The sequence below is a fragment of the Flavobacterium artemisiae genome (genome assembly GCF_042678225.1).
Lineage (GTDB): Bacteria > Bacteroidota > Bacteroidia > Flavobacteriales > Flavobacteriaceae > Flavobacterium > Flavobacterium artemisiae.
Genome location: NZ_JBHUDZ010000012.1, coordinates 1,158,043 through 1,273,385 on the forward strand (window position 1 = coordinate 1,158,043; position 115,343 = coordinate 1,273,385).

Annotated in this window: 92 protein-coding genes and 4 tRNA genes (1 of these 96 running past the window's edge); 50 read left to right on the plus strand and 46 right to left on the minus strand. The window is 33.7% G+C overall.

The window, feature by feature from the left end:
- Positions 1-1,730, minus strand: a 1,730-nt coding sequence (locus tag ACFSC2_RS15790) for an aromatic amino acid hydroxylase (RefSeq protein ID WP_379818663.1), incomplete at its 3' end; no start/stop codon positions are given.
- A gap of 230 nt (positions 1,731-1,960) precedes the next feature.
- Here ACFSC2_RS15790 and ACFSC2_RS15795 point away from each other — a divergent pair.
- The gene (locus ACFSC2_RS15795) at positions 1,961-3,043 is read left to right on the plus strand and encodes a DKNYY domain-containing protein (RefSeq protein WP_379814414.1); all 1,083 of its coding nucleotides are present in this window, start codon (positions 1,961-1,963) and stop codon (positions 3,041-3,043) included.
- A gap of 3 nt (positions 3,044-3,046) precedes the next feature.
- Here ACFSC2_RS15795 and ACFSC2_RS15800 read toward each other — a convergent pair whose 3' ends face one another.
- Positions 3,047-3,430 carry a group III truncated hemoglobin gene (locus ACFSC2_RS15800; RefSeq protein WP_379814413.1) on the minus strand — a complete coding sequence of 128 codons (384 nt, stop codon included), beginning with the start codon at positions 3,428-3,430 and terminating at the stop codon, positions 3,047-3,049.
- Between the two features lie 375 nt (positions 3,431-3,805).
- Here ACFSC2_RS15800 and ACFSC2_RS15805 point away from each other — a divergent pair, with 375 nt between their 5' ends.
- Positions 3,806-6,214: an RICIN domain-containing protein gene (locus ACFSC2_RS15805; RefSeq protein ID WP_379814412.1), complete on the plus strand. Its 2,409-nt coding sequence runs from the start codon at positions 3,806-3,808 to the stop codon at positions 6,212-6,214.
- A 76-nt stretch (positions 6,215-6,290) separates the two neighbouring features.
- On the opposite strand, the gene ilvA is transcribed toward ACFSC2_RS15805, so the two are convergent.
- From ilvA to ACFSC2_RS15830, 5 genes are all read right to left on the minus strand, one after another.
- Complete coding sequence (ilvA, locus tag ACFSC2_RS15810) at positions 6,291-7,535, minus strand: threonine ammonia-lyase IlvA (RefSeq protein WP_379814411.1); 1,245 nt, start codon at positions 7,533-7,535, stop codon at positions 6,291-6,293.
- A 258-nt stretch (positions 7,536-7,793) separates the two neighbouring features.
- A complete protein-coding gene (locus tag ACFSC2_RS15815; protein WP_345143648.1) occupies positions 7,794-8,333 on the minus strand; it encodes a DUF4136 domain-containing protein in 540 nt (179 codons plus the stop codon).
- A 27-nt stretch (positions 8,334-8,360) separates the two neighbouring features.
- Positions 8,361-10,337 carry a urocanate hydratase gene (locus ACFSC2_RS15820; protein ID WP_379814410.1) on the minus strand — a complete coding sequence of 659 codons (1,977 nt, stop codon included), beginning with the start codon at positions 10,335-10,337 and terminating at the stop codon, positions 8,361-8,363.
- A 517-nt stretch (positions 10,338-10,854) separates the two neighbouring features.
- Entirely contained in the window at positions 10,855-11,829 is a 975-nt protein-coding gene (locus ACFSC2_RS15825; protein ID WP_379814409.1) for a 2-hydroxyacid dehydrogenase, read from the minus strand.
- A gap of 11 nt (positions 11,830-11,840) precedes the next feature.
- Positions 11,841-12,020, minus strand: a complete 180-nt coding sequence (locus ACFSC2_RS15830) for a DUF5522 domain-containing protein (RefSeq protein WP_095928730.1) — start codon at positions 12,018-12,020, stop codon at positions 11,841-11,843.
- 114 nt (positions 12,021-12,134) lie between these two features.
- Between ACFSC2_RS15830 and ACFSC2_RS15835 the strand changes: the two genes are divergently transcribed.
- The 5 genes from ACFSC2_RS15835 to ACFSC2_RS15855 all read left to right on the plus strand — a co-directional run bounded on the left by ACFSC2_RS15835 (position 12,135) and on the right by ACFSC2_RS15855 (position 18,286).
- Positions 12,135-12,470 (plus strand): hypothetical protein, encoded by a 336-nt coding sequence (locus ACFSC2_RS15835; protein WP_379814408.1) that lies wholly within the window; start codon positions 12,135-12,137, stop codon positions 12,468-12,470.
- On the plus strand, positions 12,467-13,375 hold the full coding sequence (locus tag ACFSC2_RS15840) for a 1-aminocyclopropane-1-carboxylate deaminase/D-cysteine desulfhydrase (RefSeq protein WP_379814407.1): 909 nt from the start codon (positions 12,467-12,469) through the stop codon (positions 13,373-13,375). Before ACFSC2_RS15835 ends, ACFSC2_RS15840 begins: the two co-directional genes overlap by 4 nt.
- Positions 13,368-14,270 (plus strand): glucosaminidase domain-containing protein, encoded by a 903-nt coding sequence (locus ACFSC2_RS15845; RefSeq protein WP_379814405.1) that lies wholly within the window; start codon positions 13,368-13,370, stop codon positions 14,268-14,270. The genes ACFSC2_RS15840 and ACFSC2_RS15845 overlap by 8 nt, the downstream gene beginning before the upstream one ends.
- Positions 14,271-14,357: 87 nt before the next feature.
- On the plus strand, positions 14,358-15,644 hold the full coding sequence (hemL, locus tag ACFSC2_RS15850) for a glutamate-1-semialdehyde 2,1-aminomutase (protein ID WP_379814404.1): 1,287 nt from the start codon (positions 14,358-14,360) through the stop codon (positions 15,642-15,644).
- 167 nt (positions 15,645-15,811) lie between these two features.
- Complete coding sequence (locus ACFSC2_RS15855) at positions 15,812-18,286, plus strand: zinc-dependent metalloprotease (RefSeq protein ID WP_379814403.1); 2,475 nt, start codon at positions 15,812-15,814, stop codon at positions 18,284-18,286.
- Positions 18,287-18,324: 38 nt separating this feature from the next.
- Here the strand turns inward: ACFSC2_RS15855 and ACFSC2_RS15860 are convergent, their stop codons facing one another.
- Complete coding sequence (locus ACFSC2_RS15860; protein ID WP_379814402.1) at positions 18,325-18,726, minus strand: hypothetical protein; 402 nt, start codon at positions 18,724-18,726, stop codon at positions 18,325-18,327.
- Between the two features lie 189 nt (positions 18,727-18,915).
- Between ACFSC2_RS15860 and ACFSC2_RS15865 the strand changes: the two genes are divergently transcribed.
- Positions 18,916-19,941: a 2-hydroxyacid dehydrogenase gene (locus tag ACFSC2_RS15865; protein ID WP_379814401.1), complete on the plus strand. Its 1,026-nt coding sequence runs from the start codon at positions 18,916-18,918 to the stop codon at positions 19,939-19,941.
- Positions 19,942-20,013: 72 nt separating this feature from the next.
- The gene (locus ACFSC2_RS15870) at positions 20,014-20,613 is read left to right on the plus strand and encodes a hypothetical protein (RefSeq protein WP_379814400.1); all 600 of its coding nucleotides are present in this window, start codon (positions 20,014-20,016) and stop codon (positions 20,611-20,613) included.
- A 98-nt stretch (positions 20,614-20,711) separates the two neighbouring features.
- Here ACFSC2_RS15870 and lysS read toward each other — a convergent pair whose 3' ends face one another.
- Positions 20,712-22,415, minus strand: a complete 1,704-nt coding sequence (lysS, locus tag ACFSC2_RS15875) for a lysine--tRNA ligase (protein WP_379814399.1) — start codon at positions 22,413-22,415, stop codon at positions 20,712-20,714.
- Between the two features lie 321 nt (positions 22,416-22,736).
- Here lysS and ACFSC2_RS15880 point away from each other — a divergent pair, with 321 nt between their 5' ends.
- From ACFSC2_RS15880 to ACFSC2_RS15900, 5 genes are all read left to right on the plus strand, one after another.
- Entirely contained in the window at positions 22,737-23,468 is a 732-nt protein-coding gene (locus ACFSC2_RS15880) for a hypothetical protein (protein ID WP_379814398.1), read from the plus strand.
- A 101-nt stretch (positions 23,469-23,569) separates the two neighbouring features.
- Complete coding sequence (locus tag ACFSC2_RS15885) at positions 23,570-24,322, plus strand: hypothetical protein (protein ID WP_379814397.1); 753 nt, start codon at positions 23,570-23,572, stop codon at positions 24,320-24,322.
- A 5-nt stretch (positions 24,323-24,327) separates the two neighbouring features.
- The gene (gene lipB / locus ACFSC2_RS15890) at positions 24,328-25,026 is read left to right on the plus strand and encodes a lipoyl(octanoyl) transferase LipB (protein ID WP_379814395.1); all 699 of its coding nucleotides are present in this window, start codon (positions 24,328-24,330) and stop codon (positions 25,024-25,026) included.
- Positions 25,027-25,724: 698 nt separating this feature from the next.
- Complete coding sequence (locus ACFSC2_RS15895; protein WP_379814394.1) at positions 25,725-28,829, plus strand: SusC/RagA family TonB-linked outer membrane protein; 3,105 nt, start codon at positions 25,725-25,727, stop codon at positions 28,827-28,829.
- 9 nt (positions 28,830-28,838) lie between these two features.
- Positions 28,839-30,419 (plus strand): RagB/SusD family nutrient uptake outer membrane protein, encoded by a 1,581-nt coding sequence (locus tag ACFSC2_RS15900; RefSeq protein WP_379814393.1) that lies wholly within the window; start codon positions 28,839-28,841, stop codon positions 30,417-30,419.
- Positions 30,420-30,509: 90 nt separating this feature from the next.
- Here ACFSC2_RS15900 and ACFSC2_RS15905 read toward each other — a convergent pair whose 3' ends face one another.
- Complete coding sequence (locus ACFSC2_RS15905) at positions 30,510-31,178, minus strand: ribonuclease HII (RefSeq protein ID WP_379814392.1); 669 nt, start codon at positions 31,176-31,178, stop codon at positions 30,510-30,512.
- 344 nt (positions 31,179-31,522) lie between these two features.
- Between ACFSC2_RS15905 and ACFSC2_RS15910 the strand changes: the two genes are divergently transcribed.
- From ACFSC2_RS15910 to ACFSC2_RS15925, 4 genes are all read left to right on the plus strand, one after another.
- Positions 31,523-33,487: a putative porin gene (locus ACFSC2_RS15910; protein ID WP_379814391.1), complete on the plus strand. Its 1,965-nt coding sequence runs from the start codon at positions 31,523-31,525 to the stop codon at positions 33,485-33,487.
- 42 nt (positions 33,488-33,529) lie between these two features.
- Positions 33,530-34,891: a pyridoxal-phosphate dependent enzyme gene (locus ACFSC2_RS15915; protein ID WP_379814390.1), complete on the plus strand. Its 1,362-nt coding sequence runs from the start codon at positions 33,530-33,532 to the stop codon at positions 34,889-34,891.
- A gap of 194 nt (positions 34,892-35,085) precedes the next feature.
- On the plus strand, positions 35,086-36,354 hold the full coding sequence (locus ACFSC2_RS15920) for a DUF2851 family protein (RefSeq protein WP_379814389.1): 1,269 nt from the start codon (positions 35,086-35,088) through the stop codon (positions 36,352-36,354).
- A 50-nt stretch (positions 36,355-36,404) separates the two neighbouring features.
- On the plus strand, positions 36,405-36,632 hold the full coding sequence (locus ACFSC2_RS15925; RefSeq protein WP_379814388.1) for a PspC domain-containing protein: 228 nt from the start codon (positions 36,405-36,407) through the stop codon (positions 36,630-36,632).
- 51 nt (positions 36,633-36,683) lie between these two features.
- Here ACFSC2_RS15925 and ACFSC2_RS15930 read toward each other — a convergent pair whose 3' ends face one another.
- Positions 36,684-38,150 (minus strand): APC family permease, encoded by a 1,467-nt coding sequence (locus ACFSC2_RS15930; RefSeq protein WP_379814387.1) that lies wholly within the window; start codon positions 38,148-38,150, stop codon positions 36,684-36,686.
- A gap of 427 nt (positions 38,151-38,577) precedes the next feature.
- Here ACFSC2_RS15930 and ACFSC2_RS15935 point away from each other — a divergent pair, with 427 nt between their 5' ends.
- The 20 genes from ACFSC2_RS15935 (at position 38,578) to ACFSC2_RS16030 (ending at position 56,996) form a co-directional block, all read left to right on the plus strand.
- On the plus strand, positions 38,578-39,303 hold the full coding sequence (locus tag ACFSC2_RS15935) for a ComEA family DNA-binding protein (protein WP_379814386.1): 726 nt from the start codon (positions 38,578-38,580) through the stop codon (positions 39,301-39,303).
- Positions 39,304-39,312: 9 nt separating this feature from the next.
- Positions 39,313-40,455, plus strand: coding sequence for an acyl-CoA dehydrogenase family protein (locus ACFSC2_RS15940; RefSeq protein ID WP_379814385.1), 1,143 nt, complete (start codon positions 39,313-39,315; stop codon positions 40,453-40,455).
- A 145-nt stretch (positions 40,456-40,600) separates the two neighbouring features.
- Positions 40,601-40,795, plus strand: coding sequence for a 30S ribosomal protein S21 (gene rpsU, locus ACFSC2_RS15945; protein WP_026730435.1), 195 nt, complete (start codon positions 40,601-40,603; stop codon positions 40,793-40,795).
- Between the two features lie 93 nt (positions 40,796-40,888).
- On the plus strand, positions 40,889-41,782 hold the full coding sequence (locus ACFSC2_RS15950) for a tyrosine-type recombinase/integrase (protein ID WP_379814384.1): 894 nt from the start codon (positions 40,889-40,891) through the stop codon (positions 41,780-41,782).
- A gap of 34 nt (positions 41,783-41,816) precedes the next feature.
- Positions 41,817-42,119, plus strand: a complete 303-nt coding sequence (hpf, locus tag ACFSC2_RS15955; protein WP_379814382.1) for a ribosome hibernation-promoting factor, HPF/YfiA family — start codon at positions 41,817-41,819, stop codon at positions 42,117-42,119.
- 90 nt (positions 42,120-42,209) lie between these two features.
- Positions 42,210-42,283 (plus strand) — tRNA-Thr (locus ACFSC2_RS15960).
- 61 nt (positions 42,284-42,344) lie between these two features.
- A tRNA-Tyr gene (locus ACFSC2_RS15965) sits at positions 42,345-42,425 on the plus strand.
- A 90-nt stretch (positions 42,426-42,515) separates the two neighbouring features.
- A tRNA-Thr gene (locus tag ACFSC2_RS15970) sits at positions 42,516-42,587 on the plus strand.
- 55 nt (positions 42,588-42,642) lie between these two features.
- Positions 42,643-43,830, plus strand: coding sequence for an elongation factor Tu (tuf, locus tag ACFSC2_RS15975; RefSeq protein WP_379814381.1), 1,188 nt, complete (start codon positions 42,643-42,645; stop codon positions 43,828-43,830).
- A gap of 60 nt (positions 43,831-43,890) precedes the next feature.
- Positions 43,891-43,961: transfer RNA gene (locus ACFSC2_RS15980), tRNA-Trp, on the plus strand.
- Positions 43,962-43,980: 19 nt separating this feature from the next.
- A complete protein-coding gene (gene secE / locus ACFSC2_RS15985; protein WP_379814380.1) occupies positions 43,981-44,178 on the plus strand; it encodes a preprotein translocase subunit SecE in 198 nt (65 codons plus the stop codon).
- 10 nt (positions 44,179-44,188) lie between these two features.
- On the plus strand, positions 44,189-44,740 hold the full coding sequence (gene nusG / locus ACFSC2_RS15990) for a transcription termination/antitermination protein NusG (protein WP_379814379.1): 552 nt from the start codon (positions 44,189-44,191) through the stop codon (positions 44,738-44,740).
- 67 nt (positions 44,741-44,807) lie between these two features.
- A complete protein-coding gene (gene rplK / locus ACFSC2_RS15995) occupies positions 44,808-45,245 on the plus strand; it encodes a 50S ribosomal protein L11 (protein WP_008466923.1) in 438 nt (145 codons plus the stop codon).
- 13 nt (positions 45,246-45,258) lie between these two features.
- Positions 45,259-45,948: a 50S ribosomal protein L1 gene (gene rplA / locus ACFSC2_RS16000; RefSeq protein WP_012024013.1), complete on the plus strand. Its 690-nt coding sequence runs from the start codon at positions 45,259-45,261 to the stop codon at positions 45,946-45,948.
- Between the two features lie 22 nt (positions 45,949-45,970).
- Positions 45,971-46,471 (plus strand): 50S ribosomal protein L10, encoded by a 501-nt coding sequence (gene rplJ / locus ACFSC2_RS16005; protein WP_379814377.1) that lies wholly within the window; start codon positions 45,971-45,973, stop codon positions 46,469-46,471.
- 86 nt (positions 46,472-46,557) lie between these two features.
- Positions 46,558-46,929 carry a 50S ribosomal protein L7/L12 gene (gene rplL / locus ACFSC2_RS16010; RefSeq protein WP_007807437.1) on the plus strand — a complete coding sequence of 124 codons (372 nt, stop codon included), beginning with the start codon at positions 46,558-46,560 and terminating at the stop codon, positions 46,927-46,929.
- A gap of 267 nt (positions 46,930-47,196) precedes the next feature.
- Positions 47,197-51,009, plus strand: coding sequence for a DNA-directed RNA polymerase subunit beta (gene rpoB, locus ACFSC2_RS16015; RefSeq protein WP_379814375.1), 3,813 nt, complete (start codon positions 47,197-47,199; stop codon positions 51,007-51,009).
- A 257-nt stretch (positions 51,010-51,266) separates the two neighbouring features.
- Positions 51,267-55,574 (plus strand): DNA-directed RNA polymerase subunit beta', encoded by a 4,308-nt coding sequence (gene rpoC, locus ACFSC2_RS16020; protein ID WP_379814373.1) that lies wholly within the window; start codon positions 51,267-51,269, stop codon positions 55,572-55,574.
- Positions 55,575-55,585: 11 nt separating this feature from the next.
- Entirely contained in the window at positions 55,586-55,897 is a 312-nt protein-coding gene (locus tag ACFSC2_RS16025; protein WP_347050728.1) for a DUF3467 domain-containing protein, read from the plus strand.
- Positions 55,898-56,240: 343 nt separating this feature from the next.
- A complete protein-coding gene (locus ACFSC2_RS16030; RefSeq protein WP_379814371.1) occupies positions 56,241-56,996 on the plus strand; it encodes a hypothetical protein in 756 nt (251 codons plus the stop codon).
- A 67-nt stretch (positions 56,997-57,063) separates the two neighbouring features.
- Here the strand turns inward: ACFSC2_RS16030 and ACFSC2_RS16035 are convergent, their stop codons facing one another.
- Both ACFSC2_RS16035 and ACFSC2_RS16040 read right to left on the minus strand, forming a co-directional pair.
- The gene (locus ACFSC2_RS16035) at positions 57,064-58,656 is read right to left on the minus strand and encodes a peptide chain release factor 3 (protein ID WP_379814369.1); all 1,593 of its coding nucleotides are present in this window, start codon (positions 58,654-58,656) and stop codon (positions 57,064-57,066) included.
- 187 nt (positions 58,657-58,843) lie between these two features.
- The gene (locus tag ACFSC2_RS16040) at positions 58,844-60,286 is read right to left on the minus strand and encodes an alpha-amylase (protein ID WP_379814367.1); all 1,443 of its coding nucleotides are present in this window, start codon (positions 60,284-60,286) and stop codon (positions 58,844-58,846) included.
- 475 nt (positions 60,287-60,761) lie between these two features.
- On the opposite strand from ACFSC2_RS16040, the gene ACFSC2_RS16045 reads away from it, so the two are divergent.
- Positions 60,762-62,192 (plus strand): peptidylprolyl isomerase, encoded by a 1,431-nt coding sequence (locus ACFSC2_RS16045; protein ID WP_379814365.1) that lies wholly within the window; start codon positions 60,762-60,764, stop codon positions 62,190-62,192.
- A 78-nt stretch (positions 62,193-62,270) separates the two neighbouring features.
- Positions 62,271-63,224 carry an AAA family ATPase gene (locus ACFSC2_RS16050; RefSeq protein ID WP_379814363.1) on the plus strand — a complete coding sequence of 318 codons (954 nt, stop codon included), beginning with the start codon at positions 62,271-62,273 and terminating at the stop codon, positions 63,222-63,224.
- Between the two features lie 40 nt (positions 63,225-63,264).
- Here the strand turns inward: ACFSC2_RS16050 and xrtN are convergent, their stop codons facing one another.
- Both xrtN and ACFSC2_RS16060 read right to left on the minus strand, forming a co-directional pair.
- Positions 63,265-64,503 (minus strand): exosortase N, encoded by a 1,239-nt coding sequence (xrtN, locus tag ACFSC2_RS16055; protein WP_379814361.1) that lies wholly within the window; start codon positions 64,501-64,503, stop codon positions 63,265-63,267.
- Positions 64,503-66,998: an XrtN system VIT domain-containing protein gene (locus ACFSC2_RS16060; protein ID WP_379814359.1), complete on the minus strand. Its 2,496-nt coding sequence runs from the start codon at positions 66,996-66,998 to the stop codon at positions 64,503-64,505. The genes xrtN and ACFSC2_RS16060 overlap by 1 nt, the downstream gene beginning before the upstream one ends.
- 435 nt (positions 66,999-67,433) lie before the next feature.
- Between ACFSC2_RS16060 and ACFSC2_RS16065 the strand changes: the two genes are divergently transcribed.
- Positions 67,434-70,205 carry a bifunctional aconitate hydratase 2/2-methylisocitrate dehydratase gene (locus ACFSC2_RS16065; protein ID WP_379814357.1) on the plus strand — a complete coding sequence of 924 codons (2,772 nt, stop codon included), beginning with the start codon at positions 67,434-67,436 and terminating at the stop codon, positions 70,203-70,205.
- Positions 70,206-70,330: 125 nt separating this feature from the next.
- Positions 70,331-72,595 carry an aconitate hydratase gene (locus ACFSC2_RS16070; RefSeq protein WP_379814355.1) on the plus strand — a complete coding sequence of 755 codons (2,265 nt, stop codon included), beginning with the start codon at positions 70,331-70,333 and terminating at the stop codon, positions 72,593-72,595.
- Between the two features lie 80 nt (positions 72,596-72,675).
- Here the strand turns inward: ACFSC2_RS16070 and ACFSC2_RS16075 are convergent, their stop codons facing one another.
- Positions 72,676-74,055 (minus strand): Kelch repeat-containing protein, encoded by a 1,380-nt coding sequence (locus ACFSC2_RS16075; protein WP_379814353.1) that lies wholly within the window; start codon positions 74,053-74,055, stop codon positions 72,676-72,678.
- Between the two features lie 244 nt (positions 74,056-74,299).
- Here ACFSC2_RS16075 and ACFSC2_RS16080 point away from each other — a divergent pair, with 244 nt between their 5' ends.
- Entirely contained in the window at positions 74,300-75,439 is a 1,140-nt protein-coding gene (locus ACFSC2_RS16080; protein ID WP_379814352.1) for a C40 family peptidase, read from the plus strand.
- Here the strand turns inward: ACFSC2_RS16080 and ACFSC2_RS16085 are convergent, their stop codons facing one another.
- The 10 genes from ACFSC2_RS16085 to ACFSC2_RS16130 form a co-directional block, all read right to left on the minus strand.
- A complete protein-coding gene (locus tag ACFSC2_RS16085; RefSeq protein WP_379814351.1) occupies positions 75,440-75,823 on the minus strand; it encodes a response regulator in 384 nt (127 codons plus the stop codon).
- On the minus strand, positions 75,813-77,237 hold the full coding sequence (locus ACFSC2_RS16090) for a sensor histidine kinase (protein WP_379814350.1): 1,425 nt from the start codon (positions 77,235-77,237) through the stop codon (positions 75,813-75,815). The genes ACFSC2_RS16085 and ACFSC2_RS16090 overlap by 11 nt, the downstream gene beginning before the upstream one ends.
- A 394-nt stretch (positions 77,238-77,631) precedes the next feature.
- On the minus strand, positions 77,632-78,393 hold the full coding sequence (locus ACFSC2_RS16095) for a methyltransferase domain-containing protein (RefSeq protein ID WP_379814349.1): 762 nt from the start codon (positions 78,391-78,393) through the stop codon (positions 77,632-77,634).
- A gap of 54 nt (positions 78,394-78,447) precedes the next feature.
- Positions 78,448-78,795, minus strand: a complete 348-nt coding sequence (locus ACFSC2_RS16100; RefSeq protein WP_379814348.1) for a hypothetical protein — start codon at positions 78,793-78,795, stop codon at positions 78,448-78,450.
- Positions 78,796-78,921: 126 nt separating this feature from the next.
- Positions 78,922-79,320 carry a DUF5958 family protein gene (locus ACFSC2_RS16105; protein WP_379814347.1) on the minus strand — a complete coding sequence of 133 codons (399 nt, stop codon included), beginning with the start codon at positions 79,318-79,320 and terminating at the stop codon, positions 78,922-78,924.
- Positions 79,321-79,863: 543 nt separating this feature from the next.
- Positions 79,864-81,417: an AAA family ATPase gene (locus ACFSC2_RS16110; RefSeq protein WP_379814346.1), complete on the minus strand. Its 1,554-nt coding sequence runs from the start codon at positions 81,415-81,417 to the stop codon at positions 79,864-79,866.
- A complete protein-coding gene (locus ACFSC2_RS16115; RefSeq protein ID WP_379814344.1) occupies positions 81,418-81,939 on the minus strand; it encodes a hypothetical protein in 522 nt (173 codons plus the stop codon). It lies immediately after the preceding gene.
- A complete protein-coding gene (locus tag ACFSC2_RS16120) occupies positions 81,939-82,130 on the minus strand; it encodes a hypothetical protein (RefSeq protein ID WP_379814342.1) in 192 nt (63 codons plus the stop codon). The genes ACFSC2_RS16115 and ACFSC2_RS16120 overlap by 1 nt, the downstream gene beginning before the upstream one ends.
- A 20-nt stretch (positions 82,131-82,150) precedes the next feature.
- Positions 82,151-83,851 carry a hypothetical protein gene (locus tag ACFSC2_RS16125; protein ID WP_379814341.1) on the minus strand — a complete coding sequence of 567 codons (1,701 nt, stop codon included), beginning with the start codon at positions 83,849-83,851 and terminating at the stop codon, positions 82,151-82,153.
- Positions 83,852-83,871: 20 nt separating this feature from the next.
- Positions 83,872-84,321 (minus strand): hypothetical protein, encoded by a 450-nt coding sequence (locus ACFSC2_RS16130; protein ID WP_379814340.1) that lies wholly within the window; start codon positions 84,319-84,321, stop codon positions 83,872-83,874.
- 358 nt (positions 84,322-84,679) lie between these two features.
- Between ACFSC2_RS16130 and ACFSC2_RS16135 the strand changes: the two genes are divergently transcribed.
- Complete coding sequence (locus ACFSC2_RS16135) at positions 84,680-86,092, plus strand: APC family permease (RefSeq protein ID WP_379814339.1); 1,413 nt, start codon at positions 84,680-84,682, stop codon at positions 86,090-86,092.
- A gap of 135 nt (positions 86,093-86,227) precedes the next feature.
- Here the strand turns inward: ACFSC2_RS16135 and ACFSC2_RS16140 are convergent, their stop codons facing one another.
- The 9 genes from ACFSC2_RS16140 to ACFSC2_RS16180 all read right to left on the minus strand — a co-directional run bounded on the left by ACFSC2_RS16140 (position 86,228) and on the right by ACFSC2_RS16180 (position 94,456).
- The gene (locus ACFSC2_RS16140) at positions 86,228-87,265 is read right to left on the minus strand and encodes an alpha/beta hydrolase (protein WP_379814338.1); all 1,038 of its coding nucleotides are present in this window, start codon (positions 87,263-87,265) and stop codon (positions 86,228-86,230) included.
- Between the two features lie 16 nt (positions 87,266-87,281).
- Entirely contained in the window at positions 87,282-88,025 is a 744-nt protein-coding gene (locus ACFSC2_RS16145) for a hypothetical protein (protein WP_379814337.1), read from the minus strand.
- 447 nt (positions 88,026-88,472) lie between these two features.
- Entirely contained in the window at positions 88,473-88,877 is a 405-nt protein-coding gene (locus tag ACFSC2_RS16150; RefSeq protein WP_379814336.1) for an MFS transporter, read from the minus strand.
- A 317-nt stretch (positions 88,878-89,194) separates the two neighbouring features.
- Positions 89,195-89,653: a DUF1810 domain-containing protein gene (locus ACFSC2_RS16155; RefSeq protein WP_379814335.1), complete on the minus strand. Its 459-nt coding sequence runs from the start codon at positions 89,651-89,653 to the stop codon at positions 89,195-89,197.
- Between the two features lie 160 nt (positions 89,654-89,813).
- The gene (locus ACFSC2_RS16160; RefSeq protein WP_379814334.1) at positions 89,814-90,440 is read right to left on the minus strand and encodes an alpha-ketoglutarate-dependent dioxygenase AlkB family protein; all 627 of its coding nucleotides are present in this window, start codon (positions 90,438-90,440) and stop codon (positions 89,814-89,816) included.
- Between the two features lie 6 nt (positions 90,441-90,446).
- A complete protein-coding gene (gene xth, locus ACFSC2_RS16165) occupies positions 90,447-91,223 on the minus strand; it encodes an exodeoxyribonuclease III (protein WP_379814333.1) in 777 nt (258 codons plus the stop codon).
- Positions 91,224-91,271: 48 nt separating this feature from the next.
- Positions 91,272-92,651 carry an exonuclease domain-containing protein gene (locus tag ACFSC2_RS16170; RefSeq protein WP_379814332.1) on the minus strand — a complete coding sequence of 460 codons (1,380 nt, stop codon included), beginning with the start codon at positions 92,649-92,651 and terminating at the stop codon, positions 91,272-91,274.
- Between the two features lie 92 nt (positions 92,652-92,743).
- Positions 92,744-94,003 carry a Y-family DNA polymerase gene (locus ACFSC2_RS16175; protein ID WP_379814331.1) on the minus strand — a complete coding sequence of 420 codons (1,260 nt, stop codon included), beginning with the start codon at positions 94,001-94,003 and terminating at the stop codon, positions 92,744-92,746.
- 9 nt (positions 94,004-94,012) lie between these two features.
- Positions 94,013-94,456, minus strand: coding sequence for a LexA family protein (locus ACFSC2_RS16180; protein WP_379814329.1), 444 nt, complete (start codon positions 94,454-94,456; stop codon positions 94,013-94,015).
- Positions 94,457-94,550: 94 nt separating this feature from the next.
- Between ACFSC2_RS16180 and ACFSC2_RS16185 the strand changes: the two genes are divergently transcribed.
- From ACFSC2_RS16185 to ACFSC2_RS16195, 3 genes are read left to right on the plus strand one after another with little or no spacing between them, the layout of a single operon-like run.
- Entirely contained in the window at positions 94,551-95,324 is a 774-nt protein-coding gene (locus ACFSC2_RS16185; RefSeq protein WP_379814328.1) for an XRE family transcriptional regulator, read from the plus strand.
- Between the two features lie 31 nt (positions 95,325-95,355).
- The gene (locus tag ACFSC2_RS16190) at positions 95,356-95,847 is read left to right on the plus strand and encodes a hypothetical protein (RefSeq protein WP_379814327.1); all 492 of its coding nucleotides are present in this window, start codon (positions 95,356-95,358) and stop codon (positions 95,845-95,847) included.
- Positions 95,848-95,855: 8 nt separating this feature from the next.
- Positions 95,856-96,305, plus strand: coding sequence for a GNAT family N-acetyltransferase (locus tag ACFSC2_RS16195; protein WP_379814326.1), 450 nt, complete (start codon positions 95,856-95,858; stop codon positions 96,303-96,305).
- Between the two features lie 110 nt (positions 96,306-96,415).
- On the opposite strand, the gene ACFSC2_RS16200 is transcribed toward ACFSC2_RS16195, so the two are convergent.
- The 10 genes from ACFSC2_RS16200 to ACFSC2_RS16245 form a co-directional block, all read right to left on the minus strand.
- Positions 96,416-98,134 (minus strand): sensor histidine kinase, encoded by a 1,719-nt coding sequence (locus tag ACFSC2_RS16200; RefSeq protein WP_379814325.1) that lies wholly within the window; start codon positions 98,132-98,134, stop codon positions 96,416-96,418.
- A gap of 231 nt (positions 98,135-98,365) precedes the next feature.
- The gene (locus ACFSC2_RS16205) at positions 98,366-99,487 is read right to left on the minus strand and encodes a sensor protein KdpD (RefSeq protein WP_379814324.1); all 1,122 of its coding nucleotides are present in this window, start codon (positions 99,485-99,487) and stop codon (positions 98,366-98,368) included.
- Between the two features lie 228 nt (positions 99,488-99,715).
- Positions 99,716-100,792, minus strand: a complete 1,077-nt coding sequence (locus tag ACFSC2_RS16210) for a porin (RefSeq protein WP_379814323.1) — start codon at positions 100,790-100,792, stop codon at positions 99,716-99,718.
- A gap of 434 nt (positions 100,793-101,226) precedes the next feature.
- On the minus strand, positions 101,227-101,778 hold the full coding sequence (locus tag ACFSC2_RS16215) for a K(+)-transporting ATPase subunit C (RefSeq protein ID WP_379814322.1): 552 nt from the start codon (positions 101,776-101,778) through the stop codon (positions 101,227-101,229).
- Positions 101,779-101,873: 95 nt separating this feature from the next.
- Positions 101,874-103,919: a potassium-transporting ATPase subunit KdpB gene (gene kdpB / locus ACFSC2_RS16220; RefSeq protein WP_379814321.1), complete on the minus strand. Its 2,046-nt coding sequence runs from the start codon at positions 103,917-103,919 to the stop codon at positions 101,874-101,876.
- Between the two features lie 206 nt (positions 103,920-104,125).
- Positions 104,126-105,847 carry a potassium-transporting ATPase subunit KdpA gene (kdpA, locus tag ACFSC2_RS16225; RefSeq protein ID WP_379814320.1) on the minus strand — a complete coding sequence of 574 codons (1,722 nt, stop codon included), beginning with the start codon at positions 105,845-105,847 and terminating at the stop codon, positions 104,126-104,128.
- A gap of 56 nt (positions 105,848-105,903) precedes the next feature.
- Complete coding sequence (gene kdpF, locus ACFSC2_RS16230) at positions 105,904-105,981, minus strand: K(+)-transporting ATPase subunit F (RefSeq protein WP_125722563.1); 78 nt, start codon at positions 105,979-105,981, stop codon at positions 105,904-105,906.
- A gap of 141 nt (positions 105,982-106,122) precedes the next feature.
- Positions 106,123-106,404 (minus strand): DUF7674 family protein, encoded by a 282-nt coding sequence (locus ACFSC2_RS16235; protein ID WP_379814319.1) that lies wholly within the window; start codon positions 106,402-106,404, stop codon positions 106,123-106,125.
- Between the two features lie 395 nt (positions 106,405-106,799).
- Positions 106,800-108,155, minus strand: a complete 1,356-nt coding sequence (locus ACFSC2_RS16240; RefSeq protein ID WP_379814318.1) for a sigma-54-dependent transcriptional regulator — start codon at positions 108,153-108,155, stop codon at positions 106,800-106,802.
- Positions 108,156-108,381: 226 nt separating this feature from the next.
- Positions 108,382-110,811, minus strand: a complete 2,430-nt coding sequence (locus ACFSC2_RS16245; RefSeq protein WP_379814317.1) for a histidine kinase dimerization/phosphoacceptor domain -containing protein — start codon at positions 110,809-110,811, stop codon at positions 108,382-108,384.
- A 197-nt stretch (positions 110,812-111,008) separates the two neighbouring features.
- Here ACFSC2_RS16245 and ACFSC2_RS16250 point away from each other — a divergent pair, with 197 nt between their 5' ends.
- Positions 111,009-112,991: a sigma 54-interacting transcriptional regulator gene (locus tag ACFSC2_RS16250; protein ID WP_379814316.1), complete on the plus strand. Its 1,983-nt coding sequence runs from the start codon at positions 111,009-111,011 to the stop codon at positions 112,989-112,991.
- Here ACFSC2_RS16250 and ACFSC2_RS16255 read toward each other — a convergent pair.
- The gene (locus ACFSC2_RS16255; protein WP_379814315.1) at positions 112,988-113,770 is read right to left on the minus strand and encodes an alpha/beta hydrolase; all 783 of its coding nucleotides are present in this window, start codon (positions 113,768-113,770) and stop codon (positions 112,988-112,990) included. The genes ACFSC2_RS16250 and ACFSC2_RS16255 overlap by 4 nt on opposite strands.
- 226 nt (positions 113,771-113,996) lie before the next feature.
- Between ACFSC2_RS16255 and ACFSC2_RS16260 the strand changes: the two genes are divergently transcribed.
- Complete coding sequence (locus ACFSC2_RS16260; protein WP_379814314.1) at positions 113,997-115,202, plus strand: polysaccharide deacetylase family protein; 1,206 nt, start codon at positions 113,997-113,999, stop codon at positions 115,200-115,202.
- A 98-nt stretch (positions 115,203-115,300) separates the two neighbouring features.
- Positions 115,301-115,343: the start of an LLM class flavin-dependent oxidoreductase gene (locus ACFSC2_RS16265; protein WP_379814313.1), read on the plus strand. The gene runs 962 nt beyond the window's last position; 43 of the gene's 1,005 nt are visible here — the first part of the coding sequence; it begins with the start codon at positions 115,301-115,303; its stop codon lies off the right edge, out of view.

Below are 115,343 nucleotides of genomic sequence, written 5' to 3' on the forward strand. Positions count from 1 at the left end.
AAATCCAGTCCACCAGCAACTAAATGTGCAATTTCTGGACGTCTTTCTTTTAATTGCTCTAAATACGCAAGAACTTCTTGTAAAAGAGAATCTGAAGAATCTTTTAAAAGCTCAGCAATTTCAACAGAAAGCAGCCAATCATTTTTGTGATTTTCTTTTAATTTATTGAAGATATTTTGAAGCTCTGCAGTTGATTTTTTATTCACACGAATATCACGAACTGATGCATATAAATTCTCCAATTCGTCACGTACTGCAGTATGTTTTGCTTTAATAGTTTGAGTTGAAGGAACAATATTAATCAAGTCAAAACTATTTACATCGGCAGGTCCAGAGAAAGCAGAAACGACTTTTTTGCCAATTGCCATATCATAATTTCCCCATTCCGGCTGGAATAAAATAGTTTCTCCGTGGGTTACCGTACAGTTTTTAAAACTAATTAAGATAATTTCTCCATGAAGATTTCGGGAACCTGTTATGATTTCACCTTCAACAATAATATTGCCTTCAAATTCCAGTTTTATTTTTTCGCCCTCAACAATACTGTAAGCCTGTAAATCTTTTGGACTCATATCTTCAATTGCCAAATTAAAACCTTTCAGCTTTCCAATCGGACTTCCAAAACCGTGTGGGTGTGTCAAAGTTCCATGACCTACTAATTCTTTTTCGCGATAAGCTAAAGCCGTTTTTCCAGTTGTTTGAATATAAACAGGTTTGTGATCTTCTTCGATAACATTCGTGAAAACACCCGAAATCTGTAATCCAGTACTCAATTCGATTGTTCCTAAAGCATTCGACTGAATCAATTTCTGAATTCCAGATAAGCCTCCAGTACGTAAAGCCATTTTATTAGCAAATTCTTCCAAAATCAAACTCAAATAAGAGAATGTCGGCGTTACATACAATTGCGGTTGTAATTGTGTAATATCAAAACTTTGGTTGGCTGCCGAAATATCATAAGGGATTTTCTTCACATTATCGGTCATACAGTGGGCACTTTCTCCAATTGAAGAAAGCAATCCCGCGCCATAAATTTTCGGATTTTCAATAGTGCCAATCAAACCGTATTCCACTGTCCACCAATGCAGGTTTCTTATCTGAGCCATCTCAGACAATTCGCCCATATTATTTTGCAGGTCAGCAACCGCTTTTTCGGCTTCATCGATTTTTTCTTGTGGTGTATCTTCTGCTTCTTTCAAAATAGAAAGCAAACGAATCGCTTCGTACATCTGATAATCTTTATGCGACGAAATCGCTTTACAGCCAATTTCACCAAAACGTCTCAAATATTCAGCATATTCAGGATTAGCAATAATAGGAGCGTGGCCGGCACCTTCGTGAATGATATCTGGAGCAGGAGTATATTCAATATGTTCCAGCTGACGAATATCAGAAGCAATAACCAAAACATTATACGCCTGAAATTCCATAAAAGCATTTGGCGGAATAAATCCATCAACTGCAACTGCCGCCCAGCCAATTTCGCTTAAAATACGATTCATCCCGTACATGCTTGGAATCGAATCAATTTCGATTCCAGTCTTCTTTAATCCATCCAAATAAGAACTGTGCGCGACTTTAGAAAGATAATCCACATTTTTACGCATTACATAACGCCAAACCGCCTGATTAATTGGAGTATAATCACTATAATCTTGAGGTTTAATAAATTGCTGTAAATGTTTAGGCAATCGATCTAAAAGCGGATTAGTTTCAATATTTGGATTCATTTCGAAAACGTTGTAGATTAAAATGTAAAATTACGAATTTCAAGTGCTAAAATAATTTTTTTCTAAATAGATTTTTTAAAATAAGGTCGTTTTATTGCGCAATCTTTAATTTGAAGGCTTTCAGATAAAAATCAATTTGAGATTTTTTCTTTATCTATTAATACTAAATGTTTCTTGCAAGAAAATGGTTAGTTTTACACCTGTTGTCATTTCAGACCCAATCTATAATTATGAAAGTTATTTTAATCGTTTTAGCCATAATCGTTCTGATTGTTTTAGGCATTAGATATGTATTTTTTAAAATCGGGAAACCTGTAAACCTTGAAGTATCAAATTCTTATTTTCATCATTACAGAAAAAATATAATCGTTTATTCGCCAATGGGAAATTGGTTCGAATTAGGCTATTTTGAACTAGACGCAGATGTTGCCACTTTTCAGCCTTTAAATGTTGATTTCGGAAAAGATAAAAATAATGTTTTCTGGAAAGGACGAAAGCAATTGGTTGATTATGATACTTTTGAAGTTGAAGGTTTTTATATCATTAAAGATAAAAATCATGTTTACAGCCGAGATGGCAAAAACTTTAACGAATTAGAAATAATCACTAATGCTGATCCCAAAACATATCAACTATTAGATCCGTCGCTTACAGATTATCGACGTTATTATTGGTTTAAAGACGCTCATTCTGTTTATTATAAAAATAAAAAAATCAATGTAGATACCGAAACTTTTAGACCTTTAAACGATTCAATTGCTGTTGATGCTGATTTTATTTATTCAATTCTTAACTTTAGAGGAGAAGGTATAGAAATGGTTGAGGTTGATGAGGTTGTCCCAAAACATAAAATGATTGAAGGTGAGATTCATACTATAAACGAAACATACGCCAGAATTGGTAATTCAGTTGTTTCTGCTTTTACAAAATCGGAGTTTGAAATCAACACTTTTGATACAATTACATTAATCCGAGAAATTGATTATTGGCGAATTATAGTTAATAATCTTTTGATTGACAAAGGTGTAATCTACCCCGAAATTGACGCGGAAAGTTTTGAATCATTAAGATATGATTTTTCAAAAGACAAAAATGGCGTTTATTATAACTTCAAAAAAATTGCTGGGACAGACTCCTCAAACTTCGAAATTCTTTCAGATCAATATTCTAAAGACAACCAAAATGTATATTTTGAAGATTTGATTTTAGAAGGAGCAGATACTGAAAAGTTCAAATTTTCCTCAGAATATGGAACATGGGAAGACGGCAAAAATCAATATAAAAACGGACAAATTATAGCATCCATAAAATAAAATTTATAGTCCCTGATTTCTAAAATATTCAATTTTATGGCTGAACATAAACGCCATATTGGTTGCGCGCATTTTGGCTTCTTCAGTAATAGGTCCTGCAAATTGTGAGTCAATAGTTGAATTAAAAATAGCGATCCAGCGATCAAAATGTGTTTTATCTACAGGCAGTTGTTTGTGTGTTGGAAAAGGAGTTCCTGAATAAGCACGTACATCAAACAAAATGGTCTGCCAGAAATTATACATTTTTTGTAAATGCGGTTCCCAACGGTCTTGTAATTTGTCATTAAAAATAGGTCCGATAAGTTCGTCTTTTCTCACGTTTCCGTAAAAACTATCGACCATTTGTTTAATATCTTCAATTGTGGTTATATCTTTAAGAGTTTCCATGATTTTTGTATAATGAAATAAAATGCAAAAATACAACATAACTACTTGCATGATCCATGATATTTGTCATTTAACAAGAATCAATCTCAATTGAGAGTGAATTAATCGGTATTAAAATTATTGATTTTTACTGCTGCTGATTTTTTCTAATTTATCGGTAAGTCTTTTTAAGATTTATTTGTTAGTTAATTACTTGATATACAAGTGTTTTTGTTTTTGATAGATAAGTTTTTGTTAAGTTAATTTTTACAAATGATGTGTATTTGTAAAGTTTTAAATATATCGATTTCGTAAAAATGATATTAAATTTGATGTGTTTTTATAAAGAATATCATAATAAAACGAGAAAAGTTTAACTATCTAAAACCACAAAAAATGCACAAAACTACTCACAAACCTACAAATTGGGTAAAATGTGTAATGATGAATTTCATCATTATACTGCTTTTATTAACTACAAAAGCAAATGCACAGACCGTAACGCCATTTATAACATCTGGCGATCAGTCAAGATTATTACAGCAGCAGTCTACTGTAAGCTTCGGAACAAACTCAGGAACAAACCCCTCTACAGTTACCGTTAATGCAGGAACCACTTACCAGACTATGGATGGTTTTGGTTATACACTTACAGAAGGAAGCTGCGAAGTAATCAGCGCAATGGCGGCAACGCAGCAGAATCAATTATTAAATGATTTATACAATCCAACTACCGGATTAAACGCTAGTGTAGTTCGTATAAGTATTGCAGCTTCAGATTTAAGCAGTTCTTCTTACAGTTATAACGAAACTTCTGGAGATACAAATATGAACAACTTTAGTTTAAACGGTCCAGATTTAACGTATCTAATTCCTATTATCAAAAAAATCCAGCTGATCAATCCAAATATTAAAATTTTGGCAACACCTTGGTCAGCACCGCGCTGGATGAAAACCAATGGTTCGTGGATAGGAGGAAGTCTGCAGACACAATATTATGCCGCTTATGCCAGATATTTTGTAAAATACCTTCAGGCAATGCAGGCGCAGGGAATTCCGATTTGGGCTGTCACGCCGCAAAACGAACCTGAAAATCCGCATAATGAACCAAGTATGCTGATGAATGCAACAGAGCAAACGAATTTCATTAATCAGCAATTGGGACCTCAAATGGCTTCGGCTGGTTTTGGAAATGTGAAGATTATAGCTTTTGATCATAACTGCGACAATGAAGATTATCCAAAAAGTGTTTTAAATAATAGCTCTTATGTTGACGGTGCGGCGTTTCATTTGTATTTAGGAAACATTTCAATGATGTCAACTATAAAAAATGCGACTAATAAAAACGTTTATTTTACTGAACAGTATACTGGTGCCGGCGGTAACTTTGGCGGAGATTTTGGCTGGCACATGCAAAACGTTGTTATCGGAAGCACAACAAACTGGTCTAAAACAGTTTTAGAATGGAATGCAGCCAATAATCCAAGTTTTGGTCCAAGAACTCCTGGAGGATGTACAACTTGTTTAGGTGCTATCACTGTAAACAATAGCACAAGTTATACTAGAAATGTTGCTTATTACATTATTGGTCAGATTTCAAAGTTTGTAAAACCAGGAGCGATAAGAATTGGAGCCTCAAGTACTAGTGGCAGTATTCTTTCAGTTGCTTTCAAAAACCCTGACGGAACAACGGCTCTTGTAGTTTACAACACAAGCGGCTCATCAAATACAATAAAAGTAGTTTCGGGATCGTCAGCATTTAATTATGCTGTTCCGTGTTCTTCCGCAGTTACATTCAATTGGGGGACATCAACTCCTGTTGCCGTTACTGGTGTAAGCGTAAGCCCAACTTCTTCAACTATTACAGTTGGTCAGACCCAGCAGTTAACAGCGACTGTTTCTCCAAACACTGCGACTAATAAAGCTGTAAACTGGAGTTCAAGCAATACAGCTGTTGCCACAGTAAATTCAAACGGATTGGTTACTGCAGTTGCTGCAGGAAACGCAACAATTACAGTTACAACTGTAGACGGTGCAAAGACAGCGACAAGTGCGATTACGGTAAATACAAGTACGACAGGATTTCCAGGCTATTATAATATTATTTCAAGAAATAGCAATAAAGGTTTAGACGTTGCTGATAATGCAACTACAAGCGGCAGTAGAATTCAGCAATATGATATTACAAATGGAGGAGGAAATAACCAACGTTGGAAATTTGTTTCTGATGGAAGCGGAAATTATTATATCATTGTAAAATCTACTGGAATGTATCTTGCAGTAGAAAGTAACGGAACTGCTGATGGATTAAAAGTACAGCAGCGGACATTTGCATCCTCTAATGAATTTAAATGGACGGTTGCAAATCTTGGCACTGGTTACTATAAAATTACGAATGTAAACACAGGTAAATCGCTTGATGTTGAAAATGTTTCGACAGCAAACGGAGCAAATATTCAAGTTTGGGCATATACAGGTGGATTAAATCAGCAATGGCAGTTTGTTCAAGTTGAATCTACGGCAAAAAAAGCGGTAGTAGAAACTCTTGTAGAAGAGGAAAACACAACCGATATGGCAGTTTTTATTGATGAAGCAAGTAATCATTTAAAAATTAAAACCAATCATGAAAGAAGTGCAGATGTACAGCTATTTAATACAGCTGGACAGCTTGTTTTAAGTAAAAATATAAGTTTTGTGAAAGGAAATATTTCTGAAATTGAAGTTTCGAGACTTTCAAAAGGAGTTTATATTGTAAAAGTAAACGACAACGAGGGAACATATTCTAAAAAAGTCTTAAAGCAATAATTACAAATCTAGGTTTCAATTAGTAATTTTATATTTGGTTGTAAAAGGCTGTCTAAATTTTAGACAGCCTTTTATTTTATCCAATTAATTGTGTGAACAAATCTTGATTATCATTTAAATATTGAAATTCGAATCCGTTTTGCGTCATATTTATTTTGATAGACATAATGTCGTTTTTGTTTTTTAATTCCAAGCCAACAACTACAGAACCTACCTCGCGATTGTTTTTTTTATGAAATTGAAAATAAGTAATATCATCATCTGGACCTAAAATATTATTTACAAATTCTTTTAAAGCGCCCGGACGCTGTGGAAACTGAATCATGAAATAATGCATCAAACCTTCGTAAAGTAAAGAGCGTTCTTTAATTTCGGCTGTTCTTTCAATATCATTATTACTGCCGCTTACTACACAAACTACAGTTTTGCCTTTTATTTTTTCTTTATAAAAATCCAAAGCAGCAATTGTCAAAGCTCCAGCTGGTTCTACAACCATCGCTTCTTCATTGTACAATCTTAAAATTGTGGTGCAGACTTTTCCTTCGGGAACTAGAATAATATCGTGAAGATTTTGTTTACAGATTTCAAAAGTCATATCGCCGACTTGCTTTACAGCAGCGCCGTCTACAAATTTATCAATAGTTTTTAAAGCTGTATTTTTGTTTTCCTCAATAGAAGTTTTCATCGAAGGAGCACCTTTGGGTTCAACACCGATTATTTTTGTGTGCGGGCTTAAATGTTTAAAAACTTCAGACAATCCAGAAGCCAGTCCGCCGCCGCCAATAGGCACAAAAACATAATCGATAGGTTCTTTAAAACTTTCTAAGATTTCTAATCCAACAGTTCCTTGTCCAGCGATTACTTTTTCGTCATCAAAAGGATGAATAAAAGTCTTGTGATTTTTAATGGCGTCTGCCGTTGCCGAAGCAAAAGCGTCATCAAAAGTGTCTCCTGTAAGAACAATTTCGACAAACGATTTTCCAAACAATTGTACTTGTTTTACTTTTTGTTTTGGAGTGGTTTTGGGCATATAAATTTTGCCATTTATCTTTAGAAGATTACAAGAATAAGCAACTCCTTGCGCGTGATTTCCTGCACTAGCGCAAACAATTCCATTGGCTTTTTCTTTTTCTCTTAAAGACGAAATTTTATTGTATGCGCCTCTAATTTTATAGGAACGAACAATTTGTAAATCTTCTCTTTTCAGTAGAATATTAGCTTCAAATTCGTCTGAAAGATTTAAATTTTGGGTTAAAGGTGTGGCAGCAACTACATTTTCAAGCTGCTTTTTGGCATTAAGTACTTCGTTAAATAAACTCATGATATTTTTGTTTTTTGCCACGAATAACACGAATGATCACGATCTTTTTTAAAAATTGAAAAAATTAGTGCTAATTCGTGTAATTCGTGGCGACTTAAAATAAAAAACCTCCCGATGTGGGAGGTTCTATAAATTATATTTTACAAACTTATATAACACCTCGCCATTACTGCTGAATTGCAATAATGCTAATAATAGCGATAATAATGTTGTTAAAGTTTTTCATTTTTTAGCTGATTGAACAGCAAAAGTAAATAATTATTTTTTTACAGGCGGATATTGCGCTAAAATTTTGTTTACAAATTCAGCAATTTTTTGATCTTTTTTATCAATGTTTCTAGTTAATGTTCCTTGACCTTCACCTTGCCAGATCATTTCTTTCTTTTTAGCGTCAATTAAATCAATGTACAAAGTACCTTCTGTAGAAGTAGAAACAGTAGTTTGGTTTCCTCCGTACATCATCCACGGATTCCAGCCCCAGCCCCAGCCGTAACCCCAGCCAGCACTAAATTGATTTACATTAACTTGTTCTCTAGATTTAGTAAAAATATTTACCAATAAATCAGGGTTTTCACTTTTAGTTAAACCTTTAGCCTGCATTTCATTGTCAATTGCATGAAGAATTCTTCTTTTATCCAAATCAGAAATTTCAACCTTATCAATTCCGGGCTTAAAGAAAGCGTACGTTTTATAAGGCGCAAAATCTACATTTTTATCGTAGTCAGAATATACCGTAACACTGCTGCAAGAAGCAAGTACCAAAAGCAAAAAGACAGGAATTAGTTTGAAAGTTCTCATATTATTAAAATTAAATGTTCATGTTTGTTAAAGCAAACTTTCGTCAACTAAGTTGGGTAAAGTTACTTTTAATAAAGGCTCTACTTCCATGGCGCGTTTTATAGCAAAAACAGCACCTTCATTTCGAGCCCAGCTTCTACGCGAAATTCCGTTGTTAACATCCCAGAAAAGCATTGAGGCTAAACGCTTTGAAGCTTCATTAGAACCATCAAGAACCATACCAAAACCACCGTTTATAACCTCTCCCCAGCCAACGCCGCCACCGTTATGAATTGATACCCAGGTTGCTCCTCTAAAACTGTCTCCAATCACATTATGAATCGCCATATCGGCAGTAAAACGAGAACCGTCATAAATGTTTGAAGTTTCTCTGTATGGAGAATCTGTACCCGAAACATCATGATGGTCGCGTCCTAAAACCACAGCTCCAATTTCGCCTTTTGCAATCGCTTGGTTAAAAGCTTCTGCAATTTTGATTCGGCCTTCTGCATCGGCATATAAAATACGAGCTTGCGAACCTACAACCAGTTTATTTTCCTGCGCACCTTTGATCCATTTGATGTTATCCTGCATTTGCTGCTGAATTTCATTTGGAGCCGTTTTTGCCATTTCTTCTAAAACCTGAGAAGCAATCGCATCGGTTTTTAATAAATCTTCTGGTTTACCCGAAGTACAAACCCAGCGGAAAGGCCCAAATCCGTAATCAAAACACATTGGTCCCATAATATCCTGAACGTAGCTCGGATATTTAAAATCGATATTATTTTCGGCCATTACATCGGCTCCGGCGCGCGAAGCTTCTAATAAAAAGGCATTTCCGTAATCAAAAAAGTACGTTCCCTTTGCAGTATGTTTATTGATTGCATCAGCATGTCGGCGTAAAGATTCCTGAACTTTTTCTTTGAATAATTCGGGATTTTCAGCCATCATTTTGTTGGCCTCTTCAAACGAAATTCCAACCGGATAATAACCTCCCGCCCAAGGATTATGAAGCGAAGTTTGATCTGAACCCAAATCAATTTTGATATTTTCTTTATCGAAACATTCCCAAACGTCAACTACATTTCCTAAATAAGCGATTGAAACCGTTTCTTTTTTGGCTTTCGCCGAATGTACTCTGGCAACCAATTCATCAGTAGAAGTTACGACTTCGTTAATCCAGCCTTGTTCGTGACGTATTTTAGTAATCTTCGGATTTACTTCGGCGCAGACCGTAATACAACCTGCAATATTTCCTGCTTTTGGCTGTGCGCCCGACATGCCGCCCAGACCAGAAGTTACGAATAAACTACCTTCTGGATTTTGTTTTATTTTTCTGAAACCATTCAAAACTGTAATGGTAGTTCCGTGTACAATTCCCTGCGGACCAATGTACATATAACTTCCGGCTGTCATTTGTCCGTATTGTGAAACGCCCAAAGCATTCATTTTTTCCCAATCATCTGGTTTTGAATAATTCGGGATTACCATTCCGTTGGTAACCACAACTCTTGGCGCTTCTTTGTGCGAAGGAAATAATCCCATCGGGTGTCCAGAATACATCGTTAAAGTCTGCTCATCTGTCATTTCAGACAAATATTGCATCGTCAATAAATATTGTGCCCAGTTCTGGAAAACAGCTCCGTTTCCGCCATACGTTATCAATTCGTGCGGATGTTGCGCCACGGCATAATCCAGATTGTTCTGAATCATGTGCATAATCGCTTTTGCCTGTAATGATTTCCCTGGATATTCTTCAATCGGTCTTGCGTACATTTTATAATCTGGACGAAGACGATACATATAAATACGTCCGTATGTTTCTAATTCTTCTGAAAATTCAGGAAGTAATTCGGCGTGGTGTTTTGGATCGAAATAACGCAAAGCATTTTTCAGTGCCAGTTTTTTTTCTTCTGCCGAAAGAATTTCTTTTCGTTTCGGAGCATGATTTATTGCCGGATCGTAAGCCTGCTTTGGTGGTAATATAGAAGGAATTCCTTGTTGTATTTGTTCTTTGAAAGTCATTTTTTTTAGAGATGCTAAGGTGCTGAGTATCTAAGACGCTAAGGTATTGCGGTTAGATTAACAGCAGATTAATTTTTTGTTTTTTTAGTATGTCGCCCCGCTGGGGATCGAACGTGACAACGGTTAAAAATGATTTCTATAAATATGTCGCTCCTAACGGAGCTGATAAAATTCATTAAATCCAAATGTAAAGCCTTAGAAAGGCGAAATATTTATAGAAAACAATTTACCACTCATAGAAAAGCTCCAGCGGAGCGAAATATTGATTAGCAAAATTAGATTCTCAATTGGAATTTGGAATTTAAAAATTGAATTTTATTTATAATTATCTAATTCCCAAATTGTCACATTTTCTAATTTAAAAAAAACTAGGGATAACGGATATCCGACCTGTGATACGATTTATAAATCGTAATCTTAAACTTTCTTGAACGAATATCCATATATGATATTTTAGATTTATGATTTTAGTTTTAGATTGGAATTATCTAATTTTCAAAATTGGCATATTATCTCATTAAAGATAAATCTCTTCATTAACACAAAATGGCATTTTTTTACCTTCAACAAGGGCAATTATATTTTGTGCGGCGCAAACCGCCATTCCGTTTCGGGCTTCGTACGTTGCTGAACCAATATGCGGTAATACACAACAATTTGGAAGTGACAATAACGGATTATCAAATTTCATCGGTTCCGGATTTGTAACATCAAGTCCAGCGCCCCAGATTATATTATTCGTTAAAGCATCAAACAAATCATTTTCATTTTGAAATTTTCCTCTTGCTGTATTGATGAAAATCGCATTGGGTTTCATTTGAGCAAAAGTGTTTTTATTGAAAATTTCGTTGTTCTCTTCACTATAATTGGAATGAACGCTTAAAACATCACTCTGTGAAAGTAAAGTTTCAAAATCTACATATTTCGCATCCAATTCTTTTTCAGCTTCTTGATTATGAGAACGATTGTGATAAATAATGTTCATTCCGAATGAGGCTTTGCATTTTTTTGCCATTTCAAAACCAATTCTTCCCAGACCAAAAATTCCTAAAGTTTTGCCGTAAAGTTCTTGTCCTAAATTCGCTAAAGGATCAAAACTTCCCCAATCATCATTTAGAATTCTTTTATGATTGAAAAATGATTTTCTCGCAACACTCTGCATTAATAAAAAAGCAACATCTGAAGTTGCTCTGCTCAAGACATCGGGCGTATTTCCAACAGGAATTTTTCTGCTGTTCGCTGACGGAATATTCACAGAATCAAATCCGACAGAGAACAAAGCAATTCCTTTTAAATTGGGGCATTGCTCAAAAAAATCTTCGTCTAATTTGTTTGTTCCAACATTCAAAAGCGCATCGTGTTCTTGGCAGATTTTTATAAACTCTTCTCTTGATAAAACATTTTCTGTTGGATTTATTGTAAAGTTAATGCCTTTGTCTTGAAGCAGTTTAATGCCGGCTTCGGGTATATTTTTATTGATAAAAACCTTCATTTTGTGGTATTCTAATTTTTATTTATTCTTCCTGTTTTTTTATCATATCCGTATGGACAGTGACGGCAACCGCTTTTACAGCAATAACCGCGTTTTAAATGATGTTTTTCAGTAAAGCATTTGTAACCTTCGGGTGTATAATAAAAATCTTCACCTTCGATTAATTTATTTTCATTACTTTGCTCTTTCATAAATCTGCTTCACGTTCTTTTTCGAATAACTAAAATCAAAAATAAAAAGATTTGATTATGATTTTATTGAAATCGAACAATTCTATAGCTACAAATTTATAAATTTTACAGCCAATGTTTCTTATTGTTGCTAAATATTTAATTCCGAAAGGATATCGAGGAATGGCTGTATTTCCGTTTGTTTTAATGAAATATGATTTAGATAAAACAAATGCCGTTTTTGTTAATCACGAAAAAATACATTTACGACAACAGCTTGAAATGTTAGTTATTCCGTTTTTTATTTGGTATTTTTTAGAATATCAAATCCGTCTAATTCAATATAAAAATGGAGCTTTGGCTTACCGAAATATTAGTTTTGAAAGAGAAGCTTACACTAAAGAAATGGATTTAAATTATCTCAAAAACCGATCTTTTTTCCAGTTTTTACATTACATCAAATTAAAATGAATCCTGTTTTTAATCAACCTATAAATATTCAGTTTCCGAATGATATTTCACTGACAATAAAGCGCGAAGATCTTATTCATCCGTTTGTTTCAGGAAATAAATTTAGGAAACTAAAATACAATTTACTTCAGGCGAAAGCCGAAAATAAAAATACGCTGCTGACTTTTGGCGGTGCTTTTTCTAATCATATTGCCGCTGTTGCTTTTGCTGGTAAAGAACAAGGTTTTAAGACCATCGGAATCATTCGCGGAGACGAACTTTTTGATAAAATCGAAGAAAATCCAACCTTGAAATTCGCTCAGGAAAATGGAATGCAGTTTGAATTTGTTTCGAGAGAAGAGTATCGTTTAAAGGGTGAAACTTCATTTATAGAAAAACTAAAAAAGAAATTCGGAGACTTTTATTTAGTTCCCGAAGGCGGTACAAACGAACTGGCTGTAAAAGGCTGTGAAGAGATTTTGACTGACGAAGATTCTTTTTTTAATTATGTTTGCTGTGCAGTTGGAACAGGGGGCACGATTTCGGGATTAATTAATAGTTCGTTGGAAAATCAGAAAATTTTGGGCTTTCCAGCGTTAAAAGGTGACTTTTTACAAGATGAAATTCGTATTTTTGCAAAAAAAGATAACTGGAATTTAATTTCTGACTATCATTTTGGAGGTTATGGCAAGATAAATTTAGAATTAATTGAATTTATTAATGCTTTTTTTGAAGAAAATAAAGTGCCCTTAGATCCAATTTATACAGGAAAGATGGTTTTTGGCGTTATAGATTTAATAGGCAAAAATTATTTTCCTGCACATTCAAAAATTTTACTCATTCACACAGGCGGATTGCAGGGAATTGACGGAATGAATATAAAGTTGAAGCAGAAGAAATTACCAATACTCAAAACAAATGATTAAAAAAATTGTATTACTACTCGTAATATTGGCTTTGGCAAGCTGTTCTTCGAGCAAGCCTGCAATCGCGACGACTAAAAAAGCGGCGGCTGTACAGAAACCCAGAGTTGCAGCAACTAAAAAACCGGCTTACAGTAAACCAACTGCTAAAAATCATCCATCAACGAATAATACAACTGAGGTTATCCAATCTACTTCAAAAACAGTTGTAACAAGCGATTTAATCAATAATTATATTTTGCAATACCAAGAAATTGCGGTTGGTAATATGAAAACGTACGGAATTCCGGCGAGTATTATTTTGGCTCAAGGAATTTTAGAATCGGGTGCAGGACGTGGCGATTTAGCTGTTGAAGCTAATAATCATTTCGGAATAAAATGCCATAAAGACTGGCTGGGAGAAAGTGTTCGCCATGACGATGATTCGGCTCAGGAATGTTTTAGAAAATATCCTCAGGCATCAGAATCGTATAGAGATCACGCTTTGTTTTTGGTTGGGAAAAATAGATATGCAGTTTTGTTTACGTATGAAAAAGACGATTACAAAGCTTGGGCAAAAGGGTTAAGAGCTTGTGGTTACGCAACCGATCCTAATTATCCAGATAAATTAATCAGTTATATCGAGCGTTATAATCTGCATCAATACGATTGCCAGGTTACAGGTAAAACGTATGTTGCGATCAACAAAACGGCTCCAACGAGAAGTTCAACTTCAGTAGCGAATTCTGATCCTAAAATCAATATGAATTCTTACGATCCAAATTTGTATGAAGTTCAAAAAGGAGATACGCTTTATTCCATTTCAAAGAAATTCAATTTGCTCGTTGATGATTTGAAACAAAAAAATAATTTGACTGATAACGCTATTTCAATAGGCCAGAGGTTAAGGGTGAAATAGTTTTCATTTCTGTTGAAATTAATCAAAAATCTAAAATAAGTTTTCAGTTTATAATCTAAAATCTGAACTCAAAATCTAAAATAAAAAATGTTATATAAAAGAAGCAGCCAGCTTTTTGCTGAAGCAGAAAAAGTTATTCCGGGAGGAGTAAATTCACCAGTTCGTGCTTTCAAAGCAGTAGGAGGAACTCCAATTTTTGTTAAAAGTGCCAAAGGTGCTTATTTGTACGATGAAGACGGAAATAAATTAATTGATTATATCAATTCTTGGGGACCGATGGTTTTGGGTCACGCCTATCAGCCAGTTGTTGATGCGGTAATCGAAAAAGCGAAATTAGGAACTTCATTTGGAATGCCGACAGAACTGGAAACCGAAATAGCTGCTTTGGCTGTTTCTATGGTTCCAAATATTGATAAAATTCGATTTGTAAATTCAGGTACAGAAGCATGTATGAGTGCGATTCGCTTGGCTCGTGGCTTTACAAAAAGAGATAAAATTGTAAAATTTGCTGGCTGTTATCACGGACATTCTGATTCATTTTTAATTCAAGCAGGAAGTGGTGCAGTTACTTTTGGTTCGCCAAACAGTCCAGGGGTTACTGAAGGAACTGCAAAAGATACTTTGTTAGCAAAATACAATGATTTAGAAAATGTAAAGACATTAGTTGAAGCGAATAAAGGCGAAATTGCGGCCATTATTATTGAAGCTGTTGCTGGAAATATGGGTTGTATTCCTCCTCAAAAAGGTTTCCTTCAAGGTTTAAGAGATTTGTGTACCACAAATGGAATTTTATTGATTTTTGATGAGGTAATGACTGGCTTTCGTTTAGCTCGCGGTGGTGTTCAGGAATTATATGGTATTGATGCAGATATTGTGACTTTCGGAAAAGTTATCGGCGGCGGATTACCAGTTGGAGCTTTTGCGGCACGCGAAGAAATCATGAATCAATTAGCACCTCTTGGTCCAGTTTATCAGGCAGGAACATTATCTGGAAATCCGTTGGCAATGGCAGCAGGTTTGGCAATGTTGAAAGCACTTGATTCTGACAGCCAAATTTTTACTCGTTTAGAAGAAAAAACAGCTTATTTAGAAGCTGGAATCGATAGAGTTTTAAAAGCAAATAATGTCGTATTTACAATCAATAGAGTAGGTTCTATGATTTCGGTTCACTTTGATGCAAATCCAGTTACCGACTTTCAAACGGCTGCAAAAGGAGATAATGAAACTTTCAAAAAATTCTTCCACGGATTGTTGCAAGAAGGTGTTTACATTGCGCCGTCTGCATACGAAACATGGTTTATTACAGATGCTTTGACATATGAAGATTTGGACTTTACAATTAATGCAATTGATAAAGTTTCGAAAACTTTTTAAATTTTTTAGAAAATAAGTTTTTCAATTTAAGGTTCCGCTTTTGTTAAGCGGAACCTTTTTTTTGAATTCTTCAGAGTAGTTAACAAAAAGTTAATACAGTGGTTTTTCTGCATATATTTAGAATAAAATTTATTTTTGTTATTATATTACTATTCAAACTATAATTAATGAAGAAATTTTACATTTTTGCTGCAACAATGGCTTTTACATTATTTCCTGTAAACGAATTTGCACAATCCAAAAAAGATAAAAATAAAAAAGGAGAAACTGCTGTTGCTCCTGCAGAGAAAAAAACAGAATCTTCTATTAAAGATTATAATAAAGTAATTACCAAAGATGCTGTATCTGACGATGGACTTTTTACGGTTCATAAAGTAGATAAAAAATACTATTTCGAAATTCCAAATAAATACTTAAACAAGGACATGCTTTTGGTGAGCCGAATTGCAAAACTTCCTTCTAATTTAGGCGGAGGATATGTAAATGCAGGTTCTGAAACCAATGAGCAATTAATTGTATGGCAGCGTTTTCAAGATAAAATTTTAATTAAATCAAAATCATTTAATGCTGTTGCTAATGATTCACTTCCGATTAGTATTTCTGTAAAGTCGAATAACTACGAACCCACTTTATTCGCTTTTGATATTGTGGCATTTAGTAAAGATTCTGCGAATACGGTAATTGATGTAACTAAATTTTACAGCACAGATGTTAAGGCTATCAGTGGAATTTCCGCAGAAATGCGCGAAACTTATAAAGTAAAAGGGCTCGACGATTCTAGGAGTTTTATCAATACGATTAAAAGTTTTCCAATGAACATTGAAGTCATTCAGGATATGACTTATAATGCCTCAAAACCTTCAATGCTTGAAGATACAGAAACAATTAGCATTCAGATGAATCAATCTATGATTTTGCTTCCAGAAGTTCCGATGAAGCCTAGAATTGCAGATCCGAGAGTGGGTTGGTTTACGGTTAGTCAATATGATTACGGAAGCAATGAATTAAAATCTGATCTTAAAACTTATATCAGACGCTGGAGATTAGAACCAAAAGATCCAGAAGCGTATAAGAGAGGAGAATTGGTAGAGCCCGTAAAACCAATCGTTTATTATCTAGATCCAGCGACACCAGAAAAACTTAGAAAATACATCAAACAAGGGGTAGAAGAATGGCAGAAACCTTTTGAAACGGCAGGTTTTAAAAACGCAATTATTGCAAAAGACGCACCAACAAAAGAAGAAGATCCAGATTTTAGTCCAGAAGATATTCGTTACTCAGTAATTCGTTATGTAGCAAGCACAACAAGAAATGCAGTTGGACCAAGCGTTTCGGACCCGAGAACAGGAGAAATTATAGAGAGTGATGTTATTTGGTATCACAATCATTTACGTTCGTATAGAAACCGTTATTTGCTTGAAACTGGAGCGGCCAATCCTTCGGCGAGAACTTTACAAACCAGCGATGAGGAAATGGGAGAAATGATGCGTATGGTAATTGCCCACGAAGTTGGACATGCTTTAGGATTTCCTCATAATATGGGAGCAAGCTGTGCCTTTGATGTTGAAAGTTACAGAAACGGTGCCTTTACTCAAGAAAACGGAATTGCTGCCAGTATAATGGATTATGCCCGTTACAATTATATTGCACAGCCTGGAGATCAAAATATTCGTTTTATTCGAAAAATGGGTGCTTATGATCATTACGCTTTGAATTGGGGATATAGAGTAATTCCGAATTCAAAAACTCCTGAAGACGAGAGAAAGACACTCGACAAATGGATTCTTGAAAAAGCCGGAAATCCGATTTATAGATTCGGAAAACAAAGCAGTAGTTTTGATCCTTCTTCACAAACAGAAGATATTGGAAATAACTCGATGAAAGCAGGTACTTACGGCTTAAAAAACTTAGAGTTTGTTGCCGATCATTTAAGTGAATGGACAAGTAATGTTACTAACAATTATCAGGATTTAGATGAATTGTATAAAGAGATGCTCGATGTTTGGGGACGTTATGTTGGACATGTCGTAAACAACGTAGGCGGGGTTTATGAAAATACAAGAAATCCAGACCAAAAAGGGAATGTTTACGAAGTAGTGCCAAAAGCCAAACAATTGGAAGCAATGAATTGGCTTCAAACAAATGCATTTGCTTCGCCAACTTGGATTGTAAATATCAATACATTGAAAAATACTGATTACTCGGGTTATACAGAGCGTTTTAGAAATGTTCAGGTGCGTCAATTAAATAATTTGATGAGTTTAGGCCGTATTGGCAGATTAATGGATAACGAAATTTTAGGAGCAGACACTTACAAGGCTTTAGATTTCTTTAAAGACCTTAGAAAAGGAATCTGGAAAGAAGCAAATTCTCCTGCAAATGTTACTATTTACAGACGAAATTTACAACGAGCTTATATTGATAGAATGGCATTTTTAACGACAGAGGAGATAAAGCCAAATGATCGTTCAACAACTTATTACAATGTTTCTCAATCTGATTTAAGAGCTTTAGTCAGGGGAGAGTTGAGCACGTTAAAAAAATCGCTCACAGCAGCAAAAGCATTTGGAAGCAGTGCAGAAACCAAATATCACTACGAAGATTGTATTAAAAGAATTGATTTAATCTTAAATCCAAAATAAAACAAAAAAAAGAGGCTTTTAAAGCCTCTTTTTTGTTATTAGATTTTTTCTTTTCGTTCTTTCATCTTTTCCTTTTTCTCTTCCTGAAGTGTTTTCCACTTGGTATATTGATCTGGTTTTAAGATTGATTTCATTTTTGCGTCATTAGCAGTAACTTCATCTTCCATTTGTTTTTTAAAAGCCGCTTTTTCTTCTGCAGTAGGTTTTACATTGCTGTCTTTTCGGTCTTTTCGAGCTTCTTTAAATTTTTCTGCTTTAGCGCTTCTTTCTGCCAACAGCTGTTTTACCTGCGTTTGTTGATTGGCGTCTAAACTTAATTCAGAAGTTAATTTTTGCAATTTTTTTTCATTGCGTTGTTCAGGAGTTAATCGTTCTCTTTTTTCTTGTGCAAAACTTGCTATTCCAACAAATAACAAAGCAGCAATTAATAATTTTTTCATCTTAGTTTTTTTTAAAGTTTATATCAATTAGACTTTTGTAGATTTAATTGGTTTAATCGAAGCTAAATAATTATAAATTATTTAACAGTTTGAAAACGAATATCTTAAAACTAGATTCGTTGTTTTAAAAGTACGAAATATTTGCTTATTTTTAGATTATCAATCAGTTAGAACCAAGAAACAGAACTTATGAGTGCAATTAATTCTTTCGAAAGTCATAAGATAGCTTTTTTTTCTACACAGCCTTATGATCGAACTTTTTTTAATAAATACAACAAAGAGTTTAAGTTTAATCTTGATTTTTACGAAACGCAGTTAAATCCACAAACGGTGGTTTTAATCGAAAACGCTTCTATCGTTTGTGTTTTTGTAAATGACATTGTAAACGAACAGGTTATTAAGCAATTAGGAGAAAAAAATATCAAAATAATCGCTTTACGTTGTGCTGGTTTTAATAATGTCGATTTAGAAGCGGCAAAGAAATACGGAATCAAAGTCTGTCGTGTTCCGGCTTATTCACCACAAGCAGTTGCAGAACATGCGATGGCAATGATTTTAACTTTAAACCGAAAAACGCATAAAGCCTACAACAGAGTTCGGGAACAGAATTTTGCCTTGAACGGATTATTGGGGTTTGATTTATTTGGAAAGACAATCGGAATCATCGGAACTGGAAATATTGGTAAAGCTTTCGCTAAAATAGCTTTAGGGTTCGGTTGTAAAGTTCTGGCTTATGATATCGTTACGAACAATGAAATGATCAAAGATGGCGTTTCTTTTGTAGGTTTAGAAGAAATATTCAATTCAAGTGATATTATTTCGCTTCATTGTCCGCTGAATGATCAAACTAAACATGTCATCAATACAACCTCAATTTCGTTTATGAAAGAGAACGTCATGATTATCAATACGAGTCGTGGCGGACTAATAGAAACTTCATCAGTTATTGATGGTTTAAAAGAAGGAAAAATAGGTTATTTAGGAATTGATGTTTACGAACAGGAAGAAAAACTCTTTTTTAGAGATCTTTCAGAAGATATTATTCAGGATGATAATATTCAGCGTTTAATGAGTTTTCCGAATGTTTTGGTAACGGCGCATCAGGCATTTTTTACGAATGAAGCTTTAACTCAGATTGCATTAGTGACTTTTAATAATATAAAATCATTATTGGAAGAAAATGATATTGAAAATAAAGCAGCTCTTTTGGTTTAGAAAAAGCTTTCTCGAATATTTTTTGTAACTTAAATGGATGAAAAGGAATTAATGAAACTTAAATAACGAGTTATGAAATATTTACACCTAATTATAATAACAATTTTGGTTTTGTTTTCATGTCAAAATAAACAAAAAACAAAAGAAAATATTGTAAAAACAATTGCCCTTGATACTTTATCTAAAACGGTTGCAGGAACAGCAAATTTAAATTCTAAACCAGTAAAAGATATAGAAACGGTAAAAATGATTAGAGAGCAGCTTTTAGTCCTTTTAAAGAACGATTTGCCGTCATTGAAGAAAGAGGACCGTTTTTTCTTTTATGAAGCTTTTGATTTAAATAATGACAAAAAAGACGAATATTTCGTTGGTTTCTCAAACTCTTATTTCTGCGGAAGCGGAGGCTGTTCAGGCTTTATTTTGAATAACGACGGAAGTTTAATCAATAAATTTTCAGTAACTGATTTTCCAATTTTGATTGCTGCAACTTCAACGGAAAAATTTTATGATCTTTTAATGAAAAGCGATGGATTGTATCATTTAGTTAAAATGAAAAACGGAAAATATCCATCAAATCCTTCGGTAGAAGAAAAATGGAAAGGAGAAGTTCCAAAAGAAAGCAAAAAGGTTTTGGATATTTATGAGAAGAAAATGGAGAAATATTCATTTTAAATTAAATAATAAACCCGACAGGTTTTTAAAACCTGTCGGGTTTGAATATTAGTGAACTTTGGAATTTGAAATTTCCAAAATTGGAATTTTAAAGGAATTTAACCTACTAGTTCAACAAACTTAAACTCACCTTCAACAGCAACTTTAGTCAAACCGTGTTTAGATAAGTTTTTCATAGAAGCATCCCATTTTTTACCGCTTAAGTTTGCAGCAACTTTAAGTTGAGATAAATCCATTTTGTTTTCGTTTCCTTTTAAAAGAGTAACAATAACTTTCTCTTCTTCAGTCAATTCGATCTGAGCTTGTTTTTTCTCAGGACGCATTTGTGGGAACAATAAAACTTCTTGAATAGAAGCGTTATTTGTCAAATACATAATCAATCGATCCATTCCAATTCCCATTCCAGAAGTTGGAGGCATACCGTATTCTAAAGCTCTTAAGAAATCTTCGTCGATAATTCCGTTAGCTTCATCATCACCTTTTGCAGCCAAACGCATTTGGTCTTCAAAACGCTCTCTTTGGTCAATTGGGTCATTCAATTCAGAATACGCATTTGCGATTTCTTTTCCGCAAACCATTAATTCAAAACGCTCCGTCAAATCTGGATTATCGCGGTGCTCTTTACAAAGCGGCGACATTTCTTTAGGATAATCAGTAATGAAAGTTGGCTGAATATAATTTCCTTCACATTTTGCTCCAAAAATCTCATCAATCAGTTTTCCTTTACCCATTGTTTCGTCAACCTCGATTCCCATTCCACGTGCTGCTTCAAACAATTCTTGTTCTGTTTTTCCAGAAATATCAAAACCGGTAAAATGTTTGATAGAATCGGTCATTGTAACACGAGCGTAAGGCGCTTTAAAGTTGATTTTGTGCTCGCCAAAAGTAACTTCACTGGTTCCATTTACGGCAATCGCACAATGCTCTAATAAACCTTCAGCAAACTCCATCATCCAGTTGTAGTCTTTGTAAGCTACATATATTTCCATTGCAGTAAATTCAGGATTATGGGTTCTGTCCATTCCTTCGTTACGGAAGTTTCTAGAGAACTCATAAACACCTTCAAATCCACCAACAATTAATCTTTTTAAATACAATTCATTCGCAATACGCATGTAAAGCGGAATATCAAGCGAATTATGGTGCGTAATAAACGGACGTGCAGAAGCTCCACCAGGAATTGACTGTAAGACAGGAGTATCAACTTCCAAATATCCAGCATCGTTAAAATAACCACGCATCGCGCTGAATAACTTTGTACGTTTAATAAAAGTTTCTTTAACCTGCGGATTTACAGTTAAATCTACATAACGCATTCTGTAACGCAATTCAGCATCTTTAAAAGCATCGTGTACATTTCCATCGGTATCAACTCTAGGCAGTGGAAGCGGACGCAATGTTTTACTTAAGAAAGTAAAACCTTTTACACGAATACATTGTGCACCAACTTGAGTAGTAAACAATTCTCCTTCAATACCAATAAAATCTCCCAAATCGGTTAATTTTTTGAAAACAGTATTGTATAAGGTTTTATCGTCACCTTCACACAAAACATCACGAGTCACATACAATTGAATACGTCCTTCGCTGTCTTGTAACTCAGCAAAACAAGCTTTACCTTGATCTCGAACACTCATTAAACGTCCCGCAACGATAACCTTCTTGCCCTCTTCAAAAGTTTCCTTTATCTGCTTTGATGTATGATCTACAGGAAAAAGATTTGCTGGATAAGGGTTGATCCCTAAGTTGCGTAAGTTTTGAAGTTTTTCTCTTCTAATGATTTCTTGTTCTGATAATGCCATTTTGTGCTCTATTTTTTAAGTGTGCAAAGATAAAAAAAAGAATGTAGAATTTAGAATGCAGTTTTTAGATTTTTTGAAGCACCAATTTATTGTTTTTCAATCACCTTCAGTCCCGCTGTCCGCTTGTATCTTTTTCTGTCTAAAGAGGCCAGAAAAAGGATACCGCTCCCATCGGGGCTAGATTAGACGTTTTTGTTTTTAAAAGACTTTTAGGTTGGGGGTGTTAATTCCATTTTTATGCTTGTAAAGAAAAAATAAATTGTAAGAAATGAACTAAAAAAAATAATATATTAGCCTCTAAAAAACGTAGTGTCTTAAAAAATGAAATTTATATTCGCCTTTCTATCCCTAATCTTTTTCGTAAGTTGTCAAGTGACAGAAACCATCATTATAAATCGAGACGGAAGCGGTACTATAGAAGTAGAGCAGTTTAGATACGAAAATAGTTATATGCAATTGGCGGGAGAAGAATATTCTAAAGAAAATGTTTTTCAGGATACCACATATGTCTTCAAAGATTATATACATAAATACAATGAAAATTTTCTAAAATACAAACCAGACGAAAAGGAGTTGTTTCAAAAATATGCTGATGTCAAAGCTCATATAAAACGAAGTTCTTATGAAAAAGAATTTAGAACTGTTTTTTCTCTCCATTTTAATAAAGTTTCAGATATTCCTGATTTGTATAAAACAGAAGATTATGCGTCGGATATTCAGCACAATTATGCTTTAACGGCAGAAAATCATTATTTCAAAATAGCATATGATTTTGATGGTACAATTTTCAAACGTTCTGTTTCAATTATAAGTACAGCCGAACTTGAAAAAGCAAAAGACGATTCAGAGAAATTCCTAGCAAAATATGGTTCTTCAAATTTGATGCAGTCGTATATCTTAAAATATCATTTTCCAAGAAAAATAAAATCAGTTTCTAATGCACAAGCTTCTATCAGTGCAGATAAAAAATCACTTACCTTTCAATTCAAATTAGCAGATTGTTTGAAAAATCCTGAAGACACAAATTTAGAAGTGATTTTAGATAAGGATTAAGTTTAAAAGTTTTAAGATAAACTTACGTTCTCAGAACCTTAGTATCTCGGCACCTTAAAAATAAAAATAGTCTTCGTATCTTTGATGAAAATTATACAAAGATGAAATTATTCAAACTATTAAGTTTTTCTTTTTTATTAGCCTCGTTAACAAGCTGTACTTTTACTGAAAACATTACAATCAACGAAAACGGAACTGGAAAATTTTCTGTAGATATGGACGGTTCTGCTTTGATGGAAATGGCAGGCGATCAAATCGGAAACCAAATGGGAGCATCTGCCAAAAAAGACATCGATTCTACTTTTACTTTCAAACAAATTTTTGCAGATAAAAAAGATAGTATTGCGAAGTTGTCACCAGAAGCACAAAAAGAAATTAAAAAACTCGAAAACTTCGTTGTAACCACAAAAATGAGTTCAGAGAAAAAACAATTCCTTTTGACAATGGGAACCGATTTTAAAAATGTCAACGAGTTGCAAGATATTTTGCAAACAGCAAGTACTTTGCAAAAATTAGAAGGCGGTGCAAGTGCAAATCCGCTTGGAAGTGGCTTTGGAGATAATAGCAGTAAACTGAGTTATAAATACGATGGAAAGAAATTTATTCGTAAAGCAGTTATCGACCAGCAGAAATTGGCAGAGAAGAAAAAAGACTCAGGAGCTGATATGTCCAAAATGATGTGGGCTTCGTCTAATTATATAGTCAAATATCATTTTCCGAAAAAAATAAAGAAAGTTTCGAATCCGAATGCCTTATTCAGCGACGATCGAAAAACAATGACCCTACAATATACTTTTACGGATTATATGGAGAATCCAGACAAACTTAACTTTGAAGTTGAGTTTGAAAAATAATTGCAATGAACAAAAAAATTAAGCTCCAAGATTTAGGAAGCAAAGATTATAAAGAGACTTGGGATTATCAAGAAGAGCTTTTTAAAGACATAGTCGATTTAAAAATAAAAAACAGAAGAGAGGAACTTGAATTAGAAACGCCCAACTATCTTTTATTTGTAGAACATCCGCATGTATATACTTTAGGTAAAAGCGGTGATTTTGAAAATCTCCTGCTTAACGAAAAACAACTAGAGGCAAAAGGTGCGACATTTTATAAAATAAATAGAGGAGGAGATATTACTTATCATGGACCGGGACAAATTGTAGGTTATCCAATTCTTGATTTAGAAAATTTCTTTACCGATATCCATAAGTATTTACGATTTCTCGAAGAATCGATTATTCTCACATTAGATGAGTATGGTTTAAAATCTGGTCGAAGCGAAGGTGAAACAGGAGTTTGGCTGGACGTTGGAACTCCATTTGCTCGTAAAATATGCGCAATGGGGGTTCGTGCTTCAAGATGGGTTACTATGCATGGCTTTGCGTTGAATGTAAATGTCGATCTTGGATATTTTGACAATATCATTCCGTGTGGAATTCGCGGTAAAGGAGTTACTTCATTAAACGTAGAGCTTGGAGTAGAGAAAGTCGATGAAAATGAAGTAAAAACTAAAATATTAAAACATTTATCTAGATTATTAGAAGCAGAAATTTTGTAATTTAGAAAACATATATATAAATGAAAAGCTGAAAAGACTATTAATAGTTTTTTCAGCTTTTTGTTTTTTATTTCAATTAATAATTTATCCAAAAAAAGTAAAGTTGGGCTGAAATGTACTAATCACCGTCGTTTTTTGACGTTGCCAAACGCTAAAGTTTCGAAATTATTGTCTTTTTTTTGGTGTTTTTTTTCTGTAAAATATAGTTATCAGCTTTTTTTATAAAATTTATTCGTAAAATACTTAGTAAATTTTACAGCCAAATCATTGATTTAGTACCATAAATACTGTAAAAAAGAGCATTTTTGTTTAATTTTAGAGTGCTTTGAAAAAAAAAAGGCATTTTGATTTTTGAAATAGATTATATGTTGAATTCGTTGTGTTTTAATCTTTTATTTTGCGAATAATTTAATTTAAGTGCTTTATTTTGAAATTATGATAAATTGGATGCGGTGTTTTTGGATAGTAGATAATTTAAGGTATTTTTAAGTTAAAGCCCTGTTAATGCTTAGGATTGCGGTAAAACAAAAAAAGAGCTTGATTTTTACGAAATGTGTTTTTTTAATGATAAAAAATTACAATTTATTAATCAAGTGTTAAAGAGCTATTAAAGAATTACAACTTTTATATTGAAAAATGTTTGTTATTTTAAGAAATAATTAAGATGTTTGCGATCTACTAATTCAAAATAAATTAAAATGAAATTAAAATTTAAATGGATTTTTACGCTATTTATAGCGTTATCTATGCAGTTTTCTTTCGCTCAAGAGAGAACTGTAACTGGTACAGTGTCTGATAAGACAGGTGCTATTCCAGGAGTTAACGTTCTTGTTAAAGGAACAAAAACTTCGACTCATACTGATTTTGACGGTAGTTATTCAGTAAAAGCAAAAACAGGAGATGTTTTAGTTTTCTCATACGTTGGTATGACAAACAAACAAGTAACTGTTGGAACTTCAAATTCTATTAGTGTAGTATTAGAATCTGAAGCTCAATTAATGAACGAAGTAGTTGTAGTAGGTTACGGTGTTCAGAAAAGAAAAGAGGTTACAGGATCTATTTCTAAAATTGCTGGAAAAGAGATTGCTAACTTAGTTACTCCATCTTTCGAAGGTGTTTTAGCTGGTAGAGCAACTGGGGTTCAGGTTTTAACAAACACTGGTCTTATTGGAGCAGCTCCAAAAATTAGAATTAGAGGTGTAGGGTCAATCTCTGGAAGTACAGAGCCATTAATCGTAGTAGATGGTATTCCAATCTATTCTGGTGACATCGGAGGTGTTTCTTCAACAAACGGATTAGCTGATATTAATCCTGATGATATCGAATCTTTTGATGTATTAAAAGATGGTGCAGCGACGGCTATTTATGGTTCTAGAGCTGCAAATGGTGTAATCTTGATTACTACAAAAAGTGGTAAAAAAGGTACTCTAAAAGTAAGTTATTCAAGTGTTTTTGGTGTTGCTAGTGCAGCTAAAAAATATGATTTATTACAAACTCCTGATTTTATTACAATTTCTAACGAGAAAAGAGCGAATATCGGCGCTGCTCCTTGGGCAGTTGGAAATACTTTCAATACAGACTGGCAGTCTGCAGTTTTGAGAAATGCAGCTCAAATGACGCATAATCTTAACTTCAGCGGAGGTTCAGAAAAAACTAAATACTATTTGTCTTTAGGTCTTTCTGATATGGACGGTATCAACTTGGCTAATAGCATGAAAAAATATTCTATTAGAGCAAACATTGATCAAGATGTTAATAAATGGTTGAGTGTTGGAACAAACTTAGCGGTAAGTAGAACTGAATACAACGGTTTAAACAGTAATGCAAGTGGTCTATCTGGAAATATTTTCAATACAATCAGACAGTTGCCAAATACCCCTATCTATGATCCGGCAGATCCAACTGGATACAATCTTTCTGCTAATAATGCAAATGTTGGACAATGGGATAACAATGCTGTTGTTGGAGATAACATTACAAATATTATGTATATCTTGGATCATAACAAATACCAATCAACTACAACTAGAATTATTGCAAGTGCATTTGCTAATGCGAAAATTACTTCTGATTTAAGTTATAAATTACAAGTAAGTGCAGATAACGCTAGTACAGATGGTTTACAATATTGGAATCCAGTTCATGGTGATGGTCGTGGTTCTAATGGTATTTTATACCAAGATAATACAAATCTTATGAGATGGAACTGGCAAAATATTTTAAACTATAAACATACTTTTGCTGAAGACCATAATATTGGATTAACAGGTGTTGCGGAATACCAAAAGTCAAAAACTAAAATATTCTGGGGACAAGGAAGTGATCTTTTGAGTGATTTCTATGATGAAAATTTAGTGAATGGTACTTATGCTACTAAAGATTCTGGAGGTAGTGCAAGTGAAAAAGGAATTATTTCTTATTTAGGACGTTTTACATACAACTACAAAGAGAAATATTTTATTCAAGGGTCTATCAGACGTGATGGAATTTCTCAATTCGAAAATGATGTAAGATACCATAACTTCCCTGGGGTTTCTGCTGGTTGGACAGTTTCTAAAGAAAGCTTCATGGAAGGAATTAGTGATGTAGTTTCTGATTTCAAATTAAGAGGTTCTTATTCTGAAGTTGGTAACGTTGAGATATTGAACGGATCAGCTTATCCTTCAAAAGGACTTATGATTGGTTCTCCTTACGGTAACTTGAACGGTATTGGTTACTATCAATTTGGTAATGAAACCTTACAATGGGAAACTAGTAACAAAGTTGACTTTGGTGTAGATTTCGGTTTCTTCAATAACCGTTTGACTTTAGCATTTGATTACTATAAAAACGATATTGATGGGTTAGTTTTACAGGCTCCTGTTGCACCATCTTTAGGTATTCCAAATAACTTTATCAACTCAAACATTGGTAAAATGTATAACCAAGGTTATGAATTTGCTGTAAGCTTCAAAGCTATAAATACTGCAAACTTCTCTTGGGATGTTGCATCTAATTTAACGCTTACTAAAAACGTAGTAACAGGTATTGTTAACGGGCAAGATATTATTGGTGGTTCTTCTACGGATACAAATATTGCTCCAAATATTATCATCAGAGAAGGAGAATCTATTAACTCTTTATATGGATATAGATATTGGGGAGTTAACAAAGCAAATGGAAACCCAGTTTATTACAAAGCTGACGGAAGTTTAGTTCAAAGTGTTTTACCTGGGACAGGTTTAGCAGTTTTTGATCCTAATAATCCAACTGTAATTGGTGCTGCTGCAACATTAGGTAATGCTGATAAAGTAGTTTTAGGAAATACTCTTCCTACGTATTATGGTTCGTTTACATCTAATATGAAATACAAAAATTTTGATTTAGGTTTCATGTTTAGATTTAGTGGAGGAAATAAAATTTTCAACTCTACGAGAAGAGAATTATTGAATACAAACTTTAACAATAACGGAACAGAGGTTTTAGGAAGATGGCAAAGTGTTGATAATCCTGGAGACGGATGGACACCAAGATTATATGCTGGAACTAACTCTTCTACAAACCTGACAGGAGCTGCTACTTCTCGTTTCGTTGAAAAAGGTGATTTTATTTCACTTGATAATATCAGCTTAGGTTATACATTGCCAAAATCTCTTATGGAAAAAATTGGAGTTGATAACTTTAGAGTTTTTGTTCAAGGACAAAACATCTGGTTAATATCAGATTATAAAGGTCTTAACCCTGAAATGGAAACTTCTGGAGTAGATATTAATGGTACTCCGCGTTCTAAAGTAGTATCAATGGGAATAAATGTAAGTTTATAATAAAAACATATGAAAAATTTAATTAAAACAATCATACTTTCTGTAGCTGTACTCGGGATGAGCTCATGTACAGAGGAAAAGGTATTGGATTTAAAACCAATAAACAATATTTTGGATACTGATGCTTTTACTACTCCAGCATACATCGCAGCTTATATGAACGGTGTTTATAATGCTGCTGCAGTTGGACAATATAATGCAGTTCCAACAAGCCCAAACGGAGGTAGAGGTTATATTTGGGGTGCTGCCTTTGTTGAACAAGGTGAAGCCAGAGGAGAAGATGTTGTAAACATGGCGACTTTTTATGAGTTTACTTATAGAGCAACTTATGATGCGACAACTGCTAACAACGTTTACTACTGGATAGATGGTTACAGATTAATCAACAGATGTAATCTTATGATTGAAGGTACAAACGAAGCAGTTGCTAAAGGTATTATTACTAAAGCAGTTGGAGATGATTATATTGGACAAGCTAAATTTTTAAGAGCAATCACGCATTTTGAATTACTTAACTATTTTGCTAGACCATATAACTTTACTGCTGGTGCAACGCATCCTGGTTTACCTTACAGAGAAGTTGGTATTAATACATCAGCAGAATTAGCAACTGAAGCTGGGAAACCTAGAAATACTGTTGCTGAAGTTTATAATAAAGTTATCGCAGACTTAAATGATGCTGAAGCTTTGATTACTACTGGAAGTGGTACTGCTCTTTCTGGAAAAGTTGTTGGAAAAGCTTCTAAATGGGCTGCAATTGCTTTTAAAACTAGAGTTTATTTACAAAAAAGAGATTGGGCAAATGTGCTTGTTGAAGGTGCTAAATTAAACGGTGCTTTTGCATTAACTACAGATCCTTATGCTCCATTTGTTAGTACGGCTACTACTGCTCCAAGTAATACTGAGTCTATTTTTTCTATTCAACATTCTGCAGTATCTAACCCTACTGTAAATGGTGCTTTGGCTCCAATATTAAAAGATAGAGCTTTGGTTTGTATCAGTCCAATTCTTTGGAGAGATCCACAATGGTTAGCTGATGATAAACGCAGAGAAGATGGAAAATTTATCTATACAGCAGCTGGAATTAAATATACTAACAAGTATTATGATGTGACTAACAGAACAGATGCTGCTCCAGTTATCAGATATGCTGAGGTTGTATTAAACATGGCAGAAGCTCAAGCTCGTTTATCTGTTGCGAATTTACCTGCAGCATTAACTTTGTTAAACTCTGTAAGAAATAGATCTCTTGCTTCTCCAGGTACTCAGGCTTATACTGCTGCTTCATTTACTACACAAGCTAGTATGGTTGCTGCTATTTTGAAAGAAAGAAGAATTGAGTTCTTGCAAGAAGGACGCAGATGGTCTGATATCCATAGATTACAAGGGGACGATTTAGCTCCAATTGATGGAATTCCTGCAAAAGTTGCTAACGCTACACCTGCTGTTGATGCATTCGTATTAGGTAATAGTTATGTTATTGCTACTCCTATTGCTGCAATCCCTGGAAGTGACCGTAGATTTTTATGGCCATTACCACAGTTAGAAATGAATACTAACCCAGGTTTAGGACAAAATACTGGTTGGTAATAAAATAAAAATTTTGATTTATTTAAACCCTCAATCATTTGATTGAGGGTTTTTTGTTTTTTTATGGAATTAAAAAAAAAGAAGGAAAAGTTATAAATCCAAAAAATCAAGTTTTAACTGCTCAGGCAGTAATCTAAAGCTCATGCGATGGTATTTTGTAGTGCCGTATTTTTTTATCGCTTCTCTATGTTCTACTGTTGGGTAACCTTTATTTTTCTTCCAATTATACATCGGAAACTCTTCGTGAATCATATCCATGTATTCATCACGATAAGTTTTAGCTAGAATAGACGCAGCGGCAATGCTCAAAAACTTAGAATCTCCTTTTATAATACTTTGATGTGGAATCGATTTTAAGATATCTATTTCTTCTAAAGAAAATTGTTTTCCAAAATGGCTTTTTAAACCTAGTTTAGAATTCAGCGATCTATTTCCATCTACAATAATGAATTCGGGAGTATGGCTTAATTTTAAAATGCATTCCTGCATTCCTTTCATAGAAGCGTTAAGAATATTTATTTCGTCAATTTCATCTGGATAAAGATGTGTAACGGCATGTGTTAGTGCTTGTTCTTCTATAATTGGTTTTAATAAAAATCTTGTTTTCTCAGATAATTGTTTACTATCATTGAGGAATTCATGTGTAAAATCATGAGGAAGAATTACTGCGGCGGCAGTCACAGGACCTGCGAGACATCCACGTCCAGCCTCGTCTGTTCCTGATTCTAAAACAAAACCTGAAAAATTTGATAATAGCATTTTAGTGTTTTTTTGAATGACAAATATCCCATTTATTTTACAAATTATTCAAATGAATATTATTAAGGATTATGTTATGTATTTTTAACTTGTTTTATGACGGTTTTTTTTCCTAATTTTTGATAATAAATTTTTCTAATAACTGTTTAAATAAAGAAACTAACGCGTTGATCAAAAGTTAAATTTTACGACTTTAGTTGTTTTTAATTAGCTTGTTTGATTTGCCTAATAATTAGGTATTGAAAAAAAAGTTAATACTTACAGATACTTTTTTATTTATATGCGATTATCTTTTACCTTTGCTCTACAAATTTTATCGAAATAATTATATATAAAGCCATCAAATGAGAATATTCATTTTTCTATATCTTTTAGTTGTACCAACTTTATTGTTTTCGCAAGAAAAAAACACATCTAAGAATAATTTAGATATGAATACAAAATATTCCAGTATAACGGATACTGTTAAAAAGAAAAAAGCCAAGATTGCAACAATCGATCAATATCAAATAATTACATTGGAGCATGATACTACATACGTAGATACATCATTAACTTTAAAAAGTGCTTACAAGCAAAACCATCTCAGAAAAGATACCTTTGGACTTTTGCCGTTTTCAAATATTGGACAGACTTACAACACCCTCCAATATAGTTTGACGAGTTTTTCGCCTTATCCAGAAATTGGCTTTAGAGGTAAACATTTTAATTATATGGAAGCCGATGAAATTCGGTACTATTCGGCAGCAACTCCGTTAACAGAATTATTTTTTAATACTACTATTAATAAAGGACAAAATGTAGATTCTTTTATCACTTTGAACGTGTCAAAAAATCTTAATTTTTCGATTGCTTACAAAGGATTGAGATCTGAGGGAGATTATATTAATCAGTTGGTAAGTGCTGGAAATTTTAGATTTACAACCAGTTATGCAACGACAAATAAAAGATATGCAATTAATGCACATTATACCTATCAAGACATTTTGAATGAGGAAAATGGTGGTATAACAACGCCCGAAGATTTTGAGAGTGATAATAAAGATTATAAAAATAGACAAAGATTGCAGGTATTTTTGACAGATGCAGAGTCTTTTTTAAAAGGCAGAAGGTTGTTTTTCGATCATGCCTTCAGGGTAAATCCTAGAAATGCTTCTAATAATCTTTATGTAACTCATCAATTGAATTACGAGAATAAATTTTTTGAGTACAAACAGCCAACTGTTACGTCTACAGTAGATAATGTTCAAGTGCAGCGTTTTGGAGATTCTTATGTAACAAGCGGTATAAATGACCAGACTAAATTTGAGAAATTATACAATAGAGTTGGACTTGCTTATGAAAATTCATTGTTAGGGAAATTTAATTTTTTTATAGACGATTACAGATCAAATTATGAATACAATCGTGTAATTGTTTATCCAGATCATATTATTCCAAATCATTTGTATTTACAGATAAACAATTTTGGTGCACAATACGAATATCAAAAAAATAAATGGAATGGACGATTTTTATATTCTCGATCAATCACAAATCAATCGCTTTCAGATTTAGATGCTAAATTAAGATACAATCTAAACGACAAGATTAAATTCGATTTTAGATATCGTAACATTAATAAACTGCCGAACAATAATTACAATTTATACCAAAGCAGCTGGGTAGAATATAATTGGTCGAAAAGTTTTAAAAACGAAAAAATTAATTCACTAAGTGCGGAGATATTAACTCCTTGGGTAAACTTACAGGCACAGTATAGCGTTTTAAAAGATCATTTATATTTTAGAGACAAATCAACAGCAACTCAAAAAGATAGTTTAATTCAAATTATTGAGCCGGCACAATACGGAAACGTAATTAATTATTTAGAAATAAAAGCGAACAAAGAATTTAAATTTGGAAAATTTGCATTAGACAATACACTTTTATATCAAAAAGTAGATCAGTCGGATTTAATATTAAACGTTCCAGATTTTGTTACTAGGAACACATTATATTATTCAACTTATTTTTTCAAGAAAGCATTATACATTCAAACCGGATTTACTTTTAATTACTTTACAAAATATTACGGAGATAACTACAATCCTGTTATAGCAGAATTTTTTGTGCAGACCGATAAGAAAATTGGAGGTTATACAAACTTAGATTTCTTTGTAAATGCGAGAATTCGTCAGACTCGATTCTATTTAAAAGCAGAACATTTTAACGCGGCTTTTTCGCAGAGTAATTATTATTCTGCTCCTAGTAATCCGTATCGTGACTTTGTAATTCGATTTGGTTTGGTTTGGAATTTCTTCCAATAAAACCGATAATACTTTTAAACCAAATTCAAAATTTAAATAAAAATGGACTTTTCAAAAAATATTTTAGAAACAATTGGGAATACACCTTTGGTAAAACTCAATAAAATTGTTGCAGAAATTGATGCGCTGGTATTGGCAAAAGTCGAAACTTTTAATCCGGGGAATTCTGTAAAAGACAGAATGGCTGTAAAAATGATTGAAGATGCAGAGGCTGATGGAAGATTAAAACCTGGGGGAACAATTATAGAAGGAACTTCTGGAAATACAGGAATGGGCTTGGCTTTGGTTGCTATTATTAAAGGATACAAATTAATATGTGTGATCTCAGACAAACAGTCTAAAGAAAAAATGGATATTCTTCGTGCTGTTGGAGCTAAAGTTGTAGTCTGCCCGACAGATGTAGAACCGACAGATCCGAGATCTTATTATTCTGTTTCTAAACGTTTAGCAGAAGAAACACCAAATTCTTGGTATGTTAACCAATATGATAATTTGTCGAATTCATTGGCACATTATGAACAAACTGGCCCAGAAATCTGGAAACAGACAGACGGAAAAATTACCCATTTCGTTGTTGGAGTTGGAACTGGAGGAACAATCTCTGGTGTTGGAAAATATCTAAAAGAAAAAAATCCGAACATAAAAATTTGGGGAATTGATACTTATGGTTCCGTTTTTAAAAAATATCATGAAACAGGTATTTTTGATGAAAACGAAATCTACTCTTACATTACTGAAGGAATTGGAGAAGATATTTTACCAAAAAATGTTGATTTCTCGCTTATTGATGGTTTTACTAAAGTAACTGATAAAGACGCAGCCGTATACACTAGAAAGATAGCTTTGGAAGAAGCAATTTTTGTTGGAAATTCTGCTGGTGCATGTATTAAAGGATTATTACAGTTAAAAGAACATTTTAAACCGGATGATGTAGTTGTGGTACTTTTTCACGATTCGGGAAGCCGATATGTTGGAAAAATGTTTAACGACGACTGGATGCGTGAACGTGGATTTTTAGAAGAAAACGTAACAAAAGCAGAAGATGTTATTAAAGACCATATTGATAAAGAATTAATTGTGGTAAGAACTGAAGAGTTGGTTTCGCATGCTATTGAAAGAATGAGAAAATACAAAATCTCACAGATTCCAGTTGTTGACATTAATGGCTTTGTTGGTTCTGTTGACGAAACTGATTTATTTAGAAGTTATGTTGCGGATAAAAATGTGGCCGAGAAACCAATTAAAGAAGTAATGGGGAAACCTTTTCCAATTGTGAAATTAGGAACGCCAATAGAAGAAGTCTCTAAACTTTTTACAAAAGAAAATGATGCTGTGTTGGTTGATTTGCAAAACGGACATCATCATATAATTACTAAATATGATATCATTGGATCGATAAAATAACGATTCAAAATAGATTCTTACTAAACCATAATTGTTCTTCATTAAAGTTCATTTATGGTTTTTTTTATGTCTAATTTTAATTTAGTATTGATTTTTTAATTGTATAAAATCATTTTCATTAAAATAAAAATTGTAGGATTTTATTTAAATTATTTTGTATTTTTATTTTTTTAAAAGTATAAAAGCCTACAGCAATGAGAGAAGATTTTATTCATTATCTCTGGAGATTTAAAAAATTTGATACAACAAATTTAAGAACAACTCAGAACGAACAAATAGTTATTATAAAAACTGGAGATTATTTAGAGCTATCGGGACCAGATTTTTTTAATGCACAAATGATAATTGGTGAACAAAAATGGGCAGGAAATGTTGAGATTCACAGTAGAGCTTCAGATTGGTATAGTCATTTTCATGAAAATGATAAAGCTTACGAAAATGTAATTCTACATGTAGTTTGGGAAAATGATTCGACTATATTTCGAATGAATAATACAGAGATACCGGTTTTAGTATTAAAAGATTACGTTTCAGAAGAGATTATTGCGTCGTATAATTCTTTGTATGAAACCAAATCTTGGATTTTCTGCGAAAAAGAACTTTCTCAGATAGATGATTTTATTTTTAAAAACTGGCAGGAAAGATTATTTTTTGAACGATTAGTAAGAAAGTCACAATTTGTCAATGAGCTTCTTTTAGATTTAAATAATGATTGGGAAGCGGTTCTTTTCTGCCTGTTGGCTAAGAATTTTGGTTTAAATACAAATGGAAATTCTTTTTTGCAAATCGCTAAGGCAATTCCTTTTTCTGTGATAAGAAAAGAAAGTTTTGAGATTGAAAATCTGGAAGCTTTATTATTAGGCACAGCAGGTTTATTAGAAAAGGACTATGAAGATGTTTACTGTATTGATTTAAAAATCCGCTACTATTATTTGATAGATAAATATAAGATTTCACAATCACATGTTGATGCGGTTGAATTCTTTAAGCATCGACCGGACAATTTTCCAACTATTAGACTTTCTCAATTAGCAAATTTATATCACTCGCAGCAGAATCTATTTTCTAAGATGATTCGTTTAAACTCTGCTCAATCGGTTTATGATTTAATTAAAATCTCGGCGAGTTCTTATTGGCAGACACATTATCAATTTGATAAAGAGAGTTCTTTTAAATCAAAGTTTTTGTCCAAATCTTTTTTAGATTTAATCATTATCAATACGATAATTCCGATACAATTTGCTTATTCGAATAGGATTGGAGAATCTATTTCCGAAAATTTAATTTCATTTATGATGGGAGTTGGTTCAGAAAAAAATGCCATTTTGGATAAATTTGAATCTTTTGGCATTTCATCAGAAAATGCTTTTGAATCACAATCTCTCCTAGAACTTAAGAATGAATATTGTAATAAAAAAAGCTGTTTGAAGTGTGCAATTGGAATGAATTTACTCAAAGGATAAAGTTTGCTTGAGATTTTGTATTTTTGTTCCAAACTCGAAAAAACTTAATAATGTCAGCAATCTTAAGATTAAAATTCTTTTTTGAAAAATACGGTTTTCATGTATCATCTAGATTAGCAGATAAGCTTGGTATGCGTGTAACAAGCGTGCGGTTGTTCTTTATTTATATTTCTTTTGTAACTGCCGGCTTAGGATTTGGAGTATATCTAACTTTAGCATTTTGGATAAGACTTAAAGATTTAGTCAGATCAAAAAGAACCTCTGTCTTTGATTTATAAAAAAAATGCTCCAAAATAAATTGGAGCATTTTTTTTATAAAATAGTATTTTTTATTCGTCGATTCTGTTATTAAGTTTAGATCTCTTTTTACTGTATCCAAAATAAACAAGAATACCAATAGCAAGCCATCCTAGCGACAATAATTGAGCATCGATACTCAAGTTAATAATAAGGTAAGTATTAATTGCAATTCCTAATACAGCAATAACAGGAAGTGCAGGAACTTTAAATGTTCTGTTTAATCCAGGTTGTTTTACTCTTAAGATCCAAACAGCGATACAAACCATTGTAAAAGCAAATAAAGTTCCAAAACTTGTCATATCTGCTAATTTGTTAATAGGTGTAAAAGCAGCAACTGTGGCAATAATTGCTCCCAAGATCATTAAGTTTGTTTTTGGAGTTCCAGAAACAGGATTTACTTTAGAGAAAACAGGAGGAATTAATCCGTCTTTAGACATTCCTAAGAAAATTCTAGATTGTCCCATAATCATTACCATTAATACAGAAACCAAACCAATAGTAGCAGCTACAGTAATGATAGATCCTGCCCATCCTTGTCCAGCAATATCAAAAGCGTAAGCTACAGGAGCTTTGATCGCTTCAGGATATTTTCCTAGCGGGTTAAAATCTTGATAATTCATCATTCCTGTCAATACCAAAGAAACAAGAATATATAAACTTGTACAGATTAATAATGAAGCAATAATAGCAAAAGGAACATCTTTTTTCGGGTTGATTGCTTCTCCAGCTTGAGTAGAAACAGCATCAAAACCAACATATGCAAAGAAAATAGCTGCAGCTCCAGAGATAATACCTCCGATTCCGTAAGCATTATGAGTAGTTTCTTTTTCAATGATCTGAGTAGCGTCTGGGATAAATGGAGACCAGTTTGCTGTATTAATGAAGAAAAGTCCAGCTACAATTACGAAGATTACAGCAGAAACTTTAAGAATTACGATAGCGTTATTAGCTTTTGCAGCACTTTTTGTTCCTTTAATAAGTAATGAAATAACTAAAAGAACAATTAAAAATGCTGGAAGATTCATAGAAAAACCTTCTCCAGTATAACTTGCAGGATCGGTTGTAAGCCAATCAGGGAGATGAACACCAAATATTTTGAGTAATTTATTGAAGTAACCAGACCAAGAAACGGCGACAGTCATAGATCCCATTGCATATTCGAGAATAAGTCCCCAGCCAATTATCCAAGCAAAAATTTCTCCAATTGTACCATAAGCATAAGCATAAGCAGATCCTTCAACAGGTAAGATTGAAGCAAATTCAGAATAACAAAGCGCTGCAAATACACAGGCAATACCTGCAATAATGAACGAAATTGCTAATGCTGGACCAGCGTGATAATATGCTCCAGTTCCGGTAAGTACAAAAATTCCACCACCGATAATGGCACCAACTCCGATCGCAGTAAGGCTCCATTTTCCTAAAACCCTCTTTAAATCACTTTTCTTCATATCGGCTTCAAAAGCAGATATTGGTTTAACTCTCATTATTGACATACTATAATATTGGTTTATTGTTATTAAGCTCCAAATGTATCGTTTTTTATAAAAAATAAAAACAAATATTTATTTTTAAGTTATAAAACATTGAAAAAAAATATAAGACCCTCAGTAAATTTTCTTTAAGTACTGAATATCATTAAATTAATTATACTTTCTTAATGGATTAAATAATTTTCAAAATAGCACGTATTTTTAATATAATTCTTAATAAATTTAGCGTTTTTTAGTTATTCATAAGTATTTAATAAAATTTTGATCTTTGACAATGAATTTTAATTCGATAAAACGTTATTTTCTTTTTACAAAACAGCAGCAAACCGGAATTTTTATTCTTTTTATAATAATTATTGTATTGCAGTTTTTTTATTTTTTTTCCGATTTTAAAATACAACCCCAAAAAAGTGTAGAAGAGACAAAATGGATGGCTCTGCAAACTGAAATTGATGTTCTGAAATCACAAAAAAGTGAAGAAGTTAAAAAGATCTATTTGTTTAATCCTAATTATATAACAGACTATAAAGGTTATAAACTGGGGATGTCAACCCAGGAAATAGATCGCCTTTTGGCTTTTAGAAAAGAAAACAAATTTATTAACTCTGCAGAAGATTTTCAAAGGGTTACTAAAATTTCAGATTCTCTTTTAGCAGTTATTTCACCGCTGTTTAAATTTCCTGATTGGGTTAAAAATGAAAAATTTAATAAGGGGAAAGAAAAACCAAATTATACTCTTGCTAAAAAAGAGAAAATTACAATTCTGAATATTAATGAAGCAACTCAGGAAGACTTAATAAAAATATACGGAATTGGAGAAGGGCTTTCGAAGAGGATATTAAAACAAAAAGAAGCTTTAGGTTGTTTTGTTTCTATGGAACAATTAAATGATGTTTGGGGACTTTCTCCAGAAGTTGTAGAAGAGTTAAATGCTCATTTTAAAGTGATTGCTACAGAAAACATCAAAAAAATTAATGTCAATGAGGCTTCTTTAAAAGAACTAATGCAGTTTCCTTATTTCAATTATGGATTGGCTAAACAAATTATTACTACCCGAAGTATGGAAGGAAATTTCTCCAATATTGAAGAATTAATAAAAATTAAAGGTTTTCCTGTTGAAAAAGCAAAAATAATTAGTTTATATTTGAAGTTATAAAAAAAGCATATGAATTTTGATTATAATGAAACGCAGTCAATGATTGCAGAATCTATCAAAGATTTTGCTGAAAAAAATATCAGGCCTTATATAATGGAATGGGATGAAAGCCAAATTTTTCCAATTTCTCTGTTTAAACAATTAGGAGAAATGGGATATATGGGGGTTTTAGTACCAGAAGAATATGGAGGATCTGGATTAGGATATCATGAATATATTACAGTAATTGAAGAAATTTCGAAAGTAGATCCCTCAATCGGATTATCTGTCGCAGCTCATAATTCTTTGTGTACAAACCATATCTTAACTTTTGGAAATGAAGAGCAAAAGAAAAAATGGCTTCCTAAATTAGCGACGGCAGAGTATATTGGTGCTTGGGGTTTGACAGAGCATAATACAGGATCAGATGCAGGAGGTATGAATACTACCGCCGTTAAAGATGGAGATCATTGGATTGTAAATGGGGCAAAAAATTTTATAACCCATGCAATTTCGGGAGATATTGCAGTTGTAATTGTTCGTACGGGAGAAAAAGGTGATTCTAAAGGAATGACAGCTTTTGTTTTTGAAAAAGGAATGAAAGGTTTTTCGGCTGGAAAAAAAGAAAATAAATTAGGGATGCGTGCAAGTGAAACCGCAGAATTGGTTTTTGATAATTGCCGAGTTCCAGATGCTAATAGATTAGGAGAAGTTGGTCAAGGATTTGTTCAGGCAATGAAAATACTGGATGGAGGTCGTATATCAATTGGAGCTTTGTCTTTAGGAATAGCAAAAGGTGCGTATAATGCGGCATTGAAATATTCTAAAGAAAGACATCAGTTTGGGCAGCCAATAAGTAATTTTCAAGGTATTTCGTTTAAATTAGCAGATATGGCAACTGAAATTGAAGCTTCAGAATTGCTTTTGCACAAGGCAGCCTATTTAAAGCAACAACATAAGCCTGTAACTACTTCTGGTGCTATGGCAAAAATGTATGCGTCAGAAGCTTGTGTGAAAATTGCAAATGAAGCAGTTCAAATACATGGAGGTTATGGTTATACAAAAGATTATCCTGTGGAGAAATTTTACAGAGATTCTAAGCTTTGTACTATAGGAGAAGGAACAACAGAAATTCAAAAGTTAGTTATTTCCAGAAATTTATTAAAAGAATAAAAATATTTAAGGCTGGTTTTTCACTGCAATCTTTCACAAATACACCAAGTGCCTTTTGTAGATGAAAAATAATTCGTGATTTATAATTGCTAATTGATAATTAATTTTTACATTTGCAGCCTTAACGAGAGGAGGTGTCTATATTATGTTAATTATACCAATTAAAGACGGAGAAAATATCGATAGAGCATTAAAGCGCTATAAAAGAAAATTTGATAAAACAGGAACTGTTCGTCAATTAAGAGCACGTACTGCTTTTATTAAGCCTTCTGTTATCAAAAGAGCTCAAATTCAAAAAGCGGCTTACATTCAAGGCTTGAAAGATAGTTTAGAAAGTTAGTATACGGCTTTTTTAAAATAATTACCGTTAGTGATCAAAATGTTTTAATTTTGATGCTAACGGTTTTTTTTGTGCTTAAATTTTAAAGAAAAAATGAAAACGAATAAAGAAGCATTTAATGATTATCTCTTGTTAGAGAAAAAATATTCGACACATACTGCGGAAGCGTATTTGGGTGATGTTTTGTCTTTTGAGGTTTTTAATAAAGCTAATTTTGGGCAGGAAGATATTGAAGGTGTGAATTACAGTCAAATAAGGAGCTGGATTGTAGATTTGGTAGATCTAGGTATGTCTAATGTTTCGGTAAATAGGAAAATGGCATCTTTGAAAGCGTTTTATAAATTTCTTTTGAAATCTAAGCAGATTCAGGTTAATCCTATGCTTAAGCATAAATCCTTAAAAACACCAAAAATAGTTCAGATACCTTTTTCGGAAAAAGAATTGAAAGATTTGTTGGTTCAGATAGATGCGCCTTTGGGTTTTGAGGAAGTTCGAGATAAGCTTATTGTTGAAATGTTTTATATGACGGGAATGCGTCGCGCAGAGTTGATAGGTTTGATGATTAAGAATGTTGATGTGTATTCGAATGTTGTAAAGGTTTTGGGTAAGAGGAATAAAGAGCGTATAATTCCGATTCTGCCTATTGTTGCAGATCAGCTTGATTCTTATATGAAAGAAAGAGAAGCTTTGGATGAGATTGTAGATTTGGATTATTTTTTTCTTTCCAAAAAAGGGTTAAAATTGAGTGAATCCTTTGTTTATCGACTAATAAATTCATACTTTAGTAGGGTCTCAGAAAAGGTAAAAAAAAGCCCGCATGTGCTTCGGCATACTTTTGCAACTCACCTTTTAAATAATGGGGCAGATTTGAATTCGGTTAAAGAATTATTAGGGCATTCGAGTTTGGCATCGACGCAAGTTTATACTCATAATAGTTTGGCGGAACTTAAAAAGGTGTATAAGGATGCGCATCCGAGAAATAAGTAATAATTCGAAAATGTTAAATCCTAAAATTTGTATTATGAAGGTAGATGTTCATGCGGTTAACTTTACTGTTGACAGAAAATTGGTCGATTTTATTCAAGAGAGAATGAGTAAATTAGAGAAATACTATGATCGTGTAGTGTCGTCTGATGTTTTTTTAAAAGTTGAAAGAACAAGTGATAAGGAAAATAAGATGGTGGAGATAAAGATTAATGTTCCTGGAGACGATTTTTTGGTAAAGAAACAGTGTAAAACTTTTGAAGAAGCAGTTGAGCTTTCGGCAGAATCTTTAGAACGTTTGCTTGTGAAAAGGAAAGAAAAAATAAGAGCGCATATTTAATTGAAATTTTTTTCAAAAAATGTTTTGATTAAAAGATAAAATAGCTACATTTGCAGTCCGTTAGAAATAGCGGACTTTTTTAATGCATTCGCCGATGTAGCTCAGCTGGCTAGAGCAGCTGATTTGTAATCAGCAGGTCGTGGGTTCGAGTCCCTCTATCGGCTCAGAAAATTTCAAATGCGATTTGAAATTTGGTTCTTTAAAATATTGGAATTTTGAAAATTAGGGGAGATACTCAAGCGGCCAACGAGGGCAGACTGTAAATCTGCTGTGTGAACTTCGCAGGTTCGAATCCTGCTCTCCCCACAAAATTTGATTTCAGATTGAAATGATTTTAGATTTTAGATTTGTTTTAATCTAAAATCAGAAATCTAAAATCAAAAATCAGAACTCTCTGCCGGTGTAGCTCAGGGGTAGAGTGCTTCCTTGGTAAGGAAGAGGTCTCGGGTTCAAATCCCGACATTGGCTCAAGTAAGTAGGAAATTGAAAATTAATATATAACTAAGATTAAAAATTAAGTAAAATGGCAAAGGAGAATTTTAATCGTTCCAAACCGCACTTAAACATAGGTACAATTGGACACGTAGATCACGGAAAAACTACATTAACTGCTGCAATTACAAAAGTATTGTCAGATGCTGGTTACTGTCAAGCAAAATCGTTTGATCAAATCGATAACGCTCCAGAGGAGAAAGAAAGAGGTATTACTATTAATACATCACACGTAGAGTATGAAACTGCTAACCGTCACTACGCTCACGTTGACTGTCCAGGTCACGCGGATTACGTAAAGAACATGGTTACTGGTGCTGCTCAAATGGACGGTGCTATCTTAGTAGTTGCTGCTACAGATGGTCCAATGCCGCAAACTCGTGAGCACATCCTTTTAGGTCGTCAGGTTGGTATTCCAAGAATCGTTGTTTTCATGAACAAAGTGGATATGGTTGATGATGCTGAGTTATTAGAGCTTGTTGAAATGGAAATTAGAGATTTATTATCTTTCTACGAATATGATGGAGATAATGGTCCTGTTGTTCAAGGTTCTGCTTTAGGTGGATTAAACAATGATCCAAACTGGGTTCCTAAAATTATTGAATTAATGGAAGCTGTTGATGCTTGGATCGAAGAGCCAGTGCGTGACGTAGCTAAACCATTCTTGATGCCAGTTGAGGACGTATTTACAATTACAGGTCGTGGAACTGTTGCTACAGGTCGTATCGAAACTGGAGTTGCTAACACTGGAGATCCTGTTGAAATCATTGGTATGGGAGCTGATAAATTAACTTCTACTATTACAGGAGTTGAGATGTTCCGTAAAATCCTTGATAGAGGTGAAGCTGGAGATAACGTAGGTTTGTTGTTAAGAGGTATTGATAAAGCTGATATCAAAAGAGGTATGGTTATTATTAAGCCAGGTTCAGTAAAACCACACGCTACTTTCAAAGCAGAGGTTTATATCTTGAAAAAAGAAGAAGGTGGACGTCACACTCCATTCCACAATAACTACCGTCCACAGTTCTACGTACGTACAACTGACGTAACAGGAGTTATTACTTTACCAGAAGGAGTAGAAATGGTAATGCCAGGAGATAACTTGACAATCAATGTTGCTTTATTAAGCCCAATCGCAATGAGCGTTGGTTTACGTTTCGCTATCCGTGAAGGTGGTAGAACTGTAGGAGCAGGTCAGGTGACTGAAATCGTAGGATAATCCTATAAAAATTATAAAAAGCCAGTTGATTTTCTTAATCGAAATCACTGGCTTTTAATTACGGGCGTAGTTCAAGGGTAGAATAGCGGTCTCCAAAACCGTTGATGGGGGTTCGAATCCCTCCGCCCGTGCAATAAAAAAATATATCAAATGACAAAAGTTACTAATTATTTATCAGAGGCTTTCGAAGAGTTAAAGTCGAATGTTACTTGGCCTGCTTGGGCTGAAGTTCAGAAATTGACAATTGTTGTAGCTGTATTTTCTGTTCTGTTTGCTCTAGCAACATGGGGAGTAGACGAATTATTTGCAAAAGCTTTGGCTGGATTTTTTAACTGGTTAAAAGGATAATTTTTTTGTGATGGCAGATAATAATGTGAAAAAATGGTATGTAGTAAGAGCTGTTAGTGGTCAAGAAAATAAAGTGAAAGCTTATATTGAGACTGAGATAGCTAGGCTGGGTATGAGTGATTATGTTTCTCAGGTTTTAGTTCCTACTGAAAAAGTAGTAACTGTAAAAGAAGGGAAAAAATTATCTAAGGATAAAGTTTACTTTCCTGGGTATGTAATGATTGAAGCGAACCTAGTTGGAGAGATTCCTCATATTATTAAGTCAATTACGAGTGTTATTGGTTTTTTAGGAGAAACTAAAGGAGGAGAGCCTGTTCCTTTAAGGCTTGCAGAGGTTAATCGTATGTTAGGTAAGGTTGATGAGCTTACTGTAAATACGGATACTCGCTCTATTCCGTTTACTGTTGGAGAAACTGTCAAAGTAATTGATGGTCCTTTCAATGGATTTAATGGATCGGTTGAAAAAATCAATGAAGAGAAGCGTAAACTTGAAGTTATGGTTAAGATTTTCGGTAGAAAAACACCATTAGAGTTAAGTTTTATGCAAGTTGAAAAAGTATAATTTTTTGTTACATATATAATAACCATTGTAATCGCTTCCATTGATTACAGTGTTAAATTTTTTAAAAATGGCTAAAGAAATTAGTAAGGTAGTTAAACTACAAGTTAAGGGAGGTGCTGCGAATCCGTCGCCACCGGTTGGACCTGCTTTAGGAGCTGCTGGGGTAAACATCATGGAGTTCTGTAAGCAATTTAATGCTAGAACTCAGGATAAACCTGGCAAAATTTGTCCAGTGCAAATCACTGTGTACAAAGACAAATCATTCGATTTTGTTGTTAAGACTCCTCCAGCAGCAGTTCAGTTAATGGAAGCTGCAAAGCTAAAATCTGGTTCTGGTGAGCCTAATCGTAAAAAAGTAGCTAGTGTTACTTGGGAACAAATTAGAACTATTGCTGAAGACAAAATGCCAGACTTAAATGCTTTTACAATTGAAAAAGCTATGAGTATGGTTGCTGGAACGGCTAGATCTATGGGTATAACTGTATCAGGAGATGCTCCTTTTTAATTAAGAAAAAGACATGGCAAAATTAACAAAAAAGCAAAAAGAGGCTGCTTCAAAAATTGAAAAGAACAAATTATACTCTCTAAAAGATGCTGCGGCATTATTGAAAGTTGTTGCTTCTGCAAAATTTGATGAGTCTGTTGATATCGCAGTTCGTTTGGGTGTTGATCCAAGAAAAGCGAATCAAATGGTTAGAGGTGTAGTTACATTACCTCACGGAACTGGTAAGGACGTTAAAGTATTAGCATTGGTTACTCCAGATAAAGAAGCAGAAGCTAGAGAAGCTGGAGCAGATCATGTTGGTCTTGATGATTACTTACAAAAAATTAAAGATGGTTGGACAGATGTTGATGTAATCATCACTATGCCAGCTGTTATGGGTAAATTAGGTCCATTAGGTCGTATTTTAGGACCAAGAGGTTTAATGCCAAACCCTAAGACAGGTACTGTAACTATGGATGTTGCAAAAGCTGTACAAGAGGTTAAAGCTGGTAAAATTGACTTTAAAGTTGATAAAACTGGTATCGTTCATGCAGGAATTGGTAAAGTTTCTTTTGGAGCTGAGCAAATTGTTGACAACGCACACGAAATTATTCAAACATTAATAAAACTTAAACCAACTGCTGCTAAAGGTACATACATCAAAGGTATTCACCTTACTAGCACTATGAGTCCTGCTATTGCATTAGACCCAAAAGCAGTATAATTGGTAGTTAAAAATTTTTAGTATGACTAGAGAAGAAAAATCAATCGCGATTGAAAATTTAACTGCGCAGTTAGCTGGTACAAATATCATTTATGTATCTGATATTTCTGGTTTAAACGCAGAAACAACTTCAAACTTACGTAGAGCTTGTTTTAAAGCTGGTATCAAATTGGAAGTTGTAAAGAACACTTTGCTTGCAAAAGCAATGGAAGCTTCTGCTAATGATTATGGTGATTTACCTACAGTTTTAACTGGTAACAGTGCTATTTTCATTTCTGATGTTGCTAACGCACCTGGGAAAATTATCAAAGATTTCCGTAAGAAATCTGATAAACCTCTTTTAAAAGGAGCATACATCAATTCTGAAGTGTATATTGGAGACAATCAATTAGATGCATTAGCAACTATTAAATCTAAAGAGGAACTTCTTGGAGAACTTATCGGATTATTACAATCTCCAGCTCAAAGAATTATCTCAGCTCTTCAAAATAAATTCGCTGGCGAAGAGTCAGAAGAAGCATAATATAAAAGATCAATGTCTTTTGTGTTATTAAATTCGCACACACAAATAAATTATAATTTTACAAATCATTTTAAACGATAGAAAAAATGGCAGATTTGAAACAATTCGCAGAACAATTAGTTAACCTAACAGTTAAAGAAGTTAACGAATTAGCAACAATATTAAAAGATGAGTATGGTATCGAGCCTGCTGCTGCAGCTGTAGTAGTTGCTGCTGGTGGTGGAGAAGGTGCTGCTGAAGAAGCGCAAACTGAATTTACAGTTGTATTAAAAGAAGCTGGTGCTTCTAAATTAGCAGTTGTGAAATTAGTAAAAGAACTTACAGGTTTAGGTCTTAAAGAAGCTAAAGATGTAGTTGACGGAGCTCCAAGCAACGTTAAAGAAGGTGTTTCTAAAGAAGAGGCTGAAGGTCTTAAAAAATCATTAGAAGAAGCTGGAGCTGTTGTTGAATTAAAATAATTCAACTCGGTTTTAAGAACTAGGTTTAGGTCCTGAGTTAACACTCAAAGGCCTAAACCATTTTTCGTATAATAAAATACATTAAATTTTATTATCAAATAGTTTAATATACGAAAGAGTTTTTGATCAATACGAAGAAAGAAAATTAGACTTAATTTATAGAATTAATTTTTAAAGATGTATTGATTTTAAAAAGAAAGTATAAACTACGCAGTGTGTTTTTACACAAAAAAAATTACTTTTTTTTAATCAAAATTTTGTCCATTGATGATAACAAATCAGACTGAAAGATTGAATTTTGCCTCTACAAAAAATATCCCTGACTATCCAGATTTCTTGGATGTTCAGGTTAAATCTTTTAAAGATTTCTTTCAATTAGAAACGAAATCTGACGAAAGAGGCAACGAAGGGTTATACAACACCTTCATGGAAAACTTCCCAATTACAGATACGAGAAACAACTTCGTATTGGAATTCCTTGATTATTTTGTTGATCCACCACGTTATACAATTCAAGAATGTATAGAGAGAGGTCTTACTTATAGTGTGCCTTTAAAAGCTAGGTTAAAACTATACTGTACAGATCCAGAACACGAAGATTTTGAAACAATTGTGCAAGATGTTTATCTTGGAACAATACCTTACATGACTCCAAGTGGTACTTTTGTAATCAATGGTGCCGAGCGTGTTGTAGTATCTCAATTACACCGTTCTCCAGGGGTTTTCTTTGGACAATCATTCCACGCAAATGGAACTAAACTTTATTCTGCCAGAGTAATTCCTTTTAAAGGATCTTGGATAGAATTTTCTACAGATATCAACAGCGTTATGTACGCTTATATCGATAGAAAGAAAAAATTACCTGTAACAACTTTATTCCGTGCTATCGGATTCGAAAGAGATAAGGATATCCTTGAAATTTTCGACTTAGCAGAAGAAATTAAAGTTTCTAAAACTGGTATTAAGAAATATATTGGAAGAAGACTTGCTGCACGTGTTTTGAACACATGGCACGAGGATTTCGTTGATGAAGATACTGGAGAGGTAGTTTCTATCGAACGTAACGAAATCATCCTTGATCGTGATACAATTATCGACAAAGATAATGTTGAAGAGATCATCGATTCTAACGTAAAATCTATTTTGTTACACAAAGAGGATAACAATCAAGCAGATTATGCTATTATCCACAACACGTTACAAAAAGATCCAACTAACTCTGAAAAAGAAGCTGTAGAGCACATTTACCGTCAGTTGCGTAACGCTGAACCGCCTGATGAGGAAACTGCTCGTGGTATTATAGATAAATTGTTCTTCTCTGACCAACGTTATAACTTAGGTGAAGTAGGTCGTTACAGAATGAACAAGAAATTGAATTTAGATATCCCTATGGATAAGCAAGTGCTTACCAAAGAAGATATCATTACAATTGTAAAATATTTGATCGAATTGATCAACTCTAAAGCAGAGATTGATGATATTGATCACTTATCAAACCGTCGTGTTAGAACAGTTGGTGAACAATTGTCTCAACAATTCGGTGTTGGTTTAGCACGTATGGCTAGAACTATTCGTGAGAGAATGAACGTTAGAGATAACGAGGTGTTTACACCAATTGATTTGATTAATGCTAAAACATTATCATCAGTTATCAACTCTTTCTTTGGTACTAACCAGTTGTCTCAATTTATGGATCAAACGAATCCATTAGCTGAGATTACACACAAAAGAAGACTTTCTGCACTTGGACCAGGTGGACTTTCGAGAGAGAGAGCTGGTTTCGAGGTTCGTGACGTTCACTATACTCACTATGGTCGTTTATGTCCGATTGAAACCCCTGAGGGACCAAACATTGGTTTGATTTCATCTCTTGGTGTTTATGCAAAAGTAAACGGAATGGGATTCATCGAAACTCCATACCGTAAAGTAACTAATGGTGTAGTTGATTTAGAAAGTACGCCAGTTTACTTAAGTGCTGAAGAAGAAGAAGGTAAAATGATTGCTCAGGCAAACATTGAAATGGACGCTTCTGGTAAAATTACAGCTAGCAATGTTATTGCTCGTGAGGAAGGTGACTTCCCGGTTGTTGAGCCATCAGTAGTTCATTATACAGACGTTGCTCCTAACCAGATCGCTTCGATTTCTGCATCTTTGATTCCTTTCTTGGAGCATGATGATGCGAACCGTGCGTTGATGGGATCGAACATGATGCGTCAGGCAGTTCCTTTGATCCGTCCTGAAGCACCAATTGTAGGTACAGGTTTAGAGCGTCAGGTAGCTTCTGATTCTAGAGTATTAATCAATGCTGAAGGGCATGGAACTGTAGAATACGTAGATGCTAACATCATTACTATTAAATACGATCGTACAGAAGACGAAAGAATGGTAAGTTTTGATGCTGATGAGAAAACGTACAATTTAATTAAATTTAGAAAAACCAATCAAGGTACAAGTATCAACTTGAAACCAATCGTAAGAAGAGGTGATAGAGTTGTTCCTGGACAAGTATTGTCTGAAGGATATGCTACTCAAAATGGAGAATTAGCTTTAGGTAGAAACTTAAAAGTTGCGTTCATGCCATGGAAAGGGTACAACTTCGAGGATGCGATTGTAATTTCTGAAAAAGTAGTTCGTGATGATATTTTTACATCTATCCACGTTGATGATTATTCATTAGAGGTTAGAGATACTAAGTTAGGAAACGAAGAGTTAACAAACGATATTCCTAACGTTTCTGAAGAAGCTACTAAAGATTTAGATGAAAACGGTATGATCAGAATTGGAGCAGAGGTTAAGCCTGGCGACATTCTAATCGGAAAAATTACACCAAAAGGAGAATCAGATCCAACTCCAGAAGAGAAATTGCTTCGTGCAATCTTCGGGGATAAAGCTGGTGATGTAAAAGATGCTTCATTAAAAGCTTCTCCATCTTTACATGGTGTAGTTCTTGACAAAAAATTATTTGCAAGAGCCGTAAAAGATAAACGTAAACGTACTCAGGATAAAGATGCTTTAGGCGCTTTAGAAATGGAGTTTGAAACTAAATTTGTTGAATTAAAAGACAGATTAGTTGAAAAATTATTCTTGATCGTTAACGGAAAAACATCTCAAGGTGTAATGAATGATTTGGGTGAAGAAGTTTTACCAAAAGGTAAAAAATATACTCAAAAAATGCTTTACGCAGTAGAAGATTTTGCTCACTTAAGCAAAGGTCAATGGGTTGCTGATGATGCTACGAATAAAATGGTTAATGATTTGATTCATAACTATAAAATTAAGCTAAACGACTTACAAGGATCTTTAAGAAGAGAGAAATTCACTATTACAGTTGGAGATGAATTACCATCTGGAATCTTGAAATTGGCTAAGATTTATATTGCTAAGAAACGTAAGTTGAAAGTAGGGGATAAAATGGCAGGACGTCACGGTAACAAAGGTATTGTTGCAAGAATCGTTCGTCATGAAGATATGCCTTTCTTGGAAGACGGAACGCCGGTTGATATCGTGTTGAACCCACTTGGGGTACCTTCACGTATGAACATCGGTCAGATTTATGAGACTGTATTAGGTTGGGCTGGTATGAACTTGGGTAGAAAATTTGCTACTCCAATTTTTGACGGTGCTTCTCTAGACGAGATCAATGCTTTGACTGATGAGGCTAACGTACCACGTTTTGGACATACTTACCTTTATGATGGTGGAACTGGAGAGCGTTTTGCACAAAAAGCGACTGTGGGTGTAATTTACATGCTTAAATTAGGACACATGGTTGATGATAAGATGCACGCACGTTCTATCGGACCATACTCATTGATTACGCAACAACCACTTGGAGGTAAAGCTCAATTTGGAGGTCAGCGTTTTGGAGAGATGGAGGTTTGGGCACTTGAGGCTTATGGAGCTTCTAGTACACTACGTGAAATCTTAACTGTTAAGTCTGATGATGTTATTGGTAGAGCTAAAACTTACGAAGCTATCGTTAAGGGAGAAACTATGCCAGAACCAGGTTTACCAGAATCATTCAATGTATTAATGCACGAATTGAAAGGTCTAGGATTAGATCTTCGTTTGGAAGAATAATAAAAGTTTTGTAATCGGTCCCGATAAAAATCGGGACTGATTACTCATTTATATCAGTTTTTAAAGATTTATACCCGTAACCCGTTCCGATTTTTTATAATAATGCAAGGCATTTTATAACTAGCGCTTCAAATAAGAGTTTGAAGTTTAGAGAAGTAACCCGAGGTAGTAGCGAATGATTAACTCTTTAATTTTTGAGGAGTAGATTATAAATCTAAATCAATTTTTTAATTGCAAATAAATCAATAGTAAAAACTATGATGAATAACAGAAACAATAAAGATAAAAATCCAGTAAAAAGATTTAACAAAATCTCTATTGGATTGGCTTCACCAGAATCTATCTTGAAAGAATCAAGAGGAGAGGTTTTAAAGCCAGAAACAATCAACTATAGAACGCACAAACCAGAGCGTGACGGACTTTTCTGCGAAAGAATCTTCGGACCAGTAAAAGATTTCGAATGTGCTTGTGGTAAGTATAAAAGAATTCGTTACAAAGGTATCATTTGCGACCGTTGTGGTGTTGAAGTTACTGAGAAAAAAGTACGTCGTGATAGAGTAGGACACATCAACCTTGTTGTGCCAATTGCTCATATCTGGTACTTCCGTTCTCTTCCAAACAAAATTGGTTATATCCTTGGTCTTCCATCTAAGAAATTAGATATGATTATTTACTACGAAAGATACGTAGTAATTCAAGCTGGTATTGCTAAAAATGCAGATGGAGAATCATTACAGAGATTAGATTTCTTAACTGAAGAAGAATACCTAAACATTTTAGATACTCTTCCGCAAGAAAATCAATATTTAGATGATTTAGATCCAAATAAATTTGTTGCCAAAATGGGAGCAGAGTGTATTATGGATTTATTAGCTCGTATCGACTTAGATGCTTTATCTTATGAATTAAGACACAGCGCTAACAACGAGACTTCTAAGCAAAGAAAAACGGAAGCTTTAAAAAGATTACAAGTTGTGGAGTCTTTCCGTGAGTCTAACTTAAACCGCGAAAACCGTCCAGAATGGATGATCATGAAAGTGGTTCCAGTTATTCCGCCAGAATTACGTCCGCTTGTGCCACTTGATGGAGGTCGTTTTGCAACTTCAGATTTGAACGATTTATATCGTCGTGTAATTATTCGTAACAACCGTTTGAAAAGATTAATGGAGATTAAAGCTCCAGAAGTTATCTTAAGAAACGAGAAACGTATGTTACAAGAATCTGTAGATTCATTATTCGATAACACACGTAAAGCTTCTGCTGTTAAAACAGAATCTAACAGACCATTAAAATCATTATCTGACTCATTAAAAGGTAAACAAGGACGTTTCCGTCAAAACCTTTTAGGAAAACGTGTGGATTATTCTGCTCGTTCGGTAATTGTCGTTGGTCCGGAGTTAAAATTATATGAGTGCGGATTGCCAAAAGATATGGCGTCTGAGTTATACAAACCTTTCGTTATCCGTAAATTGATTGAAAGAGGTATTGTAAAAACAGTAAAATCTGCTAAGAAAATCATTGACAAAAAGGAGCCTGTAGTTTGGGATATCCTTGAAAACGTAATTAAAGGACACCCAGTATTACTTAACCGTGCTCCTACTTTGCACAGACTTGGTATTCAGGCATTCCAGCCAAAATTAATTGAAGGAAAAGCGATCCAGTTACACCCATTAGTATGTACGGCTTTCAACGCCGATTTCGATGGTGACCAGATGGCGGTTCACTTACCATTAGGACCAGAGGCTATTTTAGAGGCACAATTATTAATGTTGGCTTCTCACAATATCTTGAACCCTGCAAATGGTGCTCCAATTACTGTACCTTCTCAGGACATGGTCTTGGGTCTATACTATATGACCAAAGAGCGTATTTCTACAGAAGATCACAAAATTATTGGTCAGGATTTGACTTTCTATTCTGCTGAAGAAGTAAACATTGCATTAAACGAAGGAAGATTAGAATTGAATGCTCGTGTGAAAATCCGCGCAAAAGATTTTAATGACGCTGGAGAATTAGTGTATCAAATTATTCAAACAACTGCTGGACGTGTATTATTTAACGAAGTAGTACCTGAAGCAGCTGGATACATCAATGACGTATTGACTAAGAAAAACCTTAGAGATATTATCGGACACATTTTAAGTGTGACTGATGTACCTACAACGGCAGCTTTCTTGGATAATATGAAAGATATGGGGTATAAATTCGCATTTAGAGGAGGTTTATCATTCTCTTTAGGTGATATTAGAATTCCAGAACAAAAAACGAAGTTAATTGCAGATGCCAGAGAGCAAGTTGAAGGTATCTCAACTAACTATAACATGGGTCTTATTACCAATAACGAGCGTTACAACCAAGTTATTGACGTATGGACTTCTGCGAATGCTCAGCTTACAGAATTAGCAATGAAAAATATTAGAGAAGACCAACAAGGTTTCAACTCTGTATATATGATGCTTGACTCTGGGGCGAGGGGTTCTAAGGAGCAGATTCGTCAGTTAACAGGTATGCGTGGTTTGATGGCTAAGCCTAAAAAATCTACTGCCGGTGGTGGTGAGATTATTGAAAACCCGATTCTTTCTAACTTTAAGGAAGGTCTTTCGATCCTTGAGTACTTCATTTCTACTCACGGTGCTCGTAAAGGTCTTGCGGATACGGCTCTTAAAACGGCCGATGCTGGTTACTTGACAAGAAGGCTTCATGACGTTTCTCAAGATGTTATTGTTAACATCGAAGATTGTGGAACTTTAAGAGGTGTTGAAGTTTCTGCATTGAAGAAAAATGAGGAAATCGTTGAATCTTTAGGAGAGAGAATTCTTGGACGTGTTGCATTGCAAGACGTAATTAATCCTCTTACTAACGAAGTAATGGTTCAATCAGGTCAACAAATTACTGAAGCAATTATGAGAACTATCGAAGCTTCTCCAATTGAAAAAGTAGAAGTTAGATCTCCATTAACTTGTGAAGCTTTAAAAGGTATTTGTGCTAAATGTTACGGTAGAAACTTAGCTACTGGTAAGATGACACAAAGAGGTGAAGCTGTCGGAGTTATTGCAGCTCAGTCTATTGGAGAGCCAGGTACACAGTTAACACTTCGTACGTTCCACGTTGGAGGGGTTGCTGGAGGTATCTCTGAAGAGTCTAGTATTGTTACAAGATTCGCAGGTAGACTTGAAATTGAAGATTTAAAAACAGTTAAAGGTGAAGACGGAGAAGGAAACTCTGTTGATATCGTAGTTTCTCGTTCAACTGAATTAAAATTAGTTGACGAAAAAACTGGAATTGTTTTAAATACACATAACATTCCTTACGGATCTAGTATTTTTGTTAATGATGGAGATACTGTTGCTAAAGGAACTGTAATCTGTAAATGGGATCCATATAACGGTGTAATTGTTTCTGAGTTTACTGGTAAGATTGCTTACGAGGATTTAGAGCAAGGACAATCGTTCATGGTGGAGATCGATGAGCAGACTGGTTTCCAAGAAAAAGTAATTTCTGAGGCTAGAAACAAAAAATTAATCCCAACTTTATTGGTTTACGGTAAAGAAGGTGAATTGATTCGTTCTTACAACTTACCAGTAGGTGCACACTTAATGGTTGAAAATGGTGAGAAAATTAAAGCAGGTAAAGTATTAGTGAAAATCCCACGTCGTTCTTCTAAAGCAGGAGATATCACGGGAGGTTTACCAAGAATTACTGAGTTGCTTGAGGCTCGTAACCCTTCTAACCCAGCAGTTGTATCTGAAATTGATGGTGTTGTATCTTTCGGTAAAATTAAGAGAGGTAACCGTGAGATCGTTATCGAGTCTAAATTTGGTGAGATTAAAAAGTATTTAGTTAAACTTTCTAGCCAGATCTTAGTACAAGAAAATGACTTCGTAAGAGCGGGAGTTCCATTGTCTGATGGTGCAATTACGCCAGATGATATCTTAAGAATTCAAGGTCCAGCTGCTGTTCAACAGTACTTGGTAAATGAAATTCAAGAGGTTTACCGTTTACAAGGGGTAAAAATTAATGACAAGCACTTTGAGGTAGTTATTCGTCAAATGATGCGTAAAGTAAGAGTTCAGGATCCAGGGGATACTTTATTCTTAGAAGACCAATTAATTCATACTAAAGATTTCATCGTTCAAAACGATAAATTATACGGTATGAAAGTGGTTGAAGATGCTGGAGATTCTTCAGTATTGAAACCAGGTCAGATCATTACACCTCGTGAATTACGTGATGAAAATTCATTACTAAAACGTACAGATAAAAATCTTGTTGTAGCAAGAGACGTAATCACTGCAACTGCAACGCCAGTTTTACAAGGTATTACAAGAGCTTCGTTACAAACTAAATCATTCATTTCTGCGGCTTCATTCCAGGAGACAACGAAAGTACTTAACGAAGCTGCTGTAGCTGGTAAAGTAGATGACTTAGAAGGATTAAAAGAAAATGTAATTGTTGGACACAGAATTCCTGCGGGAACTGGTATGAGAGAGTACGATAACACAATCGTAGGATCTAAAGACGATTACAACGAAATGATGGCTAATAAAGAAGAATACATTTATTAATTTAGGAAACTATGAGTAATCCGAAACAACAACAAGAGCAAATTAATATTGAGTTAGATGAAAATATTGCAGAAGGAATTTATTCTAATCTTGCAATTATCAATCACTCATCATCAGAATTTGTTTTAGATTTTGTGAGCATTATGCCCGGTATTCCTAAAGCCAAGGTAAAGTCAAGAATTGTCTTGACACCACAACATGCTAAAAGATTATTGAGAGCAATTGGAGAAAACATCCATAGATTTGAGGCCGCTCATGGCGAAATCAAAGAAACGGAACAAGCACCAATTCCGCTTAATTTTGGTCCTGCGGGACAAGCATAAATTTAGAAACCCCACTTTTAGTGGGGTTTTTTATTACAATTCATTTTTGTATCGAAGATGCAGTTCGTCTGATTTTATTTCCTTTAATCGAGTATTTTTTACTTTTTTGTGGGATTAATCTAATTTAGTAATTCCTTATAAATGGAATTTTTTGAGATATAATGACTTAGTAAGGTTGCATTAATTCAAATAAAAAAAAGCGCTAAATCAATTTTAGCGCTTTTTTTATGCCATAATTAAATTACAGATAATTATTTTTAAGTCTTTTCCAACCTTTTTGCGAAACAGAGCATCTATATAAGTAAGAATCATTTTTAAATGGTTTTAACTTAAATAGAATAATATGAAAAAGAAATTTACTTTAGAAATAGCAAATCCTTGTTCTGAAAATTTTGATCAAATGATTCCGAACGCTGGAGGTTCATTTTGTAATTCTTGTGCGAAAAATGTAATTGACTTAAGCAGGAAAACAAACTCTGAGGTAGCTAAGTTTATTTCAGAAAATAAAGAAAAAAATATTTGTGCGCGATTAAAAGCAACTCAATTAGAAGAAGAATTTCAATATAATGAAACATCTAAGATCAATAATTTGAAGTATGCTGCAGTTGCTGCTTCTATTCTATTTATTTCAAATAATGTGGAAGGACAAGAAAAAGCAGTAATAGATGTAACTGTAAATTGTGCAAAACCAGCTTACGCTATTGGTAAAGTTGTAACGACACAAAATAAAGAAGAAAAAATTTCCTTTTTTATAAAAGGGAAATTACTAGAAGCCAAAACAAAGAAACCGTTTGATAAAAAAACGTATTGGAATTTAGTTATCAATATCAATAACTCCGAAAGTGCTGCAAAAGTAAATGCGAAAACAGGAGAATTTTCTATTCAAGTTAAAGTTTTAAAATATAGTAAAACACTAACAGTAACGATCATGGGAAATGATCATTATCTCTCCAAAACAATTGATTTTGATATAGAATCCGTTAAGAATAATGTTTTATTACAGAATGTAATTATTTCTTCTGATGACCTTGGAAGGATTTATATTGCTGGCGGACTGGGGATTAATTATATTGACAAAAAGAAAACTAGAGAAATTTAGTTGTTACAAATAAAAAAGGCTGTTTAGAATTTAAAACAGCCTTTTTTAATTTATTCAAAGTTTAGATTTAATCAAACTCTGATGTAAAATATAACTTCACACTTGGATATTTACTTTGTGTCATTTGAATTGTAAAATCAGAATCGGCTAAAAATACCAATTGGCCATATTTATCATGTGCTAAGAATTTTTGTTTAATTCGTTTAAATTCTTTAAACTCTTCGTTCTTTGAGTCATCAGGTTTTACCCAGCAAGCTTTGTGAACAGGGAAGTTTTCGTAAGTACATTTTGCACCATATTCGTGTTCTAAACGATATTGAATAACCTCATATTGAAGTGCTCCAACAGTTCCGATTACTTTTCGGTTGTTCATTTCTAAGGTAAATAACTGTGCCACACCTTCATCCATTAATTGATCGACACCTTTATCAAGCTGTTTTGCTTTCATCGGATCGGCATTATTAATGTATCTAAAGTGCTCTGGAGAGAAACTTGGAATTCCTTTAAAACTCATCACTTCGCCTTCAGTCAAAGTATCTCCAATTTTAAAGTTTCCAGTATCGTGCAAACCAACGATATCACCAGGGTACGAAATATCTACAATCTCTTTTTTCTCAGCGAAAAAGGCATTAGGACTTGAGAATTTTAAATTTTTCTTCTGACGAACGTGGTAATAGGGTTTATTTCTTTCGAAAGTTCCGGAAACAATTTTAATAAAAGCCAAACGATCGCGGTGTTTTGGATCCATATTAGCATGGATTTTAAATACAAAACCACTCATTTTTTGTTCCGTTGGATCAACCAAACGAGTTTCAGAATCTTTTGGTCGTGGAGAAGGAGCGATTGTTACGAAACAATCCAACAACTCACGAACTCCAAAATTATTTAAAGCTGAACCAAAAAATACTGGCTGAATTTTTCCATCCAAATAATCTTGACGTTCAAATTTAGGATATACTTCATCAATTAATTCTAATTCTTCTCGAAGCCTTGTTGCTGCTTTTTCACCGACAATTTTATCCAATTCAGGATTATTTTGAACATCAGAAAAAGCAATAGTTTCTTCAATATTTTTACGGCTGTCTCCGCTGAAAAGATTGATGTTTTCTTCCCATAAGTTGTAAATTCCTTGGAAATCGTAACCCATTCCGATTGGGAAACTTAATGGAGTTACTTTTAAACCTAATTTTTGTTCTACTTCATCCATCAAATCAAACGCATCTTTACCTTCGCGGTCTAATTTGTTGATGAAAACAATCATCGGAATATTACGCATTCTACAAACAGCAACTAATTTTTCCGTTTGTTCCTCAACCCCTTTTGCAACGTCAATTACAACAATAACACTGTCTACAGCGGTTAAAGTTCTGAATGTATCTTCAGCAAAATCCTTGTGTCCAGGTGTGTCAAGGATGTTGATTTTTTTGTCTTTATAATTAAAAGCAAGTACAGAAGTCGAAACCGAGATACCTCTTTGGCGTTCGATTTCCATGAAATCTGATGTTGCTCCTTTTTTAATTTTATTGTTTTTTACCGCACCAGCTTCCTGAATTGCACCTCCAAACAACAATAATTTTTCAGTTAAAGTTGTTTTACCGGCATCGGGGTGTGATATAATTCCGAATGTTCTTCTGCGTTGTATTTCTTTTAAAAAGCTCATATTTCGTATAAATAGGTTGCAAAAGTACTATTAATTACGGCTTAATAAAAATATTCAGTTCGTAAATTGAAGTGTCTTGATTTGGAGTTATTTTTTTAGTCGCGAATTACATGAATTAGCACTAATTAATTTGTAATTAAAAAAGGCTGTCCAATAAGAACAGCCTTTAGAATAGTCATTTTTAAAATTACTGATTAATTGACCAAATTGAATATCCTTTTGGAGGACATTGTATTTTTACCCATTTATCTGCCTGAGTTGTTGGGTACCAAGTTGAGTTTCCGGTGAAATCTTTAATTTGAGTATTCGCCCAATTAGTCTGAATCCATCTTTCCTGCCAAACATCTGAGTTGTTAATGTAAACAACTAACCCAGGATTTCCGTTGTAACCGTTTCTTCTTGCAACATATTCGTCATTATCAGAATATAAAATTGAAGTGGTTCCAGTTGCTTTATTGTTGTGAATCCAAATCAGATTATTCAATTTATTTTTGTCTAACCATTCTTCGTAATCTCTATAAAAAATTGTAGGGTAACCTTCGTGAGTCAATATATAAGAGTAAGCTAGCATTTTACTCCAAATTTCGTCTGTATCATGATTGGTTACAAAAGTTACCGCTTTGTACGGATTTCTTTTCCACATCATGTCATCATTTAGTAATGCTAAATTGTTTCCGTCAAATGCATCATTCATTTTATAATAACAAGCAAAATCAAAAACAGAGCTATTTGCATTATTGGCCCAATCATTTAATATATTAACATTGGAATCCCATAATTCACCTACCGAAAATCCGCCTACGTTTGCATTCCAGTCTCTTACGACCCACGATCCAAAACCTTTTACATAATCAAATCTCCAGCCGTCAAATTTCATGGTGTTTTTATAATATTTACCAACTCCATCAGCTCTTTTCCATAACCAATCCTGCACATAAGGATCAGCATGACATAAATCTGGAAATCCTCCAAAAGAACCTTCATCATTATTACCGTAACTGTTTTTATAAAAATTAGCATAAGTACGTTTGAATTTTCCAGATGCAATTCCGTTAAAATTTGTCCAAGTATTTGTTCCTGTAAAAGGATTCGCTTCTGATTGTCCGCCGCTATTGTGATTAATTACAATATCTGCATAGACTTTAATATTTTCGGTGTGAGCGGCTGTAATTAAATTTACCAATTCCGTTTTTGAACCAAATCTAGTTTCTGTAGTTCCATTTTGATTGTAATCTCCAAAATCGAAATAATCCGTTGGGTCATATCCCATAGAAAAAGCACCATTTTGGGCTTTTGAAGCAGGTGGAAGCCAAATCGATCCAATTCCCGCATTTCCCCATGCGGTTACTTTACTGCTCACGGTGTTCCACCAAGTACCACCAGCAGGAACATCCCAATAAAAAGCCTGCATCATAACTCCACCTCCCGGATTATCTACATATTTTCCTGTAGGAGATGAATTTGAAATTCCTGTGCTAAAAGGTTTTCCATCGTGATTGGTTACATTAATAATTTTAAACTGTTGGCTTTCAGCTTTTGAATCGATTTCAGATACTTCATTAGAAGTACAAGCTCCTAAAATAACTGTGGCTGCGGTCAGGAGACACATCGATAATCTGGTTTTTTTCATAATAGTTTGGGTTTAAGGTTAAATAGTTAAGATGTGTAATTGATAAAATTGTATGTTTTTAATTGAAATATTCCCATTTTAAAACACTTAAAATTATTAATTACGCATCTAAAGTATGTTTTTTTTGATTTGATTAAATTTATAGGAAAAAATTTATATCACGAAAACGTTGTAGTGTTAAAAACTTTTTAATTTAGCCGCTAAAAACACTTTTTAACTCTTTCAATATCTTTTAATTACAGGTTAACAGAAGTTTGAAATGATTTCTATCTTAGAAATTACAATACTGGTCTATAATTTTTTGTTAATAGTATAGCAGATAGTTGTATTATGTAATTGAATTGTTATTTTTGTTCGTTATAAGTTATAAAAGAACTAGGCGTTAATTATTTATGCAATTAGATTCATTGGTATAAAAATTAACTTAGAGCAAAAATCTAAAGCAGGTCTTTACATTCAAATAAAATTTTAAATAATGTTATTAAAAAAATTACAGCTAAAAACAATTGATTGCAGCTTAATGTTAGCAGTTTGTTTTTCATTTTTTTTCACTTCAATCGTTGCTGCGCAGGAAGTTATTCCAGATGCGGTAGCGCAAAAACCTGCTGAAATGCCTACTGGAGGTAAGCTAAAAATTGATGGTATTATTGCCACTGTTGGAGATTATATTGTTCTGGATTCTGATATTGATAAAGGATTTTTAGAAATTGCTGCTCAAGGCGGTTCTACAAAAGATATTACAAGATGCCAAATGCTGGGTAAGCTTTTGGAGGATAAATTATATGCACACCAAGCCATTCAAGATAGTATTATTGTAAGCGATGCCGAAGTAAGAACTATGATGGAGGACCGTTTAAACTATATGGTACAGCAAGTTGGAAATATTGACGAAGTTGTAAAATACTATAAAAAGAGTTCTGTAGAAGAATTTAAAACTTATTTTTCGGACATCTTAAAAGAACAAAAATTGGCCTCAGAAATGAGAGATAAAATTGTTAAAGATGTAGAAATTACGCCAGAGGAGGTTCGTAATTTCTTTAAGAAAATACCAAAAGAAGAACTTCCTACTTTTGGAGCCGAAATGGAAGTGGCGCAAATTGTAGTGGAGCCTAAAATTTCTGCAGAAGATAAGCAAAAAGTTAAGGATAGATTAATTGCGATTAAAAAAGATGTTTTAGAAGGATCTAGTTTTGCTACTAAAGCAGTTTTGTATTCTCAAGATCCAGGATCATCTAAAAACGGAGGTTATTACAAAATGACTAGAAAAACACCGTTTGTTAAAGAATTTAAAGATGTAGCTTTTAGTTTGCAGGAAGGTGAGATTTCAGAGCCTTTTGAGACTACTTTCGGTTTCCATATTATTATGGTAGATAAAATAAAAGGACAAGAAGTTGAATTGCGCCATATCTTAATTTCTCCAACAGTTTCTGAAGCTGCGTTAAAAGAAGCAAAAGAAAGAATAACAAACATTAGAAATAAAATTGTTAGTAAAGAGATTACATTTGCAGATGCAGCAAGAACTGAGTCTGATGAAAAAGAAACGAGAACTAACGGAGGAACTTTGGTAAACCCAACAACTCAAGATACTCGATTTGAATTGACAAAAATGGATCCTGCTTTGTACAGTCAAGTTTCTAATTTGAAAGACGATGAAATCTCTCAACCTCTTTTAAATACCGATGATAAAGGTAAAAAAACGTATAAATTGATTACTGTTACAAACAGAATTGATCAGCATACTGCAGATTATGCTAAAGATTATACTAAGATTAAAGAATTAGCATTAAAAGAAAAACAAATCAGTGCAATTGCAAAATGGTTTGACACTAAAATTAAAGATACTTACATCAAAATTATTGGAGAATACAGAAGCTGCGATTTTGCAAATAACTGGTTGAAAAAATAATTTTTATTAAACAAATAAAAAGAGTTAGTTTTATGATTTCATAGAATTAACTCTTTTTAATTTTAAAATACTTCATAAATGTCTGACGTAACAGCAATTCACAATTTAGTTCAAAAAAGAAACGAATTAAAAACCGAGATAGCAAAGATAATTGTAGGCCAAGATGCCGTTATAGATCAAATTTTACTATGTATTTTTTCTGGCGGGCATGCACTTTTAGTTGGTGTTCCGGGATTAGCAAAAACCTTAATGATAAACACTTTGTCTCAAGCATTAGGTTTAGATTTTAAAAGAATTCAGTTTACTCCAGACTTAATGCCGTCTGATATTTTAGGAAGTGAAATATTAGATGAAAACAGGCAGTTCAAATTCATTAAAGGACCTATTTTTTCGAATATAATTCTTGCCGACGAGATCAATAGAACGCCGCCAAAAACACAAGCAGCTTTATTAGAAGCGATGCAGGAACGTTCTGTAACTATTGCGGGACAGAACTATAAATTAGATTTACCTTATTCTGTTCTAGCAACACAAAATCCAATTGAACAGGAAGGAACTTATCCGCTGCCAGAAGCTCAATTAGACCGTTTTATGTTTGCAATCAAACTAGAATATCCAACTTTTGAAGAAGAAGTACAAGTTGTAAAACGTACCACTTCTGATGTAAAGACACAAATAAATCCGTTATTTTCAGCTCAGGAAATTATAGATTTTCAGCATTTGATTAGAAGAATTCCTGTTGCAGATAATGTGATTGAATATGCGGTAAGCTTAGTAAGCAAAACGCGTCCGGATAATAAATTGACAAATGATTTTGTGAAAAATTATCTTGATTGGGGAGCTGGACCAAGAGCTTCGCAAAACTTAATTTTAGCAGCAAAAGCACATGCCGCTTTTAATGGGAAATTCTCACCGGATATTGAAGATGTAAAAGCAGTAGCAATTGGAATTCTGCGTCATAGAATCATTAAAAATTATAAAGCAGACGCTGAAGGAATAACCGAGGAGATTATTATTCAGAAATTATTATAAAACTAAAAAGACCTGATAAACTTGTTATCAGGTCTTTTTTTTAGTTTGGTTTGTAAGTCTCGTTTATTAAAATAATAGGAGAGTTGTAAATCAATTTCAAAAACATCACTTCGGGAAATGAAGTATATTTTTTTCCGTTGCATTCATACCACCAGTTGGAGTAATAAATTTCTTTGTTTTTCTCCATTTTATTGAACCAGATCTCTTCTTTATTCGCTGTTATTTTTTTTGTTTCAATAATATTATAACCATTTCCTGTCCAGCATACCAGCGGGTTATGCGAAGGCGTCTTTATATAAATTAATTTCTGCGGCGTACTAATTTTATAAACTTCATTATTTACCCAAACGCCCTTAATTTGTTCGTATTCTTTAGGGATTTTTATAAGTGGTTCGTTTGTGTTTTCATTTTTGATTTTTAAACTAACAATTAAGACAACAAGAAATGAAATCAAAACCAAAATAATTTTTGATGGTTTTACAACTTCATTTCGCTCTTCGATTTTTGGTTTTATAAATCGAATAAGAAAAAGCATTGGTAAGATTTGATAAATGATAAAGCAAATTAATCCAATGGAATGGTGCAGTAAATTTTCCTGAGTACAATCGAAAAAGATTAAAGTGATGATTCTGAAATAGTTTGAAAGTAAGTTTAGAAGAACCGTTAATGAACAAAAAATGATAATGGAACCAATTGTATACATTTTCTTTTGTTTATTTTCTTCAAGAGTCATTAAAATGGCGCAGGATAATAAACCAGTTTTAAACATTGACAAACCCATGCAAGCGGTATCAATAGTTATTTTAGATTGATTGATGTAAAAATTGACACCTTCGATTTTATCAATAGAAATAAAATTTTTCAGTGTCAGGTAAACTACATAACAAAGATTTTGTTTTATTTCTGTCGTAAGATGAATGAAAAATGTATTAAAGATCGTCGAAAACAACAGTACGCATATAAAAGCAATATAGGAGAATTTTTGAGTGTAATAATGGAAAATCAAACACAAAAATAAAATCAAAGCCAAGAAATGAACCGATTTTGTAAACAATCTAAAGCTCACAAATTCGAAAATTAGGAGTATGCCAAATACGAGATAGTTGATCTTAAAATTGGTTTTTCTTCCACCAATTATAAATAGGCCCAACGAAACCACAATTCCAAAGAAATCGTGGTTTATTGTTGAGATCAGAATTTTAGAATTGATTATAAAAATCAGTAAAATCGCCGACAGCCCTAAAAGAATTGATTTGTTTTTCAGAATAAAATCCTTCATTAACTAATTGCTTTTTGTTTTCTGTAATACATTAAAATAATTGTCAAACCAATAATAATCATCGCCCACTCGTGTGGTTCAGGAACTGCGCCGTCATTGTTTATTGAGGCATTTCCTAAAGTATTGACATTTTTTTCAATTCCGTTTTCTTCGTAATCTCGATCAGTTTCTAAAACAATAAGAGATGAAATCGGAGTAACGATATTAGCATCTTTAGCAAGTTCAACATATTGATTTTGAGCAAGACTGTCGTTTTGAATTTTAATCTGGTCATTTAAAACTTTTCCAAAACAAAACATTCTGTATAAATGATTAGAACCTTTTGATGAAGTTGTTTTTAGTTCAGGATTTTCATGAATAGAAATTCCAGCCGTTTCTAAGTTGACGCTGTTTTGGTCTGTTCTAAATCTTATGAAATAATTTTTAGAAATAAGATCAATACAATTATCGATGTTCGTCTGAAAAAAGTTTACATATTGCTGTTCTTTTATTGTCTGCCAAAACGGATTTACATTTTCTGAAATATTGATAACCTTAATGTTTTTATCCTTTACACTAGTTTTAATCTTTTGCAGATATTTTGAAGTTTCCAGTTCTTCAAAATTTGGAGAAAAAGTACCGTCTTTTGTAATTACCAAACTATTGTTTTTAAGATCAAAAAGTGGTAAAAGAGAATAATTTAGTTTTTTTAATTCATAAAACAATTCATTATAATTTGAAGAATTGATCTCTCGTTTCATGCCATTATAAAGAACAAAAAAGGTTTTGTTTTTTACATTTAAGATTTTTTCGATTTCTCGAATATTCCATTCACAGGTAAGATCAAGAATGATTTCGCTTGGTGCAAAAGGAGCTTTTTCTTTAATTAAAGGTTTTGTCTCGTAGTTTTTATTTTTCCATGTAAAAACACTACTTGTATTTTGAGGTTTTGCAGCAAGTTCTGCTTCCCATTTATCTAGTCCAGTTGTTGTGTTGGTGTAATAATTACCAGTATTTTCAAAGTCTTTTGTTGTTGTAAAAGCAGTTTTGTCATTGGTTTGAAGTCTTGAAACTGTAGAAGCATTGTTAATGTTTGGACCTTTAATAGTAAGGCTTTCATAAACCAAGGTATTGTTTTTTGCTTTTAAAGGCGTTGTAAAACCGCATTTAAAAGTACGTGGAAGATCTTCTGTAACAGGAAAAATTCTCACGGTTACTCTGTTTCCTTCTTTCCATTGCATCAAAGAAGGATCTCGCGCTTCTACGCCAACTACTTGATTGTAGGCTGCTTTTGCTTTTTCTTTTGTAGTCAAAATACCTTTTCTTTCAATTCCATTTACCCATAAAGACAGAGAAGTGGCAACAGAGCCTTCTGGAAGCTGAAAAGAATAAATGGCTTCTTTTTGTCCCCAGCTTTTCTTTTCGCAGGCAACATCAATAGTTAATTCTGTATACGCTAATCGATCGTTTGGGTATATTTTGACATCTTCTTTAATGTTTTTTGTAACTAAATCTTTTCCGCTCCATAAATACTCTTCAGATTCAAGTCTTTTGTCAAAGTTTGATTTTAATATATTTATCTGATCATCAGTACTTAAGTTGTTATCTTCTGTGAAATAAAAAGCTAGATTTAAAAGCGGATCATGTGTTTTTCTTTCGTTGTATTGAACATTTCTACCAAAGACTCCAAAATCTTTTAGATCAAAAAAATTGTCTGTAGAAATATATACAATGTCTTTTTTTAGAAGAATTTCATTAAAAAAGTTAGGTTTTAAATTTTGCGAAATTCGAATGTAAGCAGGTAGATCATCATTGGCGTCAAATATTTTGGTAACGCCGTTACTGTTGATTTTTTTACTTTCACTATTTATAAATAACGTAAAAACTGTGGTTCCTATTACCACTAATAACAACCCAGAACCAAAGGCGATAAAATCTTTTTTATTAGTAGAAAGTTGTTTTATAAGTATTGCACAATGTACTGTAAACACAATTGCAGGAACTAATCCATAAAAGCCCAAGCCCAAAACGATGATTGCAACAATAGAAAAGATACTAATAGGAATTAGAAAAACAGCATAATATAAAATCAATAAGACCGAACAGCCATTTAAAAAATAACAAATCTGATTTAAATATTTGTTTTCAAATCTATTGTAAATAGCAAAATTGGTCATACAGAATATAAATGTCAACGCATAAACCCATATTGGAAGATTTTCAAAAATATTCATCTGAAAGTTTAAAGAAAAACAACCGATAAACCAGTTAAGGAATAAAAAGGCTAGGAGATGCTGGTATTTTTTATAATTCCTTAAAACGTTAAAAGTAACAATAACTCCGTAAGGAATTTGAACAATAATATTAAAGATCGAAAAATTTTCAAAAGTTTCCGACTCAATTTTACTTGCAATCAAAGAAGAGATTAGAAGTGTTATACTAAAGAGGGTTACGAGTAAGCTGATCTTTACTCCAATTTGATTATTCCAAAAGCGATTTGATTGATTTGTTTCCATATAAAGTTATTTTTATTTTAAAGTACTTTGAGAAACAAAGTTAAATTATTTTGTGAGATCACAAACTTTTTTTTGGTTTTTTTAATTCTAAAATTTGAGGAATAAATAAATCTTAAAAAAGTTCGATTTAAATGAAAATTAAAGAACTATATCGTTGTAAATTCTAATTTAGAACTATTCTTGTCTAAAAATGAGGTAAAAAACTTACTTCTGGTGTCACATTAAATTTCGACTTTGTTAAAGAAAACACATTAAAATATCAATAATTCATTTTTTAAAATCAAAATTGAAGTATTCGCAAAAACTAACACTGAAAATCGTTTTTTAACAATAATATTTTTTGAAAAGGCGAGTTCTATTATATTTTTTTTAGTTCTCGGCATTAATCATTAAATTTGCATACAAAAAAATAAAAAATACCTTTTACAAGAAAATATGAACATTTATAAGGACTACATTCAAGAAATTGAAGAAAGAAAAAATCAGGGTCTTCACCCAAAGCCAATTGATGATGCGGCATTACTAAGCGAAATCATTGCACAAATTAAAGATTTAGATAATGAATATCGAAATGATTCTCTTAACTTTTTCATTTATAACACTTTGCCTGGAACTACCAGCGCAGCTGGAGAAAAAGCTAAGTTTTTAAAAGAGATTATTTTAGGCGAATCTTTAGTAGAAGAAATTACTCCAGCTTTTGCTTTTGAGTTATTGTCACACATGAAAGGAGGGCCTTCTATCGAGGTTTTACTGGATTTGGCACTAGGTAATGATGTTGCTATCGCTCAAGAAGCTGCAAAAGTACTTAAAACGCAAGTTTTCCTTTACGATGCAGATACAGATCGTTTAAAAGAAGCTTACAAAAACGGAAGTGTAATTGCTAAAGATATTTTAGAAAGCTATGCTCAGGCTGAGTTCTTTACAAAACTTCCAGAAGCTGCAGAAGAAATTAAAGTAGTTACTTTTATCGCTGGAGAAGGAGATATTTCTACAGATTTACTTTCTCCTGGAAATCAGGCTCACTCTCGTTCGGACCGTGAACTTCATGGTAAATGTATGATTACGCCGGAAGCACAAGCTGAAATTCAAGCTTTGCAAGCACAACATCCTGATGCAAGTGTGATGTTAATCGCAGAAAAAGGTACAATGGGTGTTGGTTCATCTAGAATGTCAGGTGTAAACAATGTGGCACTTTGGACTGGTAAACAGGCAAGTCCATATGTACCATTCGTTAATATTGCTCCAATTGTTGGAGGTACAAATGGTATTTCTCCAATTTTCCTTACTACAGTTGACGTTACTGGTGGTATTGGTATTGACCTTAAAAACTGGGTTAAGAAAGTTGATGCAGACGGAAATGTTATTCGTAATGAAAATGACGAACCAATCTTAGAGCAGACATATTCTGTTGCTACAGGTACAGTTCTAACTATAAATACTAAAACAAAAAAGTTATACAATGGTGATCAGGAACTGATTGATCTTTCTAAATCATTCACTCCGCAAAAAATGGAATTCATCAAAGCTGGTGGATCTTACGCTATTGTATTTGGTAAAAAATTACAAACATTCGCGGCAAAAGTTTTAGATGTTGAAGCGCCAGCTGTTTTTGCTCCTTCAAAAGAGATTTCTTACGAAGGACAAGGGCTTACTGCTGTTGAAAAAATCTTTAATAAAAATGCTGTTGGTATTACTCCAGGTAAAGTTTTACACGCTGGATCAGATGTTCGTGTAGAAGTAAACATTGTAGGGTCTCAAGATACTACAGGTTTAATGACTGCTCAGGAATTAGAATCTATGGCAGCTACAGTAATTTCGCCAATCGTTGATGGTGCTTACCAATCAGGTTGTCACACTGCTTCTGTATGGGATAAAAAAGCGCAGGCTAACATTCCTAAATTGATGAAATTCATGAACAACTTTGGTTTGATCACAGCTCGTGACCCTAAAGGTGTTTACCACTCAATGACAGACGTAATTCACAAAGTACTTAACGATATCACTATCGACGAATGGGCAATCATTATCGGTGGTGACTCTCATACAAGAATGTCAAAAGGTGTTGCTTTTGGTGCTGATTCTGGAACAGTTGCACTTGCACTTGCTACAGGAGAAGCTTCAATGCCAATTCCAGAATCTGTAAAAGTAACTTTCAAAGGAGATATGAAAGGTTACATGGATTTCCGTGATGTAGTTCACGCTACACAAGCACAAATGCTACATCAGTTTGGAGGAGAGAACGTTTTCCAAGGTAGAATTATCGAGGTTCACATCGGAACTCTTACTGCCGACCAAGCGTTTACATTTACAGACTGGACTGCAGAAATGAAAGCAAAAGCTTCTATCTGTATTTCTGAAGATGATACTTTGATCGAATCATTGGAAATTGCTAAAGGCAGAATCCAAATCATGATCGAAAAAGGAATGGATAACGAAAGACAAGTTCTTCAAGGATTAATTAATAAAGCAGACAAACGTATTGCTGAAATTAAATCTGCAGAAAAACCAGCGTTAACTCCAGATGCTAATGCTAAATATTATGCTGAGGTTGTAGTTGATTTGGATCAAATTGCTGAGCCAATGATCGCCGATCCAGACGTTAATAATGCTGACGTTTCTAAACGTTATACTCACGATACTATTAGACCATTGTCTTTCTATGGTGGTGTGAAAAAAGTAGATTTAGGATTTATCGGTTCTTGTATGGTTCACAAAGGCGATATGAAAATCCTTGCTCAAATGCTTAAAAACGTTGAAGCGCAAAATGGTAAAGTTGAATTTAATGCACCGCTTGTGGTTGCGCCTCCAACTTACAACATTGTTGACGAACTTAAAGCAGAAGGTGACTGGGAAGTATTGCAAAAATACTCTGGATTCGAATTTAATGACGATGCTCCAAAAGGTGCAGCACGTACAGAATACGAAAATATGTTGTACTTAGAGCGTCCTGGTTGTAACCTATGTATGGGTAATCAAGAAAAAGCGGCAAAAGGAGATACTGTAATGGCAACTTCTACACGTCTTTTCCAAGGAAGAGTTGTTGAAGATACAGAAGGTAAAAAAGGAGAATCATTACTTTCTTCAACTCCAGTTGTGGTTCTTTCTACTATTTTAGGTAGAACTCCAACTATGGAAGAATACACTGCAGCGGTAGATGGCATCAACTTAACGAAGTTTGCACCTTCTAACAAACAATTAGTTATGTAATCATTAGATTAGTTAAATAAAATTTAGAAGCCCGAGTCGTAAAACTCGGGCTTTTTTTGTAATAATTGCTCTATTTTTTGTACCTTGTGTTGTTCAAAAAAGGATAATAAAAAACAAATTAAACTATGGCTTTTGATATCGAAATGATTAAAAAAGTGTACGAAAACATGCCTGGTCGCGTTGACAAAGCGCGCGAGATCGTTGGTCGCCCACTTACATTAACAGAGAAAATTTTATACAATCACCTTTGGGACGGAAATCCGACCAAAGCGTTTGGAAGAGGAGTTGATTATGTAGATTTTGCACCAGACCGTGTAGCGTGTCAAGATGCAACTGCTCAAATGGCATTACTGCAATTTATGCATGCTGGTAAAGCTAAAGTTGCGGTTCCGACAACAGTGCACTGCGATCACTTGATTCAAGCAAAAATTGATGCTGCAACAGATTTAGCAAGAGCAAAAACACAAAGTAATGAGGTTTTTGACTTTTTATCTTCTGTTTCTAATAAATATGGAATTGGTTTCTGGAAACCAGGAGCTGGAATTATTCACCAAGTTGTACTTGAAAATTATGCTTTCCCAGGCGGAATGATGATTGGTACCGATTCACACACCGTAAATGCGGGTGGTTTAGGAATGGTTGCCATTGGTGTCGGTGGAGCCGATGCTGTAGACGTAATGTCTGGAATGGCGTGGGAACTTAAATTTCCTAAATTAATCGGAGTAAAATTGACTGGTAAATTATCAGGATGGACAGCTCCAAAAGACGTAATTCTTAAAGTTGCTGGTATCCTGACGGTAAAAGGTGGTACTGGTGCTATCGTTGAATATTTTGGTGAAGGTGCTACAGCAATGTCTTGTACAGGTAAAGGAACAATTTGTAATATGGGTGCTGAAATTGGAGCGACAACTTCAACTTTTGGATACGATGATTCTATGAGTCGTTACCTTCGTTCTACAAATAGAGCTGATGTTGCAGATGCTGCCGATAAAGTAGCTTCTTATTTAACAGGAGATCCAGAAGTGTATGCAAATCCTCACGAGTATTTTGATCAAGTTATCGAAATCAATCTTTCTACATTGGAGCCTCATTTAAATGGTCCTTTTACACCAGATTTGGCTACTCCAATTTCTAAAATGAAAGAAGAAGCGATTAAAAATAATTGGCCATTACAAATTCAAGTTGGTTTAATTGGATCTTGTACAAACTCATCATACGAAGATATTTCCCGCGCAGCTTCTTTAGCAAGACAAGTTGCCGCTAAAAACTTAAAAACTAAAGCTGAGTTTACTATTACTCCAGGTTCTGAGGTGGTTCGTTCGACTATTGAAAGAGACGGATTTATTGATACTTTCCATAAAATTGGCGCAACTGTTTTTGCTAACGCTTGCGGACCGTGTATTGGTATGTGGGATAGAGAAGGAGCTGAGAAAGAAGAAAGAAATACAATTGTTCACTCTTTTAACCGTAACTTCTCAAAACGTGCAGATGGTAATCCTAATACATTGGCTTTTGTTGGTTCTCCAGAATTAGTGACTGCGATGGCGATTGCGGGTGATTTAGGTTTTAATCCATTAACAGATAAGTTAATCAACGAAGATGGAGAAGAAGTAATGCTTGATGCTCCAACTGGTGACGAACTTCCTGCTAAAGGTTTTTATGCCGAAGATCCAGGATTCCAAGCTCCGGCTGCAGATGGTTCAGGGGTTCAGGTAGTGGTTAATCCAGTATCAGAACGTTTGCAATTATTGGCTCCGTTTGATGCTTGGGATGGTAAAAATATTACAGATGCCAAATTATTAATCAAAGCTTTCGGAAAATGTACAACAGACCATATTTCTATGGCAGGACCTTGGTTACGTTTCCGCGGACATTTAGATAATATCTCAAATAATATGCTGATTGGTGCTGTAAATGCATTTAATCAAAAAACAAATTCAGTTAAAAATCAATTAACTGGAGAATACGATGCAGTTCCTGCTGTAGCTCGTGCATACAAAGCGGCTGGGGTTCCATCTATTGTTGTAGGAGATCATAATTATGGTGAAGGTTCTTCTCGTGAGCACGCTGCTATGGAGCCTCGTTTCTTAGGTGTTAAAGCGGTATTGGTAAAATCTTTTGCTCGTATCCACGAAACAAACCTTAAAAAACAAGGTCTTTTAGGATTGACTTTTGCTAACGAAGCAGATTATGATAAAATTCAAGAGAACGATACAATCAATTTCTTAGATTTAACTGAGTTTGCTCCAGGAAAACCATTGACATTAGAATTTGTTCATGCAGATGGTAAAAAAGATATTATCTTGGCAAATCATACTTATAATGAAGGACAGATTGGCTGGTTTGTTGCAGGTTCTGCATTAAACTTAATTGCTGCTGGAAAAGCTTAATTTAAGCTTCCACATATAAAAAAGCGCTCTGTGTAAACAGAGCGCTTTTTTCGTTTTAATGAAGAATATATCGATCAGGTTTAGTTTTTATTTGCTATATTATTTTGTGATAAAACTCTAATACGGTTTGGTGCGGTATTGTCAAATTCGTCTATAGAAATGCTGTATACTTTTGATGAGGGAATCTTCATGAACGAGCCAAATGAATAGCCTCCAATAATGTACAATTTGTTATTTAAAAAATGCATGGTAGCAGCTCTTAATTGAAGATCAACAAAGTATTCCTTAATTTGCTTTGATTTTGTGTCGTAAATTGAGAGCTTTCCATCTTCAAAAATATAAATATCATTATCGTTGTAAGCAATTGCAGGATTTTCTAGATGGGAAATTAAAGACGCTTCATTTTTCCAAGTTTCATTTGTTAAATCAAAACTCTGAATCTCGGAAAAACTTTTGTTGTCATTATTTCCAATGGTAAAGATTTTATCGCCAATCAAAACTCCTTTTATTTCTTTGGCAGTTGGCATTTTTTCTAACTCATACCACAATCCTGAAGTGATATTGTACATATGTACTTTGTCAGTAAAGGTCTTTTGTCCTCTTTCAGTGTTTTTTATAGAGCCGCCCATGACAATAATATTATCTTTATAGACAAAAGAAGTAAAGTCAGCAGCTGTGTGAGGATTGGTTTTGTCAATGGTGATAGTATTTTTATTAACGTCAAAAACTTCAATTTCGTTTTCTAGATATTCAAATTTTTGGTTCATTGAAAGTCTTTTTCCTCCTAAAACATAAAGCATGTTGTCGTAATAATTCATATTATGATAAGCTCTTCTCTTAAATTTTGTATTTGATTTCTCCCATATATCTGTTTTTGGGTCATAAATAAGCAAGTCTTCGCTATAAAATCTTTTGGCTACTTGCATTTGAAGTAATTCTCGATATTTTTTTTCGAAGTTAGGATCGTTATCAGAACTTATGCTTCTTTCCTTTAAAATGTTTAGTGCATTTTCTTCGTCACTGCTGTCGCCGCCAACTATATAAATTTTGTCATTTATTACTGCCGAGCCAAAAGAATAAAGGACTTTATTTAAAGATTCAAGCTTAGTAAAATCAAGTTTAGATTTTAATTTCACTTGACGATTTGTTATCTCCACATTCTTCAACGTTTCAATATCTTCTTCTAGAGAAATAATAAAGTTTGATTTTTTAAAATCAGTGATTGCTATTTTTGTCGTAATGTAGCCAATATGTGACACCTGAAGTGTATCGTTTGCTTTTGTTTTACTTAATGAAAATTCTCCACTATCATTGGTTATAGTTCCGATTTGAGATTGCATTGCATATATATTAGCATCCTCGACTGGTAAGTTGGTAGTTTTAGATTTAACAACTCCATTTATAGTTTGCGCAGTTGTAAGAAAAGGAATTAAGACAAAGAGAGATAATATTTTTTTCAAAATGTAAAGGTTTTAATTTGTTTAGTTTTGGTGTAATTTCTCGAAAACGACTTATTAAGATAAGCAGCTGCTTTTCACAATATTGGCGCAAATTTTATGCCGTAAATTCTCATAACAGGAAAATTTGTTGTTAAAAAATGTGTTTTTATTACTTTAATAAGTTAAATTCGCGATGCCCCCAAATCGAATAATTATCTAGAGTTTAAAAATTTAGTTGTTTTTTGCTCTTTAAAAAGTTAAGAATATGATTAATAAGTTAATTGTAATATTATTTTTTTTAAGTTTTGGAGCTTTTGCTCAGGAAAATTTCATTAAGCATAAAATTTCGCAAGGTGACAATCTTACAGTTATTGCAAAAAAATACGGAGTTAAAGCAAAAGATATTGCAGATGCTAACCCGAATGCTCCAAAAATTCTAAAGTTAAATTCGACTCTTCTTATCCCTAATAAAAACAAACAAACTGCTGTATCAAAATCAAATTCAGTAGCTGAAAATACAAATTCCACAGGATCTCATGAAGTGCTGCAAAAAGAAACACTTTGGGGAATTTCAAAAAAATATAATGTTTCTGTTGATGATCTCAAAAAAGCCAATCCTCTTTTAGAAACAGAAGGATTAAAAATAGGACAGCTGATTACAATTCCGTCTAATATTTCTGTTGAAAATGAAAAACCGGCAGAAACGGCAGTTGTATCTACAGATGTAGAACTTTTTAGAGAAGTTAAGCCTAAGGAAACTAAATATGGGATTTCTAAAGAATACGGAATCACCGTTGCAGAATTAGAACGACAAAACCCATCGATAAAAGGAAAAGTTCCTGTTGGATATCTGCTTACCATTAAAGTTTCAAAAGAAAAAGCAGATGCAATTCAGGCAGCAAAAGATGCCCAGGAAGCTAAAAATGATGTTGCAAACAATACTTCAAGTCAAATTGCAGAAAATACAGCGCCAGAAATTAAAAAAGATTCCACATATGTTCGAACGCCAGGAAACTATTCGGAATTAATAGATCAATTAATTGTAAATGCTACGGGTAATATTGGGACAAGATACCGATCGGGAGGAACCACCAAAGCAGGATTCGATTGTTCTGGGTTAATGTTTTGTACGTTTAATAATTTTGACATTAAACTGCCTAGAAGTTCTATTGAACAATCTCGTATTGGTACAAAAGTTACATCTGACGATGCTCAAAAAGGAGATTTGATTTTCTTCAAGACAAATGGAAGACGTCAAATTAATCATGTGGGAATGGTGGTAGAAGTCTTAGATGGTGAAATAAAATTTGTACACTCGTCAACTCACGGTGGTGTTATGATTTCTTCTACCAAAGAACCTTATTATACGAGAGCTTTTTCACAGGTTAATCGTGTTTTAAACTAATTAAGTAAAGTTGTTTTTAAGTGTTTCAATTTTAAGTGGTTTGCTAAAAAATCCAGAAACATAACTATTTTCTTTTGCCTTTTTTATTTCGTCTAAATCCAATGTTGAGGAAAGAACAAAAATCTGAATTTTGTCTTTTATTTGTTCTTCAAGACTTGTGAAGTGCTCCAAAAACTCAAATCCATTCATAATAGGCATTTGAATATCCAAAAGAATGATTAATGGTTTTTGTTTTACGTTTTTTAAAAGCCATTCTAGTCCTTCTTTTCCATTGTTGGCAATATAAAGCGGGTTGATATCCAATGCTTTTTTGAGTAATTTTTTAATGACAAATTGATCAATCAAATTGTCTTCAATTAATACAAATCCTAGATTAGATTCCATGTGATTGCGGAATAGTTACAATAAATTTACTTCCAATATTACTTTCGGAAAAAACAGCGATTTCTCCTTTTATATTTTCTATGGCTTCTTTTACGATGTAAAGCCCTAATCCTGAACCTTTATTTTTGTTAGTTCCAAAATACATATCAAAAATACTATCCTTAAATTCATCTCGAATCCCGATACCGTTGTCCGAGACTTCGATTTTGTTAAGTCCGTCGCAGCTATAAGTTTTTATGCTGATGAACATTTCTTGTTTACTGCAGTCGGCGTATTTTATGGCGTTAGAAAGTAAATTATTAATGATAATTTTCAAACGCAATCCGTCACTTTCTATTTGGTCAACCAAAAGTTCCTGGGTTATTTTTATTCGATTGGCATTCTCGATGTGCATTAACTGAAGAATGGCTTCATTAAATAATTCTTTTAAACTTACAGGCTCCATTACAACTTCCTTTCTTTTGTTTTTAGAATAATCGATAATATCGCTTATAAATTGATCTTGTCGTGTAAGGCTGTAATTCATCATTTGAAGATAATTTCTTATTTGCGAAAGGTCATCTTCTAAGGCTGTAATCTCGATCAGGCCTTTCAATGACGTAATCGGTGATCTTAAATCATGCGATGCACTGTAAACAAAACGATCTAGTTCTCGATTGACAATAATGAGGTTCTCATTCTTTACCTCAGTTTCTTTTTTAGAAACCAAAAGCCTTTTTACCATGATTGAATAATAAAGACAAACGCTGCATATAATAATCAGTACAAAAAAGACATTCGTAAGAATTAATAAATCTTTTATTTTACGAGTTCCTTCTCCTAACATATTAGAAAAATTACGTTCGTTAATGGTCAAACTATCGCTGATAGTGCTGATTTCGTGTAGAAATTTCTGTCTGTCGGCTGGAGTTAAAATATTGTGTTTAATTTTGGCATTTACCTGCTGTCCGATTACAAAAAGTCTAAAAATTAATTTATCTCCTTTTCCCCATTCATCAATAGCTTTTGATAAAAAAGAAACATTTTTAAAGTTGTCAAACAACCAGATCACGTCATCCAAATCTTCTTCGTGATTTCGTCCAATCAAAAAACCTTGCCGAGCAACTTCATTGTCTCCGGCTTTCAATAACGTAATTCGCGCAATTCCATCACCTTGCGGTACTTTTATTTCTTCTAAATATAATTTCCACTGCTGTGGATCTTTGGTATATAAATAAGTAATAAGATGTCTAGAAGCATCTTTTTGTCCTTTAGAATAATGAGATTCTCCGTTTACATATGCTCTGTTGGCTGATAAAATTTTGATTGTAAAAATATTAATGCAGATTAAAAGGGCGCAAGAAATGAAAACAATTAGTATTAAAATAAAAACATTCGGAAAACGAAAGTTTTTTAGAGCTTGCAGCTTTAACATAGATTCTTGTTTGTAGGTTAGTAATAAAGCGCGTTTGTTTTGTTTGAAAAATGCCAGGCAAGCTTTATGGGGTAAAGGTTGTTTGGTTTTATTAAACGTTTGTTAAATTATTTTCTTTTTTATAAAATGAGAATTTGTTGGCAATATCAAATATAGTAAAATTTATCTTATAGTTTTTTAAAAAATAAGTACAAAAAAATTAACATATAAAAATCTGTAATTCAAATATTTGTGTTTTATTTTTACTGAAAAACGACTTTTGCATTTTAAAAAAGATATTTCAAAAACGCTAATAAGCTTTAAAAATGAAATCTTAATATTTTGTGAAAATTAGAAGTAAAAATAGTTGTTTTGTTTAATGGTTTTGTGTCTGTATAATTTCCTTTTGAAATTATTATGAGAAAGAAGCATACAGAATCAATCTTCTAAAAGCATATATAGAAGGAACAACAGGGAAATAATTGTTAATTCTTTTTTTGAATTCGGCACTCAATTCTTCAAATTCATTTGTGTTTAAACGTTCTTGGTAAACGGTTAACGCTGAGCCGGAAATAAAATCAAAAAAATCATTCTCATTTTCTGAAATAATGGGATAAACTTTTTCGTAGACAATTAGATTTTCGCCTCCATTTTCAAAAAGTATTTTGGCATATTTGTCTAAATTCAAAACAGGCGAAGGTCTTGTCCAATTCTTTAAATAAGAAGCAAACGGCTGTTCTTGTACTAATTTAAAAAGTATTTTATTGAGAATGTTTTCGTTTTGTTGAGGCATCTGAACAGCAAGTTGTCCTCCAGAATTAATACGTGAAATTATTTTTGGAAAAAGAGTTTCATGATCGTCAATCCATTGTAAAGCGGCATTAGAGAAAATCAAATCCCATTTGGTTTCATTCTCTAACTGTTCTGTAATTGATAATTGTTGGAAAGTTACATTGTTCTCAGCAGGTGCTTTTGCAAGCATTTCGGCTGAATTATCTATCCCCAGTACAATCGGATTACTAAGTTTTTGAGCTAATTTCTTAGTAAGTTCACCAGTTCCGCATCCTAAATCAATAACTTTAAGATTTGGTCTATCGATAATATGACTTGTCAGATCTACAAAAGGCTTAAAACGGTCTTCTTTAAATTGATTGTATTTTTTCGGATCCCAAGTCATAAATATAGTTTTTAATTCCAAAAAGGAATTTCGATTTAAATTCTAATCTTAAAGTTAAGAATTTAAATTGATCAAACCTCTGAAAAACTGAATGCCACCGAATAATATTGCTCCCCAAAATATAAAACCAATATTAGATAAAGTTAGAATAGTACCGCCAACACACCATAAAATACCATAAAGCATATCCTTCTTTGCCTGAGCATGCGCATGTTCTTGTTGTGCTTCATGAATTTGAGTTTCAATTTTTTCAACAATAAGTGAGGCTGCATCAGGACTTAATCCATTTTCGATCAAAGCATTTTTAGTCTCATAACCAGATTTTCCCTCATTAAATAAACTTATCGCTAAATAGTAGTATTGATTAGATGCTTCCTGAGTTTCTGCTATAGTGTTTTCCATATTGTAGTTTTATATTTGATTGGTTAGTTATTACCAAATATAAATACTTGAAATTGTATAAGTTTACGGGAAAGCGTAAAAGAGGAATTTTTTTATTAAAAGCAAGTTGCTAAGATTGGTATTATTTTATTCAAGTTCGTGCCAAAAATGACCACAACCATTTTTGCATTCTGTATTTCTTCTTTCAGTATCGGTAATTTTAAAAATCCAAAGTAAACAAGTTATCGTTTTTTTGTTTTCATTTTCTGGAAGTGAAGCCAATTTATAAAAAGCAATTTTGGGAGAAAATCTTTTTAGTATCTCAATTGATGTAAAAGTTTGTCTTAATGGAATACTGTTTATTGCTTTTTGATAAGTTTCTGAATTATAATCTGATTTCTCTGGAATAGAATTGAAGATATAATTATGAAGAGTTGAAAAAAGTTGTTCAAAATTATAGTTATCGTCTAACAAAAGATGTAATCCAAGATGAAAATCAATTTTATCTTGAGCAATTTTATTGATTATTAATTCTTTTTGGTCCATAAATGAGAAATAGAATTCGGTTGATTTTTATTGAAATTCTTTATCATTAAAAAAATTAAAATACTTACAGCCAAAAACGGAAGAAAATAAGAAAATACAATTAAACTGTCTTTAATTGTTTGATCTATGGAATGTATAATTAAGCCTAAAAACCAAATAATGATGGATATTATATTTAATGCTTTAGAAGCGGTAAGTTTATAAAATGATAATAGCATGAGCGACAATACATTTAAATTGTACATATTATCAAGAAAAAATGAATGATAAAAGCCGTTATTCCTTGATAACAAGACCCACCGCCGAGATAAAAAATTTTGGGGGTAAAAATTTTGGTCAATAAAGCTGTGCCGATCAAAATAAATAGCAGATAATATTTTGTTTTCTTGTTCATGAAATTAATTTATCAAAAGGAATAATTCATAATTTGATTTATTTCAAATATAAAATATACTTTGATAATTAAAAGGTTTCATTTATAATTAATAAATATAAAAATAAAAAAACTGCAAGTGTAAGACCTGCAGTTAAATAGAGTTATTTTTATATAATGATTGATCGTTTTCCAATGTTTTGGTCGTGAGGTAAGTTGTTCCAAGATACTCCAGAGGCAGGTACAGCTCTTTCGCGTCCCCACATTCTAATTGCTTCGATCTTTTCGGGCGCAGTTTTACTTAGAGGAACAATATTTTTAAAGCATTTTTTGAAAAGAAGATCATCAACAACGTTATCTCCATGAATTACTGCCTGAATTGCTACATCTCTAACAGCTCCTTCTATATCAGAACCAGCAAAACCTTCTGAAACTTCAACAAGTTGATTTAACATATTTTCAGACGGAAGAGTTAGTAAATTACGTTTGATGTATAACGAAATAATATCTTTTCGTTCAACTTCGCCGGGAAGATCGACAAAGAATAATTCATCAAATCTACCTCTGCGTAAAAGTTCAGGAGGCAATTTGCTCACATCATTTGCAGTTGAAACAACAAAAACTTTTGCCATACTTTCTTGTAGCCAAAATAAAAATTGTCCAACCATTCTTGTCGATGTTCCTCCATCATTTGAGCCTATTGCGCCTGAAAGTCCTTTTTCAATTTCGTCAATCCATAATATACATGGAGCAGCATTATCAGCAGATGCAAGCGCTTCTTTTAATCTGTTTTCTGATTGACCTAGATATTGCCCTTGAATAGCTGCTAGATCAAGACGATATAAAGGTAAATTCCAATTTGCAGCAATAAATTTTGCGGATAAAGATTTACCACAGCCAGGAACTCCAACCAATAAAACGCCTCTTGGAGGTCTCATTTTTCTAGCTTTTAAATCTGCTGTTAAAAGTTGTTTTTGATTATCAAGCCAATGCTGTAATCCAGATAAACCTGCAACTGAAAGAGTAGAAGGATCCAATTTTACTTTTTCTAATCCAGATATATCACTAAACAATTTATCCTTAGCATTACTTAATTCTTTAATATCTTCTTTTGTTAAAGATCCTTTAGCCATTTGTGTTGCTAAAACATTTTCAGCTTCAATTTTAGTCATATTTGCCAATATTGCTGCAGCCATTTTATAGTCGGAATCTTCCCATTCTAAAGGAATTGAGCCTTTGTAAGGAGTGACACATTCTTTAACAACTTCTAACATTTCTTCTTCATTTGGTGCATCGAGAATTATCGTCATTCCTAAGCGTTGCAATTGCGGCCATATCGTTTTTGTTGTAATTAAACAAATACTGCCACCTCTTTCTATAGCCTGAATCACACAGTCATATAAATGTCTAGAAACTAAATTGTCATCTTCAATATCACTTACTTCTGTAAAAACGAATGTCAAATTTTGTCTTTGTGATATGTTTTGAACAGCATAATCGAGTCCCCCTGCAACAGATCTGTCATCGTTAACACTTTTTTTTGATTTGATATCAATAGTTCCCTGAGATAAATTATGAAAATAAATGGGGATATTGATTTCTTCTGCCAATTGTTGAATAACCTCTAATACTCTTGTTCGTTCGATACTTCTAATTGATATAAAAGGTATCCTTGCTCTGAACATACGTAAAAGAGAAGTTTTGAATTCTGATTTATTTGCCATTTAAAATATTATTTTTCTGCCGGTTGGAGAGATTATAGTATTGTTTTTCGAAAGTTCTTTTGGACTTATTTCTTGCTCAGGAACATTTAAATTCAATTGAAAAGATTTTAATAGAATTGTTATTTTTTCATTCCTGTTAGAATTGTTTTTCTGTAATGAATTTCTAATTTCTGCAATAAAATCGTCCAAGTCGTTTTTGAATGTTTTTTGCAAATCTTCTGGAAAGCTTTTTATCGAAATAAATTTATTGAGAGTGATAAGATTTTGTTTGCCATTTCGCAAAGCAATTTCAAAATCATCTTCTGATTTTAGATTTTGAAATTGAAAAGCTCTCTGAAATTTATCAAGCCAATTTTGTTTTCGTAGCTTATATGTTTCTTCAGCTTTACTATAGAAACGATTTGCGACACCAGCATCAATTATAAAAGAACCATTTGTCATATCTTCTAAAACGTGATCATTTCCATTTCCAAATTGATCAAGAAGATTTGCCCATTCAGAATAAGTCGTCGGACTTTTCATTATTGGTTTTTAATTCTCGGATTAATAAACTGTGATGGTGGAACAATATCCCAATCAGGAAATTTTGCATTTTCTAACTCAGGCTCAGTTCTTCCTTGAAAAAGATTTGTTATTACCTTAGTTTCTGTTTTTTTTTCATTTACGGCCTCTTTAGATTGGTCCAAAGTATTGCCTAAAATTATTTTAGTCATAATTAGTTGATTTTTTATTTTTAAATAATACTTCTAGCAGTCTCTTTAGAAACACTCGAAAAATCTTCAGGGGTTATTGATGATATTAGATTTCGCACTTCTTCAGCTTTACTATCTTGTAATGAGTGTTCTATTCTATAATCTACAGTTTCTGCAAGACAGCCACGCAAGACTTCTTTCCCTTTCTGTTTTCGTTCATTAATATTTTCTATAACTTTCTTTTTGGCTTTATTGTTTGTATTAATTGAATTCCAAATTATAACTGCACCAATACCAATTCCTATAAAACCAACAAATGATGAGACGTTAAAAAAATAAATACCTAGAAGACATACTAATGCGCCAATTATTACGAGTCCATAAGGAAAAGAAAGTTTTGTTAATTCTGATTCTAAAATTTTATCATAAAAAGTTTCTTGTTCAATTAAAAGCTCATTTTCGTCTCTTCCATCTTTTGTAGATATTTTAAAATCATCGATAGATAAATCAATATGTTGCGGAACATTATTTCGGCATTGAGCAGTAAAAGTATTGTAAGCTTCAAGAATCCAAGGTTGACTAATTGAAACTGCAAGTGCCTGAGTTACGACTGTTGCACCAGATAATTCGGGATTAAATGAAGCATTAGTTAATAATTGTAAAAAATCTACCTGCTCATCAAAAATATGTTTTTCGGTATCCATAATTGCCTGAGCGGCATTTTTGTCTCCATCCATCTGAATAATAAGCTGATTAAATCGTACTTGTTCTTGTAACGGAAGTTCTTCATCATCAAAATTTGTAACAAGCAAGGATAAAATTTCATCTAATTGAACTTTTATTCCTTTAGAAAAATCAGCAGAAGAAGAGATTATTTTTTTGAAGTGAGTATTTATGATATTGTGCGTTTTTGCTTCTTTTAAAGAAGTTTCTAATAGTTTCCAATTGCTGGAAAACTTTTCTAGTAAAGGGTATGTTCCTTGGGATAGAGGCCCCGAAGCTTCAAAGAACTTCACCCATTGTATTTTTTGTTCATTTATAAATGTATCGCCTTGCGTAAGCTGATCGATCCAATTTTTGACATTTATCATCATTAGTTGTCTAGCCGCAGGAGGAAATACTCCTGTGGTAACGGCTTCTAATATGATGATAAATTCTCTATCGAGATTGTGCGGATTTTGATGCATAAAATACCGCTCGAGCCATTTTAAACTTGAATCGTTTCGAGATAATCTGCGCATTACCATCATAAAAAAGAGAGTTGTTTTGTAATCATCTCTTTTTAAAGCTTCATTTAAAGTTTTTTCAGTTGCGGTTTTATCATTCCTAATCCAAGCTGTTAAAGAAACTAATGCAGGAGCAAGCCAATATCCAGGAGCTTTCATCATTACTTCCTCTGTCGTAAATCGTAAAGTTTCTTCACTTATTACACCAATATCTACGCCTTGAAGAATACCAGTTGCCATTCTTCTCACTTCGGCATAATAACCAAACTTAATTTGTAAATCTTGTTTTAAATTTCCTTGTCTTGTTTCAGCAAGTTGTAAAGCTTTGTGTTTTAAATCAGCTTCAACGAAGTCTGAGAACGAGTCAGCTAGTTTAACCAATTCGCTCTCCAATTTATTTTGTTTGAAATTTAATGTTCCCAATTCAGAATGAACGCCTTTCATGTCTGAACTAATTGACCTTAAAGCACTATTAATAATAGAAAGGTCTGCATAAGAGATTACTTGTTGTGACATAGTTTTTATTTTTAGATATTTTATAATTTTGTTGCTGTGCCGTCTTCTCTTATTAAAATAATTTTATCATTGTAGATTTCTACCATAGCATAAGCATTATGTTTGGCGACAGAACGCGCTTTTTCAAATTGAGGCTCCATGGTTTCAGTTTCCTTGTAGTGTTTAATGATTTGTGTACCGCTTAGATCTAGTGTATGTACTTCATAAGGATGTCCTAAATAGCATTTTGAAATAATGCCTAAGGGTAAACTTGCAAGTTCTGCAGTACCAAATTCTTCTTGAATTGATTTTAAGAGATCCTCCATGCCTTTTGTATTGGTTAAGGGTTTGGTATCGAGATCTTTAATTAAGTCCATGTATTTCTTAGATCTTTTTTTCAAGATATCTCTGTCACTAACAAAGCCCAATTTTTGAATTTGTTTATCTCCGAAAAGATTCATTTTTTCGTCTTGTAAAATTATTCTAGCCATTTTTTTTGAATTATATTACTACTTCGTATTTCAAAAGTATAGCCTCTAAAAAGTTAAATTTTATGGAAAACCGTAATTTGATTTTTAGATCAAATATTTCTATAACTCTGGTGAGATTTAAGGATGTAGAGTTGTGTTCTTTTTGCAAGTAAAACACAATAAAAAAATAAAGAGGAAAGTCAGGCTGAAGAGGGATATCAAAAATATTCTTATGAAGATATTTTTATATTTAGTAAAGTACCGAATTGCAGATTTGAGAGGAGAATTTAAAAAGCATTGAATAAAAATCTAAAATCTACAATCTAAAATCTAAAATTTCCAAAAAAACTATATCTTTAACCAACCGAAAACCAAAAAAATGCAAGAAGAAAACCACGAAAATTTTAAAAGAGAACTCGGATTATTAGACGGAACCATGCTTGTAGTAGGTTCTATGATCGGATCGGGGATATTTATTGTAAGTGCCGATATAGCCAGACAAGTAGGTTCTGCTGGATGGCTTACTTTAATTTGGCTGCTGTCAGGATTAATTACAATTATAGCTGCAGTTAGTTATGGAGAGTTAAGTGCCATGTTTCCTAAAGCCGGCGGACAATATGTTTATTTAAAAGAAGCCTATAATAAGTTAATTGCCTTTTTGTACGGCTGGAGTTTTTTTGCTGTAATTCAAACAGGAACAATTGCGGCTGTTGGAGTAGCATTTTCAAAATTTGCTGCCTATTTGTACGAGCCTCTCAGCGACGAAAATATATTATTTGTATTAGGATTTTTTAAGCTCAATGCAGCACAGTTGGTTTCTATTTTTACCATTATTTTATTAACCTATATCAACAGCCGCGGTGTAAAAAATGGTAAAATTCTGCAAACAGTTTTGACAATTATAAAAATCCTTTCTCTTTTAGGATTAATAGTTTTCGGATTAACGCTTGCCGCGAAAGCATCAATTTGGGACGCAAATTGGACAGATGCCTGGACACCAAAAACATATAACGCAGAAAATGGTTCTTGGCTTCCTATAAGCGGTCAGGCATTAATTACAGGAATTTCAGCAGCAATGGTAGGTTCGTTATTCTCTAGTGACGCTTGGAATGGGGTAACTTTTATTGCGGGCGAAATCAAAAATCCGCAGCGAAATGTTGGTTTGAGTTTATTCTTAGGGACATTTATTGTGACAATAATTTATGTTTTAACAAATGTAATGTATCTCGCAGTAGTTCCTTTTGAAGAAATTGCAACTGCAAAATCAGATCGTGTTGCGGTAGTAGCTTCACAATACATATTCGGAAATATCGGAACTTTGATTATTGCCATCATGATCATGATTTCGACATTTGCCTGCAATAACGGATTAATTATGGCTGGAGCTAGAGTATATTATACGATGGCAAAAGACGGATTGTTCTTTAAAAAAGCGGCAGAATTAAATGATTTCAGTGTTCCTGCATGGGCATTATGGGCGCAATGTTTTTGGGCTTCGGCTTTATGTCTGACAGGTAAATATGGTGATTTATTAGACTTTGTAATCATCATTGTTTTGATTTTTTACATTCTTACTATTTACGGAATCTTCATTTTGCGAAAGAAAATGCCAAATATAGAAAGACCTTATAAAGCTTTTGGATATCCTGTTTTACCAATGTTGTATATTATTATCGCAGCTGCCATTTGTGTTTCGTTGCTTATAACAAAATTTTCAACTTGTGGCTGGGGTGTTTTAATTATGCTGACAGGAATCCCGGTATATTATCTAACAAAGCCAAAAGAAAATTAAAATCTTAAATCAAATATAAAAACCGCAGCTTAAATTTTAAACTGCGGTTTTTTGTATTAAAAGGACTTTACATTCGATTTTTAAAACTTAGTGCTGATGTAAGAAGTAAAGAATCAAGCTGTAAAAGTCCTTTAATTATTTTAAATATTTTTTCAGTTCCGCAGCAGCTTGCAAAAACAAAGCTTTTGTCTGCGGAATTTCAGCAAGACCATTTAACAAACCAAAATCATGAATCACGTCGTTGTAACGAACTGTTGTTACAACAACACCTGCATCGCTGAGTTTACGTCCATAAGCTTCGCCTTCGTCTCTTAAAATATCATTTTCGGCAACCTGAATCAAAGTAGGAGGTAAGCCTTTCAGCTGCGATAAACTCGCTTGAAGCGGAGAAGCATAAATCTCTTTTCTTTTCGAAGGATCTACATATTGATCCCACATCCATTTCATTAAAGAACTCGTCAAGAAACGTTGTTTGCCGTATAATTTATAAGATTCCGTTTCAAAATTAGCATCCGTTACCGGCCAGAAAAGAATTTGAACTTTATATAAATTAGTTCCTTTTTCTTTTGCCATCAAAGCGCTTGCAGTTGCCAGATTTCCGCCTGCGCTGTTACCAACAATTCCGAGTTTACTTCCGTCAACATTAATTTCATTTCCATGTTCCGAAATCCATTTTGCGGCTGCATAAACTTCATTTACAGGTTGTGGATATTTGTGTTCTGGTGAAAGCGAATAATTTACAAAAACGCCTGCGTAACCCGTAAGAACACTCAAATCGCGAACCATACGTTTATGTGTCGGATAATCGCCCAAAACCCAGCCGCCGCCATGAATAAACATAAATACAGGTAGTTTTCCTTTTGCTCCCGCCGGACGAACAATATTCAGTTTGATTTTATATCCGTCTGCTGTGATTTCCTTTTCAGATTCTTCAATTCCAGATAAATCTACTTTAAAAGCATTTTGTGCTCCAACCAAAACATTACGAGCGTCGGCAACAGGAAGTGTTTCAAGCCCAGGACCGCCTCCGTTTAATGGTTTTAGAAAAGTCTTAACGGCAGGAGTCAAATGCGGATCTGTTGCATAATCTGTCTGAGCGAAACTTTGAGTTGGCAAAGCCCCTAAAATTATATATGGAATTACTAACATTTTTATGATACTTAAATTCTTCATGATCTCAAGATTAAATTTATTTAACAGAATAAGGCAGAGACAAATTTCCACTCGCTACCGCATACACTTTGTATACGCCCAACATAGGTTTTGTTCCTTCGCTTTCATGCGATCCGCCAGCGCCAGTACTCACTTCCATATAACAGCTCACAGCATCGAACTTAAAGTTGGTTTTATTATTAATTCTAAAATCAGGAACGATTACTTTGATCGAATTACCTTTAGCAACAATATTAAAACCAGGGCTGTCCATGTACATTGCCATCCCTGGATTGGTTGGAGGAAGAACTACATTTGGATCGCCTTTTGTAAATTCTCGAACCGAAAGTCCGCCGCCAACACGTTTATCTTCAACCAAAAGCACCCAGTGTGCATGCCAGATTAAACCATCGTTGAGGTAATTACCATCCAGATTTTCATCCCAAAGCGGTGTGTCTTCAAAATCAGGATGAGAGGTAAGAGCCAGTGCTACAATTCCTTCGGCTTGACCGAAACCAATATCAGCAGCTTTTAAAGTAGTCGGAAAAACATAACCTAAAACTGGGGCGCCATTGAGTTGTCCCACAGGTTTAGGCATCGTTTTTCCTGCAGTTCCTTCTACTTTGATAGTCCAAACCGTAATACCAAGATCGGCGTTGTGTGTAATCGAAGCTGATTTTATTTTAAAATCACTATTGTTGTAGCCGCTGCATTTGTCACAAGCGCTGGAAATTGAATGATTCAGAAAAAGAATAAGCAGATAAATAATTGATTTTTTCATAATGTATGTGGTTTAATGTTAATCGGTTTCAAGAAACCAATAGATATGCCACATAAAAAAAAGCCCTAAACGCAAGGGATTTAGAGCTTTTTAGATGCATGTTAAATGTTATATTTCGTTAATTGAATTAAATCTAGTGAAATTTCGTTACGAAAAAATGAATAGAAAATTGAAGTTCTGTTTTGGAATTTAAAATGGCACTATTAATTTTTAGGAGCTAATCCCGCTGTCCTTCCAAATCTTTTGTGTCCCGTTAAAGGAACGGGACACAAAAGGATTTTCCCTCCCATCGGGGCTAGGGCATCCGTTTTCAAAAGAAACAATAGTTTTGAAAAGTACTTTATAATTTACACAAAGGGAGAAATGAAAATCTCGTGTAAATTAAAAAAATGTATGACCCAAAAATCTTTAAGACTTGGGGTTTTTGTGGCAAAAAACTTTAAAAAATCAGTTTTCAGACAAATCATTAGTAATTCGATCTTCTGTAGGTCTTAGGAAAATAAGATATATGATGATTAAAATTCCAAATAATATAAAATCAGGTTTTAAAAACAGAAGAATAAAAGCGGCACCTTCAAGAACAGCCCATCTCATAATCGAAGCTGCTTGATAAATAGGCAGTTTGTCTTCTAATTTTAATTTCGGATCAATTTGTTTTAGTTGCGATTTAAATAAAAATGTACTTAAAACAAAAGCAAAAACAGGTATCAACGCATATATAATGGAGGAAGAATCAATTTTAGGGATTTTTAATGTTTTAATAGAAATTTCGCCCACAAAAAAATAGACGAGAATTGTTCCTGCACAAATGGCAAGATGAATAATCTGCAGTGTTTTGATTTTTTCGGTCATAATTTGGTTTAGATTGAGGTGGATTTAATGCAAGTTAGTGCTAATTATTTTAAAATGAATACTTTATTGTTTAGATTCATAGCACTTTAAAACAATTTAAGAATCGAAGAAAATTTTCAATATGAATATTTAACCGCAAAGCCTGCCAAGATTTATGTAAGGTTCACAAAGTTTTTTTTTAAGCTTTCTGAGCTTTTATTCTATTTTAAATAAAACATAGCGGTCTTTGCGTAAATCTCAACTTACCTTGCGGTTAAACACAAAAAAAGACACCCGAAAGTGTCTTTTAAGAAATAATGCTATTGAAGCTAAAGAAATTAAATCACTTCAGACTCAACAGATTTTATAGTTGAATTAATAATATTAATAGTTAAAGGATCTGATTCTCCAGAGAAAAAAGCATCCAGAATTTCTTCAAATATCGGATTTGCGTTTTCTACCATAGAAAACAAAGTCATACAAGAACGCAGTTTTCTAGCATCTAAATCGCCAAAAATTCCGTCTGCAGATTTCATTTTAAAAGTTAATAAAAGCTCAGAAATTTCGATTAAATGTTTTCCTAAAATAGGATGTTCCATATAATCTGCTGCTTCTTTCAAATCGTTAATAGCGTATAGAATTGCAGTATCACTTTGTCCTAATCCTTTTATTTGCGGAAAAATAAACCACATCCAATGCGTTTCTTTTTTCCCTTTGCCAATTTCGGCAAGAGCAGTAAGATAAAGTTTGTTCTGCGCATCTAAGAAACGCGATAGATCATTGTTCGAATAAGCCATTACGGTATTGTATTTAAAAAAAGGTTGCAAAAATAGTAAAAAAGATAAGTTCTGCCTAATAAAACGTTCATACAGTGCATGTTTTAACTTTTAGAGCAAGTAATATCTTACGTGTGTTTTAATGAAAAAAGCTTCTTTTTAATTTTCAATTCTATAAAAATCAAAGATTTCGATTGGTTCTCCTAAAGGTAAGATTGATCCTTGGCAAAACATCGCGAGCCGTTTTCGGAATCTGATGCTGCCAAAAACTATTCGTCGTTCCAGCCATCAACAAAAAGGATCCGTGGTGCAGCGGAATCTCAATCTGCGGAATCTCTTTGCTGTATTTATGACGAAGTTTAAACATTCTAGTTTCTCCAAAAGTAACCGAAGCGATCACTGGGTTTGGACCGGTATTATGTTCTTTATCGCTGTGCCAGCCCACGCCGTCGTTTCCGTCTCGGTACAAATTCAATAATAAACTATTAAAATCAAGTTGTGTTTCTTTTTCAACACGACCTCTTATTTTAAGTAATTCATAGTTCCAATCTGGTCCTTTTGGGTCTGCGCCGGGATTATCTTTATCTTCATACCAAGCAATCATTCTAGGAACGGTATAGGTTTTATCGTAAACTTCCATTTGATGTTCTCTCCATTTGGTTTTGCGAAGTATCCTTTCATAAAAAAGATCCGATTCTTCTTTTGTAAAAAAGTCATCAATTAAAATCAATTCAGAATCAGGAATGTCAAATACTTTTTTTCCTGCCAAACCTGTGGTAAACAATTCGGTGTCGTTAAATAGTGTCATTTTCCATTATTTTTTATCAATTTCAATCCATACAGGAGCATGATCGCTGGTTTTTTCCCAACCTCGCACATGACGGTCAACACCGCCAGCATTCAATTTTTTTGCTATTTGCGGACTCAGTAAAAAGTGATCAATTCTTAGACCCGCATCACGTTCGTATGCATTTCGGAAATAATCCCAAAACGTATAAATTTTCTCGTCGGGATATAATTTTCGAATTGCATCTGTCCAACCTTGCGAAACTATGTTTGTAAAAGCTTCTCGAACTTCAGTTCTGAAAAGCGCATCGTTAACCCATTTTTCGGGTTTATAAACATCTAGTTCTGTTGGCATCACATTGTAATCTCCAATCAGGATTACTGGAACTTTTAGACTCAATAAGGTTTCTGCACGATGCGCCAGCCGATCAAACCATTTTAATTTGTATTCAAATTTTGGCCCCGGATATGGATTTCCGTTTGGAAGATAAAGACACGCAATTACAATTCCGTTAATCAACGCTTCGATATAACGGCTTTGCACATCTTCTTCATCGCCTGGAAGTGTACGGGTTACTTCTTCAATCTCCATATTTCGAGCAAGAATCGCAACGCCGTTCCATTGTTTTTGTCCGTGCCAGATAGCATTGTAACCGGCATCATTTATTGCTTTAAGCGGAAATTTATCCTGCGGTGCTTTCAATTCCTGTAAACAGACAATATCTGGAGCGGTTTCTTCCAGCCAGCGTAACAAAACATTCAATCGCCCGTTAACTCCGTTTACGTTATAAGTAGCTATTTTCATAGTAGATTTTGATTAGTTCTAGTCTTGAATTTACAACTTTTTAGAATTTTATTTTGTAAAGTGTTTGTTAAAGAACACTTTACCTGGATATTTTTCAGCGTAAGCAAAAATTAACTGCTCAATATATTGATTGCTTTTATAGAGCGTAACATAACTTTTGACATCTTCGGGATCGTGAATAGCAGTATCTCGCGGGATATATCCCATTCCATGAAAATGACCGTTTTCAATCCAGATACAGCTTCGTTCATCTGCAGATCTTCCTTTGTCTATAATGGCAAAACTTGGTCGGTTGTGCAATAAAAAATCAATCGCATTATCTACTTGTTCGTTATGAAGAAGTGGATCAGGAAGTTCTTTTACTTCAGGAGTATAGAAAAAATCGCCTTCTTCAGGTCTTGAATATTTACAGAATCGATGGTCAATTTCAAACTGTTCAGCAAGACTTCTCAATAAATTAATGCCTGTGTGGAGGCTGTTAAATTCATGAATACAGATTTGGAACTTACTTACTTTGCCAATTGCCAGATATTTATAACCATTTCGTGCTTCGTATTGATAAATTCCAAATTTGGCTTCAAAACGTTTTAAAGCTCTGTTGTAAGTCGGCCAAAGTTTTTTGATTTCGGTACATTCTAAAAGTAAAGCCATCAATTCTGTAGCACAGACTTCAAAAGAAATTCCGTAAATATCTCTTAGAAAATGTTGTCTCTGCTGATTGATATTATTTCCTGTAAAATGCGATGTCACGCGTTTTTTTAAATTAACAGCTTTTCCAACATAAATGACTTTTTTCGCCTGATTATAGAAATAATAAACTCCTGGTTTTTCGGGCAAAGCATTAAAATCTTCTTGCGGAAGATTAGGCGGTAATCGTTGATCCTGTGCTGTTTTTTTGATCATTTGATCGATTACGCCCTCGTCGTCCCATTCGCGTAAAAGCGAAAATAATTGAGCGGTAGCATCTGCATCTCCGCCGGCGCGGTGTCTGTTTTCTAAGCCAATATTTAAAGAGTTGCAAAGATTTCCTAAACTGTACGAACCCAATCCAGGTTTAATTTTTCTGGCAGCACGAACCGTGCAGAGTTTTTTGGCTGTCCATTTTAATCCTGCCTGAGCCAGCTGATGATGTACAAACGAATAATCGAAATTGACATTATGCGCTACAAAAATACGATCGGTAAGCATTTCCATAACTTTTTCAGAAATATCATCGAAGATAGGAGCATGGGCGACCATTTCGTTATTAATTCCCGTTAATCCAAAAATAGAAGGCGGAATATCCTTTTCGGGATTTACAAGTGTTTCATAACGTTCGAGCACAGTGCTTCCGTCGTGAATAATAATCGCGATTTCGGTAATACGACTATGACTGGCATTGCCGCCTGTGGTCTCGATATCTACTATGGCATATTCTTGCTTTCTCATTTGGATATAACGTAAAATATTGTATTTCTGTTACTTAATTAATCTTGAAATGTAATGAATTAACCTTGTTTTATTGTTTTTATAAGAAAAATTTATGCTTTAACGGTAATTACATCTTTAAGCGATGTAGAAAATTTTGGCGATAATCTGTCTTGTTTCATTTTCCACTGCCGTCCTAAAGACTGCACGCCGAATTTAATTTTGTTATTGCCATAATTCTGATTCATTTTGTCAATTACAGTCATTAAAGGTTGGTGTTTAGGATTTGAAGTTTGAAATAAATTGAGCTGTGTTTCATTATTTGGCGTTAAGCCCATTACTATTACGCCGGCTTTTTTATAACGATAACCTTTTTTAAAAATAGCTTTAAAACCTTTTTGCGCCGCTTTATTAAGTTCTATTGTCGAATTGGTAGGAAAATCAGTAGTAATAGTAATGCTTCGTGAATATTGAGAATCTTTGCCACCCATAAAATCAGTTTGAATAAAAACTGTCACCATATTACAATGACAATCCTGACGTCTTAATTTTTCTGCACAAGAAGCTGTAAATGTGCTTATTCGTTCAGAAATTTCTTCATACGTAGTATATCTTTTTTCGAAAGACCTCGTAGTAGCAATCATTTTACGATCTGTAGCTTCTTCTAATTCCAAAGTAGGTTTTCCTTCTAATTCATGTTTTAGCCGAAGTCCGACTACAGACATTTCTTTTCTCACCCAAGCGTCAGGAAGCTGTGTAAATTCATAAGCCGTATTGATTTTTTTTGCTTTAAGGCGCTTGGATAATTTTCTTCCAATTCCCCAGACATCTTCAATTTTGGACCATTTTAAGGCTTTAATTCTTTTTTCTTCAGAATCAATACAATAAACACCTTGCGTACGATCTGCAAATTTTCGGGCAATTTTATTCGCCATTTTAGCTAAAGCTTTGGTAGGTGCAAAACCGATGCTGACTGGAATTCCTGTTCCTTGTGTTACTTCTTTCCGCATTTTTAAACCCAATGAGTTGAGGTCAAATAAATCGTAACCAGAAAATTTTAAGAAAGCTTCATCAATACTATAAATTTCAATTTCGGGTGTGTAAGTTCGCAGCAGATTCATTACTCTATTACTCATATCGCCATACAATGGATAATTAGAAGAATAGACAAAAATATTTTTTTCTTTGAAAATAGCTTCATATTTAAAAGCAGGAATAGCCATAGGTATACCCAGCGCTTTAGCTTCATCAGAACGCGAAATAACACAACCGTCATTATTAGAGAGAATAACGATAGGTTTTCCTCTTAAATGCGGTTCAAACACCCTTTGACAGGAAGCATAAAAATTGTTACAATCGACTAAAGCAAACATTTCTAAATTTTAAAAAGATTTAATACTGTGAATAACAATTCCCCAAATGACAAAGTTATTTTCTGGCGTTACTTTTATAGGCTGATAATCTTCATTTTCGGCAATAAGCCAGATGATGTCTTTTTCTATTTTGATGCGCTTTACAGTAAATTCACCATCAATCTGGCAGACAGCAATTTTGTTGTTTTGAGGTTCCAGGCTTTTATCAATAATTAATAAATCTCCATCATTAATACCGGCATTTTTCATAGAATAACCTTTTACTCTGGCAAAATAAGTCGTGTATTGATGTCTAATGAGCTCCTTATTAAGATCAATGGAAGATTCAATAAAGTCATCAGCAGGAGAAGGAAAACCTGCACTGATACCAACGTCAAAAAAAGGAATTTTTACTTCCGAACTCATGTCTGGAACGTATAATTCTATTGATTTTGTGGTATTTCCTAATTTCATAATCACTTCAAAAACTTATTATTCTAATTACAAAATTAGTACAGATAATAACATTTTTAGTATATTTGCTGTTCCAAATTATAACAAATTAATTATGTCCTTATTTTCAGACAACATCAGAGCATTAAGGGTTAAGCATAAAATATCGCAGGAGAAATTAGCTGAAAACCTTAGCATTACCAGAGGAAGATACGTGAAATACGAAGACGGAACTTCGGAAGCGCCATACGATATCTTAAAGAAAATTGCATTATATTTTCATATGAGTATTGACTTGATATTATCTGTCGATATCCGCAAAATCGATGTGCAAAATTTGATAAAACTGGAAGGCAATCGACTTATTCTACCGATACAAGTGGATAGTTTTGGAGAAAATTTTATCGAAATTGTATCTCAAAAAGCAAAAGCAGGATATCTAAACGGTTATGCTGATCCTGAATATATAGAAAGTTTACAGCAGATTACACTTCCGTTTTTAGGTCCTGGAAAACACCGCGGATTTCCCGTTGAAGGCGATTCAATGCCTCCGCACGAAGACGGATCAATTATTATTGGTCGTTATGTGGAAAAACTAGGCGAGGTGATGGACGGAAAAACTTATATTCTGATTACTAAAAATGAAGGAATGGTTTACAAACGTCTCAATAAAAACAAAAAAAACGCTTTGGTTTTAGAATCGGATAATAGTTTTTATCCAAATTATGAAGTGAAAGCGTCTGATATTTTGGAGATTTGGGAATACGAATGCAATATCGGGCGCTCAGATAAAAAACAAGAAATGTCAGAAACGGGAGCAATGAAAGATTTGCTTTTAGAATTAAAAAGAGAAGTTCGAGAGATTAAGAATAATACTTCAAATACTTAAAAAGTTTATATTAGCTGAAAAAAGAGTTTTTATGAAACAATATTTACTGCTTTTCCTATTTATTAGTTTTTCTTATGGATTTTCTCAAGATCTGCCTAGTGAACCTGCAAATGGATTTGCTTTTCCGATAGGATCTAAATTTACAATAAAATTAATTCCAATCGATTCTGTCAGTTTTAATTATTCAATTATAAAATTTGATCCATTTACCGAAACTGTGGATACTTTCGATAACGATAATCTTTTTAGTAAAAATGGAGAAGAAGATACAATTGATTTTTATTTCTGTTTAGGAACAAGCGGAAAAACAGAAGATGAAAAGAAAAAAAGTATGAAAGTGCTTTTAATCTTTAAAAACAGATCTAAATATTCTGTTACATATAATTCAGATATTCAAAGAAAAGAAGACGGAGAGTACGAGAAAACTTCAAATATGGGTGCATACCCAGGAGTAAAGGGAACTGAAATGTGGCCTTATATGATACACTCAATTGGTCTAAACGATTTTAAGATAAAAAAGTAAAATCGAAAATGAATATCCAAAAAGCCAATATCGAAGATCACATCCGTTTGACGGAAATCACCAAAAAGTCAAAAGCCTATTGGGGATATTCTGAAGAACAAATTTTAGCTTGGGATAATCAATTAACGATTACGCAAGATTATATAGAAAAAAATCCTGTTTTTAATTTAGTTGATGAAACTAAAATTATCGGTTATTATTCATATCTAAAACTAGAAAACAATCAGGTAAAATTGGACAACTTATTTGTTTTACCTGAATATATCGGAAAAGGATTTGGCTCTTTTTTAATGAATGATTTTCTGGAAAGGATTCGAAATGAAAAATATGAAAAAGTCATTTTGGATTCAGAACCCAATGCCGAACAATTTTACCAAAAAATCGGATTTATAAAAATCGGAGAATTTGAAACCTCAATTAAAAATAGATTTATGCCGATTATGGAAATGAAGCTATAATTATATAGAAATGTTTTTTTGCCACGAATTACACGAATTAGCACAAATTTTTATTTTAAATTAATCAAAATATAATTCGTGAAAATTTGTGTAATTCGTGGCAAAAAAATCTAAACCTTCAGCGTAAACCAAAAAGTACTTCCCAATCCTAAATTACTTTCTACGCCAACGGTTCCGTTTTGGGCTTCAATAAATTCTTTGCTAATAGCCAAACCCAATCCGGTTCCAGATTTTGGACTGCCTGGAATCTGGAAATATTTATCGAAAACTTTGTCTTTGTATCTTGGTTCAATTCCTTTTCCGGTATCGATAACCTGAAAAACCATTTGATTGTTTTCTTCTTTTAGTTTAATGAGAATCGTGCTTTTTTCAGACGAATAGCGAATCGCATTCGATAAATAATTAATCAAAACCCAGCCTGTTTTTTCGCTGTCGGCTTTTACGTCTTTTAGATTTTCATCGGCATCAATAATTAACTGAATTTGTTTTTGATCAGCTTGGACTTTTACCGCTTCAACGGCATAATTTATAATTTCATTCGGATTACTTTTTCCAATATTCAATTGAATATTTCCAGTTTCCAATTGTGATAAATTAAGCAATTCGCCTGTAATTTTCAATAACCGCTGACTGTCGTCTTTTATGCTTTCAACCAATTGTTTCTGGTCGTCATTCATTTCGCCTGTTTTTGTGTTTTCAAGCAATTGTAAACTTAATTTTATAGAAGCAATCGGCGTTTTTAGTTCGTGTGAAACGGTTGCTATGAAATTGGTTTTAGCAAAATCCAGCTCTTTAAAAAGTGTAATATTTCGAAGGATAATAACATCGCCAATATTGATTTCCTTTTCTTCACCCGTTGGTGTTATCGTGATGTTGATGGTTTCTTTTTCGAAATAACTTTCTTTAGCATTCGCGAAAATTTTCAAAGGCTGTTTTTTCGAATTTCCATCTGTTTCTTTCAAAATCAATGAACGAATCAAATCATTTGTGTTGGCTAATTCCGAAGCCGATTTTCCAATTGCATCTTCCGATTTTAGACCGATAATTTTCAGCGCTTCATCATTCGCAAACAAAACAATTCCAGCATGATCCAGACCAATAATGGGATCGTTCATATTATTGATAAGCGTTTCCAGACGCTTTTTCTCAAAAAGAAGTTTATAAACATTGCTGTCGTGATATTCTTCGAGTTTTTGTGCCATCGTATTAAACGATTTGGCGAGATCTCCAAATTCGCTGTGACTCGTAAAATGTACGCGTTCAGAGTAGTTTTTATTGGCAATTTCTTTAATACTAAAAGTCAGTTCCTTAATCGGATTCGCGATATTATTTGGAAGATTAACCAATAAATTAAAAGCGATTAAAAAGCATAAAGTTCCCACAATGGCAATTGAAAGATTTGCCGTTTCAGCAGATTGTTTGGCAATATCACTTTTCTGTTTTATGGCATCCAGATTCAGTTTCATGATCGCAAAAATATCCTGACGAATCTGTGCTTTTAGGTTTTCATCAGCATTATTTTTTTCTAAAAGAGCAAAACTAGCCATGAGTTTTTCCGTCGCTTGTTTTTCGCCTGGTTCGGTAATATTCTGCGTTTGCTTTTTAAGATTTTCTTCAAAATTCTGAATCGTTTCTTTCGAATCTAATTTCATTCCGTCCAAAGCAAAAATCATATTTCGCGAATATTCCAGTGTATTGTAATTCGATTTCAGAATATTTTCGGTGTCCTGTTTAATCAAAAAAACAGAATAAGCACTCACTAAAGAGAGAATGATGATCATTAAAAATAATAACCCAACACCCAGATTCAATTTGGTTTTAATTCTCATTTTATAAAAACATTTAATTTTTTTTGAACCATATAAGTTATATAAGGAAATGTTAGAAGCTTTTTTAACCGCAAAGGCGCAAAGTTCGCTAGTTTTTTTGCTCGCAAAGTCGCAAGGGCGCAAAGTTTTAATTCAATCTTTGCGTGCTTTGCGAAATCTTAGCGCCTTTGCGGTTAAACTTCAACGTCCCTAATTAAATGAACTTATATAACTTATATGGTTTAAAAACTTTCACGACAGTATAACAAGATCAACGTTTGATAACGACAACTTATTTAACAAGCGCCTGAAAATTGTTGTAGACAAAATTACTTTAAATAAATTCAAATGCGGTTTTCCGATGCAGACAGTTGTGATTTGTTTTTCTTCAACAGTTTTTAAAATCGCATTGGCAATATTTTCGTTTTCCACTTTAATAACTTCCGCTCCCAATTGTACGGCGAGTTTAAAGTTATTAATTAAATGCCGTTGTTTGTCGAGAGCAATTCTTGTAGTACTTTCCTTTGGCGTTTCAACATACAAAACATACCAGATTCCGTTGTAATAGCTTGCGAGACGCGCTGCTTTTCTAATCACGATTTTGGCTGTCTTTTCATTACTGCTAATACAAGCCAACAATTTTTCATGACGTAAAGCATGCAGATTCGGGACTTCGCTTTCTACTTTTCGAACTACCTGACTCGCGACTTCTTTCAAAGCCAATTCACGCAATTGCAGAATTTGTTCCGATTTAAAAAAGTTCGCCAAAGCAGTCTGAATTTTGTCTGCCGTATAAATTTTCCCTTCCTTTAAACGTGCAATCAAATCTTCCGAAGTCAAATCGATATTCACCACTTCATCTGCGAGACGTAAAACATTATCCGGAATTCTTTCCTGAACGTCAATTCCCGTAATGCGTTTTACGTCTTCGTTCAGACTTTCGATATGCTGAATATTTACCGCCGAAATTACATTAATTCCCGCTTCCAAAATCTCCAAAACATCTTGCCAGCGTTTTTCGTTTTTGCTTCCCTCAACGTTTGTGTGCGCCAATTCATCTACAATAACCACTTCGGGACGTAAATTTATAATTGCCTGAACATCGAGTTCTTCGAGCTCTTTCCCTTTATAAAAAATGGTCCGCCTCGGAATAAGAGGCAAACCAGTTAATAATTCGTGCGTTTCCTTCCGCATATGCGTTTCGATATAACCGATTTTCACGTCGATTCCGTTTCGTAATAACGAATGCGCTTCCTGAAGCATACGGAAAGTCTTGCCCACACCGGCACTCATCCCAATGTAGATTTTAAATTTTCCTTTCCGGGATTTCTGAATCAAATCCAGAAAGTGCTGTGCGTTATTTTCGTTTTCCATTTTTTACGTTTTTTGCCACGGCGCTAAGGCACTAAGCTTATTTTTTAAGCCACAGATTATACAGATTAGAAGGATTTTGAATTACTTTGTCTAGATTATTTGCCACTAATTACACGAATTGGCGCAAATTTTTATTTTAAAATTAATCAAAATGTAATTCGCGAAAATTAGTGTAATTCGTGGCAAAAAATAATCCCTTTAATCAGTGTAATCTGTGGCTAAACTATTCTAGAAACTAATCGCCAAAGCAGATGTTACAAACGTATTAGTATCCGTTGGCAGATTGTTTTTTGTAAAAATTTCATCCTTGCTGGATAGATTTCTTGCTTCAATTCTAAACATAACATTATCAGTAATTAAGTAATCAAAGTTAGCTGAAAATCCGTAAGTTTTAAATCCGTTTGGCGTTTCTGTTGCGATGATTACACCTTTTTCGTCACTGTAATATTCGCCACGCATTGCCAGCTGAATTTTGTCAGTTGGTTTGTATTGCAGAATCAAAACGGGCGAAAACCAAGTATCGTATTTGTTACTATTTTTAGCCGATTGCTGAGAGCCAATATCAAAACCAGCAGTTAGATTTACTTTTTCAGCCACTTTAAATTGTCCGTAGAAATTATTAAAGTAACGCCATTTTTTATCAATATCCGGCTGTTCGTTTCCTGCATAAGTGCTCCAATTTAAAGTCACATTATCCGAAGGTTTGTACGTAACCTGCGTTCCAAAAGCCGGAGTTTGATTTCCTTCCACTTTTTGGATTCTCTGCCAGCCGTTCAAATACATTCCGGCCAAATACCATTTTCCAGATTCAGAAGTATAACCAATTTTTACGCCTGCTTCGTAATAAGGCGAATTCTCAGCCAAAATGCTTCTTGTCAGCGTTTGACAATCTTTCCCAATGGCACTTTCAAAACCAATATGCGAAGGCATAATTCCGGCATCAATCCATAAATTATGATTTTTTGAAATCTTCACACCAACATTTGCTTCGTAAACATTTTGCAGTAAATTTTGTTCTGCAGACATATTATACTGTGCGTATGTTCCTGCCATAAGCGCAAAATTCCCACGGATATTCTCTTTAGAATAATTCACTTTTGCTATTCCGAGATTAAGATTGACTTCATTACTTTTATTATAACTGTAAAAAAATCCCGGTCGTGTATGATCTTCAGGTTTTGCGAAATCATAACTGTAATAAACATCAACATATCCCGAAAACGTAAACGGACTTTTTGATTCTTCCTGTGCATGTAAATTGCTAAAACCAAAAGCGATTAAAGCAGTAAGTATTATTTTTTTCATTTTAATTGTGGTATTTAAACCGATTTAGGGTAATAAATTATTAGTAGATTTTTTAGGAGCTAATCCCGCTATCCATTTCAATCTTTTGCTTTTTAAAGAAAAAAGCAAAAGGATTTCCACTACTATCGGGGCTAGGGCATTTGGGGTAAAAAAGGGAGTTTTATGTTATAATAGGTTTTATATCCTAACAGGTTTCCAAAACCTGTTAGGTATTTAATTTTAATTAGTTTTAGGTTTAGTTTGTCATTTCGACGAAGGAGAAATCTTCGCAAGAAACTCCACACAGTAAATCGTCAATCTTTGTAGAGCTACTTGTGAAGATCCCTCGTTCCTCGGGATGACAAACGGTGTGATTACTGTGATTCTAAAGCGGAATCATACCTAACAGGTTTTAAAAACCTGTTAGGATAAAAAACTTAGAATCTTAGCATCTTTTAGCGAAGCGTATCCAAAGCTATATTTAGTTCCAAAACGTTCACCGTTTCAGGTCCAACAACAGCCGTATTAATTTTAGATTCTACCAAAGCTTTTACTTTCGTTTCCTCTAGTTTTCGTTCTTTAGCCACGCGTTTCACCTGAATCAAAGCGCCTTGCGGAGAAATATTCGGATCTAAACCACTTCCCGAAGCGGTAACCATATCAGCTGGAATTTCAGCTTTTTTCAAATATGGGTGAACAATAAGGAAAGTATCAATTCGTTTTTGAACCAAAGCTAAATATTCAGCATTGCTTGGTCCTTTATTGCTTCCTGCACTTCCAGAAGCATTGTAATCAACAGCCGAAGGTCTTCCCCAGAAATAATTTGATTTATCGAACTTCTGTCCGATTTTCTGATAACCAACGACTTTTCCGTTAGAAGAAAGCGTTTCTCCTTTTCCTTGATTTGGAGCTAATTGTGCGATTCCGTAAATCGCAAGAGGATACATAACTGCAAATAAGATTAAAGTAATTGCAGTAAGTTTTAGTATTGAGAATATAGATTTCATTTTTTTTATTTTTAAAGGTTCTAAGGGACTAAGGTTCTGAGGGACTGAGGAAAAAACTTAGCACCTTAGCATCTCAGAACCTTAGCACCTTTTGTTTACATGAATAAGGCAACCAACAAATCGATTATTTTTATTCCAATAAAAGGAACAATCAATCCGCCCAGCCCATAAATCAAAAGATTACGTTTTAAAATTGCACTCGCACCAATCGGACGATATTCAACACCTTTCAGCGCAAGCGGAATTAAAATCGGAATAATAATCGCATTGAAAATCACAGCCGATAAAATGGCACTTTCAGGACTGTGCAAATGCATAATATTCAAACCTTGTAACGCTGGAATCGCAGTAATAAAAAGTGCGGGAACAATCGCAAAATATTTCGCAACGTCATTTGCAATAGAAAAAGTAGTCAGCGTTCCGCGAGTCATTAAAAGCTGTTTTCCGATTTCTACGATTTCGATCAATTTTGTTGGATCATTATCTAAGTCAACCATATTTCCTGCTTCTTTTGCAGCCTGCGTTCCGCTGTTCATCGCAACGCCAACGTTGGCTTGGGCTAGGGCAGGAGCATCGTTGGTTCCGTCTCCCATCATAGCGACTAAACGGCCTTCTTCCTGTTCTTTACGGATGTAATTCATTTTATCCTCTGGTTTCGCTTCGGCAATAAAATCATCCACTCCAGCTTTCTCAGCAATAAATTTCGCCGTCAGCGGATTATCTCCTGTAACCATAACCGTTTTAATTCCCATTCGGCGTAAGCGCTCAAAACGTTCTTTCATTCCGGTTTTGATAATATCCTGCAATTCGATAACCCCTTGCAACTGATTGTTTTTAATGACAACCAAAGGTGTTCCTCCGTTAGAAGAAATCGTAATGACTTGTTGCGCTGTATCTTCTGGAAAAACATTTCCAGATTGTTCTGCGATTTTTTTAGCAGCATCCTGCGCACCTTTTCGAATGTTGGTTCCGTCTTTTAAAATGATTCCAGAAGTTCTGGTTTCAGCAGTAAATTTTATGGTTTGTGAAATTTCCGAAGTATTCTGTAAAACACTTGGTTTGCTTTCGTTTTTCACTTCTAGCATTTCACTTAATTCCAAAATACTTTTCCCTTCTGGAGTATCATCAGCAAGTGAACTCAAAACGGCAGATTTCACAAAATCATCAAAAGCAATTCCTTTTGTTGGATAAAAATTGGTTGCTTTTCTATTTCCAATAGTGATCGTTCCGGTTTTATCCAAAAGCAAAACATCAATATCTCCTGCAGTTTCAACCGCTTTTCCTGATTTGGTAATTACGTTGGCGCGCAAAGCTCTATCCATTCCCGCAATTCCGATTGCCGAAAGTAAACCTCCAATTGTCGTTGGAATCAAACAAACGAACAAAGCAATAAAAGCAGCGATTGTTATTGGCGCATTCGCATAATCGGCAAAAGGCTTTAAAGTCACGCAGACAATCACGAAGATTAAAGTAAATGCAGCTAACAAAATGGTCAAAGCAATTTCGTTTGGCGTTTTCTGACGGCTTGCACCTTCAACTAAAGCAATCATTTTATCTAGGAAACTTTCGCCAGGTTCAGAAGTTACCTGCACTTTAATTTTATCAGATAAGACTTTTGTACCGCCCGTTACAGACGATTTATCTCCGCCGGCTTCTCTAATAACTGGCGCACTTTCTCCTGTGATAGCACTTTCGTCAATCGTTGCCAAACCTTCGATAATTTCACCGTCGGTAGCGATTACATCTCCGGCTACGCAGACAAAAATGTCTCCTTTTTTTAATTGTGAAGACGAAATTGTTTGTCCATTTTCCAATTTTGCAGGCGTTTCTTCACGGGTTTTTCTTAAACTATCGGCTTGTGCTTTTCCGCGGGCCTCGGCAATAGCTTCGGCGAAATTGGCGAATAAAAGTGTGGCCAATAATATTAAAAATACAATTAAATTGTAGATAAAACTTCCCTGATCGTTGGCACCCATTAGGATCGAAATACAAACCACAAACATAATTGCGGTCCCGATTTCTACGGTAAACATTACCGGATTTTTAATCATCATTTTTGGATTCAGCTTCACAAAAGACTGCAATAGTGCTTCTTTTACCTGCTGGCTTTCAAACAATGATGCGGATTTATTAGTTGTCATTTTCTTGTAAAAAGTTAAATGTTATTTGTTATAGGTTATGCGAAATAAACTCATAGATTGGAAAACATAGCCAGCGGTTTCAACCGCTGGAACACAACGTATATCATAATCTGTGTTCTCATAATCCGTTTCCCGTGGTTGAAACCACGGGCTATATTTGAAATATTTTGCGTTTATATTTCATGTATTTAAAATATCTAGCATTTTTATTTTAGTGTAAAATACTCTGCCAATGGTCCAAGAGCTAATGCTGGAAAGAAAGAAAGAGCAGCAATAATCGCAATGACAGCAAAAATCATAATTCCGAAAATTGAAGTATCTGTTTTTAAAGTTCCTGCGCTTTCTGGAATGTATTTTTTATTGGCTAATAAACCTGCAATTGCCAACGGCCCAATAATTGGAATGAAACGGCTTAACAGTAAAACAATTCCTGTAGTGATATTCCAAAACGGATTATTATCGCCTAAACCTTCAAAACCAGAACCGTTGTTAGCAGCACTCGAAGTATATTCGTATAACATTTCAGAGAATCCGTGGTTTCCAGGATTGTTAAGCCAGCCCGTTGCGTTTCCGCTGAACCAATAACCCATCGCAGTATCATTCGCAGCAAAATAAGAAGCTAAAGCGGTTCCGGCTAAAATCAATAAAGGGTGAAGAATCGCGATAAAAGCTGCAATTTTTACTTCGCGGGCTTCGATTTTCTTTCCTAAGAATTCTGGAGTTCGGCCGACCATTAAACCTGAAATAAAAACCGCCAGAATAATAAAGATGTAAAAGTTGAGGTAACCCACACCACATCCTCCATAAAAGGCATTTACCATCATGGCTAACAATTGCATCGCTCCAGAAACTGGCATCGAACTATCGTGCATGCTGTTTACAGATCCAGTCGAAATTACTGTTGTGGCAATGCTCCAGAAACCTGAAATAGCGGGGCCAAACCGAACTTCTTTTCCTTCCATTGCTCCCGTTGTTTGGGCAATTCCCATTTTTGTTATGGCAGGATTTCCATTTAATTCGCTTGAAATTGTTGGAATAACTAAAAGCAGAAATCCAATTGTCATTACACCAAAAATGATATAAGAGAATTTCTTTTTGTTTAAGAAAAAACCAAGCGCAAAAATCATCGCAAACGGAACAATCATTTGTGCCCAAAGTTCAACGGCATTTGTAAAATAAGTTGGGTTTTCTAAAGGATGTGCAGAGTTGGCTCCGAAGAATCCACCACCGTTAGTACCGATATGTTTGATAGCGACAAAAGCAGCTGCAGGTCCGCGAGAAACTTCAACTTGATCGCCTTGTAAAGTAGTAATAGCATCTTTTCCTTCAAAAGTCATAGGCGTTCCGTTGAAAACCAAAGCGATTGCTACGATTGCAGAAAGCGGTAATAATATACGAGTACAGCTTTTTACGAAATAGTTGTAGAAATTTCCAAGTTTCTCTGTGGTTCTTTCGCGCATAGCGGTAAAAACCATTGTAGCTGCTGCGATTCCGACTCCAGCAGAAACGAATTGCAAGAACATTAAAACCATTTGAGATAAGTACGAAACACCACTTTCACCAGAATAATGCTGTAAATCGCAATTTACTAAAAATGAAATGGCAGTATTAAAAGCCAAATCGGGCGACATATTAGGATTGTTATCCGGATTTAAGAATAATGAACCTTGAAACATTAGTACAAAAAAGCAAAGAAAAAACCAAACCATATTGATGCTTAAAAGTGCTTTAAGATGCTGTTTCCAGTTCATTTCTTTGGCTGGATTGATACCGCTGATTTTAAAAATAAATTTTTCAAGCGGATTGAAAATCGGGTCAAGAAGTGTTTTGTCTCCTTTGAAAATTTTAGCAATGTATTTTCCGAATGGAATTGCTAAAACAATTGTCAGGATAAAAATGCCTATGACGCCTAGTAACTCTGTATTCATAATTTTGAGATTATTTTTTAAGATTTGAATGGATTTGAGAATCTTATCTTCTCAAATCAGAATTTTTCAGGTTTGATTAATACGTAAACCAGATACAAGAAAACAGCGATTGAAATAATAAATAGTGCAGTCATGATTTAAATTTTTTCAAAAAAGTCAACGGAGAGAAAACAAATGGCAAACAGTAAAACTGCCAATCCGAGTAATAGAAATGTGACCATGATAATTTAGATTTATGATTTTAGATTTTAGATTTTAGATTGTTGTTCAAACGATTACACGCCAGAAGCATTAACTTGTTTGATATATTCTGCTTTTAGCGTTTGAGGAAATAGATGTGAAATATTGCAGTGACGTATTTCCATAAAGGACGAAACAGAGAAAACATACACATTTGAAATCGCATTTTTAGTTTCGATGCTTCCGCTGATAAATAACCGTTCAGCAAGTGCTAAACATTTTTTAGCCCGAACGATATTACCGGAGATAATAGATTTTTTGGTAATCTCAGCAAACCGTTCGGCTTGTTTGTAGATGGTATTGACTTGATTTTTCATGAGAAGGAATTTTTATATTCTTTCCCGCTTTATGCCAAAAGATGTTCCGAAAATGCCAAAGTGTAGTTAAGGTCTTGTAGAATAAAGAGTTATTGTTTTGTACCAAAAATTAGGCATAAAAAAAGCCTATCATTTTGATAAGCTTTTCTCGTTTTGATATTATTTTCCAGCTTCGGAGAAGCGATATATTTATAGAAAATGACGAATCTACGTTATTAGAGCCCCAGCGGGGTGAAATATTTTTTAGATTGTATAGGTATCGCTCCGCTGGAGCTTTTTAATTTGGAGAATTAATAATCTATAAATATTTAGCTTCTCCGAAGCTTTAAAATCACAATCAAATATTGATTTTCAAATTTGATATTATTATTGTCATTGCAATTGGAATTTGGTATTTAAATCTTGGAATTTTCTATTCCATATTCTTCAATTTTTCTATACAAAGTCGCAATTCCAATTTCTAATAATCGTGCCGTTTCAGCCTTATTTCCTTTTGTATAATTTAAAACTTTTTGGATATGCAGTTTCTCAACGCTCTGCATAGAAAAAGCTGACATTGATTTATTATTTTTTTCTTGTTGATGCTGCATTTCATACGGTAGAACATCAGAAGTCAGCGTTTCACCGTTACTCAAAATAACCGATCTTTCAATAATATTTTTGAGTTCGCGGATATTTCCCGGCCACGAATAATTTTCTAATTTCTGGACAAAATCATCAGAAACGGATAATGTCTTTTTATTCGTTTTTTCAGAAAATTGCTTCACAAAAAAATTAACCAAAACAGGAATATCTTTGACCCTTTCTCGAAGAGAAGGAAGTTTAATTTCGAAAATATTCAGACGAAAATACAAATCAGAACGGAAACGATGTGCATCGCTTTCTTCTTTTAAATCTCGGTTTGTAGCTGCAATTAATCTGAAATTTGATTTTTTTGATGTGGTGTCGCCAACGGGAATATATTCGCTGGTTTCCAGAACACGCAATAATTTGGCTTGAAGATCAATTGGCATTTCTCCAATTTCATCTAAGAATAAAGTGCCACCATTTGCTTCTTCAATAAAACCTTTTTTATCTTTTAAAGCTCCCGTAAAAGCCCCTTGTTTATGACCGAAAAGTTCGCTTTCCAGAATTTCTTTGCTGAAGGTACTGCAGTTTAAAGCGACAAAAGATTTGCCGACACGATTGCTGTTTTCATGAATGGCCTGCGCAAAAACTTCTTTTCCAGTTCCCGTTTCTCCCGTTAATAAAACAGTTGAATCGGTTTTGGCTACTTTTTGGGCAAGATCAATAACTTGTTCAATTCCTTTCGATTTTCCTATAATCGTATTAAAAGAATATTTATCGTTAATGCGTTTTTCAAGTTGCTGCACTTTTTTCTGCAATTGCACTTTATCAACGGCTTTGTATAAAAGCGGAATAATTTTATCGTTATCGTCGCCTTTTACGATATAATCAAAAGCGCCGTTTTTCATCGCCTGAACGCCATCGGGAATATTTCCGAAAGCAGTTAAAAGAATAACTTCCGTCAGCGGAAAACTTCCTTTTATATTTTGTACAAAATCAACTCCGTTTCCGTCGGGAAGTTTTACGTCACACAAAACAACATCAATATCGGTTTGTTCTAGTTTTTTAAAACCTGATTTTAAATCTTTGGCTTCAAAAACTTCAAATCCTTCCGATTTTACAATGCGTACCAAAAGACTTCTCAGTTTTTCTTCGTCGTCTATAATTAAAATTTTGTGTGTCATTTGATGATAAAGCTAAAAGCGAAGTTTAATTTTGGAATACAAAGTTAGGTTTAAAACTCTTAGATACAATTATTTTTAAACACATAGAAACATAGATTTTTTTTCAATTAAAAAGAATAGAAAATAAACTAGTTTCCACACATCGCTATGTGAATTAAAAATAAGTGAAACGTCTTTTCTGTTTTAAAAATTAAAATTCTATGTTTTTATGTGTTGAATAAAATTATCATTTGACTTTTTGATTCAAAGGAAATTCTTGCGAAAATTCGATTTTTAAAACCGTCCCGTTATTATTTTCAATATTTAATTTAGCTGCTAAGTCATCGCTTAGACCTTTTATCAGCATCATTCCGAAAGAATTAGGTTTTTGAGTAAGGTTAGCATCAAATCCGATTCCGTTATCAGCAATTCTTAAAACATAATTGTTTTCGGATATAGTTGCCAGCGTGACATAAATCATTCCGGTTCGGTCTTCGGGAAAGGCATATTTTATCGAATTTGTAATCGCTTCATTCAAAATTAATCCCAGCGGAACAGCGTGCGCCACATCCAATTCGAGCTGATCTATTTTTAACTCAAATCGAATTCTTTGACCAAGCGAAAAAGATTCTCTTAGATATTCGACTAATTCTTTAATGTAATTAGGCATATTAATCGTCGAAATATTCTCAGAATTATACAATTTTTGATGAATCAAAGACATCGAATGAATTCTGTGCTGACTGTTTTTAATTGCAGAAAGCGCCATATCATTATCCAAATAAGCCGATTGTGAATTTAGAAGACTAATTACAGTCTGCAAATTGTTTTTTACACGATGATGAATTTCTTTCAACAGCCATTCTTTCTCTTCTAATAAATGAGTAAGGTTGAGGTTTTTTTGATGAATTTCTTTTTCTTTCAATTCTAATTTCGCATGATTTCGTTGTTTTAAACGATAGCGGTTGTACAATAACGCAATGATTACCAGCAAGAGAACCAAACTCCAGACCGATACACTATTGAGAAGTTTTGATTTTTGAAGTTCGCTTTGCTGCAGTTCTGACTGATCGTTTAAAAGCTTTATTTTTTGTTCTTTATTTTTGGTTTCATAATCGATTTTAAGTTCTTCTATTTGTTTGTTTTTAGAAACATTGACAACAGAATCGCTTAGTCTTTTCATATTTCTGTAATGTTCTAAAGCACCAATATAATTTCCATTAAGAGAATCGATTTTATAAAGAGAGTATTGAAAAATTTCAGAATTATAGGGTTTATTATTAGTCTTAGATAATGTCAGAACCTTATCGGTATAATATTTTGCTTTTTTTGCATTATTAGTATAGGCGTACAAATAAGACATAGTAGCATAGGCGTGTATAACTTCTCTAAAGGTCTCAGGCTTATTTAATTGTTTGGCATACGAATCCATTTCGATAAAATATTTTTCTGCTAGATCATATTGCTTTAATGCACCATAACAATTTCCTCTTGCGTAAGCGACCAGCATTTTATCAAAAGTACTTTTAGGCGGATAATCGGCGGTCATTGTATCGATGTAAGCAAGTGCTTCTTTGTCTTTTTTCTTTTGAGATAAAGCCGCAACAGCGCTTAAAAAACTTTTATACCAAACACCGCTGCCAAGTGTCTGTTGTCCAATTTTAATACTTTTTTTATACAGTTCAAGTGCTTCTTCATTATGTCCGTAAGTGTTATAAACATCACCAAGGCGAGTGTAAAAAATATCTCCAAATGTATAATCATTCTCCGCCTCCATTCTTTTTACACTTTTTAATGCATAATATAATGCACTCGGAATGTTATGCTGACCCAGTTCAATAAAAGTAATAGTAGTCTCTGTAAACTGCTGATGCGTAAAGCCAATTTTTCTAAAGTCAACTAAACTTTGATACAATCTTTTTTTAGCATCATTTATTTTTCCTCCCCAAAAATAAATGGTCGTAATCTTCATGTAATTTTCGATTCTTTTTTCCTCCATTTTTAAAGAAGCATAAATTGAAATGGCTTCTTGAAGTATTTTTTCTTTCTGAGGATCTAAATTGAATAAAAGCGTTCCATAAGCATCCAAAGCCTGTGCAAGACCCAGCTGATTTTTTTGCTTACGGCATTCATCAATAACTTTTAAAAAACATTTATTTCCTTCGGCTTGATTATTAGCTTGATAATAGAATTTTCCGAGTAATAGCAGACTCTCATTTTGCCATTTTTTTATTTTTAGCTGATTGGATACTTGGATTGCTTCATCAATATAAGTTTTAGCATTTTTAAGATCGTCTGGTTTTGTACCAGGCTTAAAAAGATAAAAATTAGAAAGCTGAACCAAAAGTTTAATGCGGTCTTCATTTTTTGATTTTGCCAAAAGTTTTGTTGCCGAATCAATATTGCCTTTATTAATTAAATCATTTCCAATTAAAAATTTACCATCGTTAAAACCTTCGTCGTATGCTAATGAAACAGGAAGTTTATAAGCTTTACAGGCAAGCACAACAGAACTATCGGCATCAATTGCTCCTTGATTGGCATTGTATAAATACATTGAACAAGTCTGAATGAGCAGTCTTTTTTTATTTAAATCATAACGAGAAACTGATGGAACTTGGGCTGATGACTGAAAGAGATTCAGTAAAATCAGGCAGAGGGTAAAATATAATCTCATAATTGGTTTAAAATTAGTTTTTTGGAAGAACAAATATAAAAATAAACGCAACTGATTGCTTGAAAAAATATCAAGAAAATTCACATTAAATATGATTTTTATGATTTATATTTGACGGAAAAGTTAATTTAGTACATTTTATTAACTAATTTTATGTCAATATTTTATAGAGATATAACACTAAAAATGCCACAAAGATGAAAACGGCTTCCGTCTATCCTGATAATTCACTTGAAACGGCCCCAAAAAAGCGAATTTTAATTGTTGAAGATCAATTTATTGAAGCGCATGATTTGCAGTTAATTTTAGAAAAAGCAAATTATGAAGTAACCGGAATTGCGCGTTCTGTTGAACAGGCTTTGGAACAGATTGAAACAGAAAAACCTGACTTGGTCTTTCTTGATATTATGCTCCGCGGAACTGGAAATGGAATTGATCTCGCTCATATTTTGAGAGAAAAACATATCGCCTTTATTTTTGTATCGGCCAATTCGAGTAAAAAAATTCTGGATCAGGCAAAAACTACCGAGCCGTACGGATTCATTGTAAAACCTTTTAGAGAACAAGATGTTTTAACAACACTCGAAATTGCTTTTTATAGGAAACAATATAGTCTGGAATCGCAGTTAAAACAGCAGATTTTATTACAGAATGAGATTAACGAAATTATAAATTCTAAAATAAAATGGGAAGAAGCGCTTTTACTACTCGGTAAAAAAATCCAGACATTTATTCCATTTGATTACTTTGAAGTTGGTTTTGCCAACACGACACATTATGATAATCTCGGAATCATGCGTAAAAACAGGGACGATTATCAAATTATTAGTGCAGATAAACTTTCTAAAATTGCGGATGTTTCAATAAAAGAATTAAATGAAACGTATGTAAAATCCAAAATCGATCTGGAACCTATTATATATAGTGAAGAAAATTTGATTAACAATTTTCAAAGCGCACCCATAAAAGGTTTAATTGCACATAATTTCGGAATCAAATCGTATCTTGTTTTTCCAGTTATGATTGCATCTATTCAGAGATTTTATTTTACGTTCTACAGCCGTAGCTTCAATATGTATTCTGATGAAAACTTGAAACTGCTGACGAGTTTAGAAAATAGTTTGATTCAGTTTGTTACCAAATTGTATTCGGGAGAAGCAATAAAATTGGCAGAGAATATTCCTCCTGTCAATGCTCAGAAAAATACGAAACCAGAAAAAACAATTTTAAACTGTGAAGGAATTATCGGAAACAGCACACACATGATGACTGTTTTTAATTATATCCGAAAAGTAGCTCCATCCGATACTTCCGTTTTGGTTTTAGGCGAAAGCGGAACCGGAAAAGAAAAAATTGCACAAAATATTCATGCTTTATCACCTAGAAAAGACCAGCCTTTGGTGATTATTAACTGCGGAGCAATTCCAGAAAATCTAGCAGAATCCTTATTATTTGGTCACGAAAAAGGAGCTTTTACAGGTGCTTTAGACAAAAGAATAGGAAAATTTGAATTAGCAGACGGCGGCACTATTTTCTTAGACGAAATAGGAGAGATGCCTTTAGAACTTCAGGTAAAACTGCTTCGTGTATTACAAGAAAGAGAGATAGAAAGAATCGGCGGAAAATCTCCCATAAAAGTAGATGTTAGAATTATTGCAGCAACCAATAAAAATCTCGAAGAAGAAGTCGCAGCCGGAAGATTCAGAATGGATTTGTATTATCGTCTTCACGTTTTTCCAATTATAGTACCGCCTTTAAGAAAAAGAAAAGACGATATTCCTATTCTAGCCGAACATTTCGTCAATTTGTACAGCGAAAGAATGAACAGGAAAGCACCAACACTTTCTGAAAACGCTTTACAAAATATTCTAGACTACAATTGGCCAGGAAATATTAGAGAATTAGAACATGTAATTCAACGCACACTTTTATTAACAGACGGAAATGCTATTAAAGATATTGAACTTTCAATGTCATCCAAAATGCATCCGGAGCACACGAGCGAATCATTTTCAATCAAAACAATTCTCGAAAACGAACGCGATTACATTTTGTACATTCTCAAAAAATGCAACGGAAAAATATCTGGTGCCGGTGGTGCAGCAGAGATTTTAGATATTCATCCGTCGACATTAAATTCGAAAATCAAGAAACTCGAAATCAAAAGAGAAATCAGTTAAATAATTTTATTAAGCCAGTCAACAATGCAGTCTGCTGTTTCTTTCCAATTAGACTGTATTAAAACGAAATGATTGGTGTTTTTACATTCTTTATAACAAGTTAGAGAATGCATGTTTTTATACATTTTATAATTAGAATAAGCCAGTTTTTGCGGTATAAATTGATCATCAGAACCCGTTAAAAAAAGAAGCGGAACGTGTTTTTTTCTAAAGTTAATTTTGGCTTTCACCGAATATAAATCCCGAAGCAGCAATTTAGATTCGGGAACAACATATTTGGTATAAGAACTTTTTTGTTCTTCGAGTAATAGACAATTCACAAAAAAATCCTGCCATTGTTTAAAGGTAATTAAATGACTTTTTTGAGTTGAGGTAAAAAAGCCAAGAGAATTCCAAAGTCGATTATAAAAAGAAAATTTTCCCGTTAAGATGTTTTTGGGAGCAAAAGAATGTATGCAAACAGCGCAAAGTGCTAGATCTTTCTCAACCAAAAGCTGGGTCAAAAGTCCGCCGTACCCATGTCCGATTAAAATAGGTTTCTCAGAAAGTGTTTCTATTATTTCAGTATAATAATTCAATAAATCACTCAATCGAGTCAAAGCAATTTTGTCATTCTTCTTTGTTCTTAAAATTGCAGCAGATTCGTTTTTATACGGCCACGGCGGGGCAGTAGTTTTATAACCTTGAGATTCAAAAAAAACAATCCAGTTTTCCCAGCAAGAATGACTTGTAAAAGCCCCCGTAATAAATACAATTGTTTTAGCATTTGATAAATACATACGATTTTGATTTGCAGATTTCCCAAAATTATTTCACAGTATTTTTTAAAAGACAAACTACATGCCTTTTTCGATAATGCCGAATACTAAAGGTTTTTCTGGTTTTTGTTTCGTATAAATTATTATATATCGTTAAAACAAAATTTTAATTCTTGAAATATCATTTTTTGGATTCTTAATTTTAAAAGAAATCTATTTCTATATTTGATCAATTAATTCTTTTCAAATGAAAACAACTTTACTCTATATATTTCTGTTTTTTGGAATTCATTCTTTCGCTTTCGCGGAAAACCATTCTTTCGGAAATCCTCCGAAAACAATAACATTCAAAATCAAATTAAAATCAGCTGGAAAAGTAAAAATTACGCCTTCGGTATTAAAATACAATAAACATTTTGCATATAGTTTTACGTTGGACGACGGTTATAGATCGGCTTACTTAACTGCGTTTCCATTATTAAAAGGCGGAAAAGTAAGTCCACCATCAATTGACGAATGGAAAGTTGATCAAGGTGGAGACGGAACAACTTCAAAAGGACTTTTTTATACAGACGGATTTGGAAATAAAATTCCGTTCAAATTAGCATTAGCCATAAACGGAGCATCTTTAATAAACGAACCATCAAATCGAGGGCATCTTTCTTGGGAAGAAGTTCGAGAAATGTACAACGCGGGTTGGGATGTTCTGAATCACAGTTTTCATCACGCCACAAAACACGGTACCAATTATTTGACGGAAGTCACAGACAATACAAAATCAATAAAAGAAAATCTGGATTTTACAATGTCTCATTTCGTAGTTCCTGGCGGAGAAGGCGATCCTGATTATCATCGCGAATATGAAAAAGAAGCACTTAAGAGTGAATATTTTTCTGTAGCATCTTATAAAGGTGAAGGACCAGTTTATAAAATAAACAGTAAAGTAAATTTAGATAAACTGATTTCGGCAAGAACTTTTGTGCAAAGTTCAAAAGACACAAGCAGTTTTAAAACAATGGATAAATATTTAAAAACGATAGATTCTATTGTAAAACAAAAAGATCCAGTTTGGTTTAACGAATTCACGCACGGAACAGGAAATACCAATTTGTGGAATTTAAGCATGCGTTTTCCAGATTTTAAATATTATATGACAACGCTTGCCAATAAATATGGAGCAAATGGAAACGATTCTTTATGGATGGCGCCATGGCAGGAAGTCTACGAATACATTTGGCTAAGAGACAGGATAAAAGTCGATTTCGAACAAATAGATAAAGAAGTTGCCGTAACCATTCAGATTCCAGAAATTCCCGAAACTTTTAGAAATAAATCAATTTCGCTTTCAGTTGATTCTTCTTCAAAATTTGAAATAGAATCTAAAAACTCAGATTTTACCATTAAAAGCGATGGAAACAAAACACATAAATTAATTGTAGTAGAAATAAAGTAAGCACATTTGTAGCTACAAATATTATAATTCTATTAACATTAGAAAACAAAAGGCATTCGCATAAATGACTTAATTTTGCATTTTAGCCTTATTTATATATGAAAAACCCAATTTCAGTCTCAATATTAGAGCTTGCGATCA

Bases quoted from the DNA above. Each gene is read 5' to 3' on its own strand.
- ACFSC2_RS15795 (WP_379814414.1), top strand. From the start codon at position 1,961: ATGAAAGTTATTTTAATCGTTTTAGCCATAATCGTTCTGATTGTTTTA.
- ACFSC2_RS15800 (WP_379814413.1), bottom strand. From the start codon at position 3,430: ATGGAAACTCTTAAAGATATAACCACAATTGAAGATATTAAACAAATG.
- ACFSC2_RS15805 (WP_379814412.1), top strand. From the start codon at position 3,806: ATGCACAAAACTACTCACAAACCTACAAATTGGGTAAAATGTGTAATG.
- ilvA (WP_379814411.1), bottom strand. From the start codon at position 7,535: ATGAGTTTATTTAACGAAGTACTTAATGCCAAAAAGCAGCTTGAAAAT.
- ACFSC2_RS15815 (WP_345143648.1), bottom strand. From the start codon at position 8,333: ATGAGAACTTTCAAACTAATTCCTGTCTTTTTGCTTTTGGTACTTGCT.
- ACFSC2_RS15820 (WP_379814410.1), bottom strand. From the start codon at position 10,337: ATGACTTTCAAAGAACAAATACAACAAGGAATTCCTTCTATATTACCA.
- ACFSC2_RS15825 (WP_379814409.1), bottom strand. From the start codon at position 11,829: ATGAAGGTTTTTATCAATAAAAATATACCCGAAGCCGGCATTAAACTG.
- ACFSC2_RS15830 (WP_095928730.1), bottom strand. From the start codon at position 12,020: ATGAAAGAGCAAAGTAATGAAAATAAATTAATCGAAGGTGAAGATTTT.
- ACFSC2_RS15835 (WP_379814408.1), top strand. From the start codon at position 12,135: ATGTTTCTTATTGTTGCTAAATATTTAATTCCGAAAGGATATCGAGGA.
- ACFSC2_RS15840 (WP_379814407.1), top strand. From the start codon at position 12,467: ATGAATCCTGTTTTTAATCAACCTATAAATATTCAGTTTCCGAATGAT.
- ACFSC2_RS15845 (WP_379814405.1), top strand. From the start codon at position 13,368: ATGATTAAAAAAATTGTATTACTACTCGTAATATTGGCTTTGGCAAGC.
- hemL (WP_379814404.1), top strand. From the start codon at position 14,358: ATGTTATATAAAAGAAGCAGCCAGCTTTTTGCTGAAGCAGAAAAAGTT.
- ACFSC2_RS15855 (WP_379814403.1), top strand. From the start codon at position 15,812: ATGAAGAAATTTTACATTTTTGCTGCAACAATGGCTTTTACATTATTT.
- ACFSC2_RS15860 (WP_379814402.1), bottom strand. From the start codon at position 18,726: ATGAAAAAATTATTAATTGCTGCTTTGTTATTTGTTGGAATAGCAAGT.
- ACFSC2_RS15865 (WP_379814401.1), top strand. From the start codon at position 18,916: ATGAGTGCAATTAATTCTTTCGAAAGTCATAAGATAGCTTTTTTTTCT.
- ACFSC2_RS15870 (WP_379814400.1), top strand. From the start codon at position 20,014: ATGAAATATTTACACCTAATTATAATAACAATTTTGGTTTTGTTTTCA.
- lysS (WP_379814399.1), bottom strand. From the start codon at position 22,415: ATGGCATTATCAGAACAAGAAATCATTAGAAGAGAAAAACTTCAAAAC.
- ACFSC2_RS15880 (WP_379814398.1), top strand. From the start codon at position 22,737: ATGAAATTTATATTCGCCTTTCTATCCCTAATCTTTTTCGTAAGTTGT.
- ACFSC2_RS15885 (WP_379814397.1), top strand. From the start codon at position 23,570: ATGAAATTATTCAAACTATTAAGTTTTTCTTTTTTATTAGCCTCGTTA.
- lipB (WP_379814395.1), top strand. From the start codon at position 24,328: ATGAACAAAAAAATTAAGCTCCAAGATTTAGGAAGCAAAGATTATAAA.
- ACFSC2_RS15895 (WP_379814394.1), top strand. From the start codon at position 25,725: ATGAAATTAAAATTTAAATGGATTTTTACGCTATTTATAGCGTTATCT.
- ACFSC2_RS15900 (WP_379814393.1), top strand. From the start codon at position 28,839: ATGAAAAATTTAATTAAAACAATCATACTTTCTGTAGCTGTACTCGGG.
- ACFSC2_RS15905 (WP_379814392.1), bottom strand. From the start codon at position 31,178: ATGCTATTATCAAATTTTTCAGGTTTTGTTTTAGAATCAGGAACAGAC.
- ACFSC2_RS15910 (WP_379814391.1), top strand. From the start codon at position 31,523: ATGAGAATATTCATTTTTCTATATCTTTTAGTTGTACCAACTTTATTG.
- ACFSC2_RS15915 (WP_379814390.1), top strand. From the start codon at position 33,530: ATGGACTTTTCAAAAAATATTTTAGAAACAATTGGGAATACACCTTTG.
- ACFSC2_RS15920 (WP_379814389.1), top strand. From the start codon at position 35,086: ATGAGAGAAGATTTTATTCATTATCTCTGGAGATTTAAAAAATTTGAT.
- ACFSC2_RS15925 (WP_379814388.1), top strand. From the start codon at position 36,405: ATGTCAGCAATCTTAAGATTAAAATTCTTTTTTGAAAAATACGGTTTT.
- ACFSC2_RS15930 (WP_379814387.1), bottom strand. From the start codon at position 38,150: ATGTCAATAATGAGAGTTAAACCAATATCTGCTTTTGAAGCCGATATG.
- ACFSC2_RS15935 (WP_379814386.1), top strand. From the start codon at position 38,578: ATGGCTCTGCAAACTGAAATTGATGTTCTGAAATCACAAAAAAGTGAA.
- ACFSC2_RS15940 (WP_379814385.1), top strand. From the start codon at position 39,313: ATGAATTTTGATTATAATGAAACGCAGTCAATGATTGCAGAATCTATC.
- rpsU (WP_026730435.1), top strand. From the start codon at position 40,601: ATGTTAATTATACCAATTAAAGACGGAGAAAATATCGATAGAGCATTA.
- ACFSC2_RS15950 (WP_379814384.1), top strand. From the start codon at position 40,889: ATGAAAACGAATAAAGAAGCATTTAATGATTATCTCTTGTTAGAGAAA.
- hpf (WP_379814382.1), top strand. From the start codon at position 41,817: ATGAAGGTAGATGTTCATGCGGTTAACTTTACTGTTGACAGAAAATTG.
- tuf (WP_379814381.1), top strand. From the start codon at position 42,643: ATGGCAAAGGAGAATTTTAATCGTTCCAAACCGCACTTAAACATAGGT.
- secE (WP_379814380.1), top strand. From the start codon at position 43,981: ATGACAAAAGTTACTAATTATTTATCAGAGGCTTTCGAAGAGTTAAAG.
- nusG (WP_379814379.1), top strand. From the start codon at position 44,189: ATGGCAGATAATAATGTGAAAAAATGGTATGTAGTAAGAGCTGTTAGT.
- rplK (WP_008466923.1), top strand. From the start codon at position 44,808: ATGGCTAAAGAAATTAGTAAGGTAGTTAAACTACAAGTTAAGGGAGGT.
- rplA (WP_012024013.1), top strand. From the start codon at position 45,259: ATGGCAAAATTAACAAAAAAGCAAAAAGAGGCTGCTTCAAAAATTGAA.
- rplJ (WP_379814377.1), top strand. From the start codon at position 45,971: ATGACTAGAGAAGAAAAATCAATCGCGATTGAAAATTTAACTGCGCAG.
- rplL (WP_007807437.1), top strand. From the start codon at position 46,558: ATGGCAGATTTGAAACAATTCGCAGAACAATTAGTTAACCTAACAGTT.
- rpoB (WP_379814375.1), top strand. From the start codon at position 47,197: ATGATAACAAATCAGACTGAAAGATTGAATTTTGCCTCTACAAAAAAT.
- rpoC (WP_379814373.1), top strand. From the start codon at position 51,267: ATGATGAATAACAGAAACAATAAAGATAAAAATCCAGTAAAAAGATTT.
- ACFSC2_RS16025 (WP_347050728.1), top strand. From the start codon at position 55,586: ATGAGTAATCCGAAACAACAACAAGAGCAAATTAATATTGAGTTAGAT.
- ACFSC2_RS16030 (WP_379814371.1), top strand. From the start codon at position 56,241: ATGAAAAAGAAATTTACTTTAGAAATAGCAAATCCTTGTTCTGAAAAT.
- ACFSC2_RS16035 (WP_379814369.1), bottom strand. From the start codon at position 58,656: ATGAGCTTTTTAAAAGAAATACAACGCAGAAGAACATTCGGAATTATA.
- ACFSC2_RS16040 (WP_379814367.1), bottom strand. From the start codon at position 60,286: ATGAAAAAAACCAGATTATCGATGTGTCTCCTGACCGCAGCCACAGTT.
- ACFSC2_RS16045 (WP_379814365.1), top strand. From the start codon at position 60,762: ATGTTATTAAAAAAATTACAGCTAAAAACAATTGATTGCAGCTTAATG.
- ACFSC2_RS16050 (WP_379814363.1), top strand. From the start codon at position 62,271: ATGTCTGACGTAACAGCAATTCACAATTTAGTTCAAAAAAGAAACGAA.
- xrtN (WP_379814361.1), bottom strand. From the start codon at position 64,503: ATGAAGGATTTTATTCTGAAAAACAAATCAATTCTTTTAGGGCTGTCG.
- ACFSC2_RS16060 (WP_379814359.1), bottom strand. From the start codon at position 66,998: ATGGAAACAAATCAATCAAATCGCTTTTGGAATAATCAAATTGGAGTA.
- ACFSC2_RS16065 (WP_379814357.1), top strand. From the start codon at position 67,434: ATGAACATTTATAAGGACTACATTCAAGAAATTGAAGAAAGAAAAAAT.
- ACFSC2_RS16070 (WP_379814355.1), top strand. From the start codon at position 70,331: ATGGCTTTTGATATCGAAATGATTAAAAAAGTGTACGAAAACATGCCT.
- ACFSC2_RS16080 (WP_379814352.1), top strand. From the start codon at position 74,300: ATGATTAATAAGTTAATTGTAATATTATTTTTTTTAAGTTTTGGAGCT.
- ACFSC2_RS16085 (WP_379814351.1), bottom strand. From the start codon at position 75,823: ATGGAATCTAATCTAGGATTTGTATTAATTGAAGACAATTTGATTGAT.
- ACFSC2_RS16090 (WP_379814350.1), bottom strand. From the start codon at position 77,237: ATGTTAAAGCTGCAAGCTCTAAAAAACTTTCGTTTTCCGAATGTTTTT.
- ACFSC2_RS16095 (WP_379814349.1), bottom strand. From the start codon at position 78,393: ATGACTTGGGATCCGAAAAAATACAATCAATTTAAAGAAGACCGTTTT.
- ACFSC2_RS16100 (WP_379814348.1), bottom strand. From the start codon at position 78,795: ATGGAAAACACTATAGCAGAAACTCAGGAAGCATCTAATCAATACTAC.
- ACFSC2_RS16105 (WP_379814347.1), bottom strand. From the start codon at position 79,320: ATGGACCAAAAAGAATTAATAATCAATAAAATTGCTCAAGATAAAATT.
- ACFSC2_RS16110 (WP_379814346.1), bottom strand. From the start codon at position 81,417: ATGGCAAATAAATCAGAATTCAAAACTTCTCTTTTACGTATGTTCAGA.
- ACFSC2_RS16115 (WP_379814344.1), bottom strand. From the start codon at position 81,939: ATGAAAAGTCCGACGACTTATTCTGAATGGGCAAATCTTCTTGATCAA.
- ACFSC2_RS16120 (WP_379814342.1), bottom strand. From the start codon at position 82,130: ATGACTAAAATAATTTTAGGCAATACTTTGGACCAATCTAAAGAGGCC.
- ACFSC2_RS16125 (WP_379814341.1), bottom strand. From the start codon at position 83,851: ATGTCACAACAAGTAATCTCTTATGCAGACCTTTCTATTATTAATAGT.
- ACFSC2_RS16130 (WP_379814340.1), bottom strand. From the start codon at position 84,321: ATGGCTAGAATAATTTTACAAGACGAAAAAATGAATCTTTTCGGAGAT.
- ACFSC2_RS16135 (WP_379814339.1), top strand. From the start codon at position 84,680: ATGCAAGAAGAAAACCACGAAAATTTTAAAAGAGAACTCGGATTATTA.
- ACFSC2_RS16140 (WP_379814338.1), bottom strand. From the start codon at position 87,265: ATGAAGAATTTAAGTATCATAAAAATGTTAGTAATTCCATATATAATT.
- ACFSC2_RS16145 (WP_379814337.1), bottom strand. From the start codon at position 88,025: ATGAAAAAATCAATTATTTATCTGCTTATTCTTTTTCTGAATCATTCA.
- ACFSC2_RS16150 (WP_379814336.1), bottom strand. From the start codon at position 88,877: ATGACCGAAAAAATCAAAACACTGCAGATTATTCATCTTGCCATTTGT.
- ACFSC2_RS16155 (WP_379814335.1), bottom strand. From the start codon at position 89,653: ATGGCTTATTCGAACAATGATCTATCGCGTTTCTTAGATGCGCAGAAC.
- ACFSC2_RS16160 (WP_379814334.1), bottom strand. From the start codon at position 90,440: ATGACACTATTTAACGACACCGAATTGTTTACCACAGGTTTGGCAGGA.
- xth (WP_379814333.1), bottom strand. From the start codon at position 91,223: ATGAAAATAGCTACTTATAACGTAAACGGAGTTAACGGGCGATTGAAT.
- ACFSC2_RS16170 (WP_379814332.1), bottom strand. From the start codon at position 92,651: ATGAGAAAGCAAGAATATGCCATAGTAGATATCGAGACCACAGGCGGC.
- ACFSC2_RS16175 (WP_379814331.1), bottom strand. From the start codon at position 94,003: ATGTTTGCTTTAGTCGATTGTAACAATTTTTATGCTTCCTGTCAAAGG.
- ACFSC2_RS16180 (WP_379814329.1), bottom strand. From the start codon at position 94,456: ATGAAATTAGGAAATACCACAAAATCAATAGAATTATACGTTCCAGAC.
- ACFSC2_RS16185 (WP_379814328.1), top strand. From the start codon at position 94,551: ATGTCCTTATTTTCAGACAACATCAGAGCATTAAGGGTTAAGCATAAA.
- ACFSC2_RS16190 (WP_379814327.1), top strand. From the start codon at position 95,356: ATGAAACAATATTTACTGCTTTTCCTATTTATTAGTTTTTCTTATGGA.
- ACFSC2_RS16195 (WP_379814326.1), top strand. From the start codon at position 95,856: ATGAATATCCAAAAAGCCAATATCGAAGATCACATCCGTTTGACGGAA.
- ACFSC2_RS16200 (WP_379814325.1), bottom strand. From the start codon at position 98,134: ATGAGAATTAAAACCAAATTGAATCTGGGTGTTGGGTTATTATTTTTA.
- ACFSC2_RS16205 (WP_379814324.1), bottom strand. From the start codon at position 99,487: ATGGAAAACGAAAATAACGCACAGCACTTTCTGGATTTGATTCAGAAA.
- ACFSC2_RS16210 (WP_379814323.1), bottom strand. From the start codon at position 100,792: ATGAAAAAAATAATACTTACTGCTTTAATCGCTTTTGGTTTTAGCAAT.
- ACFSC2_RS16215 (WP_379814322.1), bottom strand. From the start codon at position 101,778: ATGAAATCTATATTCTCAATACTAAAACTTACTGCAATTACTTTAATC.
- kdpB (WP_379814321.1), bottom strand. From the start codon at position 103,919: ATGACAACTAATAAATCCGCATCATTGTTTGAAAGCCAGCAGGTAAAA.
- kdpA (WP_379814320.1), bottom strand. From the start codon at position 105,847: ATGAATACAGAGTTACTAGGCGTCATAGGCATTTTTATCCTGACAATT.
- kdpF (WP_125722563.1), bottom strand. From the start codon at position 105,981: ATGACTGCACTATTTATTATTTCAATCGCTGTTTTCTTGTATCTGGTT.
- ACFSC2_RS16235 (WP_379814319.1), bottom strand. From the start codon at position 106,404: ATGAAAAATCAAGTCAATACCATCTACAAACAAGCCGAACGGTTTGCT.
- ACFSC2_RS16240 (WP_379814318.1), bottom strand. From the start codon at position 108,155: ATGACACACAAAATTTTAATTATAGACGACGAAGAAAAACTGAGAAGT.
- ACFSC2_RS16245 (WP_379814317.1), bottom strand. From the start codon at position 110,811: ATGAGATTATATTTTACCCTCTGCCTGATTTTACTGAATCTCTTTCAG.
- ACFSC2_RS16250 (WP_379814316.1), top strand. From the start codon at position 111,009: ATGAAAACGGCTTCCGTCTATCCTGATAATTCACTTGAAACGGCCCCA.
- ACFSC2_RS16255 (WP_379814315.1), bottom strand. From the start codon at position 113,770: ATGTATTTATCAAATGCTAAAACAATTGTATTTATTACGGGGGCTTTT.
- ACFSC2_RS16260 (WP_379814314.1), top strand. From the start codon at position 113,997: ATGAAAACAACTTTACTCTATATATTTCTGTTTTTTGGAATTCATTCT.